We start from the raw sequence: 115,343 nt of genomic DNA on the forward strand, positions 1-115,343 counted from the left end.
GGTGCTGGTGCTCGCGGTAGCGGTACTTGTGGGCTTCGTCGTGGGCTACAACAAGCTGCGCGCGGCGGACGTGCGGGTCGCCGAGGCGCTCGGCGGCATCGACGTCGAACTGACCCGCCGGGCCGCTCTGATTCCTGCGCTGGTTCAGGCCGTGGCGACGTTCGCCTCGCACGAGACGGCGGTTCTGGGCCGGGTCAGTGGCGCCCAGGCTGCCCTGGCCTCGGCGACCGGTGGTGCTTCGGTGGTGCAGCGCAGCGCTGCCGAGCGTGATCTGGACAGCGCGCTGACCGGTGTGCTGGCACTGGGATCGTCCTACCCGCAACTCAATTCGTCGATCAACTTCCTGAACTTGCAAGAGAACCTGGCCGACACCGAGAACAAGCTCGCGTTCGCCCGGCAGTACTACAACGACGCCGTGGCCACCCTCAATCGTCTCGTCGGAACCATCCCGTGGGTGTATCTGGCGCCGCTGGCCGGAGTCTCCGAGCGGGAGTACTACACCGCGCCGCATTAGGGAAGCAACGGCCTGGATCCCTAAACTGGTCCCGTGCGTCTTGTCTTTGCCGGAACTCCAGAGCCCGCCCTCCCGTCGTTGCAGCGGCTGATCGACTCGCCCCGTCACGATGTGGTCGCGGTCCTGACCCGGCCTGACGCCGCTGCCGGCCGCCGGGGGAAACCCGCGCCCTCGCCGGTCGCGGAGCTGGCGCTTGAACACGACATCCCGGTTCTGCGACCGGCGAAGCCCAACTCCGACGAGTTCGTCGCCGAGCTGTCGGAGCTGGCACCGGACTGCTGTGCTGTCGTCGCCTACGGTGCGCTGCTGAGCGAGCGCCTGCTCGCGGTGCCCCGGCACGGCTGGATCAATCTCCACTTCTCGTTGCTGCCCGCATGGCGCGGGGCGGCACCGGTGCAGGCCTCCCTGGCGGCGGGCGAAGAGGTGACCGGAGCCACCACGTTCCTGATCGAACCGGCGCTGGATTCCGGACCGGTCTATGGGGTCGTCACCGAGCGGATACGCGACACCGACACCGCGGGCGATCTGCTTGGGCGGCTTGCTGATTCAGGCGCCGCATTGCTGGAATCCACTCTGGACGGCATCGCCGAGGGGGCACTGACCGCGGTGCCGCAGCCGGCCGACGGGGTCAGCCTGGCGCCCAAGATCACGGTGGAGTCGGCCCGGGTGCGCTGGGATCTCCCGGCCCACGTCATCGACCGGCGCATCCGTGCGGTCACCCCGAATCCCGGTGCCTGGACGACGATCGGGGACCTGCGGGTCAAGGTCGGTCCGGTCACGGTGGAGCCGTCGGAGGTTTCGTTGGCCCCCGGCGAGATCCGGGTCGAACGCAACGCGGTGCTGGTCGGTACCGGCTCGCAACCGGTACGGCTCGGGCAGATCCAGCCGCCCGGCAAGAAACTCATGAATGCCGCCGACTGGGCCCGCGGCGCAAGGTTGGAGGATTCGGTGCGCGCATCATGAGCAGGCCGTCAGACCGCTCGAACCGGCCCAACCGTGCCACGCAAGGCAAGCGCCCGACCAGGCGCACCCCGCTGGACCCGGCCCGCCGGGCAGCGTTCGACGTGCTGCGCGCGGTGTCGGAGCGTGATTCCTACGCCAACCTGGCACTGCCCGCCATGCTGCGGGAGCGGGGGATCGAGGGGCGTGACGCCGCCTTCGCGACCGAGCTGACTTACGGCAGCTGCCGTACCCGGGGGCTGCTCGACGCGGTCATCGCCGCGGCAGCCGGGCGCCCGACCGAGCAGATCGATCCGGTGTTGCTCGACCTGTTGCGCCTGGGCACCTATCAGCTGCTGCGCACCCGGGTCGAGCCGCACGCCGCGGTATCCACCACCGTCGAACAGGCCGGCATCGAATTCGACACGGCCCGAGCCGGTTTCGTCAACGGTGTGCTGCGGACGATCTCGCGGAGTACCGAGGCGGAATGGATGGCGCAGCTGGCACCGCCCGCGGCCACCGATCCGGTCGGACATGCGGCGTTCGTGCATGCCCACCCGCGGTGGATCGCCCAGGCTTTCACCGACGCGCTCGGGGCCAGGGCCGCTGAACTCGACGCCCTGCTCACCAGTGACGACGAGCGTCCCCTGGTGCACCTGGCGGCGCGGCCCACCGCGCTGACCGCCGCCGAACTGGCCGCACAGGCCGAAGGCACGGTGGGCCGCTACTCGCCGTATGCGGTCTACCTGCCCGGCGGTGACCCCGGGCAGTTGGCGGCCGTGCGCGACGGCGCCGCCCAGGTCCAGGACGAGGGCAGCCAGTTGGTGGCCCGTGCGTTGACGCTGGCCGAACTCGACGGCCCGGACACCGGCCGCTGGCTCGATCTGTGCGCCGGACCGGGCGGCAAGACCGCCCTGCTGGCCGCCATCGGTGTGGCCTCGGGGGCCCGGGTCACCGCGGTCGAGCCGGCACCGCGCCGCGCCGATCTGGTCGAGGAGAACGTCCGCGGGCTGGACGTCGAGGTGCGCCGCGTGGACGGGCGGGAAACCGGTCTGGAGCCCGGATTCGACCGGGTCCTCGTCGACGCCCCCTGCACGGGCTTGGGCGCGCTGCGCCGACGCCCGGAGGCGCGGTGGCGTCGTCAGCCAGGAGATGTCCCCGCGTTGGTGAAACTGCAGCGTGAGCTGCTTGCCGCAGCCATCAAGCTGACCCGTCCCGGCGGCGTGGTCCTCTACGCGACCTGTTCACCTCATCTGGCCGAAACGGTCGGGGTGGTGGCCGACGCGGTGCGCCGGCATCCGGTGACTCAGCTGGACGCGCGGGAGTTGTTTGCCCCGGCCGACGACCTCGGCGACGGACCGCATGTCCAGCTGTGGCCGCATCGGCAAGGCACCGATGCGATGTTCGCCGCAGTGTTAAAAGTAGGGTGATCGCCATGGCAGAACCCCTGATCGCCCCGTCCATCCTGTCTGCGGATTTCGCGCGGCTGGCCGATGAGGTCGCCGCGGTGGCGGGGGCCGACTGGTTGCACGTCGATGTCATGGACAACCACTTCGTGCCCAACCTCACGCTCGGCATGCCGGTCGTGGAGTCCTTGCTCAAGGTGACCGACATCCCGATGGACTGCCACCTGATGATCGACCAGCCGGAACGCTGGGCGCCGCCGTACGCCGAGGCGGGTGCCTACAACGTCACCTTCCACGCCGAAGCGACCGACAACCCGGTCGGCGTGGCCCGCGATATCCGCGCCGCCGGTGCCAAGGCCGGGCTTTCGGTGAAACCGGGTACCCCGCTGGAGCCGTATCTGGACATCCTCAAGGAGTTCGACACCCTGCTGGTGATGTCGGTCGAACCCGGGTTTGGTGGGCAGAAGTTCATCCCGGAGGTGCTCTCCAAGGTGAGTACCGTGCGCCGGCTCGTCGACGCCGGAGAATTGACCATCGTCGTCGAGATCGACGGGGGCATCAATGCCGACACCATCGAGCAGGCCGCTGAGGCCGGCGTGGACTGCTTCGTCGCCGGCTCCGCGGTGTACAGCGCGTCCGATCCGGCGGCCGCGGTGAAATCACTGCGCCGGCAGGCGGCGAGCGCCTCGCGACACCTCACGCTATGACGCCCGAGGCCGCGATGCGGCTGGCCATCGAGCAAGCCGAAGAGGTCAAGGGCTCGACCTACCCCAATCCGCCGGTCGGCGCGGTGATCCTGGACCGCGACGGGCAGATCGCCGGTGTCGGCGGGACGCAACCGATCGGCGGCCCGCACGCCGAGGTGGTGGCGTTGCAGGTGGCCGGCGACCGCGCCAAGGGCGGCACCGCCGTCGTCACCCTGGAGCCGTGCAATCACCACGGCCGCACCCCGCCGTGCGTGGATGCGATTCTGGCAGCAGGGATTTCGACTGTCATCTTTGCGGTGCCCGACCCCAATCCGGAAGCGGAAGGCGGGGCGCGACGCCTCGCCGATGCCGGCGTCACCGTCAGTTCCGGGGTGCTGGCCGACGAGGTCGAGCAGGGACCACTGCGTGAGTGGCTGCACAAGCAGCGCACCGGATTACCGCATGTCACATGGAAATTCGCCACCAGCGTGGACGGCCGTAGCGCTGCTGCCGACGGTTCCAGTCAGTGGATCACCAGTGAGGCCGCCCGCGCGGACGTGCACCGCAAGCGCGCGGCGGCGGATGCGATCGTGGTCGGCACCGGGACGGTGTTTGTCGACGATCCGGCGCTGACCGCACGTCGGGCCGACGGCACGCTCACCGATCATCAACCGCTGCGGGTGGTGGTGGGTATGCGCGAGGTGTCGCTGGACGCCAAGGTGCTCAACGATGATTCGCACACGATGCTGATCCGGACGCATGATCCGCATGAGGTGATGCGGTCGCTGGGGGACCGGACCGACGTGTTTCTGGAGGGCGGGCCGACTCTGGCGGGGGCCTTCCTGCGGGCCGGTGTCGTCAACCGGATCGTGGCGTATGTCGCACCGATTGTGCTGGGCGGACCGATCACCGCGGTCGACGACATCGGGGTGCCCAGCATCCTGCATGCCCAGCGGTGGCGATTCGACGGCATCACCGCGATCGGTCCGGATGTCCGTCTGAGCCTGGTGCCCAACTGATAGCAGCCCGCAGCAGTTAGCCAGCTTTGAATTAGGGTGACCTAAGTTACGGTCTCGACATGCCGGGCATTGTCGGTGATGATCGGTACACTCGTACCAAAGCGCGTTCGCTGCCGAATGTGCGCCCGTGAACACGAGCAAAGGACGCGCGCATGACTGCACTGCAGGATTGGCTCCCGAGCACACCATGGACTCCCCGCGCACTCCGGGCGCTGGTGAGTGCCCCGCTACGCCTCGTGCTGCCCGACCGGCCGGATGAGGCCGACCGGGCACCACGTTTGCTGCGTCCCGGGGTGGAGCGCTGCTGAACCGATCAGCTGGATCGGTGGCGCCCCGGCGGCTCTTGCCCCGGTAGCTGAGCCGTCTCGTCAGCGGACTGGACCGGCAGCACCTGCGTCGGCAGGTATAGCTGCCCGGTCGATGCGTCATCGCTGTCACCGGCGCCGAGGCTCTCGGCAGGTCCGTCGAGCTCGTCGGCGTGGAAGTGGCGCGCGGCGATCAGCAGGCCGAGCACCGCACCCACCACGCAGACGATCGCGGTGATCCCGAAAATGTCGCCGTACATCGACACGTACGCCTGGCGGGCCTGCATGCCCTTGGCGATGAATCGCTCCTGCAGCGACATTTCGCTGGTGTTCGCCGCAGCCGCCAGGCTGGCCAGGTGCTGATTGAAGCGGAACAGACCCCAGGCGGACAGGGCCGCCATGCCGATCAGCATGCCGATCATCCGGGCCACCACGACGAATGCCGAGGCGATGCCGTGCTGCGCGGCGGGTACCACCCGTAGCGTGGCCGACGTCAGCGGAGCGATCACCAACCCGAGGCCCAGACCCACGATCGCGAGGTCGGTGTCAAGCACCGGCAACCGGAACAGGACCAGGTTGTGGGTCTTGTCGAGCACGTCGACAGACCAGTGGGTGATCAGCCAGAAGCCGCCGGCCGCGATCATCAGGCCGGTGAAGCTGACGATGCGATCCCCGACCCGGGTGGCGATCCAGCCACCGATCAGCGCGCCGATCGGCAGGGCGATCAGGAATCGCAGCAGCAGGAAGGCCGCGTCGTACTTGTCCTTACCGAGAACGCCCTGACCGAACAGTTCGACATTGACCAGCGTGACCATCAAGGCCGCGCCGGTGCACAGGGAGGCGGCGAGCGCGGCCAGGAACGGCCGGAACTTCACCCCCGCGGGTTCGATCAGCCGGGTGCGGGCCATCTTTTCCCACACGAAGAACGCGACAGCCGCCACCAACGCGCCGATCAGGAGCGGTGGGCCCCACTCGGGCAGCACGTGCTTGCCGTCCGGCTCCGGGTTGTACAGACCCACGACGGCCAGGCCCAACGTGATGGCCAGCAGGATGCCGCCGGCGACATCGACTTTCTCGCGGTGGTCGCTGGGCTCCTTGCCCGGCAGGCTGAAGTGGATCATCGCCATGGCGATGACGGCCAGCGGCACATTGATCCAGAACACGGCCTGCCAGTGATGGAACAGTGCGACGGCGCCGATGCCGTAGAGCGGGCCCAGCACACTGCCGAATTCCTGCGCGGCACCGACACCGCCCAGCACGGCTGCCCGGTTACGTGCCGCCCACAGATCGGCGCCCAGTGCCAGGGTCACGGGGAGCAGGGCGCCGCTTGCGGTGCCCTGCACCACGCGGCCGATGACCAGGGTGGTCAGGTCGCCGGACAGCGCGGTGATCACCGAGCCGACCGCGAAACCGGCCAGACCGACCTGGATCAGCATCTTGCGTCCGAACCGGTCCGAGGCCCGGCCCAGCAGCGGCATGGCGGCGATGTAGCCCAGCAGATAGCCGGTGATGATCGGCGTGACCTGCTGGATCTTGTTAATCGCGATCCCGACGTCGGCCATGATGTCGGTCATGATCGTGACCACCACGTAGGTGTCGAGAGCACCGAGCAGCACGGCGAGGCTGCCGGCGCTGATCGCGATGTGGCGGCTGCGGCCCGCGCTCACCGACTGCGCGGCCCGCATCAGGAGGCGGGCTTGGTGACGGTGACCTGCTTGCCCCAGTCAGTCAGGGTCATGGTGACGCTGTTTCCGGGGGTGGGTTCGAGCTTGGCCTGCAGCAGGGTGTGCTTGTCGTCCTCGGTGATCCAGGCGGTGCCCGGGACCGGGCCGGTGGCCTTGAGCTGTGGGGCGATCTTGTTGACCGCGTCGGCGCTGACGGTGCCGGTCACCCGGACACCCTCGGTGCCGTTGACCGATTCACGGCCGTCGGCCTTGGCGTCGCTGAAGTTCGCCAGCACGTTGGCCAACCCGGTGTCGGGGTTCAGGATGGCCGAGATGTCGTAGATCTTTTCGGCCGGCCCGTAGTTGGACAGTGGGTCGCCGGGGGTCAGCGCGGCGTAGAGGTTTCCGCCGGCGACGACGAACTTCGCATCCTGGATCTTCTGGCCGAAGGCGATGAGGTCGGTGGTGCCCTCGGCGGCCACCTCGGGAGTATTGGTCAGGTCACCGTCGAGTTTCTCGATGGGAAGGCCGGCGATCGTGCCCTGCACGGTCAGCAGCAGATGAACGCTCTGCTGGGCCTTGGTGCTGGCCGCGGACTCCTGCAGGAGTTGGGCCGCGTCGGGCAGTGGGGCGTTCGACTTCTCCGAGGAGGACGACGACGAGCAGCCCGCGACGAGCGCGGTCGCTGCGAAGAAAATTGCGAGTAAGGACTGGACTGCGAAGCGTGGGCGCGTCTGCATGTATTGCATCGTAGAGGCTTCTGGCGTTCGGGCGTTTTCTCCAACTCCCGGTTGAGGCGAATAGTCTGGTCGGCGTGTTCACCGGAATCGTTGAAGAGCTGGGTGTCCTGGTCGACAAGGCGGAGCTGACGGATGCCGCCCGGTTCACCATCCGCGGCCCTGTGGTCACCGCAGATGCCGGTCACGGCGACTCGATCGCGGTGAACGGGGTCTGCCTGACCGTGGTGGACGTGCTGCCCGACGGCGCGTTCACGGCAGACGTCATGGGGGAGACGCTCAACCGCTCGAGTCTGGGCGGGGTCGGAGTCGGCAGCCAGGTAAACCTGGAGCGGGCCGCCGCGGTCAACAGTCGCCTCGGGGGTCACATCGTGCAAGGCCACGTGGACGGCACCGGCACTGTGATTTCCCGCACGCCCTTCGAGCACTGGGAAGTGGTGCGCATCGGCCTGCCTGTCGCGCAGTCGCGTTATGTGGTGGAGAAGGGCTCGATCACCGTCGACGGGGTGTCGCTGACGGTGTCCGCCGTGGCTGACGACTGGTTCGAGGTGTCGCTGATCCCCACCACGCGCGAGCTCACCACACTGGGGCAGGCGGTCGTGGGGGCAACGGTCAATCTCGAGGTCGACATCATCGCCAAGTACGTGGAACGGCTGATGGCCGGTCCCGGTGAGTAAGAGCTGGCAATAACCGCTGGATTTCGGTGGTTCATACTGGAGTCGGCATATGGTCCCGCTTTTGGGACCTGGCATTCGAACAGGCAAGGTGGCGCAGATGACCAGGCTCGATTCCGTCGAGAGGGCGATAGCCGATATCGCGGCGGGCAAAGCCGTGGTGGTGATCGACGACGAGGACCGTGAGAACGAAGGCGACCTCATCTTCGCTGCCGAGAAGGCCACCCCCGAACTCGTTGCGTTCATGGTCCGCTACACCTCCGGTTACCTGTGTGTGCCGCTGGACGGTGAGATCTGCGACCGGCTCGGCCTGTTGCCGATGTACGCGGTCAACCAGGACAAGCACGGCACCGCCTACACCGTCACGGTTGACGCGAAAAAGGGTGTGGGAACCGGCATTTCGGCATCCGACCGGGCCACCACGATGCGTGCCCTCGCCGATCCCGGCTCTGCGATCGATGACTTCACCAAGCCCGGCCACGTGGTTCCGCTGCGGGCCAAGGACGGCGGCGTGCTGCGTCGCCCCGGCCACACCGAGGCCGCCGTGGACCTGGCCCGCCTGGCCGGGCTGCAGCCCGCCGGCGCGATCTGCGAGATCGTCAGCCAGAAGGACGAAGGCGACATGGCGCGCACCGATGAGTTGCGGGTCTTCGCCGACGATCACGACCTGGCCCTGATTTCGATCGCCGACCTGATCGAGTGGCGGCGCAAGCACGAGAAGCACATCGAGCGCATCGCCGAGGCGCGGATCCCGACCCGGCACGGCGAGTTCGTGGCGGTCGGGTACAAGAGCATCTACGAGGATGTCGAGCATGTCGCGCTGGTTCGCGGCGACGTCTCCGGCCCCGCCAGCGATGGCCACGACGTCCTGGTCCGGGTGCACTCGGAGTGCCTGACCGGCGACGTGTTCGGCTCCCGGCGTTGTGACTGCGGGCCCCAGTTGGACGCCGCGATGGCGATGGTGGCCCGGGAAGGCCGCGGCGTGGTGCTCTACATGCGCGGGCACGAAGGCCGGGGTATCGGTCTGATGCACAAGCTGCAGGCGTATCAGCTGCAGGACGCGGGTGAGGACACCGTCGACGCGAATCTGAAGCTCGGCCTGCCTGCCGACGCCCGCGACTACGGCATCGGCGCGCAGATCCTGGTCGACCTGGGTATCCGGTCGATGCGGTTGCTGACCAACAACCCTGCCAAGCGGGTCGGTCTGGACGGTTACGGGCTGCACATCATCGAGCGCGTTCCGCTACCGGTCCGGGCGAACTCGGAGAACATCCGCTACCTGATGACCAAACGGGACCGGATGGGTCACGACCTCGTCGGCCTCGAAGATTACGACGAAGCGGTGAGCATGGACGACTATGACGAGGCGGTGTACCTGCTCGGTGACCGCCGGCCGCCCAGCCCGACCGATTCGGGCTCGAGCCTGTGAGCGGCCACGGAGTCCCTGATCTGCCCCAGGTCGATGCCTCGGATGTGACGCTGGCGATCGTGGCCAGCACCTGGCACACCCAGATCTGTGATGCGCTGCTCGACGGCGCGTGCAAGGTCGCGGCCGAGGCCGGCATCGACGAGCCGACGGTGGTGCGGGTGCTCGGGGCCATCGAAATCCCCGTGGTCGCACAGGAATTGGCGGCCACCCACGATGCGGTGGTGGCATTGGGCGTGGTGATCCGCGGCCAGACCCCGCATTTCGACTACGTGTGCGATGCAGTGACGCAGGGCTTGACCCGGGTGTCGCTCGATGCGTCGACTCCCGTCGCCAACGGTGTGCTGACCACCGACAACGAGGCGCAGGCCCTGGACCGTGCCGGCCTGCCGGATTCCACCGAGGACAAGGGCGCCCAGGCGGCGGCAGCGGCGTTGTCCACGGCGCTGACGCTGCGGGGACTGCGCGCCAACGCGTGATGTGCCGATGACTGCAGAAACCTGGGACATTGACATCCGGCCCTACCTCGCACCGTATTTCGCCTACGGTGCGGCGCTGATCATCTTTCTGGCGCACGTGGCGGTCGGGGTGCTGCTGAAGGTGGGATCCACCGGCGTGCTCTTCCAGACGTCCGATCAGGTGGCCATCGCCTTGCTCGGGGCGATCATCGCCGGAGCGGTACTGATGTTCGCGCGGCCGCGGCTACGGGTCGGCCCATCTGGCGTGGCAGTGCGGAATCTGATCAGTTTCAAGGTGATTCCATGGTCCGAGGTCCGCGGAGTGGCCTTCCCGGTCGGAGCCCGCTGGGCACGGCTGGACCTACCCGACGATGAATACATCCCGGTGATGGCGATCCAGGCGATCGACAAGGGGCGTGCCGTCGAGGCCATGGACGAGGTCCGCGACCTGGTCGACCGGTACCGCTCGACTCTGGGCTGACACCGGGCGATCAGCCGGCGTCGCCGAGCACGAGACCTTCGCGGCGGGGGTCGGCCCCGCCGATCCACCCCGGCGACGTGCGCACCAGGGCTGAGAGCCCACTGGACTGATCGGCCAGCGAGACCTGATGCCCGAGTGCGCGCAGGCCCTCGACCAGTTGGTCGCGGTCGCCGTTGGCGACGGTGTCGACCGATGGATGCTCGCCGCCGACGTTGGTGACGGGCGTGTTGGCCGCGCCGAAGTCGATCATGGATACCGCCTGCTGCGGATCAAGGTTCCAATCCATGATGCCGACAAGGGTTTTCACGACGAACTGGATGATGACCGCGCCGCCGGGGGAGCCCAGGACCGCATACAGGGCACCTCGTTGCGGCCCCGCCTTGCCGAAGACCAGGGTGGGCGCCATGGTGCTGCGCGGGCGCTTTCCGGGCTGAACCCGGTTGGGTATCGGCCGGCCTTCGGTGCTGGTCGGCTCGGCCGAGAAATCGGTGAGCTGGTTGTTGAGCAGGAAGCCGTCGACCATACGGAACGAACCGAACGCCGACTCGATCGTGGTGGTCAGCGACGCCGCATTGCCGAAACGGTCGATCACGCTGATCTGGCTGGAGCCGTGCTCCGGCGCCGGCGGAGTGGTGATCGGTGGCGCGAAGTCCCCGGGTGCGGCCACGCCCATCGTGCGGTTTCGGGAGATCAGCGCGGCCCGGCCGGTGAGGTAGGCGCCGTCGAGCAGGGTTTCGGGTGATCCACCGGGCAGCGGGACGAAATCGGTGTCGGCGACGTAGCGATCGCGATCGGCGTAGGCGAGACGTTCGGCCTCTGAGATGAGGTGTACCCCGGTCACCGACGGATGGCCGCCGTTGAGATCGATGCGGGCCGGTTTGTAGTCGCTCATGGGGAAGTGCTCGAGCATGCCGAGGGTGGCCGCCACTGCGATGCCGCCCGATGACGGCGGCGGCATCCCGCAGACCTCGCGGCCACGGTAGGTGGTGCACACCGGGTCACGCTGTTTGACGGTGTAGCCGGCGAGGTCCTGCTCGGTGATGGCACTTGGCGTGCGGCCGCCGCTGGTGTCGGTGGCGGCGGCCACGACCGCGTGAGCGATGTCACCGGTGTAGAAGGCCTGGGCGCCGCCGGATGCGATGGCGCCCAATGTTTTCGCGTAGGCCGGGTTGGTCATGCGGGTGCTCACCGGTTTGGGGCTGCCATCGGGGTTGAGGAAGTAGCCGGCAGCGGCGGGGTCCAGGCGAAGTTGGGCGTCGGCGTCGTCGATCGCGGCGGCCAGGCGCGGGCTGATGTCGAATCCCTGGTCGGCCATCGACACGGCCGGGTCGAAGAGATCGCGCCAGGCCTTCTTGCCGAACTGGCGGTGGACATCGTCGAGCAGTCGCACGATGCCGGGCACCCCGATGGAGCGGCCGGACGCCCGCGCATCGGGTTTGGGGACGGTGCGGTCGGTCTCCGACACCCAGCGCAGATAGTTCTCGGTCGCCGCCGCCGGGGCGGTCTCACGCCCGTCATAGGCGCGCACCGCATTGCCTGCGGCGTCGTAATACAACAGGAAGCCGCCGCCGCCGATCCCGGAGGACTGCGGTTCGACGAGGCCGAGCACGGCCTGCGCGGTTACCAGCGCGTCAGCTGCGGTGCCGCCGTCGCGCAGCACCTTGCAGGCGGCTTCGGTAGCCAGGGGATTGGCAGTGGCCACCGCGTAGGTGGAGGTGCGGACGGCCGTCATGTCGCTGCGGTATCCGGTGCCGATTTCGGGGTTGGTCGCCAGGTCGCGAGTGGGCGGCGGGACCGGCGGTTTGGCTGGGCCCGGCGCCGGCGGGGCCTTGGGCTCCGGGGTGCCGTTGGACAGGATCTGACACGGCCCGGCATCGGTCCTCGCCGGACGCCGACTGCCATCGGCGCATCCGGCAAGGATCACAGCGACGACGCTGAGCAGCGTGATGACCGAACGGGTGGACGCCAGCAACCGCACAGTTCGACGGTAGCGGAGTTGAGTCAGATCGCGGCAGTAACCTGGAAACCGTGCCCGATCCAGCGACGTACCGGCCGGCGCCCGGATCGATACCAGTGGAACCGGGCGTGTACCGGTTCCGGGACCCGCACGGCCGGGTCATCTATGTCGGCAAGGCCAAGAGCCTGCGCAGCAGGCTGACGTCGTACTTCGCCGACATTGCGAGCCTGGCGCCGCGCACCCGGCAGATGGTGATGACGGCGGGCAGTGTCGAGTGGACCGTGGTCACCACGGAGGTCGAGGCACTCCAGTTGGAGTACAACTGGATCAAGGAGTTCGATCCACGCTTCAACATCCGCTACCGCGACGACAAGACGTACCCGGTGCTGGCGGTGACGCTCAACGAGGAGTACCCGCGACTGATGGTCTACCGCGGGCCACGGCGCAAGGGCGTGCGGTACTTCGGCCCGTATTCGCATGCCTGGGCCATCCGCGAGACACTCGACCTGCTGACCCGCGTTTTTCCGGCCAGGACCTGTTCGGCGGGAGTGTTCAAGCGGCACAGGCAGATCGACCGTCCGTGCCTGCTCGGCTACATCGACAAATGTTCGGCCCCGTGCGTCGGTCGGGTCAGCGCCGAGGAACACCGGCGGATCGTGCTCGACTTCTGCGACTTCCTGGCCGGCAAGACCGACCGGCTGGCCCGCGACATGGAACAGCAGATGATGGCCGCCGCCGAGGATCTGGATTTCGAGCGGGCCGCCAGGCTGCGCGATGACATCGCGGCGCTCAAGCGTGCGCTGGAGAAGCAGGCCGTGGTGCTCGGTGACGGCACGGATGCCGACGTGGTGGCGTTCGCCGACGACGATCTTGAGGCGGCCGTGCAGGTGTTCCACGTACGCGGGGGCCGGGTGCGCGGCCAGCGCGGCTGGATCGTCGAGAAGTCCGGTGACCCAGAGCAATCCGGACAGGAGCATCTCGTCGAGCAGTTCCTCACCCAGTTCTACGGCGAGCAGGCCGAGCTGGGCGGCGCGGCCGACGAGGCCACCAACCCGGTGCCCCGTGAGGTTCTGGTGCCGGTGCTTCCGCCGAATGCCGACGAACTGGCGGCATGGCTGTCGGGTCTTCGTGGATCGCGGGTGAGCCTGCGGGTGCCGGTGCGCGGCGACAAACGCACACTGGCGGAGACCGTCCAACGCAATGCGCGCGAGGCACTGGCCCAGCACAAGCTCAAGCGGGCCGGCGACTTCAACGCGAGATCGGAAGCGTTGCAGAGTATTCAGGATTCGCTGGGGCTGGCGGATGCGCCACTGCGGATCGAATGCGTGGATATCAGCCACGTGCAGGGCACCGATGTGGTGGCCTCACTGGTGGTGTTCGAAGATGGGCTGCCCCGCAAGTCGGACTACCGGCACTACGCCATCCGTGAGGCCGCCGGTGAGGGCCGCTCCGACGACGTCGCCTCGATCGCCGAGGTGACGCGACGCCGTTTCCTGCGGCACGTGAGCGATGCGCAGCCCGACCCGGCTGCCGAGCAGCGTCCGCGCCGGTTCGCCTATCCGCCCAATCTGTTCGTGGTGGACGGCGGTGCCCCTCAGGTCAACGCGGCGGCCGCGGTGCTCGACGAACTGGGTGTCACCGATGTCGCGGTGATCGGACTGGCGAAACGCCTCGAGGAGGTGTGGGTGCCCGCTGAAGAAGGGTTGGCGCCTGAACCGATTATTCTCCCGCGAAACAGCGAGGGGCTTTATCTGTTGCAGCGCGTGCGCGACGAGGCACACCGGTTCGCGATCAGCTACCACCGCAGCAAGCGGTCCAAGCGGATGACCGCGTCGGCCCTCGACTCGGTGCGCGGGTTGGGCGAACAGCGTCGCAAGGCGCTGGTGACGCATTTCGGCTCGGTGGCGCGGCTCAAGGAAGCGTCGGTCGAGGAGATCACCGCGGTGCCGGGGATCGGGGTGGCGACGGCGAGGGCGGTCCTGGCTGCGCTCGGCGGCGAGCCGCCAATCGGGCACGGCGGCGAGCCACCGGCCGTCGAAAACGGTGACCCGCGAAGTGAGAACAGCGCCGGACTGGGCGATTCAGGGACGCCCGCAACGGTTATCGAGGATGATCGACGCAGGGTGTCGGGATGACAGGTAACGGGGATATGAGCAGCCAGGCGGATCGCGCATGAACGAACATCTGCGCGAGGGCGGCATCGTTAGTGGTGCGGACGCGGATTCGGGGATCGACGTGGTGCTGGTCACCGGCCTGTCGGGGGCCGGGCGCGGCACGGCCGCCAAGGTGTTGGAGGACCTCGGCTGGTATGTCGCCGACAATCTGCCGCCCGAGCTGATCGCCCGCATGGTCGAGTTGGGGTTGGCCGCCGGATCGCGGATCACCCAGCTGGCCGTGGTGATGGATGTGCGGTCGCGTGGTTTCACCGGTGATCTCGATTGGGTGCGCAACGAATTGGCGGCACGGAGCATCACCCCGCGGGTGCTGTTCCTGGAGGCGTCCGACGACATTCTGGTGCGCCGCTATGAGCAGAACCGTCGCAGTCACCCGCTGCAGGGCACGCAGACCCTGGCCGAGGGAATCGCCGCCGAGCGCGCGTTGCTGGCGCCCGTGCGCGCGGCGGCCGACCTGGTGATCGACACGTCTGCGCTCCCGGTGCCGGCGTTACGTGAGAGCATCGAGCGTGCGTTCGGCGGCGAGACGGTCGCCTACACGAATGTCACCGTGGAGTCTTTCGGTTACAAGTACGGCCTGCCGATGGACGCGGACACCGTGATGGATGTGCGGTTCCTGCCGAACCCGCACTGGGTCGACGAGTTGCGGCCGCACAGCGGTCAGCACCCGGACGTGCGTGACTACGTACTGGGCCAACCGGGGGCCAGAGAATTTCTCGACACCTACCATCGTCTGTTGGACGTGGTGATCGCCGGTTACCGCCGGGAGGGGAAGCGTTATATGACGGTCGCCATCGGGTGCACCGGCGGCAAACATCGCAGCGTGGCGATGGCCGAGGCGCTGGCGGAGCGGTTGCAGGGTGGTGACGGGCTCACCGTTCACGTGCTGCATCGGGATCTGGGTCGCGAATGACCCCGCGCATCGTCGCCCTCGGTGGGGGGCACGGGTTGTACGCCACCTTGTCCGCGGCTCGGCGGCTCAGCCCGCACGTGACGGCCGTGGTGACGGTTGCCGACGACGGCGGCTCCTCGGGGCGGCTGCGCAGCGAACTCGATGTGGTACCGCCCGGTGACCTGCGAATGGCTTTGGCGGCCTTGGCTTCTGACAGTCCGCACGGCCGGTTGTGGGCGACGATCATTCAGCACCGGTTCGGTGGTAGCGGCGCGCTTGCCGGTCATCCGATCGGCAATCTGGTGTTGGCGGGCCTCAGCGAGGTACTGGCCGACCCCGTCGCTGCGCTCGACGAGCTCGGACGGATTCTGGGGGTGAAGGGCCGGGTCCTGCCGATGTGTCCGATCGCCTTGCAGATCGAAGCCGATGTTGCGGGTCTGGAGTCCGATCCTCGGATGAGCCGGGTGATCCGCGGTCAGGTAGCGGTCGCCACCACGGTGGGCAAGGTGCGGAGGGTGCGGTTGCTGCCCGGGGATCCGCCGGCCACCCGGCAGGCGGTGGACGCCATCATGAGTGCCGATCTCGTGGTGCTCGGACCGGGGTCGTGGTTCACCAGTGTGATCCCGCACGTATTGGTGCCGCAGTTGGCGGCGGCATTGCGAGCGACGACGGCGCGGCGTGCACTCGTGTTGAATCTGGCTGCAGAGCCGGGCGAAACGGCGGGGTTCTCGGCTGAGCGTCACATCCACGTTCTGGCCCAGCATGCGCCGGACTTCAGCGTGCATGACATCATCGTCGATGCCAGCCGAGTGCCGAGCGACCGTGAACGGGAGCAACTCAGCCGCACAGCCAACATCCTCAATGCCCGCGTTGAGTTTGCTGACGTGTCCAGACCTGGTACACCTTTACATGACCCGGCGAAGTTGGCCGCGGTGTTGGAGGGGGTCCGGTTGCGCGCGACAGGGCCCGGTCGGGCAGTGCAGGAGTCCACCGTTCCCACGCCCGCTGCGAGGTCGGTCGACGTGGCGCACCAGGAGCCGGCGCCGAACACACCGAGAGGGGACGATCCGTGGCGATGACAGCCGAAGTCAAGGACGAGCTGAGCCGCCTGGTAGTCAACTCGGTGAGCGCTCGCCGGGCGGAGGTGGCGTCGTTGTTGCGTTTTGCCGGCGGCCTGCACATCGTGGCGGGCCGGGTGGTGGTGGAAGCCGAGGTGGACCTCGGGATCATCGCGCGCCGTCTGCGCAAGGACATTTACGACCTGTACGGGTACAACGCGGTGGTGCACGTGCTGTCGGCCAGTGGAATCCGGAAGAACACCCGCTATGTCGTGCGAGTGGCTGCCGATGGAGAAGCCCTGGCCCGACAGACGGGACTGCTCGACCTTCGTGGACGCCCGGTGCGTGGCCTGCCTGCGCAGGTGGTCGGTGGCAGCGTCGGTGACGCCGAGGCCGCGTGGCGCGGGGCATTCCTGGCGCACGGATCGTTGACCGAGCCGGGACGCTCGTCGGCGCTCGAGGTCAGTTGCCCCGGCCCGGAGGCGGCCCTGGCGCTGGTCGGTGCGGCCCGGCGGCTCGGAGTCAGTGCCAAGGCCCGTGAGGTGCGTGGCGCTGACCGGGTGGTGGTGCGCGACGGCGAGGCGATCGGCGCGTTGTTGACCCGGATGGGCGCGCAGGACACGCGGTTGACGTGGGAGGAACGGCGCATGCGCCGCGAGGTCCGGGCCACCGCCAACCGCCTGGCCAACTTCGACGATGCGAACCTGCGCCGGTCGGCGCGTGCCGCGGTGGCTGCGGCTGCCCGGGTGGAGCGTGCGCTGGACATCCTGGGTGACGGGGTGCCTGATCACCTGGCTGCGGCGGGCAAGCTGCGGGTCGAGCACCGGCAGGCATCGCTCGAGGAGCTCGGTCGGCTGGCCGATCCGCCGATGACGAAAGATGCGGTGGCCGGCCGTATCCGGCGCCTGCTCTCGATGGCCGATCGCAAGGCCAAGCAGGAAGGGCTGCCCGACACCGAGTCGGCGGTGACTGCGGACCTGCTCGACGACGCCTGACCCCTATTTCATGTGACTCCGGCGTCTGATGTCCGTGATGAGCAGCGGATTAGACCCGGCCATCGTCTCGAGCATGTGATGTGTGCCGTCCACGCCGTTGCCCAGTGATTGTGCGGCAGCGACGGTGTCGGCGGTAACGCCCACCAGCTGCACAAAGCGCAGGAGGCCGAATCCGGTATCGATCTGGGTACGTCGAGCGCATCTCTGCCGCTGAAAACCAGGTCGCCGAGCCGCTGCAGCAGGAGCACAGCCCAGGTCGGCACTTGCGGTGCCAGTGGTTCGGTGAGGTCGATGTCGGCGGCAACCCGAAAGGTCCATTCAAAGTCTGCCCAGGTGTCGTGCTCGTCAGAAGTTGGGTCGGAATCGAACACGTTGGAGAACCCGTACGTCACCAGGTGCCAGTGAGGTTGCGCGGCTGAAGTATTCGGGTGGGCCGTGATACCCCAGATTCCGTCGCCGGGAAGACGGGCGTCGGTGCGGCCGAAATGAGGTGCGGCGCCGTCAATTCCCGGGTAGAGCCGTGCGAATGCGGCATCGATGGCATCCCAGCCGGGAGCCGAATCCGCGGACGTGGGTGTCACCGCTGCCTCGTTGAGGCCGGCAGAGCCCTCGTCGCTTGCGGTGGCCGCAGATTGATCGAAACGTTCGCCATGCGGCTTGGAGGACAGCAGGGCGAAGGCGATCTGGAATACGAATCCGATGTAGGGCAACACGGTTAGCAGGGACAGCCAGCCGGACCGGTCGGCGTCGTGGAGTCTTCGGACCAACAGTGCCCAGCTGCCGAGGCCTTCGGTAATTTCGGATAGTAACCACTATCCGAAATTCCAAATAACGACTACTATCTGAAACATGGCTGACGATCGAAGTGCCAAGGACCCGGCGGTACGGCTGACACGAGCCGAGAATCAGGCCCGGACCCGGGCGGCGCTGCTGGACGCGGCCGCCCAGACCTGCGCCCGGAAGGGCTACGCCGCGGCGTCGGTGGATGAGATCGCCGCGGCAGCGGGGTACTCGGTCGGGGCCGTCTATTCCAACTTCTCCAGCAAGGAGCAGCTGTTCTCCGAGCTGATGAATGAACGTGCCTCCGGTCGGCTCGACCAGGTGGTGCAGACCATCTCCGAGGACACCGACGGGGGGCCGCTGACCGCCCTGGGCCGGGTGCTCGTCGAGATCGCCGACAACGACATCGAGTTCGAGGCGATCCAGGCTGAATTCTGGCTGCACGCCGTGCGCAATCCCGACGCCATGCAGATTCTGCGGGGCCGGTCGGCCCGCACGCTGGCAGCATTGCGCGAGATTCTCGCCGACGCGCTGGAGCGCAACAACATTGACGACAACGTCTCGGTGGACGGATTCGCCGTGGTGGTTCTGGCGCTGTTCCAGGGGCTGATCCGGCAGCGGCGAATCGACCCGGACCGGGTACCCACCGAACTTTTCGGCCAGGCGCTGACCTGGCAGCTGGCCGGTATGCCCAAGCAAGGCAAGAGGTAACCCCGCATGGATCCACTGCGCATCGGGCTCTACGCGATGCCTGCCTTCTTCGTCCTGATGGCGGTCGAATTCCTCAGCTACCGCTTCGAGAAGGACGACGATTCCGCCCGGCCCCGGGCCGGGATCTCCTGGCGGGACAGCGCCACGAACCTCTCGATCTATGTGCTGGGCTTCATCCTGCGACCGCTGGACAAATTCATCGCGGTGCCGATGGTCGCGATCGCCGCATCCGTGACGCCACTGCACCTCTCGGCATCGCACTGGTGGGTCTGGGTGCTGGCCATCGTGCTGGCCGACCTGGCCTACTACCTCCAACACCGGATGTCGCATCGCATCCGGATGTTCTGGGCCGCGCACAACGTGCACCACTCGAGCCAGCACTTCAACCTGTCCACGGCCGTGCGGTTGTCCTGGCTGATCCCCGGCTCGTTCCTGGCCACCATCGGTTACGTGGGGCTGGCGCTGATCGGCATCCCGGCCTGGCTGGTCTTCCTGTCCCAGGCGATCGTGCTGCTCTACCAGTTCCCGATCCACACCGAGCGCATCGACCGGTTGCCCCGCGCGATCGAGTACGTGTTCAACACGCCGTCGCACCATCGCGTGCATCACGGCGCCAACAATCCATACCTCGACAAGAACTACGCCGGCATCTTCATCCTGTGGGACCGGATGTTCGGCACCTTCGTCGCCGAGGGTGAACCGGTCCGCTATGGCCTCACCAAGAACATCGACACCCACAACCCGATCAAGGTGAACTACCACGAGTTCGTCGCCATGGTCGGCGACGTGTGGCGGGCGCGGACCTGGCGCGGCCGGCTCGGCTACCTGTTCGGCCCGCCCGGGTGGAGTGAGAACGCCGATGCCGCAACGACTATCGAGCGCAAGGTGCAGACGGTGTCGGCTCAGGCCGCGGCCGGCTAGGGGCATCGGCGTCCGTCGTTGCCCATACTCACCGGGCAGTCGGCGTTGAGTCACTCCGCCGTCATCGTGACGTTGTACTGTGTGGCGACAAACTTCGACGTCAACACCAACAATCGAGGCTGCGCTCGCGATGAGACTGATTCTTGAGCTGATCCGTCCGTACCGGTTTCAGATCGCCGGAATCTTTGCGGTGCTGCTGGTGCAGATCGCCACGGGCCTGGCCGCGCCCTGGCCGTTGAAGGTTGTGCTGGACAGCGTCGTCGGCCACCATCCGCTGCCGGGATGGCTGCACGGTCTGCTGCAGCCGGTGCTGGGTGGCGAAGGCAAGATGCACATCGCCGGTCTCGCCGCGATCATGGTCCTCGTCATCGCCGTGGTGGCAGCGATCGCGTCGTATGTCTCCAACTACCTGACCGAAACGGTCGGCCAGCGCATCGGCAACGACCTGCGCACCCGCGCCTACCACCACCTGCAGCAGTTGTCCCTCAACTACTTCGACACCCACCGCGTCGGTCCCATCTTGAGCACGCTCACCGACGACGTCGACACCATCCAGGGCTTCGCGTCGTCCTCGACCCTGGGGATCGCCACCGATCTGCTGACCATCGTGGGCATGTTGGCCATGATGTTGTGGCTGCAGTGGGACTTCACGCTGATCGCGCTCGCCGTGGCGCCTCTTCTGCTGTTGTTCGTGTCCCGGATCCGTAAGGCCGTCAAGGCGGCGACCCACGAAGTGCGCAGACGGGAATCCGACATCGTCGCGGTCGCGGAGGAGGGCCTGCAGTCCATCCGCGTGGTCAAGGCGTTCGATCGCGAGGACATGCAGGAGCGTGAGTTGGCGATGGCCGGCCAGCAGGCCGTCGATGCCGCGCTCAACGCTCGGCGCGTGAAATCGGTGGTGTCACCGATCGTCGGCGTTGTGGTGGCCGCTTGTACCGCGGTGGTGTTGTGGCGGGGGTCGGCGCTCATCCTCGCGGGAGCGATGACGGCGGGCACGCTGACCGTGTTCATCTCGTACCTCGCGTCGTTCTTCAAACCCGTACAGGATCTGGCCAAACTCACCAACACCATCGCGATGGCCTCGGTGGGGGTGGATCGCGTCAACGCCCTGCTCACCGCGGAGACGTCGGTCGAGGAAAAGCCTGACGCGATCGATGCGCCGCGCATCAAGGGTGCGATCAGCTTCGAGCGGGTGGCGTTCAGCTACGACAGCGCGACGCCCGTCCTGCGCGATGTCACCTTCGAGGTGGAACCGGGCCAGCTCGTCGGTGTCGTCGGGCACACCGGAAGCGGCAAATCCAGTCTGGTCAGCCTGATTCCGCGATTCTACGACCCGAGCATGGGCACCGTCCGCGTCGACGGAGTCGATCTGCGCGACTACAAACTCCACGAACTCCGCCGCCAGATCGCCTACGTATTGCAGGACACGGTCCTGTTCCGGGGCACCATCCGTGACAACATCGCCTTCGGTCGGCCCGACGCCGACCATGACGAGATCGTCGAGATGGCCAAACTGGCCAATGCCCACGAGTTCATCTCCGAGATGCCGCAGGGCTACGACAGCCCGGTCGGCGAGCGCGGCCTCACCCTCTCGGGCGGTCAGCGTCAGCGCATCGGCATCGCCCGTGCCCTCATCCGGGACAGCCCGATCCTCATCCTCGACGAACCGACCGCGGCCCTCGACGCGGAGTCCGAGCGCCTGGTGATGTCCGCGCTGCAGCGATTGATGAAGGACCGCACAGTCATCACGATTGCCCACCGGCTCAGCACAATTCGTGACGCGAACAAGATCGTCGTGCTCGAGGAGGGCCGGGTTGTCGAACAGGGCACGCACAGCGCGTTACTGACCGCGGGCGGCAGATATGCCGACCTGCACCGCATCCAATACGAGGACGAGCCATCGTGACACGTTCGCTGATCATCCTGCCCGACGACTCGGCACAGCCGGTGCTCGATGCGATCGGTGCGGCCACCCGGTCGGTGCGCATCAAGATGTTCGCCTTCAACCACCTGCCGCTGCTGGAGGCCGTGGTGGCCGCCCACCGGCGCGGTGTCGACGTCAAGGTCATGCTCAACCCCGAGCGCCGTGGCGGGGAGACCGACAACGATGTCGCGCGGGAGACGTTGCAGCGGTTCGGTATCGACGTCCGTGCCAGCAACCCCGCCTTCGACCTGACGCACGAGAAGTCCATGGTCGTCGACGATGACCATGCGTTTGTCGAGTCGCTGAACTGGACCGAGGAGAACTTCACCGTGACGCGGGACTATGCCGTCGTCACACCCAGCGCCTACGAGGTCGCCGAGATCGTCGACTGCTTCGAGGCCGACTGGGCGCGCGAGGAGTTCGATCCCGGCGGCGGGGCGCACCTGATCTGGTGCCCGACCAACGGCAGGCATCGCATCGCCGAGTTCATCGACACCGCCAAACACACGTTGTTCGTCCAGAACGAGCGCTATCAGGATCCGGTGATCATCGAGCGTCTGGTCCGCGCGGCGCACCGCGGGGTGAAGGTGCACGTCATGGCCCGCGCGGCCCACCATCTCAAGTCGGGCAAGCTCCTCGAAGGCGTCAGCGGGATGCGCATTCTGGACGACGTGGGCATCAAGATCCACCGCCTCAAGCACATGAAGCTGCACGCGAAGATGATTCTCGCCGATCACGAGCGGGCCATCGTCGGCTCGATCAACTTCTCTCCGGGCAGCTTCGACCATCGTCGTGAACTGGCGATCGAGGTGACCGACCACCACATCATCAAACGACTCAATGAGGTGGCCCATCACGACTGGAAACACTCCGAACCGATGGACCTGTCAGACGACGGACTGATCGCCGATCTGGTCGGCCAGGACCCGCACGAACTCGACCAACTCGCCCTACGCGACCCCGACATCTGATGCACTGACCAGGCCGCACGGAGAGTGAGCATCACCACTAGGCTGGCGGCGGGCAGTTACCGGCAACCGAGGGAGAATCACGTGACCATCCGGGTAGGCGTTAACGGCTTCGGCCGCATCGGGCGCAACTTCTACCGGGCCCTGGCAACGCAGCAGGCCGAGGGCAAGAACACCGACATCGAGATCGTGGCGGTCAACGACCTCACCGACAACGCCACCCTGGCTCACCTGCTGAAGTTCGATTCGATCCTGGGCCGCCTGCCGCAGGACGTCAGCCTCGAGGGCGAAGACACCATCGTCATCGGCGACAAGAAGATCAAGGCCCTCGAACATAAGGGCGCGCTGGCTGAGCTTCCATGGGGCGACCTCGGCGTCGACGTGGTTGTCGAGTCCACCGGTATCTTCACCGCCCGCGCCAAGGCGCAGGGTCACCTCGATGCCGGCGCCAAGAAGGTCATCATCTCCGCGCCGGCCAGCGATGAGGACATCACCATCGTGCTGGGCGTCAACGACGACAAGTACGACGGCAGCCAGAACATCATCTCCAACGCCTCCTGCACCACGAACTGCCTCGGCCCGCTGGCCAAGGTCCTCAACGACGAGTTCGGCATCGTCAAGGGCCTGATGACCACCATCCACGCCTACACCCAGGACCAGAACCTGCAGGACGGCCCGCACAAGGATCTGCGCCGCGCCCGCGCCGCCGCGATCAACATCGTGCCGACCTCCACCGGTGCCGCCAAGGCCATCGGCCTGGTGCTGCCAGAGCTCAAGGGCAAGCTGGACGGCTACGCCCTGCGGGTGCCGATCCCCACCGGCTCGGTCACCGACCTGACCGCCGAGCTGGCCAAGTCCGCGACGGTCGACCAGATCAACGCCGCGTTCAAGGCCGCTGCGGAAGGCCCGCTCAAGGGCATCCTCAAGTACTACGACGCACCGATCGTCTCGAGTGACATCGTCACCGATCCGCACAGCTCGCTGTTCGACTCGGGCCTGACCAAGGTCATCGACAACCAGGCCAAGGTCGTCTCCTGGTACGACAACGAGTGGGGCTACTCCAACCGCCTCGCGGACCTGGTCGCACTCGTCGGAAAGTCGCTCTAGTCCCGATGGCTGTCAAGACACTCGCCGACCTGTTGGCCGAGGGCGTTGAGGGTAGGGGCGTGTTGGTCCGCTCCGACCTGAACGTCCCCCTCGACTACCAAGATGACAACATCGCTCGAATTTCGGACCCGGGCCGCATCATCGCCTCGGTTCCGACACTGAAAGCGCTGGCCGAGGCCGGTGCCAAGGTCGTCGTCACCGCCCACCTGGGCCGCCCCAAAGGCGCCCCGGACCCCAAGTTGTCGCTGGCGCCGGTCGCCGCGGAGCTGGGGGAGAAGCTGGGCCGCCATGTGCAGCTGGCCGGCGATGTGGTCGGCACCGATGCGCTGGCTCGGGCCGAGGGCCTCACCGACGGTGACGTCCTGTTGCTGGAGAACATCCGCTTCGACCCGCGGGAGACCAGCAAGGACGACGCCGAACGGCTGGCACTGGCCAAGGCGCTTGCCGCTCTGGTCGAGGGTGCCGACGGCTCGCCGGGCGCGTTCGTCTCCGACGGCTTCGGTGTGGTGCACCGCAAGCAGGCCTCCGTGTACGACATCGCCACCCTGCTGCCGCACTACGCCGGCACGCTGGTGGACGCCGAGGTCAAGGTGCTCGAGCAACTGACCAGTTCGACCGAGCGGCCGTACGCCGTCGTGCTCGGCGGCTCGAAGGTCTCCGACAAGCTCGCGGTCATCGAGAACCTCGCCACCAAGGCCGACAGCCTCATCATCGGTGGCGGCATGTGCTTCACTTTCCTTGCCTCCCAAGGAGTTTCGGTCGGAACGTCGCTGTTGCAGGAGGAGATGATCGACACCTGCAAGCGCCTACTCGACACCTATGCCGACGTGATCCACCTTCCGGTGGACATCGTGGTGGCGGACAAGTTCTCCGCCGATGCCGAGCCGGAGACCGTGGCCTCCGACCGAATCCCCGAGGGCAAGATGGGCCTGGACATCGGACCGGAGTCGGTCAAGCGCTTCACCGCTCTGCTGTCCAATGCCAAGACCGTTTTCTGGAACGGCCCGATGGGCGTGTTCGAGTTCCCGGCCTTCGCGGCGGGTACCAAGGGTGTGGCCGAGGCGATCATCGGCGCCACCGAGAAGGGCGCGTTCAGCGTCGTCGGCGGCGGTGACTCGGCGGCTGCGGTGCGTCAGCTCGGCCTCGCCGAGGACGGTTTCTCGCATATCTCGACCGGCGGCGGGGCGTCGCTGGAATACCTTGAGGGCAAGACCCTGCCCGGTATCGAAGTACTGGAGTCGTAGAACCATGGCCCGTAAGCCACTCATCGCCGGCAACTGGAAGATGAACCTCAACCACTTCGAGGCCATCGCATTGGTGCAGAAGATCGCATTCGCCTTGCCGGACAAGTACTTCGACAAGGTGGATGTGACCGTCATCCCGCCGTTCACCGATCTGCGCAGTGTGCAGACCCTGGTCGACGGCGACAAGCTACGGCTCACCTACGGTGCCCAGGACGTGTCCAAGCACGATTCGGGGGCCTACACCGGCGAGATCAGCGGGGCATTCCTGGCCAAGCTCGGATGCAGCTTCGCGGTGGTGGGGCACTCCGAGCGGCGTACCTACCACGGTGAAACCGATGAGCTGGTGGCGGCCAAGGCCGCCGCGGCGTTCAAGCACGGCATCACGCCGATCATCTGTATCGGTGAGCAGCTTGAGGTGCGCGAGGCGGGCAATCACGTCGAGTTCAACGTGAACTCCTTGCGCGGGTCGCTGGCCGGGCTGACTGCGGAGCAGATCGGTCAGGCCGTCATCGCCTACGAGCCGGTGTGGGCCATCGGCACTGGCCGGGTGGCCAGCGCCGCCGATGCCCAGGAAGTCTGCAAGGCCATTCGCGCCGAGCTGGGGAACCTGGCGTCGCCGCAGCTCGCGGCCGGTGTCCGGGTGCTCTATGGCGGGTCGGTGAACGCCAAGAACGTCGGCGAGATCGTGGCGCAGGGCGACGTCGACGGTGCATTGGTCGGTGGAGCTTCGCTGGACGGCGAGCAGTTCGCGACTTTGTCGGCCATCGCCGCGGGCGGACCGCTGCCGTAACCCAGGGCCTGGGCCGGACACCGCACCCGGTAGTCTTACAGCCATGGAATTGGCTCTGCAGATCACTCTGGTCGTGACCAGCGTGCTGGTCGTGCTCTTGGTGTTGCTGCACCGTGCCAAAGGTGGCGGTCTGTCCACCTTGTTCGGTGGCGGTGTCCAGTCCAGCCTGTCGGGCTCGACCGTGGTCGAAAAGAACCTCGACCGGCTGACATTGTTCGTGACCGGCATCTGGGTGGTGTCGATCGTCGGCGTCGCGCTGCTGATCAAGTACGGCTAGCCTGTCGCGACCACCCATTAGCGCTTCAGAAAACCGCCCCGGCTTCCACCGGGGCGGTTTTCTTTCACGCTCGTGTCATACCCCACCGACCACAGCGCGACCCAACGTTTCAGCCTGCCCCGGACCGACCGGTGAACGCGCCGATTGGTGGTGGTACCAACCCTTCCAACCGCAGGCGCCTCCAACGACCAACTAGGTCGACCCCTTACCGGTCACCAGGCCAGGGCGCACGGGGCAGACGAATTCGTGTCAGTAGCCGGAATTCCCTTCGGCCTCGGCCGCGTTCAGCAGCGCCCTTGAGCCTGACACACCCAGCCGCGAAGCACCTGCGGCGATCATGGCCTGTGCCTGCTCCAGGGTGCGCACACCACCGGACGCCTTCACCGCGAGTCCGGCATCGCGGACGGTCCGGTACATCAGCTCGACCGCGGGAACGCTCGCACCGCCGGTCGGATGGAAACCCGTTGACGTCTTGACGAAGTCGGCGCGGGCAGCGACGGCCGCCCGGCATGCCCCGACGATCTCGTTGTCGGTCAGGGCGGCCGACTCGATGATGACTTTCAATACTGTCGGCGCGGGTACGGCGGCACGCACTGCGGCGATGTCAGCTTCGACGCGGTCAAATGCGCGTTCCTTGGCAGCTCCGATGTCGATCACCATGTCGATCTCGTCGGCGCCGTGGCGCACCGCTTCGGCAGCTTCGGCGGCCTTCACCGCCGAGCTGTGTTTCCCGCTCGGGAAGCCGCACACCGCAGCAACTTTGAGCCTGGATCCGGAAGGGACGTCGACCGGCAGCATCGACGGTGACACACACACCGAGTAGGTGCCAAGCTCCACCGCTTCGGCAATGAGGGCTTCGACGTCAGACCCGGTGGCCTCGGGCTTGAGCAGGGTGTGGTCGATCATCGCGGCGACCTCGGTGGTGGTCGGCGGTGTGTTGGTCATCAGGTTTCGGTTCCTTCCGTTGGGCCTGTGAGTTTGTGCCTGTGAGTTTGTGGCTGCGGGTTTCAGGCGGTCTTGGTCTGGCGGTCGAGCACATAGTTCATGATCAGCGCCGCGATCAGGATGAGCCCCGTCACCAGCATCTGGAAGAACGAGCTCAATCCCAGCAAGTTGAACAGGTTGCGCAGCACCGAGAGCAGCAATACGGCGATGAAGGTTCCCATCACACCACCTTTTCCGCCGAACAGGCTGGTGCCGCCCAACACGACCGCGGCGATCGCATCCAGTTCCAGGCCGGTGTGGGCGGTGGGTTGGCCGATGGTCAGCCGCGCGGTCAGCAGGACTCCGGTCAGCGCGGCCAGTCCGCCGCAGATGACGTATGCCGCAGTAGTGATGCGCTGCACCGGCAGTCCAGACAGACGCGCCGCGGTGGCGTTGCTGCCGACAGCGTAGATGTGTTCACCAAATGTGGTGCGGCGCAGAACCAACCCCACGATGACGGTGGTGGCCACGAAGATCAGCCCGACGACCGGAATGCCGGCCACGGAGCCGGCACCCAGGAACCGAAGGCCCACCGGGATCTCTGCGGTCGTGGGTGTGCCGTTGGTGGTCAGGAAGGTCAGACCGCGGATACTCTGCATCCCGGCCAGCGTCACCATGAACGCCGGCAGCGCCAGGTAGGCGCTCAATCCGCCCATGATCCCGCCGAGGGCGAGCCCGCTCAGGATGGCCAGCGCCATGGCGACCGGCCAGGCGATGCCGAATCCGATCAGGATGGCCACCAGCATTCCGGACAGCGCCGCAACGCTTCCCACCGAAAGGTCGATACCGGAGGTCAGGATCACCACCGTCATGCCGATCGCCACGATGCCGGTGAGGCTGGACTGCTGCAACAGGTTCGCCAAGTTCTGGGACGTGAGGAATTGCGGCGCGGTGACGGATGCGACGGCGAAGAGCGCAACGAAGATGAACAGCAGATTGAACCGCACGATGATGTTCTGGCGACGTGTGCGCGCGGTGCCGGCCGGGGCCGACGGCGCCGGCGGGGCTGGTTCCTGAAGTAGGTCAGTCATTGTCGGTTCTTCCTGTGACGACGCAGCGGGAGATGTCCGCCGGCGATGTGGTTCTGGGGTCGAATGCCGCGATGTTCTTGCCCTCGTGCATGACCCAGATCAGGTCGCAGTTCTCGGTGAGCTCGCTCATCTCGCTGGATGCCATCAACACCCCCACCCCGGATTCGGCCAGCGCCTGAACCTGTTCGAACAGGTCGGCTTTCGCGCCGATGTCCAGTCCGCGGGTGGGCTCGTCGAGGAGCAGTAGGTCGATTCCGCGGGCCATCCACTTGGCCAGCACGACCTTCTGTTGATTGCCGCCGGACAGCTGGCCGACGGGCTGATCGACGTTGGAGAATTTGACACCCAGGCGCTCCAGCGGTGACATGCAGAGCCGGCCTGCGGTCTTCATCGGGTTGAGCCCGAACGGTGCGAGTGCAGCGATCCCGGCGTTGCGCAGGATCGATTGTTCCAAGAACAGGCCCTGGCTCTTGCGGTCTTCGGGGACCAGGCCGATCCCGGCTCGAACGGCACGCCGGGGTGTCAGCCGGGTGATGCCGGCACCGGACAACGTCAGATCGAGGTCAGCGGACCGATCGCCGAACAGTGTGGCCAACAGCGTGGAACGGCCCGCGCCGCCCAACCCTGCGAGCCCGACGATCTCGCCGCGCCCGACGGTGATGCCGGATACGTCGATCACGCCCGGAATGGCGGCCCGGCGAATCTCGAGTAGCTCGGCCTTGGCACCGACGGTGCGCGCTTGCCGGGGGGATTGGGAGCGCAGTCCACGACCAATCATCGCTTCGATGAGTTCGCCTTTGGCCACCGTCGCGATGTCGAACACGCCGACGGTGGCACCGTCGCGCATCACGGTCGCGCGGTCGCCGATCGCCTTGACCTCGTCGAGCCGGTGGGAAATGTAGATGACCGACTTTCCGGCTGCGGTGAGTTCGCGGATGACGCGGAAGACCTCGGCGAGATCGTGATCGGTGAGCGTGGCGCTGGGCTCGTCCATGATGATGACCCGAGCATCGGTGGTGAGCGCCTTGGCAATTGCGGTGAGCTGCTGATCGGACACCGAGAGGCTGGCGACCACATCCGACGGTGCGAAGCTGCCGCCGACGCGGGCGATCGCCTGTGCCGCCAGGCGATCCCGCTCCCGGCGTGCGATGAACAGGCCGCGCAACGGTTCGTGGCCCAGGAAGAGATTCTGCGCCACGGTCATATCCGGGACGAGGTCCAATTCCTGATAGATGGTGTTGATGCCGGCCCGGACGCCGTCGATGGGGGAGCCGAACGAGACTTCCTCGCCGTCCAGCGTGATCGTTCCCGCGTCCGGGGTGTAGGACCCGGAGAGGATCTTCATCAGGGTGCTCTTGCCAGCACCGTTCTCACCGAGCAGGCAGTGCACCTCGCCCTGGGCGATCTCGAGTGTGGCGCCGTCACACGCCTTGGTGCCGGGAAAGGCTTTCACGATGCCCTGCATGCGTAGCGCGGTCACTCGCTGAGCTTTGACGTCGCGGCCCGGCAGCGTCGATTCGGCGTTGTGGCTACGTGTCATATCGCTGCTCCAGCACGGCCTCTGCCGTGGGTTCGTCGGTAATCAGGACTGAGCACAGCCCGCTTTTCAAGGCGCCGTTGACGACGGGGACCTTGCGGGCCCCGGCTGCCACCGCGATGGCGCAGTTGGCGTTCTTGACATCGTCGAGGCTCAGACCGACTGTCCGCCTGTCGATGTCGACATAGGCGAGGTCCCCGGTGGCCGTGATGTAGTGGGCGAGAATGTCACCGCAGGCTCCGGCCGACTCGAGTAGCGCGAGTTCGGCTGGTGTGACGGCACCGGACTCGACCAGTACCGACGTCGGGCCGAGGGCGCCCAGTGAGAACAGCAGGGCTTCTGCCTTGCGGGCACGGGACAGTACGTCCTCCACGAAACCCTCGGTGTAGAGCGCATCACGGGTTTCGATTCGCTCGACGATCGCCGGCACCGGCAGCAGGGTGGCCCGTCCATTTCCGCTGTGCGCGATGCTCGTCACGATGTTGGCGGCCTTTGTGGGATGCACAGATCGGCTCACCCCACCATTGGCCTGGATGACCTCGATGCCGCTCGTCCATCCGGTGGGCAGCACCGCGGCGATCTGTTGCAAGGTGTTGCCCCAGGACACGCCAAGGGTGGTGATCCACGAGGAGTTCGACTTCAGGTAGGTGGCCGCGGCCGTGGCGATGTGCTCGCCGCTGTCGACGGTGTCCGGGCCCGGTACGACCACGCATTCGCGCAGCCCGAACCGGCTGCGGATCGCAACCTCCAGATCGGCGCGGCGTGCCTGCGGATGGACGATCTTGATCTGTACCAGGCCGACACCACGGGCCTCATCCAGCAGCCGTCCCACCTTCCACCGGGTCAGGTGGAGTTCGGACCCGATATCTTCCTGGGTGCGGCCCTGCTCGTAATAACACTGCGCGACATAGAGCAGCAGGTCGGTATGGCTGCGGTCGGTCGACGCGCTCATCGTGGCCTTCTGTTCTTCGCGCAAGCGCTCATCACCGCACCACCCGGAGCGGGCCGCCGCCGATCGGGCCGGCGTTGCCCTCGGCGGTGTCGCACATGATCGGGCGTAACGCGGCGGTCAACCGCTGGTAGTCGCCAAATGTCTGCTCGTACACTGCTGTTCGCTTTGGATCGGGTTCCAGCAGCCGGACACGCGGAGCGAACAGTCGGGAACCGGCGCCCAGGCTCGGAACGATCCCGGCGGCGGTCGCCGCGATCACCGCGCACGCCCGCAAGGTGAGGTTCTCGCCGATCACCAGTTCGGCGGGCCGCCCGAGCACATCGATTGTGATTTGCTGCCACAACGAGTTTCGTTCTATTCCACCCGAGAAGACCAGGCGTTCACAGGGCACCCCCGACCGTTCGAAGGAGTCGATGACGCTGCGGGTTCCGCAGGCGACGGCTTCGACCATCGCCCGGTACAGTTCGGCCTTCGTGGTGCCGAGCGTCAGTCCCACCACGGCCCCGCGCAGGCGGGCCTCCCGGTGCGGCGTGCGGTTGCCCATGAAGTAGTCGAGGGCCCGCAGGCCGTGGGAAGCCGGGTCTACCGCGGTGGCCTGGTCGATCAACGCCGGGAGCTCGTCGCGGGGCACCCCCATGATGGACTCACCCGTCCATTTGAGTACCGAACCGCTGGTCACCTGGCCGCCTTCGACCAGCCACCTGTCGTGGGTCAACGCATTCGGATACGGCCCCCACACCTCGTTGGAGGTGGTCGGCTTGTCCACTTCGGTGACGATGGCCGAGGACGTTCCGGAAACGATGGACACCAGCCCGTCGACCTTGCCACCGCAGGCCAGGAGGGACACGTGTGCGTCAATGCCGCCGACAGCCACGACGGCGTCACCCGTGATGCCCAGATCGGTTGCGGCGCTTTCGGAAAGCGTGCCGGCGACCCCGCCTACGGGAACGATCTCATCCGGCAGCTTGGGGATGAGGTCGTCCATATCCAGGGCGGCATAGAGGTCGGCTGGGAACCGCCCCGCCAGGGCGTCGTAGTTGTACTTACAGACTGCGTTCATCTGCGAACCGACCCACCGGCCCGTCAACCGGAAGGTGAGGTAGTCGACGGCCTCCACGATGCGCGCGGCCGACCGGTACGCCTCAGGGTCATGTTTCTTGAGCCACATCGCCTTTGGCAGGAGCCATTCGGCGGCGTCGGAACCCCCGGACCAGTCGAGGATCGGGTATTGCCGGCTCAGTTGGGCGGTTCGCTCCGACTCGGCGGCGCCGCGTGCATCCATCCACAGAATGGCCGGACGTAGCGGTGTTCCCGCCGCGTCGACGACTGCCACCGTCGAGGCGGTCGTCGATGCGGCGATGGCGATGACCGTGCCGGCTGCTCGGCAGGGGTCGCTGTCCAACAGCTGACGAGTCGCGGCGGTGATCGCGGCCCACCAGTCCCGCGGATCCTGCTCGGCCCACCCCGGCCGCGGGTGGTGGGTCGAGTAGGGGCGGTGGGCCGTGCCCAGCGGGGTGCCGTCCTCGGTGAAGGCGCCGATGCGGGTGCCCTCGGTGCCGAGGTCGATCGTCAGGAGGATTCCCATATTCAGTCCTTGTTCGGCAGGAACAGCACTTTGGACGAGAAGATCGACCGGTCGCCGAGCTGCTGCATCATGTCCGGCAGGGCCGACAGCGGGAGTTCGTGGGTGATCATGAACTCCCACTTGAGTTTTCCTTCGGCCAGCATTTGCGCCGAGGTGCGCCACTCGTCGCCGGGGAACGGCGCCGAGAAGGAGTTCCAGGAGCCGTGCAGGCTGGTCTCCTGCCGCATGAACTGGTTGAAGGTGTCCTTGTCCAGGGTCACCGGAGCGTGCGGGATGCCGACGAAGACGGCGTGTCCGTGCGGGCCGGTCAGGTTCGCCGCCATATCGGCCGTCGCGGGGACGCCTGCCGATTCGAGCACGATGTCGAAGCCCCGTCCGGCCAGAGCCCTCGCCTCCTCGACGTTCTGCACCGCATGGGTGGCACCGGCCTCGCGGGCCATGGCGGCCTTCTCTTCGCTGAGGTCCACCGCCACGATCTGGACGGCGCCGTGCAGTTTGGCCCATTGGACGGCGAACAGCCCGATCGGGCCGGCACCGATGACGAGGACACGATGCCCGGCGCGCAGGTCGGTCTTCCACAGGCCGTGCAGTGCGATCGCGGCCGGGTCCAGCATCGCGGCGGCGCGGGGGTCGATACCCGCGGGCAGTTTCAGTAGATTGCCTGCCGGACTGACGACGTACTGGGCGTAGGCGCCGTTGGACCTGCTACCGAAGTAGTCGTAGTTCTCGCACAGTCCGAACGCGCCCTTGGCGCAGAATTCGCAGGTCCGGCAGGGGATCAGCGGGGGGACCGATACGAGTTCACCGATTTCGAATCCGTCGACGCCCGCGCCGAGTTCGGTCACCCAGCCGGAGAACTCGTGCCCGCAGATGATCGGCATGACGTAGCCGCCGTTTTTCAGCATCCTGGGGATGTCGGATCCGCACACTCCGCAGGCGGCCACCTTCAGCAGCACCTCGCCGGGTCCGGGCCGTGGTACCGGTGCCGGCTCGACCCGGATGTCGCCGGGTGCGTACATCACGGCGGCAGTCATGGATTCGGGCGGCACGCCCGGGGGATCGGGGCAGGGGCCTCGATGGTCATCGACTTGTCTCCTCGTGTGTTGTCAGGGCTGGAACTCGACGGCTATTCGGCAGCGGCGAAAGTTGATTCGCCTTCCAGCGACTGCGCATTGGCCTTGTTGACCAAACCCGTCTGGGCGTCGACGAAATCCGGAACCGATTCACCACGGGCGACCTTGGCCGCAGTCTCCATGGCAAGTTGCCCCTCGACGTGGGGGTCGTTGAGCGCGGTGGCGACGTACTGGTCGCCGCCGCCGATCGCGCGCACCGCCTCCATCAGGCCGTCCACTCCGAAAACCTTGACATCGGTGCGATGGTTCTCGGTGAGAACCTGCAGTGCCCCCAGTGCCATGTCGTCGTTCTGGGCGTACACAGCCTTGAGATCGGGGTGGGCCTGCAGCAGATCCTGCATGGCAGTCACGGCCTTGGACCTGGTGTAGTCGCAGTACGGACCGTCCACAACGGTGATGCTGGGCGCGGACGAGACCCCGTCCATGAATCCGTCCCTGCGCTCGCGCGCTACCGCGCCGCCTGCGTCACCCTGGATCTGGATGATCTTGCCGCCGGCCGGCCCGAGTGCGTCGACGGCTGCCTTGCCGACAAGCCGGCCCATGGCTTTGTTGTCGCGGCCGACGAATGCCGCCGCGCCGGATTGCACCGGTCGGTCGACGGTGACCACCTTGATGCCGGCCGCCTCGGCGGCCGCCAGGGACGGCGTGATTCCCTTCGGGTCGACCGGATTGATCACCAGCACATTGACTCCCCGGGTGATCAGGTCCTGGACGTCGTTGTTCTGCTTCGTCACGTCGCCGTTGGCATCGGCGTAGAAGAATTCGTCCCCCTGAGTCTGGGCCTTGGACTTGGCCGCGTCGGTGAGTGCGACGTAGAAGGGGCTCTGCTGGGTCGCCTGGCTGAAGCCGATCTTCACCGGTCCGTCGACTACCGTGTTGGTGCTCTGCGAGGCGTTGTCTCCGGGTACGGAACATCCGCAGAACGCGAGCGCCACGGCCGCTCCGAGCGTGATTCCCGAGACGGCTTTTGCGAATCTCACTGTTCCTCCTAGCTGTGCGCGTCAGTGTGGGGGCCGCGCATGACGACCATCACGTTAGGAACCGGCATGTGACAGCGTCAACATATGCGCATAACTTTGCTCATGTGAGCAGCCGCGGCGTGCGCCGGGTACTACAGCGGTGTCGACCCCCGGACACCGGCCGGCAATGCGGCCGGCCCGGGTCGCGCCGATACTGAGGACATGGCTGACGGTCCCGACATTGCACTTGACCCGATCGGTGCGGTTCAGCGCACCCCTGTGGGCCGCGAGGCCACCGAGCCGATGCGTGAGGACATCCGACTCCTCGGCGCGATTCTCGGTGACACCGTGCGCGAACAGAACGGAGCCCAGGTCTTCGACCTGGTCGAGCGGGCCCGGGTGGAATCCTTCCGGGTCCGCCGTTCGGAGATCGACCGGGCCGAGTTGGCCGACCTGTTCACCGGTATCGATGTCCACCAGGCGATCCCTGTCATCCGTGCCTTCACCCAGTTCGCGCTGTTGGCCAATGTCGCCGAGGACATCCACCGCGAGCGGCGACGCGCAGTGCACGTGGCGGCCGGCGAGCCACCACAGGACAGCAGTCTGGACGCGACGTATTTCAAGCTGGACCGGGCGATCGCCGCCGCCGAATTGAACTCGGCGACCGTCGCCGATGCGTTGAGCGGTGCCCTGGTCGCGCCGGTGATCACCGCGCATCCCACCGAAACCCGGCGCCGGACCGTCTTCGACACCCAGCACCGGGTCACCGAGTTGATGCGGCTGCGTCTGCACGGGCAGACCCATACCGCCGACGGCCGCGATATCGAGGTCGAGTTGCGTCGCCACATCCTCACGTTGTGGCAGACCGCGTTGGTGAGGTTGTCCAGGTTGAAGATCTCCGACGAGATCGAGACCGGCCTTCGCTATTACCCGGCAGCATTCTTCGAGGTCATCCCACAGGTCAACGCCGAGGTGCGCACCGCGTTGCAGGCCCGCTGGCCCGGGGCGGAACTGCTGGAACAACCGATCCTGCGGCCGGGAAGCTGGATCGGCGGCGACCGCGACGGCAATCCGAACGTCGATGCGGGCGTGGTGCGGCTGGCCACCGGGCGCGCCGCCCACATGGCCTTCGCGCACTACTTCACCGAGCTCACCGCGCTGGAAGAAGAGCTTTCGATGTCGGCGCGGCTGGTCCGGGTCAGTGACGAGCTCACCTCGCTGGCCGATGCCTGCGCTGAGCCGGCACGTGCCGACGAGCCCTACCGGCGGGCACTGCGGGTGATCCATGCCCGGCTGACCGCGACCGGCCGCGAAATCCTCGATGATCAGCCCGAACACGAGCTCGACCTGGGCCTCGCGGCCTACCGCACCCCGCAGGAATTCCTGACCGACCTGGACACGGTCGACGCCTCGCTGCGAGGCAACGGTAGCGCGGTGCTGGCCGAGGACCGGCTGACCAGGCTGCGAGAAGCTGTGCGGGTCTTCGGGTTTCACCTCTGCGGCCTGGACATGCGACAGAATTCCGAGGTGCACGAGCAGGTGGTCGCCGAGCTGCTCGCCTGGGCTGGGGTGCATCCCGACTATGCGTCCCTGCCCGAAGCGGACCGGGTGGAGCTGCTGGCGGCCGAGATCTCGACCCGTCGCCCGCTGATCGGCGAAGGCGCCGAGTTGTCGGAGCTGGCCCGCAAGGAACTCGACATCATCGGGGCGGCGACCCGGGCGGTCACCGTCTTCGGCGCGCAGGCCGTGCCCAACTACATCATCTCGATGTGCCAATCGGTGTCCGATCTACTCGAGGCGGCGATCCTGCTCAAAGAGGCCGGCCTGCTGGATGTTTCGGGCGCAGCTCACGGCGAGGTGTATGCACCGGTCGGGATCGTGCCGCTGTTCGAGACCATCGAGGATCTGCAGCAGGGTTCGTCAGTCCTGGAGGCGGCGCTCGCCCTGCCGGTCTACCGCAGCATCGTCACCGCCCGCGGACAACATCAGGAAGTGATGCTGGGCTACTCGGACTCGAACAAGGATGGCGGCTACCTCGCGGCGAACTGGGCGCTGTACCGGGCCGAATTGGACCTCGTCGACGCGGCCCGCAAGACCGGAATTCGGTTGCGCCTGTTCCACGGCCGGGGCGGCACCGTGGGTCGTGGTGGCGGGCCGAGTTATGACGCGATCCTGGCGCAGCCGCCCGGTGCGGTGAAGGGTTCATTGCGCATCACCGAGCAGGGTGAGGTTATCGCGGCGAAGTACGCCGAACCCCGGATCGCGCACCGCAATCTGGAGACGCTGTTGGCAGCGACGCTGGAATCCACCCTGCTCGACGTCGAGGGTCTCGGCGATGAAGCCGACCCCGCCTACCAGGTTCTCGATGAGCTGGCCGTCCTGGCGCAGCGGGCATACGCTGAATTGGTCCACGAGACACCGGGATTCGTCGAGTACTTCAAGGCCTCGACACCGGTCAGCGAGATCGGCGCACTCAATATCGGCAGCCGGCCCAGCTCACGTAAACCGACCACGTCGATAGCCGATCTGCGGGCCATCCCATGGGTGCTGGCCTGGAGCCAGTCCCGCGTGATGCTGCCCGGCTGGTACGGCACCGGCACGGCGTTCGAACAATGGATCGGCGACGACGAGACCCGAGTCGCCGTGCTGCAGGACCTCTACGAGCGTTGGCCGTTCTTCCGTACCGTGCTGTCGAACATGGCCCAGGTGCTGGCGAAATCGGATATGGGCCTGGCAGCACGGTACTCCGAGCTGGTCGACGATGAAGAACTGCGGGCCCGGGTATTCGACAAGATCGTCGCCGAGCACGATCGCACCATCGCCATGTACAAGCTGATCACCGGCCAGGACGACCTGCTGGCCGACAACCCGGCCCTGGCCCGCTCGGTGTTCAACCGGTTCCCGTACCTGGAGCCGCTCAATCACCTGCAAGTCGAGCTGCTGCGCAGGTATCGCGGCGGGGATACCGATGAACTGGTGCAGCGCGGAATCCTGCTCACCATGAGCGGTTTGGCCACCGCGCTCCGCAATAGTGGCTAGCTCACCAGGACGTCGGCCAGCCGCAGCGACACCTTGGCCCGGCGGTCGGCGTAACCGCGTGCGGCACGCTGGATCTCCGCGGTCTGTTCCGTCCTGACGCGTTGATAGCACTGCAGTGCTTCGGTGTAGTCGCCATCGTGGACCGTGGCGATCTGGGCGGCCAACTCAGCGGCGTCCTGGATAGCTTGATTGGCACCTTGGCCACCGAACGGCGTCATCGGGTGCGCCGCATCCCCGAGTAGCGCAACGCGCGCGGTGGTCCAACGGTCGATCGGGTCTCGGTCGTACACCGGGTGCATGTAGACCGGGCTCGTCGCGGCGCGCAGCATCCGACCGACGGCCGAGTCGAACTGGTCGAATTGGCGGGCCAGTGCCTGCAGATCGGCCTGGGCCGACCACAGGTGCCGCGGCGGCTCGTCCACCCCGAGGGTGGCGTCGACTGCCACCTGTCTGCCGCCTCGCACCGGCATGGAGATGACGTGCTTGGCATAGTCCGCCGAATGCCAGGACCGCAGTCGGTCGTTGGTGACCTCGAGACAGTCGGCGGGGCTGACGGCCCGGAAGATCACCGACCCGCAGTAGTGCATGTCGTCGTCGCTGAACATCTTCCGTGCTCTCGACCGCAGTCCGTCGGCCGCGATTACCAGACCGGCCGGGACAACCTCACCGTTGGCGAAGGTGAGCTCGACATGATCGTCACGCTCGGTGATACCGGAAAGTTCGTGGCGAAGCCGCACCCGCTCAGGTTCCACAGCCGAGGCCAGCAGGCCGTGCAGATCCGCACGGTGCACGGTGCGGGGAGCAAGGTCGGCATCGGCGTAGCCGAACCGGCCGTGTTCGGCGCCGTCCTCCGGAGTTGCCGCGTAGTCGGTGACCTTCTCCAACTGCCCCAGCTGATCGCGGTTCTCGAAGTACTGGGTGGCCGAGGAGATTTCGTCGAACGCATCGACCACATTCCACTGCTTGAACAATCGCAGGGTCTGCGGCGAGATACCCAGTGGGCCGCCGACCTCGCCGAGTTCGCGGGTCTTGTCGAAGACGACCGGCCGATGGCCGTCGTGCTGCAGTGCGACGGCGGTTGCCAGGCCACCGAGGCCCGCACCGATGATGGCGATATCCATGGAGATTCCTTTCGGGTTCACCGGATCCGGGCCAGGCCTTCGGCGTCGAGGTAGACACCGGGCAGCACGCCGGGCCGGTAACTGGTGACGGTTCGGACATTGCAGAGCGGCAGCCACAGGCCGCCGGTGAGGATCCGGCGCTGGATGTCATCCACCAGCTCGCGACGGTCATCGGGGTCGGTACACCTGAGCTGGGCGTCGAGCAGGATGTCCAGTTCATCTGATCCGGTGCGGCGGTTCATGTTTCGCTGGGTCACGGCGAACTGGTAGCGCAGCAGGTCGGGGTCGCTGCCGGTGAAGTAGAAGAACCGGAAGTCGTAGTCACCGGCCTGCTGGCGGTTGCGCAGTTCCGGGAAGTCGACGTCGGCGAGGATCAGCTCGATGCCGTGTTCGCTCCACTGCGCGGCGACCTCGGTGAGGACAGCGGCGTCGATGGGGGAGAACGTGCTGTTGAAAACCACCTCGAACGACAACCCCCGCGCGCCTGCGGTGGCAAGGAGCCGGCCGGCCGTCACCGGATCATAGGTCAGGTCAGCGGAGCAGTCCCGGTACCCGTCGGTCGTCGGGGTGAGCACCGACGACGCGACGGAGTATCCCTCGGCATCGAGGATCGGCTCCAGGGCGGAGCGGTCGATCAGCAGCGACAGCGCACGCCGAACGCGGGCGTCGGTCAGCGGACCGCGGGAAGCGTTGGGACACAATCCGTAACTGATCCCCGGGTTGTGTATCTCGGCGACGCGGTAGCCGTCGATCGGCCCGGCGTACAGGTCACCGATGTCGGCCTGTTCGAATATCAATCGGCGCGATCCGTCGGTCACCCCGCCGGTGACCTGCTGCCATCGGCCGGTGCCCAGCCCGTGCGTGTTGCGGATCGCCAGGTTGACACTGGCCAGCGAACGGAGGAACGCCGCATTGTGATGTACGAAGTGAAACGTCACGGTGTCGGTCTCGGCCTCGGCCGAGTCGAGCCCGGCGAGCATCGTCACGGCGGCCGGGAGCGGTGAAATGTTTTTGAGCGCAGTGATGTCGGCGAAGCTCTGTGCGACGGTGGCCGCGGTCAGGGGTGTGCCGTCGGAGAAACACCGGTCGGGACGAATCGACAGGACCAGGGTCAGCGGGTCGCGGTAGTGCCACGAGGTGGCCAGCCACGGCAGCAGTGTGCTGGTCTTCGGATCGGCATCGAGCAGGCTCTCATAGACCAGCCGACAATACGTCTTCGAGATGCTGTTGTAGGCCAGCCGTGGATCGTCGGAGAGCTGATGGGTCGGCCAGCCGAACGTGAGGTCGTGCATCATCGCACCGGCGCCAATCTCGTTGCCTGCCAAGCCGAACGGGCCACCAACGTCGCAACCAACCCAATCACCGTCACCAGCACGGCCACGCCGCTGAACAGTTGGGTGCCCAGGCCGTCGATCATCGTCGCCCCGGCCGCCACTCCGATCGCCGCGCCCAGCGCCCGAAGGTAGTGATACAGGCTGGAATCGAAGGGTATCTCTGTCGAATTGGTCAGCACATTGCTGGCCAACGAACTCCACAGGAACCCCATCGCGCAGCCCATCAACGCGGCACTGCCCAGCGGCACGTGTCCGAACAGGCTCAGACCGGCGACGATCAGGAACGCCGAGCCGATGCACACCAGCCGGGTGCTCTTCCGATTGTCGCCGGGCCTGCCGAATTTCAGCATCGGGATCAGCCCGGCGAAGAACGCCATCGGCAACAGGAACACCGCCGAGCCATATGAATTCAGCCCGCGCACCTGTTGCAGGACATAGACCACCGAGAGGGTGAATACGTTGGTCGCGATGCCGGCCACGAAGACCACGACCAGACTTCGGGACAGGACCCGCGTGTGGTGCCGGCTGCGCAGAACGATCACAGTGATCCCGAGCAGGATCGCCACCACGAGCAACGTCGCCTTGGTATGCAGCGCGGTAGACCATCCGATCGCCAGGAAGAGCACCAGCTGAACCACCGCGAGAGCGACCACCGGGGTCGCCCCCTGCGTGGTCGTGGCGTCGTCGTCGGCATCTGCCGTCCGTGGCGAGATGGCCAACAGCGCCATCGCCACGACGGTGGTCACCACGGTCTCGTAGGGGAACGACCGCCAGCCCCACAGATCGTTGAGCAGCGCGGTGATCAGCGGTGAGCACAATGCGGAGGCTGACACCACCAGGCCCCACGCACCCAGGACCGCCGAGTGATGGTCGGGATAGAACTGCGCCCGGATGATCCGGAATATCTGGGGTGCGAGCACTGCCGAGGCGATGCCCTGCAGGAACCGCAACGTGATGAGGACCCAGAACTCGGGGCTGAGGCCGGCGGCGATACCGAGAACGGCCAGCACCGCCGAACTGGCGAAGAACGCGGCCGTAGGCCGGTAGCGGTGTGACAGCAGGCCCGCGGGTAGCAACGCCAGACAGAATCCGGCCAGGAATGCCACGCCGATGTAGGCAGCCTGTGCGAACGGGATGCCGAAGTAGTCGGCAATCGCCGAGTTCAACAGCACAGCCGACGACGAGTTGGAGTAGAGGGTGTATTCGGTCAGGTAGAGCGACGCCGCTACGGCGTATAGGGACGGCTTCATGACGCCTCGAAGCTGATAGCAGGATCACATGGGCAGCGAGAGCTAACCCGAGATCCTCTTCAGCGGCGCCAGACGTGCCCGGTTCCAGATCGACGCGAGCGCAGCATGTGCGTCTGCGCGATCCAATCCGGCACTCATGGCGACCACTGTAACCGAGGTGCGGAGCGGTCCAGCCCTACAGGCCTGCGCTCTTGCGAACCCGGCTGACCACAGCGCGCACCGCGCTTTCCGTCGCAGCCAGTGGCGACATCACCGCCTCGCCGATCCCGACGATGACCTCGACGCGATCCACGATCGACTCCAGGCGCTCGACCACCCCGATGAGGCGGGGCGCGAGCTCATCGATACGGGTGATGGTGTCGTTGAATCGGTCCAGGGTGGCATCGAGGCCGCCGGTCGACTTGTTGAGGTCGACCAGGGTGGTACTGAGATCGGTGAGCAGGGTGTCGACCTGCTCCACGGTCATGTCGGCGTTGAGCGCGGCCTGCGTCAATGTCCGAATTCTCTGCCGCCCAGAATTCGGGCGGGTGCGGCCGTCCCCTTTGTCTGCCATGCCAGACAGTATGGTCGGGCAGGTCGCCGGCCGACCGGAAAACCGGTCAGGCTTCGACGGTCTCGACTCCTGCGTTGTGGAGGTGTTCGCGCCAGGTGTCGTCGAGTTCGTTGGTGACGAAGACGTCGATGTCGGTCCAGCCCAGGGACCCGGCGATCGCGCGCTGACCGATCTTGGACGAGTCGGCGAGGATCACCACCCGCCGGCCTTGCCGGGCCATCGCGGTGGCGATCTCCGCGTCCAGCAGGCTGTTGAACCGCACTCCCATGTCGAGATCGACTCCATCACAACTGAGAAACGTGGTGTCCACGCTCAATTGGGAGATCGCCGCCGTCGCCAACGGCCCGCTCGTCCCGAATGACGAGGCGCGCAGCGATCCGCCGATCACGATCACCTCGAAGGAGGGCACGCTCGCGAGGCGCTCTCCGATGTTGAGACCTGAGGTGGCGACCCAGAGTGGCTGCGCTTGAGAGGCGAGCTCCTCTGCCAGCGCAAGCGTGGTGCTGCCATCGTTGAGCAACACTGACGAGCGAGGTTTCACCAGGGCGGCGGCCGCCAGGGCGATGGCACCCTTCTCCCGCGCGTTGCGTCTGCGCCGGAGGTCGAACGCCTCGTCCAGGGTGCTCGATGCTGCCGCCAATGAGGCTCCACCCCGGACTCGCTTGATCAGGCCCTGCCGTTCGAGCGCAGACAGGTCGCGTCGGATCGTCGGGGTGCTGGCCCCCGTCGCGCGCTGCATGTCGTCCAGCGATGCGAACGGTTGACGCGAAAGCAGGTCAAGCAGGTGCGCGTGACGTTCCTCGGCGTGTTGTTCGGCCACAGCCGTACACCCTACTGTCGATCAATATCGATCATTGAGTTGCCGAGCATGATCGGTTGTGATTCGATCTGTTGTCGTTATCACTTCGCAATGGAGGTTGTTGGTGACACCACAAGAATTCCCGGCACCGCAGGTGCCGGTGGCGCCGACTCCGTTGACGCGCGGAGGTCCGGTGACCCGGGTATGGGCCGGGATCGATCAGGGCACCACGAGTACCCGCACCAACCTCTACGACGATGCCGGCAACTGCGTCGCGACCGCCCGGCGGCAGTCGATCACCACGCACCCGTTTCCGGGCTGGGACGAACAAGACGGCAATGCTCTGGTCGCGGCCATCGAGGAGACTGTGCGCGAAGCGCTGGCCTCGGTGCCCGGGGCGGAATTGGCCGGCATCGGCCTGGCCAACCAGGGCGAGTCTGTCATCGCCTTCGACAGGCGCACCGGTGCGCCGCTCTCGAATGCGATTCTGTGGTCAGACCGCCGGGCCGGCACCATCATCGGGCGGTTCGCCGGGACCCCGGAAGCGTCACGCGTCCAACAGATCACCGGTCTGCGACCGGATCCGTATTACTCAGCCGCAAAGATCGCCTGGGCGTTAGTCAACCTTCCTGCGGTCACCGCTGCGGCTGCCGCGGGCACCCTCGCCATCGCAACGCTCGACGCGTTCTTCATTTATCGGCTCGCGCGCGGCGCGTATCTGACCGATCCATCCACCGGGAGCCGAACCCAGTTGATGGCACTCGACGAATTGCGGTTCGACGAGGAATGCGCTGCTGCGTTCGGAATCGACCTCAACCTGCTTCCGCGGATGGTCGACACCGTCTTCGCCGACGGTCTTCCGACCACCTTGGGCGCGCCGCTGTACGCCAGTGCGGCCGACCAGCTGGCCGCCATGGCCGCATTGGGTGCAGTCGCCCCTGGCGACACCAAGATGACCTACGGCACAGGATGTTTCATCGACACCAACGTCGGCCCGAATCCGCGTCGCCCCGGCCATGGCCTGATGCCGACCTACGGCTGGACCATTCCCGGCGAACCCAAGGCCTGGGCGATCGAGGGCGGCGTGTTCAGCGTGGCCACCGCCGTCGACTGGTTGGTGAGCCTGGGAATTGCTGAACGGGCATCACAAGTCGGCGAACTCGCCGCGGCGAGCGCTGCGGTATCGAACTTCGATCTGCGCATGCAGCATCCACTGTTCCTGCCCAGCTTCACCGGAATCGGGGCGCCATGGTGGCGTTCGGAGGCCGCAGGCGTCGTCGCCGGTTTGCGCGCTTCCACGGACCGTCACGACATGGCGTTCTCGGTTCTCGACGGCATAGCCCAACGAGTGTGCGACGTCGTCGGCGCCATCGACGCGGAACTCCAGACGGCCGCGAGCCTGCGTGCCGACGGGGGACTGAGCGTCAACAGGACGCTCATGCAGCGGCAAGCGGACCTGTGCGGGCGGCCGATCGCCATCGCCGATCACCATGACAACACCGCCGCAGGCGCCGCCGGTCTGGCTGCGATCGGCGCCGGTGAACTCGACCTGGCCGGCCTTGCGTCGCGAACCAAGTTCACCCGCACGGTCGAGCCGGCCTTGAGTGATCGGCATCGCGAACTCGAGCGTGCTCGCTGGATCGAATTCATCGAATCCACAGCGGCACTCGAGCCCCCAGCGTTGACCACAGCCGCCCACCGGCGGACCGAGGAACGGAAGTGATGAACACACAGCGGTATGACATCGCGGTCATCGGAGCCGGCGTCATCGGCGCGGCGATCGCCGCCGAACTATCCCGGTACTCAGTCCGTGTTGGATGGTTCGAAGCCGCCCACGACGTCGCAGAGGGGGCCAGCAAGGCCAACTCGGCCATCGCGAGCAGCGGATACGATTTGCCGCCTGGAAGCCTGGAATCCGATCTCATCCGGGAGACCAGCCCCCAATGGGAAACGATCTGCCGGGCCCTTGACGTTCCGTTTCAACGAATCGGAGCATTGTCGCTGGCTTTCGACGACGGTGATACCGAGTCACTGACCAGCCTGGTGGCGCAGGCCGCTGAGGCCGGAGTCGAGGCGGAAATGGTGTCCGGCCGGGCGCTGCGCCGGCTCGCGCACACCGCCGCGCCCGCTGCTGTCGAGGCATTGCACATACCGGCCGAGGGCATCATCGATCCGATCCGACTGACCATCGGATTCGCAAAGCTCGCCGTAGTCAACGGAGTCGAGCTACACCGGTCGACACCCGTCACGGGCTTCTGGCACCACACATCGGGAGAGATCAGCCATATCGTCACTCCGGCCGGCGCCTTCGCCGTCGGCGCCGTCGTCAACGCGGCCGGGGTGAACGCGGATCTCATCACCGATGCCGCGGCGGCCGAACCGTTCACGATGTGGCCGCGAAAAGGGCAGTTCCTCCTGCTGGATCGTGCAGTGGGGCCGTTGATTCCCAAGGTCTTGTGCACCGCACCGACGCCGCACACCCGCGGAATCTACGCAGTGCCGACCACGAACCGGACGGTACTTGTCGGGCCGACCGCCGACGACGGGCGGGACCGCACGGATAAGGCCACCGACGGGGAGACCCTCGACCGAGTCTGGGAGCGGGCGAGTCGACTGCTGCCCGACGGGCTCGACCGCCACTACGTGACCAAGGCGTTCTCCGGGTTACGGCCGGCCAGCGACCGCACCTACCGGCTCGAGGTATCGCCGAAGATGCCGAATCTGATTCACGCCGCGGGCATTCGATCAACCGGTGTTTCCGCAGCGCCCGCCGTAGCCCGCTATGTCAGGAATCTCATCTCCACCGAAGTCATGGCGCTGACAGCCAAACCGCGTCCGGCCGAGTCTGTTCCCGTGCTGGCGCGGTTGGCCGAGATGACCACCGACGCCGCGGCCCATGAGTTCGCGACCCGGCCCGGCGCTTCTCCCGACCAGCATCCGATGGTCGTGTGCGCGTGCGAACACGTGACTGCAGCCGAGATCGCGGCCGAATGCCGGGGCCCCCTACCCGCGACATCCCTTGACGGCATCCGAAAACGGACCCGCGCCACGGCCGGCCGCTGTCAAGGCGCATATTGCTCGGTGGGCGTCAGCTTCATCCTCTCCGCGGCAACCGGGGAGCAACCTGGCGAGATCCGGCAAGGTGAACCCGAATCGCAGTGGGAGACCGGTGCCCAATGATTACCACGCGTCCACACATTGCGATTGCCGGCTCGGGACTCGCAGGTTTGCACTGCGCGGTAAGCCTGGCTCCGACGGCCGACGTGACCGTCTACGAACGGCTTCCCGTCCCCGGCGGCGAACACTGGGAGGATCCCGAACACGACAGGCTGGTTCATCAGGCCCGCCGCGACGGTGTCCGCCTTGCCTCAGGCACCCAGGTCGTCCGCTGGGAAGGTGACCGGATCCTGGCGGTAGGTGAGCTCGGCGGGATTGCGACAGCGGACGCGCTCGTCGTCGCGACCGGCCATCGACCACCCACCCGCACGGAACTGCGTATCGACGGAAACCGTTGCGCGGGAGTGGTACCGGCCACGCTGGCACTGCATCTGATCCAGCAGCGAGTTCACCTCGGTCGTCATGTTGTCGTCGTCGGTGACGCCGGCTGGGCGGCCGAATGCATTGCCAAGATGCGGTCCGGCCGCAACGATGTCGCCTCGATCGTGTGGGTCGGTGGTCCGGAGCGATCCGTGGACCGAGATGTGATGACCATGCCGGATGCCAGGGTCAGCGCGACCCACGGCATGCCGAGAATCAGCGGAGTCACCGTGGAAACTCCAACCACGGCAGTACATCTCACGTGCGACTGTTTGATCCTGGCCGGGCCAGCGCTCCCGTACCGGAACATCGACGGGGCGGTCATGGATGACGAACCCGCCGTCTACGCGCAAGGGAGCGCAGCCATCTTGGCAAATGCCGCGCAGATCGGCATGGTGGCTGCCCACCGTGCACTGGAATACGCCCAGGCCGAAACCCATTCCCACATACCCGTGCTTCCCAGGATTGGACTGCCCCAATGAAAGTCACCTCACCAGTCGGCGAGTTCCCCTACACCTTCGAGCGGATTCGTGTCGAAGGTTCACGCATCGTCGCCGAAGGCCGGATGGGAACCTGGCCGGCCCGGATCGAGGTGGGTGTTTCCGATATCCCCCCGGCGATCCGTATCGGCGTGGTGGCGACCGCGCTCGGTGCTCTTGCCGCCGGCGGGTTCCGGAAACGCCGAAACCGCAAGCGGCTCGACTAGCTGACCAAGCGGCTACCGCCAACCCACTATTCGGACCTCCGGAAAGAACACATCTATGGCCACATTAGGAAACATCGTCATCTACCTCATGATGGCGTTCGTCGTAATCGGTGCGTGTGCACTGGCATTCCGCGGTGACCGGGGAATCGGTCGAGAATTCAAAGAGGGGATCTACGCCCTCGGTCCGTTGTTCGTCCCCGTCGCGGGCATCATGGCCGGGCTGCCATATCTGGCCTGGTTCGTTGAACACGTGCTCGGCAAGATCTATGCCCCTTTCGGGGCGGACGCGGCCATGGCGGCGACCACCCTGATCGCAAGCGATATGGGCGGATATCAACTGGCCCAAGCGACCGCAGATTCCACCGGCGCATGGATGACGGCGTCCATCACCGGGTTCCTCTCGGGCGCCACCATCTCGTTCATCATCCCGGTGGGCCTGGCCATCCTGGATGTGCGTGACCACAAATACTTCGCCCTCGGCATCATGAGCGGCATCCTGACGGTCCCGATCGGCGTCCTCGTCACAATGACCATACTGATCACCACCCACTCTCCGGTGCGTGACTCGGTGACCACCGATGGCCCGTCCACCGCCACCATCGACGGCTACGGCATCGGCGACGTTCTGATCAACCTGCTGCCGGTCATCATCGTCACGGTGGCTATCGCGGCCGGGCTGTACTTCGCGACCCGGGCCATGATCACCGGGTTCATCTGGTTCGGCCGCATCCTCAACGCGGCGATCTATCTGGTGCTCGCTGTCTCCATCGTGGACCACGTCACCGGCTTCTTCAGCTCACGTTTCAGCTGGTGGGGATTCGAGCCGATCATCGCGACGGCAGAAGACCAGATGCGGGCACTGGAAGTCGTCGGCAATGTTGCCATCGTGCTGGCCGGTGCGTTTCCACTGGTCTACGCGGTCCGGACCTACGCGGACAAGCCGCTCACTGCGATCGGCAAGCGGATGGGCATCAGCACCGAGGGCACCGCGGGACTGCTTGCCGCCACCACCAACATGCTCGCGGCGTTCCATCTGATCCGCAGCATGCCCGCCAAGGACAAGGTGCTCGTGATCGCGTTCGGCACCACATGCTCGGCGCTGATCGGCGATCACCTGGCCTTCACTGCCAACTTCCAACCAAATGTCATCGCGCCGTTGATGATCGGCAAAGTCGTTGCCGGCGTCACGGCGATGCTGCTGGCCCTGTGGATCGCCGTCCCCACCGCAAAGCGCCTGGAACGCGACGATGCCGAACCTGAGGACGACAAACGCGAGGACGACGAACGCGAGCCGGCCGAACGCGTCCAGGTCTAGCGATGGGGAACCGAACGGCATCGCGATACGTCTGAACAGTGTGCGGCAATTCTGCGAACTCCGAAGCCGGTGGGCGGTTGTGGCCGACCAGGCCACGCCCAACCGGCAGGTGGCCGACTACCTGGCCGGCTATGGCGAGGCACTGGCAGATCGGGCGACCGAGCGCCACAGCGACGCCACCGACGATTAGGCGGTCGACTCAGAGCTTGCTTGCCGCAGCCTCGTCGAGCAACCACACCGTCCGGTCACGGCCGATCGCGCCGGCGGCGGGGATGTCCACCGGATCCGCACCACCCACCGCAGCGGCGACCGCGTCGGCCTTGGCCTCACCGGACACCACCAGCCACACCTCGCGCGAGTTGCGAACCGCGGGCAGTGTCAACGTGATTCGGCGGGGAGGGGGCTTGGGGGAGTTCGGCACGCCCACCACCATGCGGTCGGTCTCACGCACCGCGGCAGTGTCGGGAAACAGTGAGTTGATGTGTCCCTCGCCGCCCATGCCGAGCAGATGCACGTCGAACTCGGGTCCGGGAGCGTCGAAGTTGGCGGCCAGCAGCTGTGCGTACCCGGCGGCGGCTGCGGTGAGATCGTCGCCGAATTCGCCGTCGCTGGCGGCCATCGCGTGCACGTTGACGTCCGAGATCCCGACATGATCCAACAGTGCCTCGCGGGCCTGCTTGTCGTTGCGCTCTCCGTCGTCCTGCGGCACGAAACGCTCGTCGCCCCAGTACACATGCACCTTCGACCAGTCGATCTCGCCGCTGCGCTCACCGACGCGCTTGAGGAGGCCGATTCCCGTGCCTCCGCCGGTGAGCACGATGTTGGCATGACCTCGGGCCGAGATCGCGGACGTGATGGCAGCCACCAACCGATCTCCGGCGGCGGCTACCAGCGTGTCGGCGTCGGCGTAACGCTCGATAACAGTGCTCATGCGTACTGGACCTTGTCGATTCCCGTGAGTGCGTCGTAGTAGATTTCGTCGGCATCGAGGCGGCGCAGATCCTCGGCCAGACACTCCTTGGCCTCGCGGCGGGCCAAGGGCACCAACGCATCCGGCTTGCCGGTGCGGCTCAGTACGGCGGTGACGCCAGACTGCGGACGTACCAGGGTCACGGTTTCGCTGGGCCTGGTCAGCTCGACCTTCAATTCGCCCGTCGTCCGGGTCACCGGTCCGTCGATCCGGTTGGCCAACCAGCCGGCCAGAATGTCGAGCGCGGGTTCGTCCTTGAGTCCGGACACGAGCGCCGAGGTGATGGGTTCGTGCGGCGGCTGATCGATCGCCGCGGCCAGCAGCGCGCGCCAGTAGGTGACGCGGCTCCAGGCCAGATCGGTGTCACCGGCGGTGTAACCGTTGAGCCTGCTCTTGATGCAGGCCAGCGGATCAGCGCCGTTGGTGGCGTCGGTGATCCGGCGAATCGCCAACTTGCCCAACGGATCCTGTGCGGGGACGGCAGGCGCTAGATCGGGCCACCACGTCACCACCGGGGTGTCCGGCAGCAGGAACGGCGTCACCACGCTGCTGGCGTGACTGGCCAGCGGACCGGACAATCGCAGCACCACCACCTCGTTGGCGCCGGCGTCGCGGCCCACCCGCAGCTGGGCGTCGAGCCGGGCTTCGGTGGTGAACCGGTCCCCGGGAATGACCACGATCACGCGGCATGGATGCTCACGGCTGGCCGCGTTGGCCGCGTCGATCGACTCCTCAAGCAGCGCTTCGGAATCGGTTGCGATGACAAGAGTCAGCACCCGACCGAGGGTGATCGCGCCGCCCTCCTCACGCAGGGCGACGATCTTCTTGTTGATCGCCCCGGTATTGGTCTCTGGCAGATCGACAATCATAGTGTTCGGTTCCTCGCGCTAGCGCTCGTCACGGCCGCCTCCATTCCCGGCCCGACCGGCGCAGCATCTCGAACGCCGATTCGGGACCCCATGTTCCGGACTCATACGGATCGGGCTTACCGTGCGTGGCCCAGTAATCCAACGCGGGATCGAGGATCTTCCAGCACAATTCGACCTCGGCGTTGACCGGGAACAGCGACGGCTCGCCCAGCAGCACGTCGAGGATCAGGCGCTCGTAGGCCTCGGGTGACTCTTCGGCGAAGGCCGAACCGTAGGAGAAGTCCATGCTGACATCGCGGACCTCCATGATGTGCCCCGGAACCTTGGACCCGAAGCGCAGAGTGATGCCTTCGTCCGGTTGCACCCGGATCACCAGGGCGTTCTGACCGAGCTCATCGGTCATCGTGGCATCGAACGGCAGGTGTGGCGCACGCTTGAACAACAGCGCGATCTCGGTGACCCTCCGGCCCAACCGTTTTCCGGTACGCAGATAGAACGGCACGCCGGCCCAGCGGCGGGTATCCACGTCCAGGGTGATGGCGGCGAACGTCTCGGTGGTCGATGTCTTGGAGAAGCCCTCTTCGTCCAGCAGCCCGACGACTTTCTCGCCGCCCTGCCAACCCGCGACGTACTGGCCGCGGGAAGTGGTCTCGTCCAGCGGCTCGGCGAGCCGGGTTGCCGAGAGCACCTTGATCTTCTCGGCTTGCAGCTCCGCGGGGGAGAAACTCACCGGCTCCTCCATCGCGGTCAGCGCGAGCAGCTGCAGCAGATGGTTCTGGATGACGTCTCGGGCGGCACCGACTCCGTCGTAATAGCCGCCGCGCCCGCCGAGGCCGATGTCCTCAGCCATCGTGATCTGCACACTGTCGACATAGTGCGAATTCAACACCGGCTCGAACATCTCGTTGGCGAAGCGCAAGGCCAGGAGGTTCTGAACGGTCTCCTTGCCCAGATAGTGGTCGATGCGGAACACCGACGACTCCGGGAACACACTGTTGACCACAGCGTTGAGTTCCTCAGCGCTCTTGAGGTCGTGACCGAACGGCTTCTCGATCACCACCCGACTCCAGCTGCCCTCGGGCTTGTCGGCCAGCCCCGACTTCGACAACTGCTCGCAGACCTGGGGGAACGCCTTCGGCGGAATCGACAGGTAGAACGCGTGATTGCCGCTGGTACCGCGCTCGACATCGAGTTTGTTCAGGGTCGCCTTCAGCCGTTCGAACGAGGACTCGTCGTCGAATGTGCCTTGGACGAATCGGAAACCTTCGGCCAACCGGTCCCAGACTTCCTGGCGGAACGGAGTGCGGGCGTGCGCCTTGACCGCGTCGTAGACCACTTTCCCGAAGTCCTCGTCCGCCCAATCCCGGCGGGCGAACCCGACGAGTGCGAAGCTGGGCGGCAGCAAGCCGCGGTTGGCCAGATCGTAGATGGCCGGCATCAGCTTCTTGCGGGCCAGGTCGCCCGTGACGCCGAAGATCACCACCGCACAGGGCCCCGCAATGCGGGGCATGCGCTTGTCGCGCTTGTCGCGCAGCGGGTTACGCCAGGCGGTCGTGTCGGCGCTGCCCGCGCTCATCGCCGTCCTCGGCTCTTCGCGCAGGCGCTCATCGCGTGGCGGCGTCGAGTTGGCCCTGTGTCGCGTCGAGCAGCTCCTGCCACGACTTCTCGAACTTGTCCACACCCTCGTCCTCGAGCACCTTGAACACATCGACCAGGTCGATGCCGACGGCGCTCAGTTTGTCGAAGGTCTCCTGCGATGCCGCCGCAGTCCCCGTGATGGTGTTACCGGTGATCTTGCCGTGGTCGGCGACGGCTTCCAGCGTCTTTTCCGGCAAGGTGTTCACCGTGTGCGGCGCGACCAACTCGGTGACGTAGAGCGTGTCCGAGTAGTCCGGGTTCTTGACGCCGGTCGACGCCCACAGCACGCGCTGTACACGGGCACCTTCGTTCTTGAGCGGCGCGAAACGGTCGCCCCCGAAGACCTCCTCGTACGCCGCGTAGGCCAGGCGGGAGTTGGCCACGCCGGCCTTGCCGCGCAGGCCCAAAGCCTCCTCGGAGCCGATCTTTTCCAGCCGGCTGTCGATCTCGGTGTCCACGCGGGACACGAAGAACGATGCGACCGAGTGGATCTTGGACAGATCGTGCCCGGCCTCCTTGGCCTTCTCCAGACCGGCCAGGTAGGCGTCCATCACCCCACGGTGGCGTTCGACCGAGAAGATCAGCGTGACGTTGACGGAAATGCCTTCGGCGATCACCGCGGTGATCGCGGGCAGCCCGGCAAGGGTCGCGGGAATCTTGATCAGCAGATTGGGGCGGTCGACGATCTTCCACAGCTCGATCGCCTGCAGAATCGTCTTGTCGGTGTCGTGCGCCAGCCGCGGGTCGACCTCGATGGACACCCGGCCGTCGATACCGTCGGAGGCCTCGTACTGCTTGGCCAGGACGTCGCAGGCGTTGCGGACGTCATCGGTGGTGACGGTGCGGATGGTGGCGTCGACGTCGGCGCCCCGCTCGGCGAGCTCTTTCACCTGGGCGTCGTAGGCGGTGCCCTTCGACAGCGCCGCCTGGAAGATCGACGGGTTGGTGGTCACCCCCACGACGCTGCGGGTATCGATCAGGTTCTGCAGATTGCCGGTCTGCAGCCGCTCGCGCGACAGATCGTCGAGCCAGACAGATACACCCGCGGCGCTCAGCGCCGCGAGGTTCGGGTTCTGAGTCATGTTCGCCTTCTCCTGCTAGTCGTCTCTGCTAGTTGTCTAGGGATCGTTGCGCCGCGGCCGCCACGGCCTCGGGGGTGAAACCGAACTCACGGAACAGCGTCTTGTCGTCGGCGGAGGCACCGTAGTGCTCGATCGAGACGATCTCGCCGGTGTCTCCGACCAGCTTGTACCAACTCTGCGCCACCGCGGCCTCGACCGCCACCCGGGCCGACACGGCGGGCGGCAGCACCGAATCGCGGTACTCCTTGGGCTGGGATTCGAACCACTCGACACACGGCATCGACACCACGCTGGCGTTGATCTCCTTGTCCGCCAACAGCTTCTGCGCTGCGACGGCGAGCTGGAGCTCGGAGCCGGTGGCGATGATCACCACGTCGGGGTTGTCCTCCGGCGTGCCGCCCAGCACGTAACCGCCGCGGGAAACACCTTCGGCGCTGGTGCCCTCGAGCACCGGGACGCCCTGGCGCGTCAGGATCAGCCCCACCGGGCCGGTGCTGGCGGTGCGCTCCAGCACGGTCTTCCACGCGTAGACGGTCTCGTTCGGATCGCCCGGTCGGACCACCGACAGGTTCGGGATCGCCCGCAGTGCCGCGAGGTGTTCGATCGGCTGGTGCGTCGGGCCGTCCTCACCGAGTCCGATCGAATCGTGCGTCCAGACGTAGATCGGATCGATGTTCATCAACGAGGCCAAACGCACGGCCGGCCGCATGTAATCCGAGAACTGGAGGAACGTTCCGCCGTAGGCCCGGGTCGGACCGTGCAGCACGATGCCGGACAGGATCGCGCCCATGGCGTGCTCACGGATACCGAAATGCAGGGTGCGGCCGTACCAGGTCGCATTCCAGTCTTCGGTCGAGATCGACGGCGGCCCGAACGAATTCGCGCCCTTGATCGTGGTGTTGTTGCTGCCGGCGAGATCGGCCGAACCGCCCCACAGCTCGGGCAGCGTCTGCCCGACGGCGGCCAGCACGGCACCGGACGCGGCGCGGGTCGCCACAGGCTTGGAATCGAGGTCCCAGTGCGGAAGGTCGGCGTCCCAACCCTCGGGAAGCTCCTTGGCCTGCAGCCGGTCCAGCAGGGCCTTGCGCTCGGGCTCACGCTTGGCCCAGGCGTCGAAGGTCACCTGCCACTCGTCGTGCACCTGCTTACCGCGGGTCACCAGCTCACGGGTGTGGGCGATGACATCGTCGCGCACCTCGAAGCTCTTGTCGGGGTCGAAGCCGAGGATCTTCTTGGTGGCGGCCACCTCGTCGGCGCCCAGCGCCGAGCCGTGCACACCACCGGTGTTCATCTTGGTGGGGGCGGGGTAGCCGATGATAGTGCGCAGCGCGATGAACGACGGCTTGTCGGTGACGGCCTTCGCGGCGGCAATGGCTTCTTCGATACCGACGACGTTCTCGCCGCCCTCGACCTCCTGGACGTGCCAGCCGTAGGCGCGGTAACGCGCGGGCACATCCTCGCTCAGCGCGATGTCGGTGTTGTGCTCGATGGAGATCTTGTTGTCGTCCCAGAACACGATGAGATTGCCGAGCTGCTGGGTGCCCGCGAGCGACGACGCCTCGCTGGTGACGCCCTCTTCCATGTCGCCGTCGGAGGCCACCACGTAGATGTAGTGGTCGAAGGGGCTCTCACCCGGGGCGGTGTCCGGATCGAACAGGCCGCGCTCGTAACGAGCGGCCATCGCCATCCCGACCGCCGACGCCAGCCCCTGGCCCAGCGGGCCGGTGGTGATCTCCACACCCTTGGTGTGGTGGTACTCGGGATGGCCCGGAGTCAGCGAGCCCCAGGTGCGCAGCGCCTCGATGTCGGCCAGTTCCAGGCCGAAACCGCCGAGGTACAGCTGGATGTAGAGGGTGAGGCTGGAATGCCCGCAGGACAGCACAAAACGGTCCCGGCCGATCCAGTGGGTGTCGTTGGGATCGTGGCGCAGCTGCCGCTGGAACAGCGTGTAGGCCAGCGGTGCCAGGCTCATCGCAGTTCCCGGGTGGCCGTTGCCGACCTTCTGCACCGCGTCAGCCGCAAGCACCCGAGCGGTGTCGACGGCAACGCTGTCGACTTCGGTCCAGTCATCTGGGTGGTTGGGCTGGGTGAGTGCGGTGATCTCTTCGGCGGTGGTCACTAAGCTCACTTCCTCGTCATCTATCTGCTGGCATGTGCGCGCAGTTGCCATGCTGCTACGACAAACACCCTAGTGGGGCGGACTCATCCGATGCAGACTGGTTCTCGCACCGATACCCGCTCGTCTACCCGGTTGTTGCCCCGAACAGACCCTGCGGTGCAGAGGTGTGCGGGCCGCGGTCTACCATCGTGTGTAGTAGAAGCCGCGTGACGCCACCCGAGGAGTTATTTGCGTGAGCATTCGCGAGCGCCGGCTCATCCATGGGGCGCCAAGCCGAATACGATCCACCCTCCTGTCGTATTTGGCGTTGACCAAGCCACGTGTGATCGAGTTGTTGCTGGTCACCACCATTCCGGCGATGTTGCTGGCGGACCGTGGCACCGTTGACCCACTCCTGATCCTGAACACGTTGGTGGGCGGCATGCTGGCCGCGGCCGGCGCCAACACCCTCAACTGTGTGGCCGACGCCGACATCGACAAGGTGATGAAGCGCACCGCTCGCCGGCCGCTGGCCCAGGCCTCGGTCCCGACGCGGCACGCACTCATCTTCGGGCTGGTGCTGTCGGTGACCTCGTTCTGCTGGCTGACCTGGACGTCGAATCTGCTGTCCGGGGTGCTGGCGGTGGCCACGATCGCGTTCTACGTCTTCGTCTACACCTTGCTGCTCAAACGCCGGACCTCGCAGAACGTGGTGTGGGGCGGGGCGGCCGGCTGCATGCCGGTGATGATCGGCTGGTCCGCGGTGACCGGCACCATCCAGTGGCCCGCACTCGTGATGTTCCTGATCATCTTCTTCTGGACGCCGCCGCATACGTGGGCGCTGGCGATGCGTTACAAGGACGACTACAAGGCGGCCGGGGTGCCGATGTTGCCCGCCGTGGCCACCGAGCGTCAGGTCACTCGCCAGATCCTGATCTACACCTGGTTGACGGTCCTCACCACGCTGGCGCTGGCGCTGACCACCGGATGGCTGTACGGCGCTGTCGCGTTGCTGGCGGGCGCCTGGTTCCTGGTGATGGCCCACCAGCTGTACTCCGGGGTGAAGCGTGGCGAGCCGGTGAAGCCGCTGCGGTTGTTCCTCCAGTCGAACAACTACCTGGCCGTGGTGTTCTGCGCCTTGGCCATCGACTCGGCGCTGGCGCTGCCGACGATCTTCGGCCACTAGGCCCGCGAACCGCTGCTGACCCTTCCTCGGTGTGGCAGCGTTGCGGCCATGACCGAATTGGTGAGTCCCGACAACTTCGTGCGTGCCGAATCCGACCGGTATCTCGCCGGCGTCGTCAACGAGGGCGGCTTCGGAAAGTTCTTCCACATCCGCGAACTGAGTCCGGTCGACCATCAGATCGTCATCCGGTCCAACCGCGACACCCTCTACTCGGCGGCGGTGTTCGATCTCGACGCCGGACCGGTCACCATCACGCTGCCCGACGGCGCCGGCCGCTTCGTGTCGCTGCAGGTGATCAGCGAGGATCACTACACCACCAACGTGGCCTACGCCCCGGCGGAGGTGACATTCAGCCGTGACTCGGTGGCCTCCCGATATGCGATCGCGGCGGTACGCACCCTGGTCGATCCGGGCGACACCGTCGACCTGGCCGCAGTACACGCGCTGCAGGACGCGATCACCGTCTCGCAGGCCGAGCCGGGATTCTTCGAGATCCCGCAGTGGGATCCGGTCAGCCAGAAGACGGTTCGTGATGCGCTGGTCACGTTGTCCACCACGCTGACGGACACCAAGGGAATGTTCGGAGCCAAGTATGAGGTGGACCCGGTACGCCACCTGATCGGATCGGCGTTCGCCTGGGGCGGCAACCCGGAGCGCGACGCGTTCTATCTCACAGTGGTGCCGGCGCGCAACGACGGCACCACTGTGCACCGCCTGACCGTGAAAGACGTCCCGGTGGATGGGTTCTGGTCAGTGACGGTCTACAACAAGGACGGCTATTTCACCGCGAACCCGCAGAATGCCTACTCGCTGAACAACATCACCGCAGTCAAGGATCCGGACGGCTCCACCACGGTGCAGTTCGGCGGGAGCGGCGCGGCGAATCTGTTGCCGGTCACCGAGGGCTGGAACTACGTCGTGCGCCTGTACCAGCCGCGGCCCGAGATCCTCGACGGGTCGTGGACGTTCCCCGAGGCTCAGCCGGTCTAGGGCACCAGGACGATCGAGCCAACTGTCTTGCGGCCCTGCAGGTCGGTGTGGGCCTGGGCCGCCTCGGCCAGCGGGTAGCGGCCGCCGACGGTGATGGTGATCGACCCGTCCGCGATGGCGTTGATCAATTCACCGGCACGCCAGGAGAATTCGTCGGGTGTGCGGGTGTGGTGGGCCAGCGTCGGCCGGGTCAGGAACACCGATCCTGCCGCGTTGAGCCGTTGCGGGTCCACCGGTGGCACCGGACCGCTGGCCGCCCCGAACAGGGCCAGCGTGCCACGCACCGCGAGGCTGTCCAGGCTGGCGTCGAATGTCGATGCGCCCACCCCGTCGTAGACCGCGGCCACGCCCGCGCCGCCGGTGAGATCGCGGATCTTGTCCCCGAACTCGGCCGGGTCCTCGGGATACTCGAGCACCTCGATCGCGCCGGCCTGCCGGGACAGTTCGGCTTTCTCGGGCGTCGAGGCCGTCGTGATCACGCGGGTGCCGATGCTGGTGGCCCACTGGGTCAGGATCATCCCGACACCGCCGGCTCCGGCGTGCACCAGCACCGTGTCGTTCGGCTGCACGGCATAGGTGGACTTGATCAGGTAGTGCGCGGTCATGCCCTTCAGCAGTGCCGAGGCGATCGCGTCGGGAGCTACGCCGTCGGGCACATAGGCGACAAAATCGGCTGGGGCAACACAGAAGTCGGCGTAAGCGCCGGTCGCGTTCGCGGTCACCACGCGGTCACCGACGGCCAGCGCGGCCACATCGTCGCCGACTGCGGCGACGGTGCCGCAGACCTCGGACCCGACGACGAACGGCAGGTCCCGCGGATACAGCCCGGACCGGAAGTAGGTGTCGATGAAGTTGACGCCGATCGCTTCGGCCTTGATCAGTACCTCGCCGGCGCCGGGCGAGGGCTCGGGCCGCTCGAGGTAGCTCAGGACTTCGGGTCCGCCGGTCTCGGCAACTTCGATGGCATACACGCCATCCATCATCCACACATATGATCGCGGAGGTGAAGCTCGCCCGTCCGGATGTGTTCCATCCCCGCATCGTGTTGGCCGGTTGCGCGGCCCTGCCCGAAGGTGACGGCGACGACGCCGGCCTGGTCATGGCGCTGCGCAATCGCGGTCTGCACGCCCGCTGGCTGCCGTGGGACGACCCGGCCACGCTCGAAGCCGACCTGGTGATCCTGCGGGCCACCTGGGACTACACCGAGCGTCTCAACGAGTTCCTCAGCTGGGCGCGGGCGGTGCCCCACCTGATCAACTCGGCGCAGATCGTGGAGTGGAACACCGACAAGCGCTACCTCGACGATCTGCACCGCATGGGGGTGGCCGTGGTGCCGACCCGATACTTCGGGGTCGGCGAGAAGGTCAGAGTGCCCGAGGGTGAAGTGGTGGTGAAGCCCGCTGTGGGTGCCGGCTCGACCGGGGCGCAGCGCTTCGTCGACGCCTCAGAGGCGCTGGCGCACGCGGCGGCACTGCACGCCGGCGGCCGCGCGGTGCTGGTGCAGCCCTACGATCCGCGGATCGCAGACGGCGAGACCGCGCTGGTGTTTCTGGGCGGCAAGCCATCCCACGCGTTCACCAAGGGGCCGATCCTGCCCCCGGCCGGACAGTCACCCGAGTTCGAGGAGACGGGCACCTACGCCCATGAGTCGTTGTCGCCGGCCGCCCCTGACGATGAAGTCTGGGAGGTGGGCCGCCGCGCGGTCGACGCGGTGGGCCGGCTGTTCGATCTCAAGCCCGAGGAGCTGGTGTACGCCCGGGTCGATGTGATCGGCGGACCCGAGGACCCGCGTCTGCTGGAGCTGGAACTGGTTGAGCCGGGACTGGGTTTCCGGCAGCTCGACCAGAGCGACAGGAAGGATGCCGAGCGGAAGTTCGCCGTCGGGGTGGAGGGCGCCCTGGAGCGGTTCGGGCTCGGCCCGCTGTCCCGCCGCGGCTTCTAGCCGCTGGGCTCTACCCGCTCGCGCATCGATGCCCAGAGGGCCGCGGTGGCCGCGGTGCAGGTGGCGGCACCGGCAACGTGCACGGCGACGAGGACGGCGGGAACTCCGGTGTAGAACTGCACGATCCCGACGAGCCCCTGGGCGCACACCAGCGCCACCAGAACGGCGAGCCGGACCATGACCGGGCGCGGGGCGCGTACCGCGGTGAGGCCGAATCCCAGCGCGACGATCAGGGCCAGGTAGGCGACCAGCAACGACGAATGCATGTGTACGAGCGTGGTGATCTCGACCTGCAGGCGCGGGACCACGCGATCGAGGCTCTTGTCCCCGGCGTGCGGACCGGCGCCGGTCACCAGAGTGCCCGTCACCAGGACTGCGGTCAGGACGACGGCGCTCAGGACGGTCAACTGCCGCAACGGTTTCGGCACCGTGGCCGTGGGGGCGCCGGTGTCGGGCTGGCCGATCTTGACGAAGAGCAGCACCGCGAGCCAGACCATCGCCATGGACGCGATCAGGTGGATCGCCACGGTCCACCACAGCAGTCCGGTCCGTACCGTGATGCCGCCGATGATGGCCTGGACCACGGTCGAGGCGGGCATCAGCCAGGCGTAGATCAACACCTCGCGGCGTCGGCGGGCCCGGGTCACGGCCAGGACGGCGGCGATGGCGGTCAGTACCACCAGGAAGGTGATCATCCGGTTGCCGAACTCGACCACCTGATGCACGACGGCGACCTCGGCGTGCGGGACGGGGGTGAAGCTGCCGGGGAAGCATTGCGGCCAGGTGGGGCAGCCCAGGCCGGACGCGGTGACCCGGACGATCGCTCCGGTGACCGAGATACCGCCCTGGGTGAGGATCACCAGGAACGCGATCAGGCGCTGGACCCGCAGGCTCGGCCTGGGCAGCAGGTCGACCAGTCGCTGGAAAGCTGTTCCGCCGGGCACGGCCTGATCGTAGTTGATCAGGAACTACAGTCCGTAGTAGGGCCCGTGTGGATCAGGTGAACCGGAACCAGCGCAGGGCGCAGATCGCGGCGATGGCACCCCACACCACCAGTACGGCCACGCCGAACCAGTCCATCGACAGCGTCATCGCCTGGGTCAGGGATTCGGTGAGGGCTCCGGACGGGGTCAACCGGGCAGCCCAGCGCAAGGCCGACGGCACCGGGCCGCCTTCCAGGGTCAGCGCGCCCAGGCCCGCGAACACGAACCACAGCAGGTTCGCCAGCGCCAGCACGATCTCGGCCTTGAGGGTGCCGCCGAGCAGCAGTCCCAATGCGGCGAACGTGCCGGTACCCAACGCGATGATCACCGCACCCAGCGCCAGCCCCAGCGGCGACGGCCGCCAGCCCAACGCAAAACCTATGGCGCCCAACAGAATTGCCTGCAAGAACACGACGGTCACCACGGCCAGGGATTTGCCCGCGATGATTCCCCACACTGGAAGTGCGGTGGCGCCAAGGCGTTTCAGGGCGCCGTAGCGGCGGTCGAAAGCCACCGCGATGGCCTGACCGGTGAAAGCCGTGGAGATCAGGGCCAAGGCCATGATCGCCGGGGTGAAGGTGCCCGCCCGATCGTCGCCGAACGAGCCCAAAGGCAGCAGCGTCATCCCGACCAGCAGCGTGATCGGGATGAACATCGTCAGCAGAAGTTGTTCGCCGTTGCGCAGCAGCAACTTCAGTTCCAACCCGTACTGGGCGGCCAGCATGGGCGGCACCTTGGCGGGGCGGGGATCGGGGGAGAAGGTGCCCGGGGCGAATCGGTTCGGAGCGCTCGTCATGACCGCAGCTCCCGTCCTGTGAGGTCGAGGAATACATCTTCGAGGCTGCGCTGCTCCACCCGCATATCGGTGGCCAGCACGTTCAGCCGGGCGCACCACGCCGTCACGGTCGCCAGCACCTGCGGGTCGATGTGTCCCTCGACCAGGTACTCGCCCGGTGCCGTCTCGGTGGCCTTGTACTGCTCCGGCAGGGCCGCGGCCAGCAGCGACAGGTCGAGCTTGCGCGGCGCACTGAAACGCAACTGGTTTTCGGCTCCGCTGTGGGTCAGCTCGGCGGGTGTGCCGGTGGCTACCGCCACGCCGTGGTCGATGATCACGATCCGGTCGGCCAGTTCTTCGGCCTCGGCGAGGTGATGGGTGGTCAGCACCACCGTTACACCGTCGCGGCGCAGCGCATCGATCAACTCCCACACCACGATTCGGGCGTGGGCATCCATCCCGGCGGTCGGCTCGTCGAGGAACACCAACTCAGGGCGACCCACCACGGCGCAGGCCAGCGCGAGGCGTTGTTGCTGGCCGCCCGACAGCCGCCGGTAGGTGGTACGGGCGGATTCGGTCAGGCCGAGGGTGTCCATCAACCAGGCCGGATCGAGTGGATCGGCAGCATAGGAGGCGACCAGATTGAGCATCTCGTCGGCCCGGGCTGCCGGGTAGCCGCCGCCGCCCTGCAGCATCACGCCGATTCGCTCTCGCACCTGGGCGTTGTCGGCAACGGGATCCAACCCGAGGATTTCGACACGGCCGCCGTCGGGCCGGATGAATCCCTCGCACATTTCGACGGTGGTGGTCTTGCCCGCCCCGTTCGGGCCGAGGAGGGCCAGTACCTCGGCCCGCTGCACATCGAGGTCCAGGTTGGCGACCGCTGTCGTCGATCCGTAGCGCTTGCTGACGCCGCGGAGCAGCACAGGTTGATCAGAACGCGAGGTCACGGGGATTCAGCGTAGGCGTCGGGGGATTGTGTGGGTGTCGGCGGTGGGCCTGTGTCCGGTTGGCGTGACGCGCGCCACGGCAGTCGACGCCATGTCAGCCCGATCAGGATCAGCACGATCAACGCGCTCGCCAGCGTGGCCATCACGATCTGGAACAAGGTGAACCGGTCGCCGTTGGCCGTCGGGCCGAAGATCCCGACAACCAAAGTGATGGCGATCGTGGACCCACGGAACCCCGGCCGGGTGGCCCACGCGGCCAGCGGGATTATCGCCCACAGCAGGTACCACGGTTGCACCACCGGGAACAGCAGGATGGTGCCGCCCAGGGCGACGCCCAGTCCGCCGACGGGGTGCAACCGGCCGCGCATCACGGCCCACAGCAGCCAGCTGACCAGGATCGCGATCAGGAAGACGCCGATAGCGCGGGTGAGCGCGAGCACCGCGGTGGTGTGGTCACCGAGGCCCAGCAAGATGCCGACCTGGCCGGTGCCCAGCGCCAGCAGGGTCGGCGGTGACATCCAGCTGCGCACCACGTTGGCGGTGCCGAGGGTGGACAGCCAGCCGAAGCCCAGCCCGCTGGCCCAGCCGATCATGCCCATCACCGCCAACGAGATCACGCCGAGTGGGACGCTCGCCACGAAGAACGCCTTGATCGTGCCGCCCAGACGCCACGCCAGTGCCATCCCAACGAATCCGAGTGCGAGCAGGGACGGCAGCTTGACCTGGGAGGACAGCGTGATGAGCACCGTGCCGATCAGCAGCATCGCCGCGGGGTACCAGCGGTCCCAGTCCTCGCGTGAATGCGGCCAGGCCAGTGGGCGAGGGATCCGCGGCGCCGCGTCCGAGGTTGATGTCGCCGACCTGGCGGCTCCGATCCCGCGCAGCGCGAATTCGGTACCCGCCAGCATCAGGCCGAGCATGAGTGCCTCGTTGTGGATCCCGGCGACCAGGTGCATGAAAAGCAGGGGATTACACGCGCCCAGCCAGAGTGCGCTGACCTCGGCGACGCCGCAACGACGGGCCAGCCGGGGCGTCGCCCACACGATGAGCCCGACGCCGAGCAGCACCACGGTGCGGTGACACAGCACCGCGGCGACGATGTTCTCCCCGGTCAGCGCGGAGATTCTCTCGCCGATCCACAGGAACAGCGGTCCGTACGGCGCCGGGGTCTCACGCCACAGACTGGGCACCGACAAGGTAAACACATGATCGAGGCCGAGGCCGGTCGCCGGGCCGACTTGATACGGGTTGAGGCCGATGTAGCCGATCTCACTCTGGGCCAGGTACGAGTAGACGTCCTTGCTGTACATCGGCGGCGCGACCAGCAGCGGGATGGCCCACAGCAGCAGTGTCCGGTCCAGCTGGCTGCGCGACATCCGGCGTGGGCCGAGGACGAATCGCCCGAGCATGAGCCAGGCCAGCGCCATCATCACTGCCCCGGTCGTGGTCATGGTCAGTGACACGGTCTGGATGCGGGAGGGCAGGTTGAGCAGCCGTACCCCGAAGGTCGGGTCCTGTACGACGGGGCGCGCGCCCGCGCCGAGGGCGCCGATCGCCATCAGTACGGTTCCGGTGGCGCCGAAAAGCCGGGTGCGACGTTGTGCGACGACCTCGGCGGCGTTGAGTGGGGACCCGACAGCCCGTTCGTCGCCGTGCCACCGGGCGATCGATGTGCTGAAGGTCGACAGGCGGCTGGCCATCAGGGCAGCGTAACCGTCGGCCGAGGGGGTTTTCGCCCGGCAACGGTGGCCCAGGTCACGTAAGGGTGCCCTTGCTAGAACCGGGAGCGGAATTCCGTCACAATGGTGTTGTGGAAATGCGTCGGACGACTGTGGGCTCTGCTTCGGCTGTGCCGGCATCCGACGGGCACACCCGGCGGTCGATCATCCACCTGTTGCTCGAGGGCCCCATCACCGCGGGGCAGATCGGCGACAGGCTCGGTATCTCGGCGGCCGGCGTACGGCGACACCTCGACGCCCTGATCGAGGCCGGGGACGCGCAGGCCAGCGCCGCCGCCGCGTGGCAGCACAACGGCCGGGGCCGCCCGGCCAAGCGTTACCGGTTGACGGCCGCAGGCCGGGCCAAGCTCGGCCACACCTACGACGACCTCGCCGTCGCCGCGATTCGGCAACTGCGTGAGATCGGTGGCAAGGACGCGGTACGGACTTTCGCGCGGCGCCGGATAGACACCATCCTGGCCGGCGTCACCGAGGGGCCCGGCGGAGTCGCCGACACCGCCGAGCGTGTTGCGGCCGCGTTGACCAGGGCCGGGTATGCCACGACGACGAATCCGGTGGTCGGCCCGATTCACGGGGTGCAGATCTGCCAGCATCACTGTCCGGTATCGCACGTCGCCGAGGAGTTCCCGGAGTTGTGCGAGACGGAGAGTGAGGCGTTCGCCGAGATCCTGGGCACCCACGTGCAGCGCCTGGCGACCATCGTCAACGGTGACTGCGCCTGCACCACCCACGTTCCACTCGATGCGGACGGCCCAGCCCGGACGACCGCAGCGACAAGCCAAACGACAGCGAGCAAACAAGGAGCGGCGACATGACCATCACGCCCGAAACGCCATTGACCCAGGAAGAGACCATCGCGTCGCTGGGCAACTACGGCTACGGCTGGTCGGACTCCGACGTCGCCGGCGCGAGCGCGCAGCGCGGCCTGTCCGAGGCCGTCGTGCGCGACATCTCGGCCAAGAAGAGCGAGCCGGAGTGGATGCTGGAGATCCGCCTGCGGGCGCTGCGCACCTTCGGCAAGAAGCCCATGCCGAACTGGGGTTCCAACCTCGAGGGCATCCACTTCGACAACATCAAGTACTTTGTGCGGTCCAGTGAGAAGCAGGCCGCCACGTGGGACGACCTGCCCGCCGATATCAAGAACACCTACGACAAGTTGGGCATCCCGGAGGCCGAGAAGCAGCGGCTGGTCTCCGGTGTCGCGGCCCAGTACGAGTCCGAGGTGGTCTACCACTCGATCCGCGAGGACCTCGAGGCGCAAGGCGTGATCTTCCTCGACACCGACACCGCACTGAAGGAACACCCGGACCTCTTCAAGAAGTACTTCGGCACGGTGATCCCGGCCGGTGACAACAAGTTCTCGGCGCTGAACACCGCAGTGTGGTCGGGTGGTTCGTTCATCTACGTGCCGCCGGGCGTGCACGTCGACATCCCGCTGCAGGCGTACTTCCGGATCAACACCGAGAACATGGGCCAGTTCGAGCGGACCCTGATCATCGCCGACGAGGGCTCCTACGTGCACTACGTCGAGGGCTGTACCGCACCGATCTACAAGTCCGATTCGTTGCACTCTGCGGTCGTCGAGATCATCGTCAAACCCGGCGCCCGGGTGCGCTACACCACGATTCAGAACTGGTCGAACAACGTCTACAACCTGGTGACAAAGCGGGCCCGGGCCGAGGCCGGCGCCACGATGGAGTGGATCGACGGCAACATCGGCTCCAAGGTCACCATGAAGTACCCCGCGGTCTGGATGACCGGTGAGCATGCCAAGGGCGAGGTGCTCTCGGTGGCGTTCGCCGGTGAGGGCCAGCACCAGGACACGGGTGCCAAGATGCTGCACCTGGCTCCGCACACGTCGTCCAACATCGTCTCCAAGTCGGTGGCCCGCGGCGGTGGCCGCGCGTCCTACCGCGGCCTGGTCCAGGTCAACAAGGGCGCGCACGGTAGCCGCTCGAGCGTGAAATGTGATGCGCTGCTGGTCGATACGATCAGCCGCTCGGACACCTACCCGTACGTCGACATCCGTGAGGACGACGTCACGATGGGCCATGAGGCCACGGTGTCCAAGGTCAGCGAGGATCAGCTGTTCTACCTGATGAGCCGCGGTATGACCGAGGACGAGGCCATGGCGATGGTGGTGCGCGGCTTCGTCGAGCCCATCGCCAAGGAACTGCCCATGGAATACGCGCTTGAGCTGAACCGGCTCATCGAGCTGCAGATGGAAGGCGCGGTCGGTTAAGTGACACAGAATCTCACTGAAGCGGTCGAGGGGGTCGCTCACAATAAGGGCGAGCTGTTCGCATCGTTCGACGTCAACGCCTTCGAGGTCCCCGGTGGTCGCGATGAGCTGTGGCGGTTCACCCCGCTCAAGCGGCTTCGCGGCCTGCACGACGGCTCCGCGGTAGCCAATGGCAAGGCCGGCATCACCGTGACAGAGCGGCCGGGCGTGACAGTGGAGACCGTCGGCCGTGACGACAAGCGTCTCGGCGAGGGTGGTGTGCCCACCGATCGCGTTGCGGCCCAGGCTTTCTCGTCGTTCGAGACGGCGACGGTGGTGACGGTCAAGCGCGATACCGAGGTCGCCGAGCCGATCGAGATCGTCATCGACGGACCTGGTGTGGATACCGTGGGCTACGGACATCTACAGATCCGGGTCGAGGAACTGTCCCGGGCGATCGTCGTGGTCGACCTGCGCGGCAGCGGGATCTACGCCGACAACGTCGAGATCATCGTGGGCGATGCGGCCGGCCTCGGCGTCATCTGGATCGCCGACTGGGCCGACGACATGGTGCATGTCAGCGCCCACCACGCCAAGCTCGGCAAGGACGCGGTGCTCGGACACGTCAATGTCACGCTAGGTGGCGATGTGGTGCGCACCTCGGCCACCGTGCGGTTCACCGGACCCGGCGGTGACGCCAAGTTGCTCGGAACCTACTTCGCCGACGACGGTCAGTTCTTCGAGTCGCGGCTGTTGGTCGATCACGCTCAGCCGCACTGTAAGTCCGACGTCCTCTACAAGGGTGCGTTGCAGGGTGATCCGGATTCCGACAAGCCCGACGCACACACCGTGTGGATCGGCGACGTGCTGATCCGGGCCGAGGCCACCGGCACCGACACCTTCGAGGTGAACCGCAACCTGGTGCTCACCGACGGCGCCCGCGCCGATTCGGTGCCCAACCTCGAGATCGAGACCGGCGAGATCGTCGGCGCCGGGCACGCCAGTGCCACCGGGCGTTTCGATGACGAGCAGTTGTTCTATCTGCGCGCCCGCGGCATCCCCGAAGAGCAGGCCCGCCGCTTGGTCGTGCGTGGATTCTTCAACGAGATCATCGCCAAGATCGCTGTCCCGGAGGTGCGTGAGCGCCTGACCACAGCAATCGAGCAAGAACTGCAAAAGACCGAAATTAACGAATCGAGAACTTCGTAGTCATGACCACTCTGGAAATCAAGGACCTGCACGTCTCGGTCAACGCCACCGAAGGCGCTGAGAACACCGAGATCCCGATCCTCAAGGGTGTCGACCTCACCGTGAAGTCGGGGGAGACGCACGCGGTGATGGGACCCAACGGTTCGGGCAAGTCGACGCTGTCCTACGCGATCGCCGGCCATCCCAAGTACATCGTCACCTCGGGCTCGATCACCCTCGACGGGCAGGACGTCCTCGAGATGAGCATCGACGAGCGGGCGCGCGCAGGTCTCTTCCTGGCTATGCAGTACCCGGTCGAGGTGCCCGGCGTATCGATGTCGAACTTCCTGCGCACCGCGGCCACTGCTGTTCGAGGCGAGGCTCCGAAGCTGCGGCACTGGGTCAAAGAGGTCAAGGGCGCGATGGCCGACCTGGACATCGACCCCGCGTTCAGTGAGCGCAGTGTCAACGAGGGCTTCTCCGGCGGCGAGAAGAAGCGCCACGAGATCCTGCAGCTCGGGCTGCTCAAGCCGAAGATCGCGATCCTCGACGAGACTGACTCGGGCCTGGACGTCGATGCGCTGCGCATCGTGAGCGAGGGTGTCAACCGTTACGCCGAGGCCGAGCACGGCGGCGTTCTGCTGATCACGCACTACACCCGCATCCTGCGCTACATCCAGCCGCAGTTCGTGCACGTGTTTGTCGGTGGGCGCATCGTGGAATCGGGTGGGCCCGAACTCGCCGACGAGCTCGAAGAGAACGGATACGTGCGCTTCACCCAAGCCGTCGGAGCCTGATATGACCACCGCGGCGGTGACATTGGACCAGGCCGGGTTGGCCAGGATCAGAGCTGATTTCCCGATTCTGAGCCGGGTCATGCGTGGTGGAAAGCAGTTGGCGTATCTGGATTCCGGTGCGACGTCGCAGAAGCCGCTGCAGGTGCTCGACGCCGAACGGGAGTTCCTCACCACTTCCAACGGTGCGGTACATCGCGGTGCGCATCAGCTGATGGAAGAGGCCACCGACGCCTACGAGCAGGGCCGCGCGGACATTGCGGCGTTCGTCGGGGCCGAGCCCGACGAGTTGGTGTTCACAAAGAACGCCACCGAGTCGATCAACCTGGTGTCGTATGTGCTGGGGGACAAGCGGTTCGAGCATGCCGTCGGCCCGGGTGACGTCATCGTCACCACCGAGCTGGAACACCACGCGAACCTGATTCCGTGGCAGGAGTTGGCCCAGCGGACCGGTGCAACGCTGAAGTGGTACGGCGTGACCGAAGACGGCCGCATCGACCTGGACTCACTTGAGCTCGACGAACGGGTGAAAGTCGTGGCCTTCAGTCATCATTCGAACGTCACGGGTGCGGTCGCGCCGGTGGCTGAGTTGGTGTCGCGGGCCAAGGCGGTCGGTGCTCTCACCGTGCTGGACGCCTGCCAATCTGTGCCGCACCAGCCGGTCGACTTCCATGCTCTCGATGTCGATTTCGCGGCGTTCTCCGGTCACAAGATGCTCGGTCCCACCGGGATCGGGGTGCTGTACGGACGGCAGGACCTGCTGAATGCGATGCCGCCGTTCATCACCGGTGGCTCCATGATCGAGACGGTCACGATGGAGCAGACCACTTACGCCCCGGCCCCGCAGCGGTTCGAGGCGGGCACCCCGATGACCTCGCAGGTGGTCGGATTAGCCGCTGCTGCAAGGTATTTGAGTGACATCGGGATGGGCGCGGTCGAGGCGCACGAAGCTGAGCTGGTCGCGGCCGCGCTGGAAGGGCTGTCCGGTATTCCGCAGGTGCGGATCATCGGTCCGACGACGACTGACCATCGCGGATCGCCGGTCAGTTTCGTGGTCGACGGGATCCACGCTCACGACGTCGGGCAGGTGCTCGACGACGAGGGCGTCGCGGTGCGCGTCGGGCACCATTGCGCCTGGCCGCTGCATCGTCGCTTCGGGATCGCCGCCACCGCTCGTGCGTCCTTCGCGGTGTACAACACGCTCGACGAGGTGGACCGCCTGGTGGCCGGTATCAACCGCGCCGTGGAGTTCTTCTCGTGAAAATGGAACAGATGTACCAGGAAGTGATCCTGGACCACTACAAGCATCCGCATCACCGCGGACTGCGCGAGCCCTTCGCCACCGAGGTGCACCACGTCAATCCGACCTGCGGTGACGAGGTGACGCTACGGGTCGCGCTCTCCGACGATGCCGAGACGGTGACGGACATCTCCTATGACGGGCAGGGCTGTTCGATCAGCCAGGCCGCAACCTCGGTGCTCACCGACCAGGTGATCGGCCAGAGCGTCGGTGATGCCCTCAAGACGGTCGAGGCCTTCACCGAGATGATTTCCTCACGCGGAAACGTGGAGGGGGACGAAGATGTACTCGGTGACGGCATCGCGTTCGCGGGTGTCGCGAAGTACCCGGCGCGGGTGAAGTGCGCGTTGCTGGGGTGGATGGCTTTTAAGGATGCGCTGGTGCAGGCCAGCGATGACGTGAAGGAACAGCGATGAGCGAGGTACCGGCGGGCACGAGCGAAGCGAGCGGGGATGTGACTGGGGCTTCTGACGAACTGCTCGCCGACGTCGAGGAGGCCATGCGCGACGTGGTGGACCCCGAGCTGGGCATCAATGTCGTCGATTTAGGTCTGGTCTACGGGCTCAACGTCGAGCAGGGTGACGAGGGGTCGGTCGCACTGATCGACATGACACTCACGTCGGCGGCGTGCCCGCTGACCGATGTGATCGAGGACCAGACCCGCACCGCACTGGTCGGCGCCGGACTGGTCAACGAGATCAAGCTCAATTGGGTGTGGAACCCGCCGTGGGGTCCGGACAAGATCACCGACGACGGCCGCGAGCAATTGCGCGCGCTTGGTTTCACCGTCTGATCACGGCGGCCCACTTCTCTGGCTATCCGACAGGCGGATTGTCCCCGGACGGACCGTACGGTCCGTTCTGTGGGGTTTGACCATTGCCGCCGTGGGACTGCCCCGGCGGCGACACCACGACGCTGGCGCTACCGGGCTTTTGGCAAACCGTGGCGGCTTGGTTCTGGGTGCACGGCGCTGGCGGTTCCTCGGCAGACGCAGTAGCTCCGAGAGCAACAGCGCCAGCGGCCCCGCCGGCGGCCAGAATCTGCAAGACGAACAAGAGTGGTTTGGACATCGGCACCTCCTCAGGCGCACTTTGGGTTGACCGCCGCCAGTACTGGACGGGCGGCGGTGTTGCGCCGGGCTCCAGATGTGAACGGCAGCCCGGCCCGCATCGGCAACAGTTATCGAGTACCCGCGCGGAGGAACGCCGAACCCTTCGAGCCTGTGGATAACTCTCGATTTCGGGGTGAATTCAGCCCGTACCTGTCGGATGCGCTCGTTAGCTTCCGGGCAATGGGACCAAAGCGGTCTCGCTGACCGGGGAGGCACTGGCATGAACACCGAAGTCGAGCAACTGCGCGCAGCCTGCGAGCGTGACCTGGGCGACCCGGCTGGCTGGCCCGAGCCAACGGGGTATCCAAACTCCTTGGCGCTGTGCATCATTGATGCGATCTACGTCACCGGGGCGCGTCACCTGACCGTCGAGAAAGTGGTGGAGCGGTGCCGCAGTTACCGAGCCGGCCAAGGAGGCGATGCCGACACCGACGGCGCCGCCGAACTCCTGGCGAACGTCGACGCGCTCGGCGGTCCCGAGCCGTGGGCATCGGAGATCGGCAATCGTCGTCCCACGTCGACCGCCAAGGACGCGCCGCTGCGGTCGGCTGCACTGGTCGAGGCCGGGCGGGCGCTCGCCGAGTTGGGGATCGAGACCGCCGCGGACCTGCGTGCGGTCGCCGAGGACGGTGAGCGGTGCGGGCAGGCGAGAGCAGCCTGGTGTGCGGTGCCCGGGCAGCGGTCAGGCTTCACCTGGGCGTATCTCGTGCTCCTTGCCCAGGTGCCGGACGTCAGCATAGATGCTGCCGTGGCCGGCTACGTGGTTCGCGAGGTCGGTACGTCCGACCCCCTCGCGGTGCTGCGTGCCGTGTCCGACGCCGCAGGCTGGGATCTCACGCGCTCCACACTGCTCTTTGGCGGTTCGAGTCGGGGCAACGTCGTGAGCTGCCTTCGTCCGCCTGAGCCGGCACAGGCCGTGCCGGCGGATCCGGGCCGGGTGAACCGGTGGCGCGACGACACGCTGGGCGGGTTCGCCGGCTACGACGCCGAACCTGCGCTGGCCAGGCTCTACTGAAATAGGCTGGGAACAGGCCGCTACGCCCCGACGTTAGGAAGAGCGTGAGTACGCAGGACATCACCACAGAACAGTTCGACGACATCGTCAAAGGCAACGAAATCGTGTTGGTCGATTTCTGGGCGTCGTGGTGCGGACCATGCCGGGCGTTTGCACCGACATACAAGGCCGCTTCCGAGAACCACCCCGATGTTGTCTTCGCCAAGGTGGACACCGAGGCTGAGCAGGGGTTGGCTGCCGCCGCCGAGATCCGGTCGATTCCCACCCTGATGGCCTTCAAGAAGGGCAAGTTGGTCTTCAACCAGGCCGGGGTGCTGCCGCCGGCGGCGCTCGAGGACCTGGTTCAGAAGATCAAGGAGTTCGACATCGACGCGGCCATGAAAGAGCAGGCCGCTGAGGACGACGCCGAACAAGTGTGATCACCGGCACGCGATAGCGTGCTGTCCGTGACTGCGCAGAACGAATTCGTACTGGTCGACCGTTCCCGGCCGGACGTGGCCTTGGTGACCCTCAACCGGCCGGAGCGGATGAACTCGATGGCGTTCGACGTCATGGTCCCGCTCAAGGCTGTCCTGGAAGAGCTGCGCTACGACAACAGCGTGCGTGTGGTGGTGCTGACCGGGGCCGGTCGGGGGTTCTCGTCCGGAGCCGACCACAAGTCGGCTGGGTCGGTGCCGCACGTCGCCGGCCTGACCCGGCCGACGTACGCGCTGCGGTCGATGGAGATCCTCGACGATGTGATTCTCGCCCTACGGCGGCTGCATCAGCCGGTGATCGCCGCCGTCAACGGCGCGGCCATCGGGGGCGGTCTCTGCCTGGCCCTGGCCTGTGACGTCCGAGTGGCTGCCGAGGGCGCCTACTTCCGCGCCGCGGGTATCAACAACGGGCTTACCGCCAGTGAGCTGGGCTTGTCCTACCTGCTGCCACGCGCTATCGGGTCGTCACGTGCCTTTGAGATCATGTTGACCGGCCGCGACGTCGACGCTCAGGAGGCTGCGCGCATCGGTCTGGTGTCCAGCGTGGTGGCCGAGGAAGCACTTCTGGAGACCTGTTACGGCATGGCGGAACGGATGGCGGCATTCTCCCGACCGGGTATCGAGTTGACCAAGCGCACACTTTGGAGTGGACTGGACGCCGCTAGCCTGGAGGGGCACATGCAGGCCGAGGGCCTGGGACAACTCTTCGTGCGTCTGCTCACCGCAAACTTTGAGGAAGCGGTTGCCGCGCGCGCGGAGAAACGGCCCGCAGCTTTTGCCGACGACAAGTAAGACGACAAATTAGGAGGACCGCAGCGTGATCACCGCAACGGACCTGGAGGTCCGCGCCGGCGCGCGCACGCTGCTGTCCTTCGAGGGCTCGGCACTGCGGGTGCAACCCGGTGACCGGATCGGACTGGTCGGGCGTAACGGCGCAGGCAAGACCACCACGATGCGGATTCTGGCCGGCGAGGGCGAGCCGTACGCCGGATCTGTCACGACGATCGGTGAAACCGGTTATCTGCCACAGGATCCCAAAGAAGGTGACCTCGACGTCCTGGCCCGTGACCGGGTGCTGTCGGCCCGTGGTCTCGACACACTGCTGGCGGACCTGGAGAAGCAGCAGGTCTTGATGGCCGAGGTCGCCGATGACGCGGCTCGGGACAAGGCGGTCCGCAAGTACGGTCAGCTCGAAGAGCGGTTCTCGGCGCTCGGCGGGTACGCGGCCGAGAGTGAGGCCGGGCGGATCTGCGCGAGCCTGGGCCTGCCGGATCGGGTGCTGACGCAGCCGCTGCGCACGCTCTCCGGTGGTCAGCGTCGCCGCGTCGAACTGGCCCGCATCCTGTTCGCGGCGAGCGACACCGGTTCCGGGTCTGCCACTACGCTGTTACTCGACGAGCCCACCAACCACCTCGACGCGGACTCGATCGGCTGGTTGCGGGACTTCCTGCACAACCACACCGGTGGGCTCGTCGTCATCAGTCACGATGTCGACCTGCTCGACGAGGTCGTCAACCGGGTGTGGTTCCTCGACGCGGTGCGCGGTGAGGCCGACGTCTACAACATGGGCTGGAAGAAGTACCTCGACGCGCGCGCCACCGACGAGCAGCGTCGCCGCCGCGAACGCGCAAATGCTGAGAAGAAGGCCGGCGCGTTGCGGGCCCAGGCTGCCAAGATGGGTGCCAAAGCCACCAAAGCCGTTGCCGCACAGAATATGTTGCGTCGGGCTGAGCGGATGATCGCCGAGCTCGACGCCGAGCGGGTGGCCGACAAGGTGGCCCGGATCAAGTTCCCGACGCCCGCCCCGTGTGGCAAGACCCCGTTGGTGGCCAAGGGGCTCACCAAGACATACGGGTCGCTGGAGATCTTCACCGGTGTCGACCTGGCCATCGACCGGGGATCCCGCGTGGTGGTGCTCGGCCTCAACGGTGCCGGCAAGACGACCCTGTTGCGACTGCTGGCGGGCGCCGAAACCGCCGACGCCGGAGCGCTGGAACCCGGTCACGGTTGCAAGATCGGGTACTTCGCCCAGGAACACGACACCCTCGACAACGGGTCGACCGTGTGGGAGAACATCCGCCACGCCGCGCCCGACACCGGCGAACAGGATCTGCGCGGTCTGCTGGGTGCCTTCATGTTCACCGGACCGCAGCTCGATCAGCCGGCGGGCACACTGTCCGGCGGTGAGAAGACGCGGTTGGCTCTGGCAGGCCTGGTTGCTTCGACGGCCAATGTGTTGTTGTTGGACGAGCCGACCAACAACCTCGATCCGGCGTCACGAGAGCAGGTCCTCGATGCGCTGCGAAGCTACCAGGGGGCGGTCGTGTTAGTGACCCACGATCCGGGCGCGGCCGAGGCGCTGGATCCGCAGCGTGTGGTGCTTCTGCCCGACGGCACCGAGGACTTCTGGTCCAGCGAATACCGGGATCTCATCGAGCTCGCCTGACCACGAATCCTCAAGAACCACCGCACTTTCGAGTACGTCAATATAAGACGTTGGACAAATCGGCCCATCGGTGTGTGTGTGGTTTCTAGTGTGGGTACCCGTCGGGACATCACAAGCGGGAGATGTCGATGAGGGATATGAACAAGAATCACAGCGAACTGCTGACAGAGCTTCGTAAGGCGTACGAGGGGGGTGCCAGTATTCGCTCGCTCGTGGCCAAGACCGGACGTTCCTACGGCTCGATCCATAGCCTGCTGCGTGAGTCTGGAACGACCATGCGCAGCCGCGGTGGGCCCAATCACCGTACCCGGGCCAGGGCGTGACAAGCACAACCGCTGTGCGGTAGCGAGATTCAGCGATCGTTCGGCGTCGCCTGCCGGACGCTGTCCTCGACCAGGTCGAGCACTGCGGTCAGGTTCTTCGGGTCCTCACCGGAGGCGATCCGGGCCACCAGGCCGTCGAGCACGAGGTCCAGATAGATGTGCAGGACCGCACTCGGCACGTCGTCGCGCAGTCGACCGGCCTGCTTCTGCCGGCGCAGACGCTCGGTGATGGCGGCATCCAACTCGGCTGACCGTTCGGCCCAGCCCCGGTGAAAAGCCGGATCGTTGCGCAACTTTCGGGCGATCTCCAGCCGCGTGGCCAGCCAGTCGAACTGCTCGGGTGCGGCGAGCATGTTCCGCATCACCTGAATCAATCCCTCGCGGGCGGCCACTTCGGCCATCCGCTCGGCGTCCTCCCGAGCCAGTTCGAAGAACAAGGTGTCCTTGTCCTTGAAGTGGTGAAAGATTGCGCCGCGCGACAGCCCGATGGTTTCTTCGAGCCGCCGCACGGTCGCACTCTCGTATCCGTACTGACCGAAGCAGCGCCGGGCGCCGTCGAGAATCTGACGGCGCCGGGCTGCGAGGTGGTCGTCCGTCACCCGTGGCACTTAACACACACTCCTCGCGCAAGCGCTCGTCGGCCGGCCCTTGGCTGCTTCGGTCGGTCTGATCGGGATTACTTCGACTTCAGCATGTTGCGCAGCACGTACTGCAGGATGCCGCCGTTGCGGTAGTAGTCGGCCTCACCGGGGGTGTCGATACGGACCACGGCGTCGAACTCCACCTTGCTGCCGTCTTCGCGGGTGGCGGTGACCTTGACGGTCTTCGGAGTCTTGCCGGTGTTGAGCTCCTCGACGCCGGTGATGTCGTACGTCTCGGTGCCGTCGAGCTTGAGGCTCGCGGCCGACTCGCCCACGGGGAACTGCAGCGGGATGACACCCATGCCGATCAGGTTCGACCGGTGGATGCGCTCGAAGGACTCGGTAATGACGGCCTTCACGCCCAGCAGCACTGTGCCCTTGGCGGCCCAGTCACGCGAGGAGCCCGAACCGTACTCCTTGCCGCCCAGGACGACCAGCGGGATGCCGGCTTCCTTGTAATTGACCGAGGCGTCGTAGATGAACGCCTGCGGGCCATCCGGCTGGGTGAAGTCACGTGTGTAGCCGCCGGAGACGTCGTCGAGCAGCTGGTTCTTGAGCCGGATGTTGGCGAACGTGCCGCGGATCATCACCTCATGGTTGCCGCGTCGCGACCCCAGCGAGTTGTAGTCCTTGCGCTCAACGCCGTTGGCGTCCAGGTACTGCGCGGCCGGGGTGCCCGGCTTGATCGAACCTGCCGGGCTGATGTGATCGGTGGTCACCGAATCACCCAGCAGGGCAAGGACTCTGGCGCCCTTGATGTCGACGACCGGCTCCGGCTCGGCGGGCATGCCGTCGAAGTACGGCGCCTTGCGCACGTAGGTGGAGGCGTCGTCCCACTCGAAGATGTTGCCTTCAGGGGTGGAGAGCGAACGCCAGCGGTCGTCGCCCTTGAACACATCGGCGTAGGAGTCGGTGAACATCTCCCGGTTGATCGAGGAGGCGATGGTCTCCTCGATCTCGGCGGCCGTCGGCCAGATGTCCTTCAGGAAGACGTCCTTGCCGTCATGGTCCTGACCGAGCGGGTCGGTTTCGAAATCGAAGTCCATGGTGCCCGCGATGCCGTAGGCGATCACCAGTGGCGGGGAGGCCAGGTAGTTCATCTTGACGTCGGGGGAGATGCGACCCTCGAAGTTGCGGTTACCCGAGAGCACCGCGGTCACCGACAGGTCGTTGTCGTTGATGGCCTTGGAGATCTCGTCGGGCAGCGGACCGGTGTTGCCGATGCACGTGGTGCAGCCGTAGCCGCCCAGGTAGTAGCCCAGCTTCTCCAGGTACGGCCAGAGACCGGCCTTGTTGTAGTAGTCGGTGACGACCTGCGAACCCGGAGCCATGTTGGTCTTGACCCACGGCTTGCTGGTCAGCCCCTTCTCGACGGCCTTCTTGGCCAGCAGCGCCGCGCCCAGCATGACCGTCGGGTTGGAGGTGTTGGTGCACGAGGTGATGCCTGCGACGACGACGGCGCCGTGGTCCAGCACGAAGTCGCCGCGCTCCTCGGAGCGCACAGTGATGGGCTTGGACGGCCGACCCTCGGAGCCGTTGGCTGCCGACGGACGCACGTCGATCGCACCGTCGTCGGCGAACGACAGCTTGGCCGGGTCCGAGGCCGGGAACGACTCCTCGACCGCCTCGTCGAGCTGCGTGTGCGGGGTCGGCAGGTTCTCCTCGACGTAGTTGTGGATGTCCTTGCGGAACGCGTTCTTGGCGTCGGTCAGCTCGATGCGGTCCTGCGGGCGCTTCGGGCCGGAGATCGAGGGCACCACGGTGGACAAGTCCAGCTCGATGTACTCGGAGAAGGCCGGCTCGTGATCCGCGTTGTGCCACATGCCCTGCGTCTTGGCGTAGGCCTCGACCAGTGCCAGCTGCTGCTCGGTGCGCCCGGTCAGCCGCAGGTAGTTGATGGTCTCTTCGTCGATCGGGAAGATCGCTGCGGTGGAACCGAATTCGGGGCTCATGTTGCCCAGGGTGGCGCGGTTGGCCAGCGGCACCTCGGCCACGCCCTTGCCGTAGAACTCGACGAACTTGCCGACGACGCCGTGCTTGCGCAGCATGTCGGTGACGGTGAGCACCACGTCGGTGGCGGTCACGCCGGGCTTGATCTCACCGGTCAGCTTGAAGCCGACGACGCGGGGGATGAGCATCGAGACGGGCTGGCCCAGCATGGCGGCCTCGGCCTCGATCCCGCCGACGCCCCAGCCCAGCACACCGAGGCCGTTCTCCATGGTGGTGTGGCTGTCGGTGCCCACGCAGGTGTCCGGGTAGGCCACCCCATCGCGCTCGAACACCACCCGGGCCAGATATTCGATGTTGACCTGATGCACGATGCCGGTGCCCGGGGGGACGACCTTGAAGTCGTCGAACGCGCCTTGGCCCCAGCGCAGGAACTGGTAGCGCTCGGAGTTGCGCTCGTACTCGAGTTCGACGTTGCGCTCGAAGGCGCCGGCATTGCCGAACACGTCGAGGATCACCGAGTGGTCGATGACCATCTCCGCCGGCGAGAGCGGGTTCACCTTGTCCGGGTCCCCACCCAGGGCCGCGACCGCCTCGCGCATGGTGGCCAGGTCGACGATGCACGGCACGCCGGTGAAGTCCTGCATCAACACCCGCGCCGGGGTGAACTGGATCTCGATGCTCGGCTCGGCCGAGGGATCCCAGTTGGCGATGGCCTCGATGTGGTCCTTGGTGATGTTGGCGCCGTCCTCGGTCCGCAGGAGGTTCTCCGCGAGCACCTTGAGGCTGTAGGGCAGTTTCTCGGTACCAGGTACCGCGTCCAGGCGATAGATCTCGTAGCTTTGGTCCCCGACAGTCAGTGTGTCGCGGGCACCAAATGAGTTAAGGGACGAATTTTCCGTATTCTCGCTGCTCACATCAACTCCCGGCTCGATCTCGCCGCGACGGGCTGTGTCGACGGCGTTCCGATGCTAACAGTACGCTTGTCCTGCAAGGCCCGGCGGGCCGGGGTCCAGTCTTCCCTTGTCGGGTGCTCGATGCCAGCGGGTCGGGTGGATCCGTCGGTTCCGTCCGCGTAGCGATGCGATGACGATTCCTGTGTCGCTTCCCGGGTGCGGATGGGCGCGGCGTACCGTGCCTGACGTGACCGGACCCCATGTCATCCCGTCCCTGCCGGCCTACATTCCGGTCGAGGTGTGCGACACCGTAGGACTCGATGCGGCGCAACCCGACGGGGTGGCCAAGTGCATGGCGGCCGTGCAGTCCGACGTTCGCGACGACGGGGTCAGTGCCCCCGCCGCCGATGTCGAAGCCCTGCGTCAGGTGGTCAGCGATGCCCGACAGGAGGGTGTCGACCTCAAGATCGTGGTGCTGCCGAGCAACCCGGGTATCGACACCCCGCTGCGGGATATTGCCACCGAGGTCGGGCAGGCCAATCCGGGTGCCACCGTGCTCGCGCTGAGCCCGTCGTTCGCCGGTACTTACAGTCCGACGATCGATCGGGTGACGTTGGAGGCCGGTCAGGACGTCGCCAAGACCGGTAATCCGGTGTTATCCGCGAAGAATTTCGTCAGCGAGATTTCCACCCCGGATTTCCCCTGGACTGCGCTCGCGATCGCATTGATTCTCGGTGTCGCGGGGGCGGCCGCCCTCACTCGGGTCCTGCAGCGCCGCAGCAAACAACTGGCCGGGTCAGAGGCGTCGAGCGCCCCCTCGGAGTAGGCGCCGAAAATCGATCGAACATTCGTTCGGAATAACGCTCAATATCACTAATAGGTCACACTATTCGCAATTACAATCGTGTAATTCGTGACTAAAGTTTCTTTAGTTCTAGATGTGACGTACGGTGCAATCGGTAGCCATTGTTGCAGTTGTGCTTCATGTGACTTCTGTGCAATGGCCCCGAGCAAACGCCGGTACGCCGTCGTTGAGCCATAGGAGACTTGAGTCGAATGAGACGCACCGTTGGCGCCTCTGCGTCCCGGCCGTACGGCCGTTTCTTGGCCGTGCCGGTGACTGCCGGGATGCTGTTGACCGCGGCCGTGTCGGGAGGTGTCCCGGCGGTCGCTGATCCGGGCGCGCCCGATCAGGTCGCAACGCTCGTCGCCGCGGTGGCCAACGCCGACCAGAAGCTGCAGGAACTCGGTGCTGCCATCCAGACCCAGCAGGAAGCCGTCAACAAGGCGATTGTCGACGTGCAAGACGCCCGCGATGCGGCCGCCACGGCGCAGCAGGAGGTCGATGCCAGCCAACAGGGCATCACCGACGCCAACACCGCCATCAATGAGGCGCAGAAGCGCTTCGACACCTTCGCCGCGGCCACCTATGTCAGTGGACCATCCAGTTCGTACCTGACCGCGTCCGACCCGGCCGACATCGTCAGCGCTGCCGCCACCGGCCAGACCCTGACCGCCAGTAGCGACAAGGTGATCACCGATCTGCAGCGCGCCCGTACCGAGCAGGTCAACCGGGAGTCGGCCGCGCGCCTGGCCAAGCGCAACGCCGACCAGGCCACGGCCAACGCCCAGACGAGCCAGGACACAGCGGTTGCGGCGCTGCAAACGGCGCAGCAGACGTTCAGCTCGCAACAAGGTGAGCTCCAGCGGTTGACCGCCGAACGTGCCTCGGCCCAAGCCCAACTCGCTCAGGTGCACAAGGCGTCGGCGTCGACTGCTCCCGCCGCACCCGCACCCGCGCCCCAGGCGGCGGCGGACAACTGGGATCGTGCCCCGGGCGCGCCCGTGCAGGCCGGCCAAAACTGGGACAGCGCATGGGATCCGACGCTGCCGGCGATCCCCAGTGCATTCGTCAGCGGCGATCCGGTCGCCATCATCAACACCATTCTCGGCATCTCGTCGACTTCGGCGCAGGTCACGCAGAACATGGGTCGCCAGTTCCTGCAGAAGCTCGGAATCCTGCCCACGCCGACCGGCTACACCAACGGGGCCATCCCGCGGGTGTACGGCCGGCAGGCATCCGAGTATGTGATCCAGCGGGCCGGCTCGCAGATGGGCGTTCCCTACTCCTGGGGCGGTGGAAACGCTGCCGGTGCCAGTCGCGGCATCGATTCGGGAGCCAACACGGTCGGGTTCGACTGCTCGGGCCTGATCCTCTACGCGTTCGCCGGCGTCGGAATCAAGTTGCCGCATTACTCGGGCTCGCAGTACAACGCCGGCCGCAAGATCCCGTCGTCGCAGATGCGCCGTGGCGACGTCATCTTCTACGGCCCCGGCGGCAGCCAGCACGTGACGCTCTATCTCGGCAACGGCCAGATGCTCGAAGCGCCCTACACGGGTTCGGAGGTCAAGGTCTCCCCGGTCCGCACGAGCGGGATGACCCCGTACGTCGTCCGCTACATCGAATACTGATGGGAATACATTGCGCTCCTTCGCCTTACGTTGCCTGATCCTGGTCGCCGCAACCGCGTTCGCGGCGATCAGTCTGGTGGCGCCGGCCAACGCTGCGCCAGACGACGGCCAATGGGATCCGACCTTGCCGAAGCTCGTCAGCTCGGGCGCGCCGGGGGATCCGGTGGCCATCGCCAACGCCTCGTTCCAGGCCAGCCAGATCGCGCTGCAGACCACGCAGAGCCTTGGTTCGCAGTTCCTGCAGACCATCGGACTGGCCCCGAAACAGGCCGCCTCGACCTTCCCCGGCGGCCGCGTACGCGGACCGCAGGCCATCGAATATGCGATCCGCAGGGGCGGCACCCAGATGGGTGTGCCGTACTCCTGGGGTGGCGGCACGCTCACCGGGCCCGGCCCGGGGGTGGACTACGACGCCGGAAAAATGGGCTTCGACTGTTCGGGCCTGACCCGCTACGCCTACGCCGGCGTGGGTGTGCAGATTCCGAAGTATTCGGGCGACCAGTACAAGACCGGACGTAAGGTCCCGGTGGCGCAGGCAAAGCGCGGTGACCTGTTGTTCTGGGGACCCGGCGGCAGCCAGCACGTGGCGATGTACCTCGGCGGCGGAAAGATGCTTGAGGCATCGGGAAGTGCGGGCAAAGTGACGGTGAGCCCGGTGCGGATGTCGGGCATCCAGCCCTATGCGGCCCGCATCGTCGAATCCTGAGGGGAACCTGAAGTCTTCCGGGCAGCGTCGACGGATCTCGAAGTGCCTGGAATAGTTGACGGCGGGCACCCGATTGCCCGATAGAGCAACACGCAAGACCAGCGTTTTTGTAGTCGAACACCGTGGGAGGAAGTTGATGACGTCACCGAGTGGACCGCCGCAGGGCGCCGGAGGTTATCCCGGTTCGAGCCCGGCGCCGGGCTTTCCGCCCGGGTCGACCGGCTCCCACGCCGCGTCGGCCCCGCAAGTCGCCACCAACGGCAACCTGCAGGCCGAGGTGCACACCCTGGAACGCGCCATCTTCGAGGTCAAGCGGATCATCGTCGGCCAGGACCAGCTCGTCGAGCGGATGCTCGTCGGACTGCTGGCCAAGGGTCACGTGCTGCTCGAGGGTGTGCCCGGTGTGGCCAAGACCCTGGCCGTCGAGACGTTCGCCAAGGTGGTCGGCGGCACCTTCGCCCGCATCCAGTTCACCCCCGACCTGGTGCCCACCGACATCATCGGTACCCGCATCTACCGGCAGGGCAAGGAAGACTTCGACATCGAGCTCGGCCCGGTGGTGGTCAACTTCCTGCTCGCCGACGAGATCAACCGTGCGCCGGCGAAGGTGCAGTCCGCACTGCTCGAGGTGATGGCTGAGCGCAAGATCTCCATCGGCGGCAAGACCTTCCCGCTGCCCAGCCCGTTCCTGGTGATGGCCACCCAGAACCCGATCGAGCAGGAAGGCGTCTACGCGCTTCCGGAAGCCCAGCGCGACCGCTTCTTGTTCAAGCTCAACGTCGACTACCCGACGCCGGAGGAAGAGCGCGAGATCATCTACCGGATGGGCGTGAAGCCCCCGGAGCCCAAGCAGATCCTGGACACCGGCGACCTGCTGCGGCTGCAGGAACTGGCGGCCAACAACTTCGTGCATCACGCGCTGGTGGATTACGTGGTGCGGATCGTCACCGCGACCCGCGAGCCCGAGAAGTTCGGTATGCCCGACGCCAAGGCGTGGATCGCCTACGGTGCCTCGCCGCGCGCCTCGCTCGGCATCATCTCGGCGGCGCGCGCGCTGGCCTTGGTGCGTGGCCGCGACTACGTGATCCCTCAAGATGTCGTCGAGGTGATCCCGGATGTGCTGCGCCACCGTCTGGTGCTGACGTATGACGCGCTGGCCGATGAAGTGTCGGCCGAGACCGTGATCAACCGGATCATGCAGACTGTGGCGCTGCCTCAGGTGAACGCGCTTCCGCAGCAAGGGCATTCGGTTCCGCCCGCCGTGCCCGCCGCGGCCGGCGCGGGTGGTCGGTGACCAGTTCCCGACGCGCCGTCGACCTGCCGTCTCTGAAGCGCGGGGAGATCCGGGACCCTGCTTTGACGGCGGCGTTGCGCAAGCTTGAGCTGACGGTGCGGCGAAAGCTCGACGGGGTTCTGCACGGCGACCACCTCGGTCTGATCCCGGGTCCGGGATCGGAGCCGGGGGACTCGCGGATCTACCAGCCCGGCGACGACGTGCGTCGGATGGACTGGTCGGTGACGGCGCGGACGATGACGCCCCACGTGCGGCAGATGATCGCCGACCGGGAGTTGGAGACCTGGCTGGTTGTGGACATGTCGGCGAGCCTGGACTTCGGTACTGCCGGTTGTGAGAAGCGTGACCTGGCCGTGGCGGCCGCGGCCGCGATCACCTTCCTCAACAGCGGGGGCGGTAACCGGATTGGCGCGATCATCGCCAACGGTGAGTCCGTGCGTCGGGTGCCCGCGCTGTCCGGCCGGGTTCACGAGCAGGAGATGTTGCGCACGATTGCGACGATGCCCGCGGCCCCGACCGGGGTTCGCGGCGATCTGGCTGCGGTGATCGACGCCCTGCGCCGTCCCGAGCGGCGGCGCGGTATGGCGGTGATCATCAGTGACTTCCTGGGGCCGATCAACTGGATGCGCCCGCTGCGGGCGATAGCCGGCCGTCACGAGGTGCTGGGCATCGAGATACTCGATCCGCGCGACGTCGAGCTGCCTGCTGTCGGTGACGTGGTGCTGCAGGACACCGAGACCGGTGTCACCCGCGAGTTCACCATCGACGAGCAGCTGCGCAGCGATTTCGAGCGGGCCGCTGCGGCACATCGGGAGGAAGTGGCACGCACGCTGCGGCGTTGCGACGCACCGCTGCTGAGTCTGCGCACCGACCGGGACTGGATCGCCGACGTGGTGCGGTTTGTGGCGGGCCGGCGGCGCGGCGCGATGGCCGGCCGATGAGCGCTTGCGCGAAGAGGAGACACCTTCGATGAGCGCTTGCGCGAAGAGGAAACCGGCACAGGTGATAGAAAGCTTGATCAGCAATCAACCGAAATGACTTCTAGCACATGACTTTACCGATTCTCGGTCCGATGAGCCTGACAGGCTTCGCGCACGCGTGGTGGTTCCTGTTCCTCTTCGTGGTGCTGGGCTTGATGGCGTACTACGTCATCGTGCAGCGCGCGCGCAAGCAGCGGATCCTGCGGTTCGCCAACATGGAGCTGCTCGAAAGTGTGGCGCCCAAACAGCCGACCCGCTGGCGGCATCTGCCCGCGGCCCTGCTGGCGGTCTCGCTCGTCCTGCTGACGGTGGCGATGGCCGGCCCCACCCATGATGTGCGGATTCCGCGCAACCGAGCGGTGGTGATGCTGGTGATCGACGTGTCGCAGTCGATGCGTGCCACCGACGTCGCGCCCAGCCGGTTGGCCGCCGCGCAGGAAGCTGCCAAGCAGTTCGCCGATCAGCTCACCCCGGGGATCAACCTCGGCCTGATCGCCTACGCCGGGACCGCGACCGTGCTGGTCCAGCCGACCACCAACCGCGATGCCACCAAGAATGGCCTCGACAAGCTGCAGTTGGCCGACCGGACTGCCACGGGTGAGGGCATCTTCACCGCATTGCAGGCGATCGCCACCGTCGGTGCGGTGATCGGCGGCGGCGACGAGAAGCCGCCCGCGCGCATCGTGCTGATGTCCGACGGCAAGGAGACCGTGCCGTCCAACCCGGACAATCCCAAGGGCGCGTATACCGCGGCACGCACCGCCAAGGACCAGGGAGTGCCGATCTCCACGGTGTCCTTCGGCACGCCCTACGGCTATGTCGAGATCAATGACCAGCGCCAGCCGGTTCCGGTCGACGATGAGATGCTGGGCAAGATCGCCAAGCTGTCCGGCGGTGACGCCTTCACCGCGTCCAGCCTGGAACAGCTCAAGCAGGTATTCACCTCGCTGCAGCAGCAGATCGGGTACGAGACGATCAAGGGCGATGCCAGCCTCGGCTGGCTGCGGCTGGGCGCGTTGGTGCTGGCCCTCGCCGGGGTGGCGGCCCTGCTGATCAACCGCAGACTGCCCGGTTAAGCCGCGATCGCGCGTTCTCGGACGGCGGTCCGCATCGGCGATGCGATTTTCAGACCATGCTGGTGAGGAGATAAGTTGGCGGGCATGAGTGACGCTGCTGTCTCCGAAACCGCTGCTGCAGAAGCCGGCGCCCGGCCTCCGTTCGTTCCCCGCTCCGTGCTGGTAACCGGTGGAAACCGGGGGATCGGCCTGGCGATCGCGCAGCGACTGGCCGCCGACGGGCACAAGGTTGCCGTCACGCACCGCGGGTCCGGGGCACCCGACGGGCTGTTCGGCGTCGTGTGCGACGTGACCGACAACGAGGCAGTCGACCGCGCGTTCAAAGAGGTCGAGGAGCACCAGGGCCCGGTCGAGGTACTGGTGTCCAACGCCGGCATCTCCCAGGACGCGTTCCTCATGCGGATGACCGAGGAGCGGTTCGAGAACGTCATCAACGCCAACCTCACCGGAGCATTCCGGGTGGCGCAGCGGGCCTCGCGCAGCATGCAGCGCAAGCGATTCGGCCGGATCATCTTCATCGGTTCGGTCTCCGGGATGTGGGGCATCGGCAATCAGGCCAACTACGCGGCCGCCAAGGCCGGTCTGATCGGCATGGCCCGCTCGATCTCCCGGGAGCTGTCCAAGGCCGGCGTCACCGCCAACGTGGTGGCCCCCGGTTACATCGACACCGAGATGACCCGCGCCCTGGACGAGCGGATTCAGGCGGGTGCCCTGGAATTCATCCCGGCCAAGCGGGTCGGCACCGGCGAGGAGGTCGCCGGCGCGGTGAGCTTCCTTGCCTCCGAGGACGCAAGCTACATCGCCGGTGCGGTGATCCCCGTCGACGGCGGCATGGGTATGGGTCACTGACCACCTGGATCTGACCCAAAGATATTGATCTACTGAAACTTTCCCCAAGAAGGAGTCGCACTAATGGCAGGTTTGCTCGAAGGCAAGCGCATCCTCGTCACCGGGATCATCACGGACTCGTCGATCGCGTTCCACATCGCGAAGGTGGCTCAGGAGGCCGGGGCTGAGCTGGTGCTCACCGGATTCGACCGGATGAAGCTGATCCAGCGCATCGCCGACCGGTTGCCCAAGCCGGCGCCGCTGCTGGAACTCGATGTGCAGAACGAGGAGCACCTGGCGAGCCTGGCCGACCGGATCTCCGGCGTCATCGGCGAGGGCAACAAGCTCGACGGTGTGGTTCACTCGATCGGCTTCATGCCGCAGACCGGCATGGGTGTGAACCCCTTCTTCGACGCCCCGTACGCGGACGTCGCCAAGGGAATCCACATCTCGGCGTACTCGTACGCCTCGCTGGCCAAGGCGACGCTGCCGGTCATGAACGAGGGCGGCAGCATCGTCGGCATGGACTTCGACCCGACCCGCGCGATGCCGGCGTACAACTGGATGACGGTGGCAAAGAGCGCTCTGGAGTCGGTCAACCGTTTCGTGGCTCGTGAGGCCGGCCCGTTCGGTGTCCGCTCGAATCTTGTTGCGGCGGGCCCGATCCGGACCCTGGCCATGAGCGCCATCGTCGGCGGTGCGCTGGGCGCCGAAGCCGGCGATCAGATGCGACTGCTCGAAGAGGGCTGGGATCAGCGTGCGCCGGTCGGCTGGAACATGAAGGACCCGGAGCCGGTTGCCAAGACCGTCTGTGCGTTGCTGTCCGACTGGCTGCCCGCCACCACCGGCACCATCGTCTACGCCGACGGCGGCGCCAGCACCCAGCTGTTGTGACCTGACGTGCTTTCCGCCGAAATCGCATTCCGGCAGGCGTGCTCTCGCACAAATCCTGCCGGAATGCGGTTTCGCCGTAGAGGGGACGCGAGTTGAAAGAGTTTGACGCGGTCCTACTGCTGTCTTTCGGGGGACCGGAAGCGCCGGAGCAGGTGATGCCGTTCCTGGAGAACGTCACCCGGGGGCGCGGAATCCCGGCCGAGCGGTTGGCTGACGTCGCCGAGCACTATCTGCATTTCGGTGGGGTGTCGCCGATCAACGGGATCAACCGGGCCTTGATCGAGCAGCTGCGGCTGCAATTACCCGATCTGCCGGTGTATTTCGGTAACCGGAACTGGGAACCGTACGTCGAGGACACGGTTGCGGCGATGCGCGACAACGGTGTTCGGCGGGCGGCGGTGTTCACCACGTCGGCCTGGGGTGGCTACTCCAGCTGTACCCAGTACGTCGAGGACATCGCCCGGGCTCGGGCGGCGGTAGGTGCTGCCGCGCCGGAGCTGGTCAAACTGCGCCAGTACTTCGACCATCCGCTGTTGGTCGAGATGTTCGCCGACTCGATCGCGGCAGCGGCCGCCACATTGCCGGCCGAGATGCGTGACGAGGCCCGACTGGTGTTCACTGCCCACTCGGTGCCCATCGCCGCCGATGAGCGGCACGGCCCGCGGCTCTACAGCCGCCAGGTGGGTTACGCGACGCGGCTGGTGGCCGCCGCTGCGGGCTACGACGACTACGACCAGGTCTGGCAGTCGCGGTCGGGTCCGCCCCGGATACCGTGGCTGGAGCCGGACGTGGCCGATCGCCTGACTGTGTTGGGCCAGAAGGGAACCCGGGCGGTCATCGTCTGTCCGATCGGGTTCGTCGCCGACCACATCGAGGTGGTCTGGGATCTCGATCAGGAGCTGCGACTGCAGGCCGAAGCGGCCGGCATTGCCTTCGCGCGGGCGCGTACCCCGAACGCCGACGAACGTTTCGCTCGATTGGCCACCGGGTTGATCGAGGAGCTCCGCACCGGTGCGGAGCCACTGCGGGTCGCCGGTCCCGATCCCGTCGCCGGCTACGGATTCAGCGTCAACGGCGCGCCGTGCTCACCGCACTGCTGTGGCACGAAAAGCTAGTCACGCCAAGCAGATTGCAGGATGGCCTCGAGCGCGGCCAACCGCGCAGAGCGCACGACCTGAGCCAACGGTCGCATGGCGTCACCGGCGATCTGAACTTCCGAGGAGCTCTGCAGGCCGATCGGCATCAGGCCCGAGCTCACGGTGATGATCGCTTCCACGTGCGCGGCGTTCTCCAGCACCCGGACGGCCCGGGTGGGGGCGTGGTCGGGGATGTGGTGCAGCCGTCCGGCCTCGATGATGTCCTCGACCATGCCGCGGGGATCGTCGACGTCCACACCGATACCAGCCCGCAGGGCGACCAGCGTGTCGGCGGCCGAGCGCACGGCTGAACGCAAGTCGTACTCGGCCGAGCCGAGGTCGTAGTGCTGAGGCGGCGGCAGAACGGGCAGTGAGTACACGGTCCACGACAGTGCCCGAGGTTCGGGCTCGAACGTCGATTCGGTTTCCACGTCGTCGAATTCGAAATACTCGAACTCCGGCACCAACCCGACGCCGTCGAGCTCGTCATGGGTCACCAGCACCGCTTCACCTACGGTCAGCGCATCGCGCTGGAACTGCGAACCCGCGGGCAGTCCGCGGACATCGCCGGGCACCGGCAGGGCGACCCTGATCGAGGGCCTGGTACCGGATCTGCCGACAGCGGTGCGCAGGGTCTGCAACAACGACACCGAACCTGAGTCTTCCAACTCAGGCCAGGGCAGCCCGGTACGGACCGCGGCCTGCGAGTCGTAGGCCGTCACAGAATGCATTGGTGCCCACTGGGATAACGCGTCGAGAATGTCGTCGGGCGCGGCTGCGCCGGCGAGCCAGGCGTTGGCCCACATCGAAAGAGTTGCACTTGGACACCACATGATCCTGGCAGTGTAATTGTCGGTCGCCGAACAGGTCGGATTCGCTAGGGTGTGTATATGCCCCTCCCGCTGATCTGGCTCATCCTGGCGCTGGGACTCGCCGGGGCAGAGGCGCTGACCGGCGACATGTTCCTGCTCATGCTGGCCGGTGGTGCACTGGCCGCGGGCGGATCGAGTTGGCTGTTCGACCTGCCGCTCTGGGCCGACGGGGTCGTGTTTCTCGTGGTTTCCGTCCTTTTGCTGGTTCTGGTCCGGCCCGCACTGCGACGCCGTTTCGAGGCCGGGCGGGGCCTTCCGGAGCCGGTCAAGGCCCTGGAAGGCAAGTCCGCACTGGTGTTGGACCAGGTGGCGGAGCACGCGGGGCAGGTCAAGCTCGACGGTGAGGTCTGGACGGCGCGGCCACTCAACGACGACGATGTGTACGAACCGGGTGAGCATGTGACCGTTGTCAGGATCGACGGCGCCACCGCGGTGGTCTTCAAAACCATGTAGTAGCTCTGCAAAACGACGTAGTACCTCAGGAGGGGATTCACCATGGAAGGTGCCGTAGCCGGGCTGGTCTTGCTGCTTGTGCTTGTGGTGTTCGCGATCATCGTCGTGGCCAAATCGGTTGCGCTGATTCCGCAGGCCGAGGCGGCGGTGATCGAGCGTCTCGGCCGGTACAGCCGCACGGTCAGCGGTCAGCTGACGCTGCTGGTGCCGTTCGTCGATCGGATCCGGGCACGGGTGGACCTGCGTGAGCGGGTGGTGTCCTTCCCGCCGCAGCCGGTGATCACCGAGGACAACCTGACACTCAACATCGACACGGTGGTCTATTTCCAGGTGACCGACCCGGCCAAGGCGGTCTATCAGATCAGCAACTACATCGTCGGTGTGGAGCAGCTGACCACCACGACGCTGCGCAACGTGGTCGGCGGGATGACCCTGGAGCAGACGCTGACCTCACGCGACTCGATCAACGCCCAGTTGCGAGGTGTACTGGACGAGGCGACAGGTCGCTGGGGGCTGCGGGTGGCGCGGGTCGAGCTGCGCAGCATCGACCCGCCGCCGTCGATCCAGGAGTCGATGGAAAAGCAGATGAAGGCCGACCGCGACAAGAGGGCCATGATCCTGACCGCAGAGGGTGTGCGGGAGTCCTCGATCAAACAGGCCGAAGGCCAGAAGCAGTCGCAGATCCTGGCCGCCGAGGGTGCCAAGCAGGCCGCGATCCTGGCGGCCGAGGCCGATCGGCAGTCCCGGATGTTGCGCGCCCAGGGTGAACGGGCCGCCCAGTACCTGCAGGCCCAGGGCCAGGCCAAGGCCATCGAGAAGACCTTCGCCGCGATCAAGGCGGGCCGGCCCACACCGGAGATGCTGGCCTACCAGTACCTGCAGACGCTGCCACAGATGGCGAAGGGTGAGGCCAACAAGGTGTGGCTGGTGCCCAGTGATTTCGGTTCGGCCCTGCAGGGGTTCACCAAGATGCTGGGCGCGCCCGGCGAGGACGGGGTCTTCCGCTACACCCCGCCGCCGGTGGAGCAGGATCTGCCCAAGCCGGAGGATGACAGCGACGAGGTTGCCGATTGGTTCAACACCGAAACCGATCCGGAGATCGCACGGGCCGTGGCAAAGGCCGAGGAAGCGGCCCGGGCCACCCCGCCGCCACTGGGTACCGCATCACCGCAGCAGTCGTTGGGAACCCCGCCGGGGATCCCGCCCAATGAGCTGGAGGGCGGCGTGCACCGCGCGTAGTCTTCGGGTTCCGCACGCTTGCTTGACTTCCTTGACGCAGTAGACTTGACGAAGTTGACGCACCTGGGAGGCCTCGATGACCGATCTCGCATTGTTCGAGCGTCAGATCATGCGGTCGGTGAGCCGGAAGGTCCATGAGCGGTTGCGTCGGGCCGACGAGGCCAGGCTCGGCCCGGAGGCATTCGGGGACCCGGAGGAGATTGCCGACGCCATGGTGGCCGCGTTGCCGCTGGGCCACGTGTTCGACGAGGTCACAGGGCCGTTCTACGACACGGCGGGGCTGACCCGCTGGCTCGGCGTCACCCGCCAGGCCCTGCACCAGAAGGTGGCGCGGTACGCGGTTCTGGCCTGCCCGCTCGACGACGGCGGGGTCGTGTACCCGACGTGGCAGTTTCTGGACAGCGGCGCCACCATTCCCTCGCTGCGCGACGTGCTGACCGTGCTGACCGAGGGCACCGACGATCCGTGGATGGCCGCCCTGTGGATGCGGGCACCCAGTGACCGACTCGACGGGTCCTGCCCCGCGGACTGGCTGCGCCACGGTGGGGCTCCGCAACGGGTGATGGAGATGGCGCGGGAGACCGCCGCGAGTTGGAGCGCATGAGCCGTCAACGACCCGCACTCGGTTCACCGCCGGATCTGGCCGGGTTTCCACGGTCCCGGTTGCGCACAGACCAGCAGCTGTACCGGGCGCACACCGTGGACAGATCGCCGTGGTGGTTTTCCTCAGATCTGACCGGTCGCTTCGATCTGCTCCCGCCGAACGGAACCTGTTATCTGGCAACCGATGTCACGACCGCGTTGCGGGAGCGCTTCGGGCACGATCTGGTGCGTCAGGGCGTGGTCACGTTCGAGGCCGCGGCCCGTACCGCGGTGTCGAGGGTGCGAGCGCCGGCCGCCAGATGGTTGGCCAACATATGTTCGCCGAGGGCGGCGTCGTTCGTCGGTATGACCCGCGAGATCGGTACGTGCCCGGCCTACGAGCTGCCGCAGGCCTGGGCCGCGGCCTTCTTCGCCACCGGACGTCACACCGGAATTCGCTATCAGACCCGGTTCAGCACCGGCGCCGGCGCGAATGCGGTCGCCCTGTTCGAGGATGCGGGTCAACGTGATTGGGCCGTCGACCCGTCACCCACCAGCGGCGTGCAGGCCTGCGTGACCGTCGGCATCATCGTTGCGCATCGGCCCACCCGGCGTCAGGTGCGCATCCAACCTCCGCCAGGGTAGGAAGGCGGCGTCAGCGGCGGGGCTGCAACCGCAGTTCCACCATCGGCAGCGGTGCATCGGTATCGGTGATCGGTTGGCCGAGCGTCTCTTCGAGGACGAGCCTGAACTGCTCCCACGTCTTCGGATGTTGCGTGCGGTAATCCGCCAGCACCTGATCGACGGCCTGTTGGTCGAGCATATGGGCGAGAGCGGCCGCCGGCCGGTGACTGCCGAGCCATACCCGGACCTGTGGATTGACGGAAACGTTGCGGAACCACTGGGCCCTCGCGCCGAAACCCGAGGCGACGACGATGGTGTCGGGGTTCGGCCGGCCCACCACTTCGAGCACCACGTAGCGGCGTGCGCCGGAGGTGCGACCGATGTGCTCGAGCATCATCATCCTCGTGCCGAACAGTGCTCCGGCACGCATCCGGTAGAGCCAGATCGGGGCACGTACGAGCCGGCGGTTGCGTAGGAGTTTGGCACCGAGATCGGGCAGCGCGGCCATCCGTTGTCTCCTCTGTACTCCTCAGGGTTCCGTGAGCGTGCGTGAACTGCCCACCGACTGCGGCGTGTCCGCCTGCAGACGCGCACGCTCGCGATGGTGGAGGCGCCATTCGTAGACCAGGCCGGCCACGCCGAGCGCGGCGGTGCTGACCGACACCAGGACCAGCGCCGGGCTGATGTTCCCCGTCAACGCGTCGCCCAGAACGACCACGGCCGCCGTGCCGGGGAACAACCCCACCAGCGTCGCGAGTGCGTAGGGCACGACCCGCACGGCAGAGGCGCCCGCGGCGTAGTTCAGCACCGAGAACGGCACCGCCGGGATCAACCGCATGGACAGCACCACCGGCCAGCCGCGACGGCGCAGTCGGGTGTCCAGCATGTCGATCCGGGGATGGGGGACCAGCCGATTGAGCTGCCAACCGGCCGCGCGGATCAAGAACAACGCGAGCACGGCGCTCACCGCACTGGCCACCACCGCGATCGCCACGCCCAGTAGCGGCCCGAACAACAGGCCCGCGGCCAGGGTGAACGCGGTGCGGGGGAACGGAAAGACAGTCACCACGATGTGGGCACCGAGGAAGGCCAGCGGGAACCATGGGCCCACCGACGTGGCCCAGTCCCGCATCTGCATCGCCGTCGGCAACGGAACCAGCACGGCAACTGCGACAAGAATCACAATGCCGGCCAGCAGGCCCACGATCCGCCTGGTCGGCAGTTGGGAGGCCGTCGCGAGCACCGCGGCGCGCACCATGCGCAGGGTTCTGACGACGGGTTTCACGTCTTACAACAGTACGGGCCATCGGCGGGGAACTCTGCTGGGCGCGGCCGTGAGTCCACCTACCAGCGGTCAGGGCCGTGATGGCGATCATTTAGCCTGAGGGGCGAGTGGGTAGGTCACACGCTGCGATAACAGGAGATGCGGGTGTCGTTACAGGGGACGAGTGCGGTCGAGTCGGACCGCACACAGTGGCGGACGGCGGTTGCCGGCGTGCTGGCCAAGAGCAGTCGGCGGGACGTGGCCGATCTGCCGGCCGAGCCGGAACGCCTACTGGATTCGCAGACGTACGAGGGTTTCGCCATCCGGCCGCTGTACACCAGCCTCGACGCGCAGCCCGAGCCCACCCTGCCGGGGCAGTGGCCGTTCGTGCGCGGCGGCGACGCCCTGCGTGACGTGAAGTCCGGCTGGAAGGTCGTCGAGAGCTTCCCCGCCGTGGCGGGTACCGCGGTCGGCACCGTCAACGGTGCCGTTTTGGTGGCGTTGACCGAAGGGGCCAGCGCCCTGGCCCTGCGGGTCGGCGGCGACGACGGTATCGCCCTGGGCGAGTTGGACCGCCTGCTCGACGGCGTGTTCCTGGATCTGGTGCCGGTGGTCTTTGAACCCGTAGCAAACACCGGCACGGATGTGGCCGCCACCGCCGATGCGGTGTTGCCGCTTCTCGAAGATCTTGACGAGGACCAGCGTTCGCGGCTGTCGATCGACCTGGGCGCCGACCCGCTGACCGCCCCGCTGTCGGGGAAGTCATGCACCGCGGACGAGGCCGACCTGCCGGCCACGGTCGCCAAGCTCACTGGTTACGCCGGCGGCGTGCGGGCGATCACCGTCGACGGTCCGGCGTTCCACAACCTGGGCGCCAGCGCGGCCTGGGAGCTCGCAGGATCGGTCGCCGCGGCGGTGGCCTACCTGCGCATCCTCAGCGACGGCGGGGTTGCTACACCGGATGCGTTGCGGCAGATCAGCTTCCGCTATGCCGCCGATGACGATCAGTTCATGACGATCGCCAAGCTGCGCGCCGCGCGGCAACTCTGGGCGCGGGTCGCCGAGGTGGTCGGTGCGGCGGACACCGGTGCGGCCCGGATTCACGCGGTGACCTCGCTGCCGATGATGACCCAGCGTGATCCCTGGGTGAACATGCTGCGCACCACGCTGGCCGCCTTCTCCGCGGGCGTCGGGGGAGCCGACACCGTGCAGGTGCGTCCGTTCGACGCGGCGATTCCAGACGGACTGGACGGGACGTCGGCGAGCTTTGCCCGCCGTATCGCTCGCAACACCCAGCTGTTGCTGCTGGAGGAGTCGCACATCGGTCAGGTGCTCGACCCGGCGGGTGGCTCGTGGTTCGTCGAGGATCTGACCGCCCAGCTCGCCGAGCAGGCCTGGGCGCACTTCCAGGACATCGAGGCGCGTGGCGGCTTCGTCGCGGCCCGCGACCACATCGCGGCCCAGATCGCCGAGGTCGCCGCTCGGCGCAGTGACGACATCGCGCACCGGCGCACCGCGATCACCGGTGTCAACGAATTCCCCAACCTCGACGAACAGCCGCTCCCGCAGGGATCTTCGGTGTCGTCGATCGCCCGGTACGCAGCCGGGTTCGAGGCGCTGCGTGACCGCTCGGATGCGTTCCTCGCTGCGACCGGAGCCCGGCCCAGGGTTCTGCTGCTGCCGCTGGGGCCGCTGGCCGAGCACAACATCCGCACCACGTTCGCTTCGAACCTGTTGGCCTCCGGCGGGATCGAGGCGGTCAATCCCGGGAACGTCGAGGCGGCCGCGATTGCCGCCGCAGTAGCCGATGCCGGTGCCCCGACGGTGGCAGTGCTGTGCGGCACCGACGCCCGCTACGGTGCCGAGGCCTCCGGCGCGGTGGCTGCCGCACGCGCGGCCGGCGTCCGTCAGGTACTCCTGGCCGGTCCGGAGAAGGCTGTTGCCGAGGCTGATTCGAAGCCTGACGGATACCTGACCGCCAAGATCGATGCGGTCGAAGCTTTGTCGAACCTGCTCACCGGACTGGGGGCCTGAGATGACTGCCACAACTGGAATCGGAAGTTTTGCGGACGTACCGCTGCACGGCGAAGGCACGGGTGAGCTCGCCACTCCAGAGTCCGTCGAGACGCACGTCGCCGAGGCTGCGGCAGCCCATGGCTACACCCCTGAACAGCTGACGTGGACCACACCCGAGGGCATCGACGTCAAGCCGGTGTTCATCTCTGCCGACCGGGATGAGGCGGCCGCGGCCGGCTATCCTCTCGACACCTTCCCCGGCGCACCGCCCTTCGTGCGCGGGCCGTACCCGACGATGTACGTCAACCAGCCGTGGACCATCCGTCAGTACGCCGGGTTCTCCACCGCTGCCGAATCCAACGCGTTCTACCGGCGCAACCTGGCCGCCGGCCAGAAGGGTCTGTCGGTGGCGTTCGACCTGGCCACCCACCGCGGCTACGACTCGGACCACCCGCGGGTGGCCGGTGATGTCGGAATGGCCGGGGTGGCGATCGATTCGATCCTCGACATGCGCCAGTTGTTCGACGGCATCGACCTGTCGACCGTCTCGGTTTCGATGACGATGAACGGCGCGGTGCTGCCGATCCTGGCGCTCTACGTCGTCGCCGCAGAGGAACAGGGTGTGCCGCCGGAGAAGCTGGCCGGGACCATCCAGAACGACATCCTCAAAGAGTTCATGGTCCGCAACACCTACATCTATCCGCCCAAGCCGTCGATGCGGATCATCTCGGATATTTTCGCCTACAGCAGCGCCAAGATGCCGAAGTTCAACTCGATCTCGATCTCGGGCTACCACATCCAGGAAGCCGGGGCGACAGCCGATCTGGAGCTCGCCTACACCCTGGCCGACGGCGTCGAATACATCAAGGCCGGCCTGGACGCCGGACTGGACATCGACAAATTCGCACCGCGGCTGAGCTTCTTCTGGGGCATCGGCATGAACTTCTTCATGGAGGTGGCCAAGCTTCGCGCCGGCCGCTTGCTGTGGAGCGAGCTGGTGGCTCAGTTCGACCCCAAGAACGACAAGTCACTGTCGTTGCGCACCCACTCGCAGACCTCGGGCTGGTCGCTGACCGCCCAGGATGTGTTCAACAACGTCGCCCGAACCTGCATCGAGGCGATGGCGGCCACACAGGGGCACACCCAGTCGCTGCACACCAACGCGCTGGACGAGGCGCTGGCGCTGCCCACCGACTTCTCCGCACGGATCGCCCGCAACACCCAGTTGCTGCTGCAGCAGGAGTCTGGCACCACCCGGCCGATCGATCCGTGGGGCGGTTCCTATTACGTCGAGTGGCTCACGCATCAGTTGGCGGAGAAGGCGCGTGCCCACATCCACGAGGTGAACGAGCACGGTGGCATGGCACAGGCCATCAGCGACGGGATTCCGAAGCTGCGCATCGAGGAGGCGGCCGCCCGGACCCAGGCGCGGATCGACTCCGGTGCCCAGCCGCTGATCGGCGTCAACAAGTACCAGGTGGAAGAGGACCAGGAGATCGAGGTCCTCAAGGTCGAGAACAGCCGCGTGCGGGCCGAACAGCTGACCAAACTGCAGCAGCTGCGGGCGGACCGCGACGAGGCGGCCACGCAGGCCGCCCTGGCGGAGCTGACTCGCGCCGCCGAGGCGACCGGCTCGGCAGGTGAGGACGGGCTGGGTAACAATCTGCTGGCCCTGGCCATCAATGCCGCCCGTGCCAATGCCACCCTTGGCGAGATCTCCGACGCGCTGGAGAAGGTGTACGGGCGGCATCAGGCTGAGATCCGTACCATTTCGGGCGTCTACCGCGACGAGGTGGGGAAGGGCAGCAACATCGCTACCGCAACCGAGCTCGTGGCCAAGTTCGCCGAGGCCGACGGCCGCCGGCCCCGCATCCTGGTGGCCAAGATGGGTCAGGACGGGCACGACCGTGGGCAGAAGGTGATCGCGACGGCATTCGCCGACATCGGTTTCGACGTCGATGTGGGCTCGCTGTTCTCCACCCCGGAGGAGGTGGCCCGTCAGGCCGCCGACAACGACGTGCATGTGGTCGGGGTGTCGTCACTGGCCGCGGGACACTTGACCTTGGTGCCCGCGCTACGTGACGCGTTGGCCGAGGTGGGCCGGCCCGACATCATGATCGTGGTCGGCGGGGTTATCCCGCCGGGAGATTTCGACGAGCTCTACGAGGCCGGGGCCAACGCGATCTTCCCGCCGGGCACCGTGATCGCCGATGCCGCGATCGGCTTGTTGCAGAAGTTGGCCCAGCGGCTCGGTTACCAGCTGAGCTAGACGTGGCGCCCTCAGTTACGGAGCTCGCGGTAGCGATCCGGGGCGGCGACCGCGCCGCCCTGGCACGGGCCATCACCATGGTGGAATCCACCCGGGCCGACCATCGTGACCAGGCTCAGCAGTTGCTGCTGGAGCTGATGCCGGACGCGGGCAAAGCTCAACACATCGGTATCACCGGGGTTCCCGGCGTCGGCAAGTCGACGACCATCGAAGCCCTCGGCATGTACCTCATCGAGGCCGGCCACCGGGTCGCGGTCCTGGCGGTGGACCCGTCGTCGACCCGGACCGGCGGCTCGATCCTGGGCGACAAGACCCGAATGGCCCGTCTGGCCGTCCATCCCGATGCCTATATCCGGCCGTCGCCGACGTCCGGGACGCTCGGTGGGGTGGCCAAGGCCACCCGGGAGACCATTGTTCTGCTCGAGGCGGCAGGCTACGACGTCATCCTTGTCGAGACCGTCGGGGTGGGGCAGTCCGAGGTCACGGTGTCGAACATGGTCGACACGTTCGTGTTCCTCACCCTGGCCCGCACCGGTGATCAGCTGCAGGGCATCAAGAAAGGTGTGCTGGAGCTGGCCGATGTCATCGTCGTCAACAAGGCCGACGGCGAGCACGCGATCGAGGCCAAGGCTGCCGCCCGCGAACTGACGGGTGCCATCCGTCTCATCTACCCGCGCGAAACACTATGGCGGCCACCGGTTCTCACGATGAGCGCGATCGAAGGCCATGGGCTGGTCGAGCTGTGGGAGACGGTGCTCAAGCATCGTCAGGTGCTCACCGAGGCCGGGGAGTTCGAGGCCCGGCGCCGCGCACAGCAGGTCGATTGGACCTGGTCGATGGTGCGCGACACTGTGCTGGACCGGGTGATGTCGCATCCCGGTGTCCGCAACATCCGCGACGAGGTGGAGCGCCGGGTGCGCGAGGGTGAACTGACGCCGGCCTTGGCCGCGCAGGAAATTCTCGACGCGGCCGACTGACACATGAAACCGAAAGGCTGGGCCGAGATGAGGGACGTGACAGCGAAACTGCGTGTGCTGGTGGCGGCCGCGATCGTCGGCGGTGCGGTGCTGAGCGGCTGCGGCGGCGGCGGCGAGTCGACCGGTCCACAGCCCACAGTGGCCAAGACCAAGCTGCAAACCATGGCCAAGGCGAAGCTCGAAGCCGCGGCCAAGCGCAAAGCCAAGTCTGTGACCTGCGACGACGGCATACCCGGCAAAGTGGGGGCGACGCAGCATTGTGTGCTGACAGCCAAGGACGGCAGCAAGTACGGCGTTACGGCAACGGTCAAGGCCGTCGAGTCCGGCAAGGTCAACGTCGACTTCAAGGTGGACGACAAGCCGACCTCGTGAGCGGGGCAGCCGCGCCTGGGCTAACAGCTAGGTAACGCTTATGGAATTTGCCGGGGTTCCAGGTAAATTCGATTGTGTGACCGATCACAGCGGGGGGCGCGACGAGGCGCTTCCACACGGCGTCCAAGGTGCGGCGGACCGGAACTTCTCCTGCACGGTCCGCGGGTTCTCGAAGCTGTTCCCGGGCCGGAAGTACGGCGGCGGCGCGCTCGTGATCCTCCAAGACGGTCAACCGGTGGTCGACGTCTGGACCGGCTACGCGGACCGCGACGGTACGCAACACTGGACGGCCGACACCGCCGCGATGGTGTTCTCCGCGACGAAGGGTATGGCCTCGACGGTCATCCACCGCCTCGTCGACCGCGGTTTGATCGATTACGACACCCCTGTGAGCGAGTATTGGCCTGAATTTAGGGCCAATGGCAAATCCGCCGTCACGGTGCGGCAGGTGATGGCGCACGAGGCGGGGCTATCTCAGCTCAACGGCGTCAGCAAAGCCGATCTGCTGGATCACCGGGTGATGGAGGGCCGGGTCGCGGCGGCTCCGGTGAACACTCTGCTGTTCGGCAAGTCGGCCTATCACGCCCTCACGTACGGCTGGCTGTTGTCGGGTCTGGCTCGCGCGGTGACGGGGCAGAGCATGCGCGAGCTGTTCCGCATCGAGTTGGCCGAGCCGTTGGGAACCGATGGTCTGTATCTGGGGCGTCCGCCGGCTGGCGCCCCGACCCGGGCCGCACAGATTCTCGTTCCGCAACGGCGGTGGCCCAACCATGTCTTCGACTTCGTGGCGCCCCGGCTCGCCGGGCTGAACTTCTCGGGCGCCTTCGGCTCGATGTACTTCCCCGGGGTGATGTCCTTGGTTCAGGGCGACACCCCGTTCCTGGACACCGAGGCGCCCGCCGTCAACGGTGTGGCGACAGCCCGCGGCCTGGCCCGGATGTACGGCGCAATCGCCAACCAGGGCCGCTCCGGTGGCGTGGACTACCTGTCCGAGCGCGTCGTTGCAGGTTTGGCCGGTCCGCCCGGTTTACGCGCGGATCGCAATCTGGGGGTGCCGCTCGGATTCCATCTCGGGTATCACTCGGTGCCGTTCGGGATCATGCCCGGATTCGGCCATGTCGGACTCGGCGGGTCGGTCGGCTGGGCGGACCCGGCCAGCGGGCTGGCGATCGGGTTTGTGCACAACCGGCTGCTGACACCGATGTTGTTGGACATGGCTGCCTTCGTCGGTCTGAACGCCCTGATTCGCCAGGACGCCGCTCGTGCCCGTGAGCGTGGATTCGAGGCCGTGCCGGATCTGGGTGCGTCACCGTACGAGGTGCCCAAGCCCGCCGCGGGATAGTCCGTCTTTCTGATCAACGGAGCCGACCTGAGAACATGGCAGGTCGGCCCCGTTTCGTTGCGGGGGGCCGGTGGCGGGACGGGAACAGCGGCGTACCGCTTCTACCTCCCGTGATATACATCACACTCTGTCCCAGATATGGGTTGCCTCTGCCGGAATTGCAGCGCATGTCCACCGTTAACCTCGGCTTCTTTGCCTTAGTAGACAGAATGTGGTTTCTGTCACGTGCTCAGGCTTGCCGTGGGCTGGATCTCAACCGGGCTACCCTGGTCCCGGAGTTTGGTACGCCGACGTCCCGGGCGTTGCGACACTTTGGCCGGCCCTCCTGATCAATGCTGGTTATGACGTTGCAGAGTCAATAAGATCCATTAGCTGGTGCGTCATTTGGGTACACCTTCGTACCATTGTCATGCACTACGTCGACAGAACATGAATTCGGTTCAACTACGGATACAGTAGTTTGCGTGCCCGTCGCCAGCTAACTATTGGCAGGGGATCTATGAATTAACTGTGGGTGACACACTGAACAGTGTTTCCAAACTATGGACAACCTGTGGAAATCTTTGTCCAGACCTGAAATCGGCTCGGTGTTAGTTAGCGGGATAATTTGTCCCGGGGAGTGGCGGCACGGAGTCGGATAGCGAATAGTGTTGTGGTGCAGCATAATTGACCGATTATCGGGGCATCGTCGACTTCTCTGCGGTGTCTCGCTGGTGAAATTGGTCGGTGCTGTCATTTCTCATGAATTGGTGGACGCAGCGAACGCGTGAACGTTTTTGCGATCGGGTGTTTCCAACATCCGGTTGGGCCACGCGCTAGGCTACGGACCCGCGTTGGCAACGACTCGTACCGGATACGGGGATTCGGTACCGTGCGTCGTGGGCGACGTAGCGCACATTCTTTTCCGTGTTCTAAGTATGTTGATCGACGCTTTGCTGATCGATCGCATCGAGAGAGGTGAGCCAACTTGGCCGACACACCAGTCACCCCGATTGCCGTTATCGGCATGGGCTGCCGTCTGCCCGGAGGGATCGACTCACCGGCCGGGTTCTGGCAGGCTCTCCTGCGGCGGGACGACCTCGTCACGAAGGTTCCGCTCGATCGTTGGGATGCCGACGAGTTCTACGACCCGGAGCCCGGAGTTCCTGGTCGTTCAGTGTCCAAGTGGGGCGCGTTCCTCGACGATGTCGCGGGCTTCGACGCGGACTTCTTCGGTTACGGCGAGCGCGAGGCGCCGTCGATCGATCCGCAGCACCGACTCCTGCTAGAGACGTCGTGGGAGGCCCTCGAACACGCGGGTCTGGCCCCGGGGGACATTTCCGGTTCGTTGACCGGTGTCTTCCTGGGTATGACGCACAACGACTACCAGATGGTCGCCGCCGAGGCCGACGCGCTCGACGGTGCCTACGGCTTCGCCGGGACGAACTTCAGCCTGGCGTCGGGCCGGGTCGCCTACGCACTGGGTGTGCACGGACCCGCGCTGACGGTCGACTCGGCATGCTCATCGGGCTTGCTGGCCATTCACATGGCGTGCCGGAGCCTGCACGAGTCGGAAAGCGACCTGGCCCTGGCCGGCGGCGCTTCGCTCCTGCTCGACCCGAAGAAGATGGTTGCGGGCTCGGCGCAGGGAATGTTGTCGCCCACCGGTCGCTGCCACGCGTTCGACATCGGCGCCGACGGATTCGTCTCGGGCGAGGGCGTCGCGATGGTGCTGCTGAAGCGCCTTGCCGACGCCGAGCGTGACGGCGACCGGGTGCTGGCCGTGATCCGCGGGACCGCAGCCAACCAGGATGGCCACACGATCAACATCGCGACCCCGTCGGAAGAGTCGCAGAGCGCGGTCTACCGCGCGGCGCTGGCCGCCGCAGGGGTCGATCCGGTGACCGTCGGCATGATCGAGGCCCACGGCACCGGCACCCCCGTCGGCGATCCCATCGAGTTCGCCAGTTTGGCCGCGGTGTACGGCACCGAGGGTCCGTGTGCCCTAGGGTCGGTGAAGACGAACATCGGGCACGCCCAGTCGGCATCCGGGGCGATCGGTCTGATCAAGGCCGTACTCGCGCTGCAGCATGGCGCCGTTCCGGCCAACCTGCATTTCACCGAGTTGCCGGAGCCGATGGCGCGGCTCAACAGTTCGTTGGTCGTCCCCACCGAACTGATGGAATGGCCCGTCGCCGGGGAGCACCCGCGGCGCGCGGCCGTGTCGTCCTACGGGTTGTCCGGCACGAACGTGCACGCAGTGCTCGAGGCGCCTACCTCCGGGGCTGAACCTGCCGGTGCGCCAGAAGGCGATGCCGAGCCGATGATCTTCGCGGTGTCGTCCACCTCGGCCGACGAACTGCGCCGTACTGCCGGCCGGTTGGCCAACTGGCTGATCCACGAGGCCGATGATCAACCGTTGCCGGATCTGGCCTACACACTGACGAGGCGGCGTGCTCACCGGCCGTTCCGAACCACGGTGACGGCGGCGACCACCGACGAACTCGGCGCAGCGCTACGGGAGGTCGCCGAGGGCGACGCCGTCTACGAGGCGGCAGTGGGGACCGGTGAGCGCGGACCGGTGTGGTTGTTCTCAGGCCAGGGCTCGCAGTGGGCGGGGATGGGTGCGCAACTCCTGGCCACCGAGCCTGCGTTCGCGGCGGCCATCGCCGAACTGGAACCCCTCATCGCCGAAGAGTCGGGTTTCTCTGTGACCGAAGCGATTTCGGATCCCGAACCGGTCGAGGGCATCGATCGGGTGCAGCCGACGATCTTCGCGATGCAGGTTGCGCTCGCGGCGGCCCTGAAGTCCAGGGGAGTGCAGCCCGGAGCGGTCATCGGCCATTCGATGGGTGAGGCCGCGGCCGCCGTGGTCGCGGGTGCGTTGTCGCTACAGGACGCTGTGCGGGTGATCTGCCGGCGGTCGGCCCTGATGACCCGGATCTCGGGTTCGGGCGCCATGGCATCGGTCGAACTGCCCGCGCAACATGTGCTGTCCGAACTTGCCGCGCGAGGCATCAAGGACGTGGTGATCTCGGTGATCGCATCGCCGCGATCCACCGTGGTCGGCGGAACCACCGAACGCATCCGAGAGCTCGTCGCCGACTGGGAACAGCGGGACATCATGGCCCGCGAGGTCGCGGTCGACGTCGCGTCGCACTCGCCGCAGGTCGATCCGATCCTCGACGACCTCGCCGAGGTGCTCGCTGACCTGACCCCGCTCACACCGACGGTGCCGTACTACTCGTCGACCTCGTACGACCCACGTGACGAGCCCTACACCGACGCCGACTACTGGGTGGACAATCTGCGCCACGCCGTGCGGTTCTCGGCCGCGGTGCAAGCCGCTCTCGAAGACGGCTACCGGGTGTTCGGTGAGCTGGCCCCGCACCCGCTGCTGGTCCACCCGGCCCAACAGGTCGCCCGCAGCCTGGACATCAACATCGCGGCACTGCCGAGTATGCGACGCGAGACCGAGATGCCCTCTGGTCTGCTGCAGTACGTCGGCGACCTGCACAGTGCGGGTGCCGCCGTGAACTTCGGGACGCTGTACCCGGCGGGCGCCCTCGCCGACGCGCCCCTGCCCACGTGGACTCGCCTGCCCTTGACCGTCAGCCGGGACGCTCGCGACGTTCTACCGGGCGGTGGACATCTGCTCAGCGTCCATCCGTTGTTGGGCGCGCATGTAGTCCTTCCCGAGGATCCTGAGCGGCATGTCTGGCAGGCCGACGTCGGTGTCGACGCCCAGCCGTGGCTGGCAGACCACCAGGTCCACAACGTGGCCGCGCTTCCGGGTGCTGCGTACTGCGAGATGGCGTTGGCGGCCGGCCGCTCACTGTTGGGCGACGCCTGCGAGGTGCACGACATCACCTTCGAACAGATGCTGCTGCTCGACGCCGAGACCGTCGTCTCGGCCGAGGCGAAGGTGACCCCTGAGGGCGCGGTGAAATTCCTGGTCGAGACGGCCGGGGAGGTCGGGCAGATCCGGCGTGCCGCGGCGGTGATCGTCGAGGCGGAGCCGTCCGATGCTCCGGCCCGGCACGATCTCGCCGAACTCAAGGCGGCCCACCCCCGTCGCGTCGAGGGTGATGCGCTGCGGAAATGGTTCGGGGACAAGGGTATCCAGTACGGCCCTGCGTTTTCTGGTCTGGCCGCGGCATACACCGCCGACGGACCCGTCACCAGTGTCCTGGCTGAGGTGGCCCTGCCCAGCGCAATCCGGTCCCAGCAGGGCGCCTACCAGATCCATCCGGCCCTGCTCGACGTGTGCTTCCAGTCCGTGGCGGCGTACGCCGAAGGCGAGGATCCTGGCGGTCTGCTGCTCCCACTGGGTGTGAAGAGCCTGCGCGCATCCGGTTCGACCCGTGCGGCGCATTACTGCCTACTGCAGGTCACCAACGCCGACGCCGCCAGCGTGGACGCCGATCTCGACCTCCTCGACGAGGATGGTGAGGTTCTGCTCAGCGTTCGAGGCCTGCGGTTGGGCACCGGGATGTCCGAAAGCGGTCAGCGGGAACGGGTCTTCAATGAGCGACTGCTCGCCGTTGAGTGGCACGAGCAGGAACTGCCGGAGGCGCAGACTTCCGGGACGGGCAAATGGTTGCTGATCACGTCGGATGCCTCGGATCTGCTGACCACCGAGTTGGCCGACGCCCTCGAACCCGATCTCGGTGACGTGTCGACGGTGGTATGGCCTGAAGGGGCGAACCAATCGGCCAATGCCGAATCGCTGCGCAAACACCTCGGTGTGGAGACCTACAGCGACGTGGCCTTGGTCCTGGCGGGTGCTGTGGCGACGGGGGACCGGCAATCGGCTGCCCGGGGTCAGGAGCTCGTCCAGCGTGTGGTTCACATCGTGCGGGAACTCATCGATGTCGAGGATCAGGCGCCCCGCCTCCACCTCGTCACGCGTGGCGCGCAGTCCGTGCTGCCCGGTGACGCACTCAACCTCGACCAGATCGGGCTGCGCGGACTGGTCCGCGTGATCGGAAACGAGCAGCCGCAACTGCATGCGACTCAGATCGACGTCGATGAACGCACCGATCCCAAAGACATTGCCCGCCAACTGCTCGCGGGAAGTCCTGAGGACGAGACGGCCTGGCGTGACGGTCATTGGTACACCGCGCGGCTGGGGGCCAGCCCGTTGGCCGCCGGTGAGCGACTGTCCACCACCGTCGACCTGTCCACCGATGCCGTGCGCCTGAGCATCCGTACCCCAGGGGATTTCAGTTCCCTGGAGCTCACCACCTTTGAGCGCACAGCGCCGGAGCCCGGTTGCATCGAGGTGCGGGTCAGCGCGTCGAGCCTGAATTTCGTCGACATCCTGGCGGCCTCGGGCCGGTATCCGGGTCTGGCCGACCAATCCGCAACGCTGGGCCGCGATTTCGCAGGAATCGTCACGGCGGTCGGACCCGATGTGACCGACCACAAGGTCGGCGATCGGGTGGCCGGTGTGGCGGCAACCGGTTGCTGGGGCACGTTCGTCACGTGTGCCTCCGACCTTGCCGTCGCGCTGCCCGACGGGTTGGCGATGGACAGCGCCGCCGCAGTACCCACCGCGCATGCCACGGCGTGGTACGCCTTGCGAGAACTGGCGCGGATGTCGGCACAGGACAAGGTGCTGATCCATTCGGCAACCGGCGGCCTCGGTCTGGCCGCGATCGCGGTCGCACGCGAGTCCGGCGCTGAGGTGTTCGCCACCGCCGGCAGTCCGGAGCGTCGACAACTGTTGCGCGACATGGGTATCAAGTACGTCTACGACTCTCGCACGCTGAGCTTCGCCGATGAGATCCGACGCGACACCAACGGATACGGTGTCGACGTCGTGCTCAACTCGCTGACCGGATCGGCGCAACGTACCGGGCTGGAATTGCTCGCCTTCGGCGGCCGCTTCGTCGAGACCGGAGTCGCTGACCTTCGCGGTGATGCCACCCTCACGCCGACGATGATCCGCGACGGCCTGTCGTTCCACGCCGTCGATCTGTCGTCGCTGAGCCAGCGCCGGCCTGACGCCGTTCGTCGCGTGCTGCAGACCGTGTTCGGCAAGATCGCCGCAGGCGCGCTGCCGCTCCCGGAGGTCAGCACCTATCCGTTGACCGAATGGGCGGCGGCGATGGAGCGGATGGGTGCGGCCCAGCACACCGGCAAGCTCGTCTTGGAGATCCCGGAGTCGGGCTCTGACACGGCGGTGGTGCCGCCCGAGCACGCGCCCGTTTTCCGCGCCGACGGGGCGTATGTGATCACCGGTGGACTCGGTGGCCTGGGACGGTTCCTCGCCGAGAAGATGGCGTCGTCCGGTTGCGGCCGGATCGTGCTCAACGCCAGGTCTGCGCCGTCGGCCGAAGCTCTGGTCGATCTCGACCGGATGCGGGCCCTCGGTACCGAGGTGGAGGTGGTTTCCGGCGACATCGCCGATTCGGCCACTGCTGCGGCGCTGGTGTCGGCGGCCACGGCCACCGGGCTGGCGCTGCGGGGTGTCCTGCACGCGGCGGCAGTCGTCGAAGATGCCACGCTGACCAACATCACCGATGACCTGGTGGCCCGAGATTGGACACCAAAGGCTGTGGGCGCGTGGAACCTTCATGACGCGACGCGGTCGGAATCGCTGGACTGGTTCTGCTGCTTCTCGTCGGCCGCGGCCCTGGTGGGCTCACCCGGGCAGGGCGCGTACGCGGCGGCCAACAGCTGGTTGGACGGATTCACCCGTTGGCGGCGAAGTGAGGGACTGCCGTCGAGCGCCATCGCCTGGGGTGCGTGGACCGAGATCGGCAAGGGCACCGGATTCGCCGATGCCTCCGACTCGGCGATCGCCCCCGAGGAAGGTGCCCACGCTTTCGAGACGATGCTGCGGCACAACCGTGGATACGCGGGCTATACGCCGATTGTGGGGGTGTCCTGGCTGGCCGACTTCGCCAAGCGCGTCCCGTTCGCCGAGTCGTTCCGTCCCGCGAGTTCGGGGGATTCCGACGCCAGCGGCTTCCTTACCGAGCTGTACGCCAGCCCGCAGGACGAATGGCCTTCGCGGTTGCGCCGTCTGGTGTCCGACCAGATCAGCGTGTTGCTGCGTCGTTCGATCGACCCGGACCGTCCGCTGGCCGAATACGGCATCGACTCGCTGGGCAACCTCGAGGTACGGACCAGGATCGAGACCGAAACCAGGGTGCGGATCAGCCCGGCGGACATCACCACCGTTCGCGGGCTGGCCGACAAGCTGTGCGAGAAATTGATCGCCAATGCCGACACGGAGCTGACACCGACGGCGTGATGCCGAATTCGGTTGAGTTTATAGAGGAGTCACGTTGCAGTTAGGGTCCGTTTCGATCGGTTCGGTCGAAGAGTGGGAAGCTCCGCCCGGTTCCGCCGTCTCCTGGCGTGCGGCGCCGGCCTCGCGCGCCAAGGCCGCTGAAGCGCCCGTCAGTGACGTGCCGGTCAGCTACATGCAGGCCCAGCACCTGCGGGGGTTCGTCGATCAACGCGCCAAGGGGCTGGACTACTCCCGCCTGGTGATTGTGACGTGCGATATTCCGGGGCAATGCGACATCAGGGCGATGACCTATGTGGTCAACGCGCATGTGCGCAGGCATGACACGTTCCGCAGCTGGTTTGAGTACCACGATGTCCACAACATCGTGCGGCACACGATGACCAATCCGGCCGACATCAAGTTCGTGCCCACCCGCCACGGCGATCTCACGTCGGAGGAACTGCGTCAGCTGACGTTGTCGACGCCGGATCCACTGAACTGGGACTGCTTCACCTACGGCATCGTTCAGTACCCGGATCGATTCACGATCTATGTGAGCATCGACCACCTGCACATGGATGCGACGTTTGCCGGTGTGACTCTCATGGAGTTCCACGCGATGTACACCACTCTCGTCGGTGGCGGTGCGCCGCTGGCACTTCCGGAGGCCGGCAGTTACGACGCGTTCTGCCTGCGGCAGAAGGAGATGCTCGGCGCCTTGACGCCGGACTCGCCGGAAGTCACGGCCTGGGCCGATTTCGCGTCGAGCAACAACGGCAGCCTGCCGGACTTCCCACTGCCCCTGGGTGATCCGCTCCAACCGTGTGGAGCCGAGATGTGGGTCGAGACCCTCATGGACGAGGAGCAGACCGCTCAGTTCGAGTCGATGTGCGTCGCTGCCGGGGCCCGCTTCATCGGCGGCATGCTGGCCTGCACCGGGCTGGCCGAGCATGAGTTGACCGGAGCGGACACCTATTACGGGCTGACCCCGAGTGACACCCGAAAGACCACTGCCGACCTGATGACGATGGGCTGGTTCACCGGGCTGGTCCCGATCACCGTTCCCATCGCAGGCCGGTCTTTTGCCGAATCGGCCGTTGCGGCACAGAAATCCTTCGACGCCGGACATCAGCTCGTGGATGTCCCGTTCTACCGGGTGCTCGAGTTGAGGCCCGAATTGGATTGGCCGAGGCCGAATTTCCAGGTGATCAACTTCCTGGATGCCGGGGCGGCACCATTGTCGGTGCTGCTCACCACCGAGTTGGAATCGATGCGGATCGGCATGTTCAGCGACGGCGTGTACTCGTACCAGATGACGGTGTTCCTGGTGCGATTGAAGGACCGCACGGCGGTTTCGGTGGTCTATCCGAACAATCCCGAGGCACAAGAATCGGTCGGCCGGTACGTCAAGGTGCTGAAGTCGACGTGTGCGCGGGTGCTGGAAAACCTCGGCGCAGGGTCGCGCAGGTGAGTCGCGGAATGAAGTCAGAACAGGAAGGCACACTCGATGGCTGAGTCGACACTCAACGGCGTGTTGCGTGAGCGGGCGAGCATGCAACCCAATGACGTCGCCTACACCTTCGTCGATTACGAACGCGACTGGGACGGTGTAGAGGAGACCCTGACCTGGGGTCAGCTCTACCGGCGCATCCGAAATCTGGCAGGGGAGCTGCAGACTCATGCCGCGGCCGGGGATCGCGCGGTGATCCTCGCGCCACAGGGCCTGGAATACATCGTTGCGTTCCTGGCGTCGCTGGAAGCCGGCGTGGTCTGTGTCCCGCTGTCGACGCCGATGATCGGCGCTCACGACGAGCGCGTCACCGCAGTCCTCCGGGACGCGGCGCCCTCGGTCATCCTCACCACATCCGCCACCTCCGACACGGTGGCGCCGTATGCGGTGGCGCAGGACGGCAATCCGGCCCCCGTCGTGCTCGCGGTCGACGAGCTCGATCTCGACTCCCGCAAGGCGGTACGGTTGCGGCGCGAAGCTGCCCCGGACACCGCGTACCTCCAGTACACGTCCGGCTCGACGCGGATCCCCGCGGGCGTGATGGTGTCGAATCGCAACCTGACGGCCAACTTCGAGCAGATGATGGCCAGCTTCTATCCGGACTACAACCGGGTGCCACCGGCTGACACGACCGTGGTCACGTGGCTGCCGCTGTACCACGACATGGGGATGATGGCGGGCATCGTCGCGCCGATCCTCGGTGGATGGCGCACCGTGATGATGAGTCCGTTGGCATTCCTGGCCCGGCCGGCACGCTGGATGCAACAGCTCGGCAGCGTGACCACCGGCTTGACCGCCGGACCCAACTTCGCCTTCGATCTGGCTTCGGCAAAGACCACCGATGACGATATGGCGGGCTGCGACCTGAGCAATGTGCTGAGCATCATCAGCGGGGCCGAGCGCGTTCACCACGCGACGGTCGAACGCTTCACCAAGCGGTTCGCCGCCTTCAATCTGCAGGGCAAGGTGATTCGGCCTTCCTATGGTCTGGCCGAGGCCACGCTGTACGTGGCGACGCGTGAGCCGGGGAAGCCGCCGGTGGTGGCCCATTTCGAGCCCGAGAAGCTGGCCGCCGGGCACGCCGAGCGGTGTGCCCGCGGAACCGCGCTGATCAGCTATGGGACACCGCAGAGCCCGGCGGTACGGATCGTCGATCCGGAATCCCACACCGAGATGCCCGCCGGGATGATCGGTGAGATCTGGGCACGGGGCGAGAACATCGCGGCCGGGTACTGGAACCGACCCGAGGAGACGCGGGAGACTTTCGGCGCGACGGTCGACGGCGTACCCGGCGGAACATGGCTGCGGACCGGCGATCTGGGCTTCATCTCCGAAGGTGAGTTGTTCATCATCGGCCGGGTCAAAGACCTCCTGATCGTCCGCGGGCGCAACCACTACCCGGACGACATCGAGGCCACGGTGTCGGCGATCTCCCGCGGGCGCGTCGCTGCGATTGCGGTAGACCACGACGAGGAAGAGAAGCTCGTCGCCGTCATCGAGGTCAAGAAGCGTTCCGACGAAAGTCCGGAGGCCCTGTCCGAGCGTCTCACGTTGATGAAACGCGAAGTGATCTCCGCCATCTCGACGGCGCATGGACTCAACCCCGCCGATCTGGCGCTGGTCGCTCCCGGCTCGCTCCCGATCACCACCAGCGGCAAGGTCCGTCGTCAGGCGAGCGCAGATCTGTACCGCCGGCAGGAGTTTGCGAGGTTGGACGCCTGATCGGGGCTGACCCGACGCGCTGAAACCACCATGTGGGCAACCCTTTTGCTGATGGCCATCGCGGTCAGTCTCGAGCCGGTGCGGATCGGGCTGACCGTGCTCATGCTGAACCGACCCCGGCCCGTGCACCAGTTGCTGGCTTTCCTGTGCGGCGGGTTCCTCATGGGCCTGGTGGTCGGTGGGACGGCGTTGCTCGTCCTCGATGCCGCACCGCTGGCCGCGGGCACGCTCACCGTGCCGAGGATGCAGATCGGGATCGGCATCCTTGCCTTGGTCGCGGCTGTGTTGGTGGCCGCCAACGTGGGTTCGCGGCGGGCCCGGCCTTCACAGGTGGAGGCGGACGAGTCTTCCACCGGCAGCGTGGCGCTCGCGGCGCCTCGAGTGGGTCTGCGACACCGGATACGTGCGGTCATGCAAGGCAATTCGCTGTGGGTAGCCGGCGTCAGCGGTCTGGGTATCGCGTTGCCGTCGGTTGACTACCTGGCGGCATTGGCCGTCATACACGCCTCCGGCATCGCACCCGGCACACAGGTTGGTGCGGTGATCGCCTTCAACCTGGTGGCCTTTGCGCTCGTGGAGATCCCACTCCTGAGTTACCTGATCGCCCCGCAACGTACGCTGGTGTGGATGACCCGCGTACACACCTGGATCCGTTCGTGCACGCGGCGCGACGTAGCGATGATTCTTACCGCGGCAGGGGCTTTGTTCATCACGATCGGCCTGTTGGGGATATGAGCGACGGCATGACACCGCCGACGGGCGGTGCTCAGGAGGGAGACGGCAGGATGCCTGGAGTCAACGGAGGACGTCGGCGTCGCGAAGCGGTCCGCGCTCGGCGCCGGTCACGAGATGCCCTCCGCCGGGTGCCGCAAGGCCTGCTGGCCGGATCCTTTGCCGTGGGCCTCGTCGCCGCGGGAACGGTGTTCGGCGCCGGAACCGCCTCCGCCGAGTCCGCGCTGATCTTCGGCGGCGCCCGCGGCCCCGGCATCCCGTGGGACCAGATCACCAACAAGGTGGGCCGCGGTTATTACCCGAACGCGAACCGGCGCATCGTCGAGTACCCCGCCGGGATGGTCTACGGCCGGTTGCCGGACAAGTTGTGGCCCGGCAACGACATCTCGACCGACAGCGTGGGCGACTCGGTGGACATCGGTGCGCGCAACCTGAAGACCGCGCTGCAGGACACCCCCGGCCAGACCGTGGTGGTCGGCAACTCCGAGGGCGCGCTGGTGCTCAGCGAGGCGCTGGCGCGCCTGTCGCAGGATCCCGGTGCGCGTGCCCCGGAAGGCGTGTCCTTCACGCTGTTCGGGCCCCCGCAGTCGGTGACGCCGTTCAGCCATTCGGTGCTGTCGTCGCTGACGCCGGGAACGTACGTGCCGCTGATCGACTACACGGTGCGCGGTCCGGTGGAGAGTCAGTACGACACCACCTTGGTGGTGGGCGAATACGATTTCATCGCCGACTTCCCCGATCGGCCGGACAACTTCCTGGCACTGGCGAATTCGCTTGTCGCGCTGGAGTATCTGCACACCGAGACGTCGTACTCCTCGCGTGAGGACGTGCCACTGCAGAACGTCGTGGTCGCGGTCAACTCCAAGGGAGCGACGCAGACGACGTATTTCCTGCCGACCAAGCTGTTGCCGCTCACCAGGCCGCTGCGCGACAACGGCGTTCCCAACGAGCTCGTCGACCAGCTCGACGGTGTGTTGCGGCCCATGGTGGACGCCGGATACTCGCGTAACGACTATCCGGGTGCCCCGGCGACCGGTATCGATCCCGTGGCCCGGGCCAACGTCGAGAACTGGTTGCGGGAGGCCGGTACCGGCCTGGCGGAACTGCCGCCACAGCCGGCCCTCGCGTCGCAGCCCACGATCAAGCTGAGCCGCACGGACCAGGAGAACGTCGACAAGGCGGTGCAGGGCATCCAGTTGAGCCCCACTGATCAGGCCAACATCGACAAGGCTGTGAAGGATGTCAAACTCAGCCCGACCGATCAGGCCAACATGGACAATGCGGCTCAGCAGGTAAAGAACCTGTTCCCCGGTATCGGCTAGCCGGCTCCGCTCAGCTGCCGGGCTCGGTTTCCCGCTTGGCGGCCACCTTCAGCCGGCCGCGCAGCCCGTCGAGCTGACGTGTGACGAAGTCCGAGGGCCACCAGTTCGCGGTGCCGATCAGCGTGGCGATCGCGGGTACGGTCAAGGTGCGCACCAGGAACGTGTCCAACAGAATCCCTACGCCCACCACGAATCCGGCTTGGACGACCGTGGTGATGCTGGCGAACAACAGCCCGAACATCGAGGCGGCGAAGATGAGCCCGGCCGCGGTGATCACGCCGCCGGTGGATCCGACGGTGCGGATCACTCCCGAGCGCACACCATTGGGCGACTCATCGCGGATTCGAGAGATCAGCAGCAGGTTGTAATCGGCGCCGACAGCCACCAGCACGATGAAGGTCAGTGCGGGCACGCTCCAATGCAACTGTTGGCCAAGGACATACTGGAACATCACGACACCGATGCCCAGGGCCGACAGGTAGGAGATCACCACCGAGGCGATCAGGTAGAGCGGCGCGACAAGCGCACGCAACAGGACTACCAGGATCAGCAGCACGACCGCGATGGTGATCGCGATGATGAGCCGGATGTCGTGGTTGTAGAAGTCGCGGGTGTCGCGCAACATCGCCGGATATCCGGCGATCGACACCGAGGCCCCTTCGAGCGCGGTGTTGGGCAGGGCGCCCCGCGCGGTGTCACCGATCGAGTTGACCAGGTTCATCGCCTCCGTGCCGAAGGGGTTGATATCGGTCTGGATCAGGTACCGCGCGGTATGACCGTCCGGGGATATGAATGTCGCTGCGGCCTTACGGAATTCGTCCTGGGTCAGGATCTGTGCGGGCACGTAGAACCCGGACATCGGTGGGCTGGCGGCGTCGGTCTTCATGTTGAGCAGGAAGGCCGACGCCTCGTCGAGTCCCGATCCCATCCGCTTGGTCTCGGTGACCAGTTGCGAGACTCCGTCGGCGATCTGTTGGCTGGCGTCGGCGAGCGTATCGGCGCCGGTCTGAAGGGTGCTCAGCTGCGATCGTGCCTGGGCCGGGTTGGACAGTCCCATGGATTGCATGGACCTGCTCGCGGTGTCGATGGCGGCGCTGAGATTCTTGACCGTGTCATCGAGGGACTGCATCGGATCTGTCGCGCGCAGATCCCGTGCCAGGGCGGCGATCTGATCGAAGGTTCCGTCGGTGCGGGCGGCAGCCAGTCGGCGCAGTGATCCGCGGGCCTCGAGACACGCCGGGTCGGTGAGACAGACGGGGCTGGTGTCCAGTCCCCGCAGGACCGGATCGATCCACGGCATGCCGTTGGTCAGATCGGCGAAGTTCGTGTCGAGCGAGTCGCCGAGTGCCCGCATGCTGCTGACCAACTTTGACGCGCTGTCGATCTGCTTGAGCGTCGCGTTGCCGCCGACCTGCTTCTGCATGGTCGCCAGGGCGTCGACCAGGCCACGCGCTCCGGCCACGCCGCGGGTGACCTGCGTGCGCACATCGAGCAGGCTGGTGGCCAACGTATCGGCGCCGTCGGTGAGCCGATTGAGATCGCTTGCCCGCCCGTTGATCTGGGTGGAGGCATCGTTCAGCTTGGTGCCGACCTCGCCGGCCTGATAGCTGAGACGTGCCTGCTGCAGCGATTCTCCCGTCGGCCGGGTGATCCCTCGCACGACCGCGATCCCGGGAAGCTGGCTCACCCGCTGGGCCATCTGTTCCAGGTCGGCCAATGCCTGGGGCGTACGCAACTCGTTCGGGGACTGGATGATCAGGTACTGCGGAATGGCCGAGCTGATCGGGAAGTGATCCTCCAGGGCCGCATAACCCATGGAGCTCTCAGCGTGCGCGGGCAGCGCCTTGCGGTCGTCGTAGTTGTACTGGACCAGGGTCGCGCAACTGGCCAGCGCCGCAAGGACGACCAAACTAGCGGCCAGATGGGACCACGGCCGACGCACGATGCGTATGCCGGATCGTCGCCAGATCCGACTCGTGAGGTCACGGCGCGGGGCGATCCAGCCCCGGCGCCCGACCAACACCATCACGGCGGGCAACAGCGTCAGGGCAGCCAGCAAAGCGATGCCGATGGCGACCGCGAGTGCGGTACCGACGGTGGAGAACAGACCCAACTGAGCGAACATCATGCCCAAGAAAGTGACGGCCACCGTGGCGGCGGACGCGGCGATGACCTTGCCGATCGAGCCGAGTGCCTGTTCGACCGCGCGGTCGGATTCCAGTCCGTCGCGCAGATAGTCGTGATACCTGCTGATGAGGAAGACGGCGTAGTCGGTCCCGGCACCGGCCATCATGGCGGTCAGGAACACGACGGTCTGGTTGGAGATACCCATGCCCAGGTAGGCGAGGCCGGCGATCACCGATTGCGCGGTGATCAGCGACGCCCCGATGGTGAGCAGCGGGAGCAGCATCGTGACCGGGTTTCGGTAGATGATCAGCAGGATCACCAGAACCATCCCGATCGTGGCGATCTCGATGGCCGTCGTGTCGCGTTCGCCGATGTCGGTGAGATCGGCGACGGTCGCGGCGGGTCCCGTGAGGCTCGCGGTCAGCGAGGCGTCGTGCACGCTGTCTTTGACGATGTCGGCGACGCGGGTATAGGACGCGTATGACTGTGGCGAACCGACATCGCCCGCGATGCCGACCGGCAGGATCCAGGCCTTGCCGTCCTTGCTGGCCATGAACTCGCGCAGGGGAGGGGCGCTGATGAAGTCCTGCAGCATCACGACGTCCGTGTGGTTCTTGCGCAGATTGTCGACGAGCGTGCGGTAGGTCGCCTCGTCGGCCGGGCCCAGGCCCTTGTCGTTGCTGAGGACGACCAACAGCACGTTCTCTGAGCCGGATTCGTGAAACGCCTCTGTCATCTCGCGGGTGGCTACGGTGACGGGCGCGTGCGACGGCAGAATCGCGACCGGCCGTTGCTGCACCATCAGCGTCAACGACGGGAAGGTAAGGGGCAGTGCGGCCGCGATCGCCAGCCAGATTCCGACGACGAGCCACGGCCATCGCACGACCACTGAGCCGAGCCGGACGAACAGCGAAGAGTGTTCGGCCGTGCTCGTAGATTCTGTCTGCGACGGCACTTTACGATCCTACGGGCGAGCCGTGCGGCAGCGGTCGGCGCCGCGGTGGCGGTGAAATGATGTGTGCCCCGACCTCACCGATTGCTCGAAGACAGCCACCGCGTCTTGATCCGCCAGGAATGCGCGGACGCGAGTGCGAAGATCGCGCCGCAGCCACAGGCGAAAACCCATACCAGACGGCCGTTCTCGATGGGTTGCAGGGCTGGTACCAGCGAGGTGACGATGCGGGTCGCGCAGGCGAGCACGCCGCTGATCGAGGCGAACAGGTAGATGTTGGCGATCCGGCGTGATCTCGGATCCTTGCGCAGAATCAGCATGGCCCTGGCCCCGTAGCCCAGCAGATAGATCAAGGTGCCGCACAGGATGATCCAGTACACGCTGAGCCAGAAATCGGTGGGTACCTGGAAGAAGTCGGCACGGTACACCGCGGCGCCGTTGCCCATCGAGAAGGTGGCCAGCAGGACCGGGATGCAGATCGTGGCCGGGCGCTCGACGTACTGCTTGAACGAGCGCTGCATGGCGCTGTCGTCCTGGAGTCGGCCCAGGGAGTTGTAGACGATGGCCGATGCCGCCACGATGTAGCAGTCGTGCCCGATGTAGTCCTCGACGTTCCACTTGCCCGTCAGCTCGTACAGCACGTGCCCGATCGTTGCCGAGGCCCAGGGCGACATCAGCAGCACGGCCAGGCCCTGGAGCGCGATGTTCAGGGTGGCGGCCACCTCCCACCGGCACGACCAGGTGACTCTCCTGATCCACAGGCTCCAGAGGACGCAGGCCAGTGTGATGAGGATGAGTGTGGCGATGGACATAAGACTTTGCCTCGGACGGTGTTGCG

At 66.4% G+C, this 115,343-nt stretch carries 99 protein-coding genes and 1 pseudogene; 67 read left to right on the forward strand and 33 right to left on the reverse strand.

Annotation, left to right across the window (positions count from 1 at the left end; genetic code table 11):
- Window position 1: 1 nt before the first annotated feature.
- From HBE63_RS09465 to HBE63_RS09490, 6 genes are all read left to right on the forward strand, one after another.
- On the forward strand, window positions 2-514 hold the full coding sequence (locus HBE63_RS09465) for a LemA family protein (protein WP_166904517.1): 513 nt from the start codon (window positions 2-4) through the stop codon (window positions 512-514).
- Window positions 515-547: 33 nt separating this feature from the next.
- Window positions 548-1,477 (forward strand): methionyl-tRNA formyltransferase, encoded by a 930-nt coding sequence (fmt, locus tag HBE63_RS09470; RefSeq protein WP_166904518.1) that lies wholly within the window; start codon window positions 548-550, stop codon window positions 1,475-1,477.
- Window positions 1,474-2,883: an RsmB/NOP family class I SAM-dependent RNA methyltransferase gene (locus tag HBE63_RS09475; protein WP_243858584.1), complete on the forward strand. Its 1,410-nt coding sequence runs from the start codon at window positions 1,474-1,476 to the stop codon at window positions 2,881-2,883. Before fmt ends, HBE63_RS09475 begins: the two co-directional genes overlap by 4 nt.
- Before the next feature lie 5 nt (window positions 2,884-2,888).
- Window positions 2,889-3,566, forward strand: coding sequence for a ribulose-phosphate 3-epimerase (gene rpe / locus HBE63_RS09480; RefSeq protein ID WP_166904519.1), 678 nt, complete (start codon window positions 2,889-2,891; stop codon window positions 3,564-3,566).
- On the forward strand, window positions 3,563-4,564 hold the full coding sequence (gene ribD, locus HBE63_RS09485) for a bifunctional diaminohydroxyphosphoribosylaminopyrimidine deaminase/5-amino-6-(5-phosphoribosylamino)uracil reductase RibD (protein WP_166904520.1): 1,002 nt from the start codon (window positions 3,563-3,565) through the stop codon (window positions 4,562-4,564). The genes rpe and ribD overlap by 4 nt, the downstream gene beginning before the upstream one ends.
- A 152-nt stretch (window positions 4,565-4,716) precedes the next feature.
- Window positions 4,717-4,872: a hypothetical protein gene (locus HBE63_RS09490; protein ID WP_166904521.1), complete on the forward strand. Its 156-nt coding sequence runs from the start codon at window positions 4,717-4,719 to the stop codon at window positions 4,870-4,872.
- Window positions 4,873-4,877: 5 nt separating this feature from the next.
- Here the strand turns inward: HBE63_RS09490 and HBE63_RS09495 are convergent, their stop codons facing one another.
- Window positions 4,878-6,554 (reverse strand): MFS transporter, encoded by a 1,677-nt coding sequence (locus tag HBE63_RS09495; RefSeq protein ID WP_305848715.1) that lies wholly within the window; start codon window positions 6,552-6,554, stop codon window positions 4,878-4,880.
- A complete protein-coding gene (locus tag HBE63_RS09500) occupies window positions 6,554-7,273 on the reverse strand; it encodes an LppX_LprAFG lipoprotein (protein ID WP_166904522.1) in 720 nt (239 codons plus the stop codon). The genes HBE63_RS09495 and HBE63_RS09500 overlap by 1 nt, the downstream gene beginning before the upstream one ends.
- 74 nt (window positions 7,274-7,347) lie before the next feature.
- Here HBE63_RS09500 and HBE63_RS09505 point away from each other — a divergent pair, with 74 nt between their 5' ends.
- From HBE63_RS09505 to HBE63_RS09520, 4 genes are all read left to right on the forward strand, one after another.
- A complete protein-coding gene (locus HBE63_RS09505) occupies window positions 7,348-7,947 on the forward strand; it encodes a riboflavin synthase (protein WP_166904523.1) in 600 nt (199 codons plus the stop codon).
- Between the two features lie 97 nt (window positions 7,948-8,044).
- Window positions 8,045-9,373: a bifunctional 3,4-dihydroxy-2-butanone-4-phosphate synthase/GTP cyclohydrolase II gene (locus HBE63_RS09510; protein WP_166904524.1), complete on the forward strand. Its 1,329-nt coding sequence runs from the start codon at window positions 8,045-8,047 to the stop codon at window positions 9,371-9,373.
- Window positions 9,370-9,849 (forward strand): 6,7-dimethyl-8-ribityllumazine synthase, encoded by a 480-nt coding sequence (ribH, locus tag HBE63_RS09515; RefSeq protein ID WP_166904525.1) that lies wholly within the window; start codon window positions 9,370-9,372, stop codon window positions 9,847-9,849. The genes HBE63_RS09510 and ribH overlap by 4 nt, the downstream gene beginning before the upstream one ends.
- A gap of 7 nt (window positions 9,850-9,856) precedes the next feature.
- Complete coding sequence (locus HBE63_RS09520) at window positions 9,857-10,309, forward strand: PH domain-containing protein (RefSeq protein WP_166904526.1); 453 nt, start codon at window positions 9,857-9,859, stop codon at window positions 10,307-10,309.
- A 10-nt stretch (window positions 10,310-10,319) separates the two neighbouring features.
- Here the strand turns inward: HBE63_RS09520 and HBE63_RS09525 are convergent, their stop codons facing one another.
- The gene (locus HBE63_RS09525; RefSeq protein ID WP_208301333.1) at window positions 10,320-12,287 is read right to left on the reverse strand and encodes a gamma-glutamyltransferase family protein; all 1,968 of its coding nucleotides are present in this window, start codon (window positions 12,285-12,287) and stop codon (window positions 10,320-10,322) included.
- A gap of 50 nt (window positions 12,288-12,337) precedes the next feature.
- Here HBE63_RS09525 and uvrC point away from each other — a divergent pair, with 50 nt between their 5' ends.
- Genes uvrC through whiA form a run of 4 tightly spaced genes read left to right on the forward strand, consistent with a single transcriptional unit; the run spans window position 12,338 to window position 17,385 of the window.
- Entirely contained in the window at window positions 12,338-14,401 is a 2,064-nt protein-coding gene (gene uvrC, locus HBE63_RS09535; protein WP_166904527.1) for an excinuclease ABC subunit UvrC, read from the forward strand.
- Between the two features lie 37 nt (window positions 14,402-14,438).
- Window positions 14,439-15,353: an RNase adapter RapZ gene (gene rapZ / locus HBE63_RS09540; RefSeq protein ID WP_166904528.1), complete on the forward strand. Its 915-nt coding sequence runs from the start codon at window positions 14,439-14,441 to the stop codon at window positions 15,351-15,353.
- Window positions 15,350-16,411 carry a uridine diphosphate-N-acetylglucosamine-binding protein YvcK gene (gene yvcK, locus HBE63_RS09545; protein WP_166904529.1) on the forward strand — a complete coding sequence of 354 codons (1,062 nt, stop codon included), beginning with the start codon at window positions 15,350-15,352 and terminating at the stop codon, window positions 16,409-16,411. Before rapZ ends, yvcK begins: the two co-directional genes overlap by 4 nt.
- A complete protein-coding gene (gene whiA / locus HBE63_RS09550; protein WP_166904530.1) occupies window positions 16,408-17,385 on the forward strand; it encodes a DNA-binding protein WhiA in 978 nt (325 codons plus the stop codon). The genes yvcK and whiA overlap by 4 nt, the downstream gene beginning before the upstream one ends.
- 8 nt (window positions 17,386-17,393) lie before the next feature.
- Here the strand turns inward: whiA and HBE63_RS31355 are convergent, their stop codons facing one another.
- Window positions 17,394-18,152: a suppressor of fused domain protein gene (locus HBE63_RS31355; protein WP_243858585.1), complete on the reverse strand. Its 759-nt coding sequence runs from the start codon at window positions 18,150-18,152 to the stop codon at window positions 17,394-17,396.
- Between the two features lie 82 nt (window positions 18,153-18,234).
- Between HBE63_RS31355 and HBE63_RS09560 the strand changes: the two genes are divergently transcribed.
- From HBE63_RS09560 to HBE63_RS31880, 9 genes and pseudogenes are all read left to right on the forward strand, one after another.
- A complete protein-coding gene (locus tag HBE63_RS09560) occupies window positions 18,235-18,876 on the forward strand; it encodes a TetR/AcrR family transcriptional regulator (protein ID WP_166904531.1) in 642 nt (213 codons plus the stop codon).
- A gap of 6 nt (window positions 18,877-18,882) precedes the next feature.
- Window positions 18,883-19,797, forward strand: coding sequence for a sterol desaturase family protein (locus HBE63_RS09565; RefSeq protein ID WP_166904532.1), 915 nt, complete (start codon window positions 18,883-18,885; stop codon window positions 19,795-19,797).
- A gap of 130 nt (window positions 19,798-19,927) precedes the next feature.
- Window positions 19,928-21,703 carry an ABC transporter ATP-binding protein gene (locus HBE63_RS09570; protein ID WP_166904533.1) on the forward strand — a complete coding sequence of 592 codons (1,776 nt, stop codon included), beginning with the start codon at window positions 19,928-19,930 and terminating at the stop codon, window positions 21,701-21,703.
- Window positions 21,700-22,692, forward strand: a complete 993-nt coding sequence (locus HBE63_RS09575; protein WP_166904534.1) for a phospholipase D-like domain-containing protein — start codon at window positions 21,700-21,702, stop codon at window positions 22,690-22,692. The genes HBE63_RS09570 and HBE63_RS09575 overlap by 4 nt, the downstream gene beginning before the upstream one ends.
- Before the next feature lie 81 nt (window positions 22,693-22,773).
- Entirely contained in the window at window positions 22,774-23,796 is a 1,023-nt protein-coding gene (gap, locus tag HBE63_RS09580) for a type I glyceraldehyde-3-phosphate dehydrogenase (RefSeq protein ID WP_166904535.1), read from the forward strand.
- 5 nt (window positions 23,797-23,801) lie between these two features.
- Entirely contained in the window at window positions 23,802-25,040 is a 1,239-nt protein-coding gene (gene pgk / locus HBE63_RS09585; protein ID WP_166904536.1) for a phosphoglycerate kinase, read from the forward strand.
- Between the two features lie 4 nt (window positions 25,041-25,044).
- Window positions 25,045-25,830, forward strand: a complete 786-nt coding sequence (gene tpiA, locus HBE63_RS09590; protein ID WP_166904537.1) for a triose-phosphate isomerase — start codon at window positions 25,045-25,047, stop codon at window positions 25,828-25,830.
- A 43-nt stretch (window positions 25,831-25,873) separates the two neighbouring features.
- Window positions 25,874-26,107, forward strand: coding sequence for a preprotein translocase subunit SecG (secG, locus tag HBE63_RS09595; RefSeq protein ID WP_166904538.1), 234 nt, complete (start codon window positions 25,874-25,876; stop codon window positions 26,105-26,107).
- A gap of 82 nt (window positions 26,108-26,189) precedes the next feature.
- Window positions 26,190-26,303: pseudogene (locus tag HBE63_RS31880) on the forward strand (hypothetical protein); the annotation flags it as partial.
- 53 nt (window positions 26,304-26,356) lie between these two features.
- Here HBE63_RS31880 and deoC read toward each other — a convergent pair.
- The 7 genes from deoC to HBE63_RS09630 all read right to left on the reverse strand — a co-directional run bounded on the left by deoC (window position 26,357) and on the right by HBE63_RS09630 (window position 34,309).
- A complete protein-coding gene (gene deoC, locus HBE63_RS09600; RefSeq protein WP_166904539.1) occupies window positions 26,357-27,052 on the reverse strand; it encodes a deoxyribose-phosphate aldolase in 696 nt (231 codons plus the stop codon).
- A 62-nt stretch (window positions 27,053-27,114) separates the two neighbouring features.
- On the reverse strand, window positions 27,115-28,122 hold the full coding sequence (locus tag HBE63_RS09605; RefSeq protein WP_166904540.1) for an ABC transporter permease: 1,008 nt from the start codon (window positions 28,120-28,122) through the stop codon (window positions 27,115-27,117).
- On the reverse strand, window positions 28,115-29,662 hold the full coding sequence (locus HBE63_RS09610; RefSeq protein ID WP_166904541.1) for a sugar ABC transporter ATP-binding protein: 1,548 nt from the start codon (window positions 29,660-29,662) through the stop codon (window positions 28,115-28,117). The genes HBE63_RS09605 and HBE63_RS09610 overlap by 8 nt, the downstream gene beginning before the upstream one ends.
- Window positions 29,652-30,611, reverse strand: a complete 960-nt coding sequence (locus HBE63_RS09615; protein ID WP_166904542.1) for a sugar-binding transcriptional regulator — start codon at window positions 30,609-30,611, stop codon at window positions 29,652-29,654. Before HBE63_RS09615 ends, HBE63_RS09610 begins: the two co-directional genes overlap by 11 nt.
- A gap of 31 nt (window positions 30,612-30,642) precedes the next feature.
- Complete coding sequence (locus tag HBE63_RS09620; protein ID WP_166904543.1) at window positions 30,643-32,196, reverse strand: ribulokinase; 1,554 nt, start codon at window positions 32,194-32,196, stop codon at window positions 30,643-30,645.
- A 2-nt stretch (window positions 32,197-32,198) separates the two neighbouring features.
- Window positions 32,199-33,230 (reverse strand): galactitol-1-phosphate 5-dehydrogenase, encoded by a 1,032-nt coding sequence (locus tag HBE63_RS09625; RefSeq protein ID WP_166904544.1) that lies wholly within the window; start codon window positions 33,228-33,230, stop codon window positions 32,199-32,201.
- A gap of 92 nt (window positions 33,231-33,322) precedes the next feature.
- The gene (locus tag HBE63_RS09630; protein ID WP_166904545.1) at window positions 33,323-34,309 is read right to left on the reverse strand and encodes a substrate-binding domain-containing protein; all 987 of its coding nucleotides are present in this window, start codon (window positions 34,307-34,309) and stop codon (window positions 33,323-33,325) included.
- Window positions 34,310-34,510: 201 nt separating this feature from the next.
- On the opposite strand from HBE63_RS09630, the gene ppc reads away from it, so the two are divergent.
- A complete protein-coding gene (ppc, locus tag HBE63_RS09635; RefSeq protein ID WP_166904546.1) occupies window positions 34,511-37,327 on the forward strand; it encodes a phosphoenolpyruvate carboxylase in 2,817 nt (938 codons plus the stop codon).
- Here the strand turns inward: ppc and HBE63_RS09640 are convergent.
- The 5 genes from HBE63_RS09640 to HBE63_RS09660 all read right to left on the reverse strand — a co-directional run bounded on the left by HBE63_RS09640 (window position 37,324) and on the right by HBE63_RS09660 (window position 42,405).
- Window positions 37,324-38,448, reverse strand: a complete 1,125-nt coding sequence (locus tag HBE63_RS09640; RefSeq protein WP_166904547.1) for an NAD(P)/FAD-dependent oxidoreductase — start codon at window positions 38,446-38,448, stop codon at window positions 37,324-37,326. The genes ppc and HBE63_RS09640 overlap by 4 nt on opposite strands.
- Window positions 38,449-38,465: 17 nt before the next feature.
- Window positions 38,466-39,740: an ABC transporter substrate-binding protein gene (locus HBE63_RS09645; protein ID WP_208301334.1), complete on the reverse strand. Its 1,275-nt coding sequence runs from the start codon at window positions 39,738-39,740 to the stop codon at window positions 38,466-38,468.
- Window positions 39,740-41,032 (reverse strand): MFS transporter, encoded by a 1,293-nt coding sequence (locus tag HBE63_RS09650; RefSeq protein WP_166904549.1) that lies wholly within the window; start codon window positions 41,030-41,032, stop codon window positions 39,740-39,742. The genes HBE63_RS09645 and HBE63_RS09650 overlap by 1 nt, the downstream gene beginning before the upstream one ends.
- Window positions 41,033-41,207: 175 nt before the next feature.
- Window positions 41,208-41,585 (reverse strand): ATPase, encoded by a 378-nt coding sequence (locus tag HBE63_RS09655; RefSeq protein ID WP_166904550.1) that lies wholly within the window; start codon window positions 41,583-41,585, stop codon window positions 41,208-41,210.
- Between the two features lie 46 nt (window positions 41,586-41,631).
- Window positions 41,632-42,405 carry a DeoR/GlpR family DNA-binding transcription regulator gene (locus tag HBE63_RS09660; RefSeq protein WP_243858587.1) on the reverse strand — a complete coding sequence of 258 codons (774 nt, stop codon included), beginning with the start codon at window positions 42,403-42,405 and terminating at the stop codon, window positions 41,632-41,634.
- Window positions 42,406-42,508: 103 nt separating this feature from the next.
- On the opposite strand from HBE63_RS09660, the gene HBE63_RS09665 reads away from it, so the two are divergent.
- Genes HBE63_RS09665 through HBE63_RS09685 form a run of 5 tightly spaced genes read left to right on the forward strand, consistent with a single transcriptional unit; the run spans window position 42,509 to window position 47,942 of the window.
- Entirely contained in the window at window positions 42,509-44,107 is a 1,599-nt protein-coding gene (locus HBE63_RS09665; RefSeq protein ID WP_243858589.1) for an FGGY family carbohydrate kinase, read from the forward strand.
- Entirely contained in the window at window positions 44,107-45,564 is a 1,458-nt protein-coding gene (locus HBE63_RS09670; RefSeq protein ID WP_166904551.1) for an NAD(P)/FAD-dependent oxidoreductase, read from the forward strand. Before HBE63_RS09665 ends, HBE63_RS09670 begins: the two co-directional genes overlap by 1 nt.
- Entirely contained in the window at window positions 45,561-46,403 is an 843-nt protein-coding gene (locus HBE63_RS09675) for an FAD-dependent oxidoreductase (RefSeq protein ID WP_166904552.1), read from the forward strand. Before HBE63_RS09670 ends, HBE63_RS09675 begins: the two co-directional genes overlap by 4 nt.
- A complete protein-coding gene (locus HBE63_RS09680; RefSeq protein WP_166904553.1) occupies window positions 46,400-46,627 on the forward strand; it encodes a hypothetical protein in 228 nt (75 codons plus the stop codon). Before HBE63_RS09675 ends, HBE63_RS09680 begins: the two co-directional genes overlap by 4 nt.
- 55 nt (window positions 46,628-46,682) lie before the next feature.
- Window positions 46,683-47,942 (forward strand): ethanolamine utilization protein EutH, encoded by a 1,260-nt coding sequence (locus tag HBE63_RS09685; RefSeq protein ID WP_166904554.1) that lies wholly within the window; start codon window positions 46,683-46,685, stop codon window positions 47,940-47,942.
- 199 nt (window positions 47,943-48,141) lie between these two features.
- On the opposite strand, the gene pgl is transcribed toward HBE63_RS09685, so the two are convergent.
- The 5 genes from pgl to tkt are packed head-to-tail and all read right to left on the reverse strand — an operon-like array spanning window position 48,142 to window position 54,620.
- Window positions 48,142-48,873 (reverse strand): 6-phosphogluconolactonase, encoded by a 732-nt coding sequence (gene pgl, locus HBE63_RS09690; protein ID WP_166904555.1) that lies wholly within the window; start codon window positions 48,871-48,873, stop codon window positions 48,142-48,144.
- The gene (opcA, locus tag HBE63_RS09695; protein WP_166904556.1) at window positions 48,870-49,781 is read right to left on the reverse strand and encodes a glucose-6-phosphate dehydrogenase assembly protein OpcA; all 912 of its coding nucleotides are present in this window, start codon (window positions 49,779-49,781) and stop codon (window positions 48,870-48,872) included. Before opcA ends, pgl begins: the two co-directional genes overlap by 4 nt.
- A gap of 28 nt (window positions 49,782-49,809) precedes the next feature.
- Window positions 49,810-51,357 (reverse strand): glucose-6-phosphate dehydrogenase, encoded by a 1,548-nt coding sequence (zwf, locus tag HBE63_RS09700; protein ID WP_166904557.1) that lies wholly within the window; start codon window positions 51,355-51,357, stop codon window positions 49,810-49,812.
- 28 nt (window positions 51,358-51,385) lie between these two features.
- Window positions 51,386-52,501: a transaldolase gene (gene tal / locus HBE63_RS09705; protein WP_166904558.1), complete on the reverse strand. Its 1,116-nt coding sequence runs from the start codon at window positions 52,499-52,501 to the stop codon at window positions 51,386-51,388.
- 28 nt (window positions 52,502-52,529) lie between these two features.
- Entirely contained in the window at window positions 52,530-54,620 is a 2,091-nt protein-coding gene (gene tkt, locus HBE63_RS09710) for a transketolase (protein WP_166904559.1), read from the reverse strand.
- Between the two features lie 232 nt (window positions 54,621-54,852).
- On the opposite strand from tkt, the gene HBE63_RS09715 reads away from it, so the two are divergent.
- Together HBE63_RS09715 and HBE63_RS09720 are read left to right on the forward strand one after the other, a co-directional pair.
- Window positions 54,853-55,785, forward strand: a complete 933-nt coding sequence (locus HBE63_RS09715; protein ID WP_166904560.1) for a heme o synthase — start codon at window positions 54,853-54,855, stop codon at window positions 55,783-55,785.
- 60 nt (window positions 55,786-55,845) lie between these two features.
- Window positions 55,846-56,775: a DUF1254 domain-containing protein gene (locus tag HBE63_RS09720; RefSeq protein WP_166909600.1), complete on the forward strand. Its 930-nt coding sequence runs from the start codon at window positions 55,846-55,848 to the stop codon at window positions 56,773-56,775.
- Here the strand turns inward: HBE63_RS09720 and HBE63_RS09725 are convergent.
- Window positions 56,772-57,746 carry a quinone oxidoreductase gene (locus HBE63_RS09725; RefSeq protein WP_166904561.1) on the reverse strand — a complete coding sequence of 325 codons (975 nt, stop codon included), beginning with the start codon at window positions 57,744-57,746 and terminating at the stop codon, window positions 56,772-56,774. The two genes, HBE63_RS09720 and HBE63_RS09725, sit on opposite strands and share 4 nt — an antisense overlap.
- A 32-nt stretch (window positions 57,747-57,778) precedes the next feature.
- Between HBE63_RS09725 and HBE63_RS09730 the strand changes: the two genes are divergently transcribed.
- A complete protein-coding gene (locus HBE63_RS09730; RefSeq protein WP_166904562.1) occupies window positions 57,779-58,717 on the forward strand; it encodes a RimK family alpha-L-glutamate ligase in 939 nt (312 codons plus the stop codon).
- Here HBE63_RS09730 and HBE63_RS09735 read toward each other — a convergent pair.
- From HBE63_RS09735 to mptB, 4 genes are all read right to left on the reverse strand, one after another.
- The gene (locus HBE63_RS09735; RefSeq protein ID WP_166909602.1) at window positions 58,714-59,634 is read right to left on the reverse strand and encodes a heme A synthase; all 921 of its coding nucleotides are present in this window, start codon (window positions 59,632-59,634) and stop codon (window positions 58,714-58,716) included. The two genes, HBE63_RS09730 and HBE63_RS09735, sit on opposite strands and share 4 nt — an antisense overlap.
- A 79-nt stretch (window positions 59,635-59,713) precedes the next feature.
- Window positions 59,714-60,496, reverse strand: a complete 783-nt coding sequence (locus HBE63_RS09740; protein WP_166904563.1) for an ABC transporter permease — start codon at window positions 60,494-60,496, stop codon at window positions 59,714-59,716.
- A complete protein-coding gene (locus tag HBE63_RS09745; protein ID WP_166904564.1) occupies window positions 60,493-61,425 on the reverse strand; it encodes an ABC transporter ATP-binding protein in 933 nt (310 codons plus the stop codon). The genes HBE63_RS09740 and HBE63_RS09745 overlap by 4 nt, the downstream gene beginning before the upstream one ends.
- A complete protein-coding gene (mptB, locus tag HBE63_RS09750; RefSeq protein WP_166904565.1) occupies window positions 61,422-63,125 on the reverse strand; it encodes a polyprenol phosphomannose-dependent alpha 1,6 mannosyltransferase MptB in 1,704 nt (567 codons plus the stop codon). The genes HBE63_RS09745 and mptB overlap by 4 nt, the downstream gene beginning before the upstream one ends.
- Window positions 63,126-63,241: 116 nt before the next feature.
- Between mptB and HBE63_RS09755 the strand changes: the two genes are divergently transcribed.
- The 12 genes from HBE63_RS09755 to HBE63_RS31360 all read left to right on the forward strand — a co-directional run bounded on the left by HBE63_RS09755 (window position 63,242) and on the right by HBE63_RS31360 (window position 74,038).
- A complete protein-coding gene (locus HBE63_RS09755; RefSeq protein WP_243858590.1) occupies window positions 63,242-63,979 on the forward strand; it encodes a metalloregulator ArsR/SmtB family transcription factor in 738 nt (245 codons plus the stop codon).
- Entirely contained in the window at window positions 63,976-65,406 is a 1,431-nt protein-coding gene (gene sufB / locus HBE63_RS09760) for a Fe-S cluster assembly protein SufB (protein ID WP_166904567.1), read from the forward strand. Before HBE63_RS09755 ends, sufB begins: the two co-directional genes overlap by 4 nt.
- Window positions 65,407-66,594, forward strand: coding sequence for a Fe-S cluster assembly protein SufD (sufD, locus tag HBE63_RS09765; RefSeq protein ID WP_166904568.1), 1,188 nt, complete (start codon window positions 65,407-65,409; stop codon window positions 66,592-66,594).
- A gap of 2 nt (window positions 66,595-66,596) precedes the next feature.
- Window positions 66,597-67,370 (forward strand): Fe-S cluster assembly ATPase SufC, encoded by a 774-nt coding sequence (sufC, locus tag HBE63_RS09770; protein ID WP_166904569.1) that lies wholly within the window; start codon window positions 66,597-66,599, stop codon window positions 67,368-67,370.
- A 1-nt stretch (window position 67,371) separates the two neighbouring features.
- Window positions 67,372-68,628, forward strand: coding sequence for a cysteine desulfurase (locus tag HBE63_RS09775; RefSeq protein WP_166904570.1), 1,257 nt, complete (start codon window positions 67,372-67,374; stop codon window positions 68,626-68,628).
- Between the two features lie 2 nt (window positions 68,629-68,630).
- Window positions 68,631-69,083: a Fe-S cluster assembly sulfur transfer protein SufU gene (sufU, locus tag HBE63_RS09780; protein WP_166904571.1), complete on the forward strand. Its 453-nt coding sequence runs from the start codon at window positions 68,631-68,633 to the stop codon at window positions 69,081-69,083.
- Window positions 69,080-69,460, forward strand: a complete 381-nt coding sequence (locus HBE63_RS09785) for a metal-sulfur cluster assembly factor (protein WP_166904572.1) — start codon at window positions 69,080-69,082, stop codon at window positions 69,458-69,460. The genes sufU and HBE63_RS09785 overlap by 4 nt, the downstream gene beginning before the upstream one ends.
- A 538-nt stretch (window positions 69,461-69,998) precedes the next feature.
- On the forward strand, window positions 69,999-70,793 hold the full coding sequence (locus HBE63_RS09790; protein ID WP_371814943.1) for a heme peroxidase: 795 nt from the start codon (window positions 69,999-70,001) through the stop codon (window positions 70,791-70,793).
- A 44-nt stretch (window positions 70,794-70,837) separates the two neighbouring features.
- Window positions 70,838-71,212, forward strand: a complete 375-nt coding sequence (trxA, locus tag HBE63_RS09795; RefSeq protein ID WP_166904573.1) for a thioredoxin — start codon at window positions 70,838-70,840, stop codon at window positions 71,210-71,212.
- Window positions 71,213-71,230: 18 nt separating this feature from the next.
- Window positions 71,231-72,061, forward strand: coding sequence for an enoyl-CoA hydratase (locus HBE63_RS09800; RefSeq protein WP_166904574.1), 831 nt, complete (start codon window positions 71,231-71,233; stop codon window positions 72,059-72,061).
- A gap of 25 nt (window positions 72,062-72,086) precedes the next feature.
- Window positions 72,087-73,715, forward strand: a complete 1,629-nt coding sequence (locus HBE63_RS09805) for an ABC-F family ATP-binding cassette domain-containing protein (RefSeq protein ID WP_166904575.1) — start codon at window positions 72,087-72,089, stop codon at window positions 73,713-73,715.
- Window positions 73,716-73,843: 128 nt separating this feature from the next.
- On the forward strand, window positions 73,844-74,038 hold the full coding sequence (locus HBE63_RS31360) for a helix-turn-helix domain-containing protein (RefSeq protein ID WP_166904576.1): 195 nt from the start codon (window positions 73,844-73,846) through the stop codon (window positions 74,036-74,038).
- 29 nt (window positions 74,039-74,067) lie between these two features.
- On the opposite strand, the gene HBE63_RS09815 is transcribed toward HBE63_RS31360, so the two are convergent.
- Both HBE63_RS09815 and HBE63_RS09820 read right to left on the reverse strand, forming a co-directional pair.
- Entirely contained in the window at window positions 74,068-74,646 is a 579-nt protein-coding gene (locus HBE63_RS09815; RefSeq protein ID WP_166904577.1) for a TetR/AcrR family transcriptional regulator, read from the reverse strand.
- Window positions 74,647-74,714: 68 nt separating this feature from the next.
- Window positions 74,715-77,543, reverse strand: coding sequence for an aconitate hydratase (locus tag HBE63_RS09820; RefSeq protein WP_166904578.1), 2,829 nt, complete (start codon window positions 77,541-77,543; stop codon window positions 74,715-74,717).
- Window positions 77,544-77,769: 226 nt separating this feature from the next.
- Here HBE63_RS09820 and HBE63_RS09825 point away from each other — a divergent pair, with 226 nt between their 5' ends.
- From HBE63_RS09825 to HBE63_RS09865, 9 genes are all read left to right on the forward strand, one after another.
- Entirely contained in the window at window positions 77,770-78,348 is a 579-nt protein-coding gene (locus HBE63_RS09825) for a DUF6676 family protein (protein WP_166904579.1), read from the forward strand.
- Between the two features lie 230 nt (window positions 78,349-78,578).
- Entirely contained in the window at window positions 78,579-79,994 is a 1,416-nt protein-coding gene (gene ripA, locus HBE63_RS09830) for an NlpC/P60 family peptidoglycan endopeptidase RipA (protein ID WP_166904580.1), read from the forward strand.
- A 10-nt stretch (window positions 79,995-80,004) separates the two neighbouring features.
- Window positions 80,005-80,700: an NlpC/P60 family peptidoglycan endopeptidase RipB gene (ripB, locus tag HBE63_RS09835; protein ID WP_166904581.1), complete on the forward strand. Its 696-nt coding sequence runs from the start codon at window positions 80,005-80,007 to the stop codon at window positions 80,698-80,700.
- Window positions 80,701-80,836: 136 nt separating this feature from the next.
- The gene (locus tag HBE63_RS09840; protein WP_166904582.1) at window positions 80,837-81,994 is read left to right on the forward strand and encodes a MoxR family ATPase; all 1,158 of its coding nucleotides are present in this window, start codon (window positions 80,837-80,839) and stop codon (window positions 81,992-81,994) included.
- Window positions 81,991-82,935 (forward strand): DUF58 domain-containing protein, encoded by a 945-nt coding sequence (locus tag HBE63_RS09845; RefSeq protein WP_166904583.1) that lies wholly within the window; start codon window positions 81,991-81,993, stop codon window positions 82,933-82,935. The genes HBE63_RS09840 and HBE63_RS09845 overlap by 4 nt, the downstream gene beginning before the upstream one ends.
- Window positions 82,936-83,042: 107 nt before the next feature.
- Window positions 83,043-84,050 (forward strand): VWA domain-containing protein, encoded by a 1,008-nt coding sequence (locus tag HBE63_RS09850; RefSeq protein WP_166904584.1) that lies wholly within the window; start codon window positions 83,043-83,045, stop codon window positions 84,048-84,050.
- Between the two features lie 84 nt (window positions 84,051-84,134).
- Window positions 84,135-84,899: a 3-oxoacyl-ACP reductase FabG1 gene (gene fabG1 / locus HBE63_RS09855; protein ID WP_166904585.1), complete on the forward strand. Its 765-nt coding sequence runs from the start codon at window positions 84,135-84,137 to the stop codon at window positions 84,897-84,899.
- A 63-nt stretch (window positions 84,900-84,962) separates the two neighbouring features.
- A complete protein-coding gene (gene inhA, locus HBE63_RS09860; protein WP_166904586.1) occupies window positions 84,963-85,772 on the forward strand; it encodes an NADH-dependent enoyl-ACP reductase InhA in 810 nt (269 codons plus the stop codon).
- Between the two features lie 155 nt (window positions 85,773-85,927).
- On the forward strand, window positions 85,928-86,887 hold the full coding sequence (locus tag HBE63_RS09865; RefSeq protein WP_243858707.1) for a ferrochelatase: 960 nt from the start codon (window positions 85,928-85,930) through the stop codon (window positions 86,885-86,887).
- Here the strand turns inward: HBE63_RS09865 and HBE63_RS09870 are convergent.
- On the reverse strand, window positions 86,884-87,741 hold the full coding sequence (locus HBE63_RS09870) for a hypothetical protein (protein WP_166904588.1): 858 nt from the start codon (window positions 87,739-87,741) through the stop codon (window positions 86,884-86,886). The genes HBE63_RS09865 and HBE63_RS09870 overlap by 4 nt on opposite strands.
- 57 nt (window positions 87,742-87,798) lie before the next feature.
- On the opposite strand from HBE63_RS09870, the gene HBE63_RS09875 reads away from it, so the two are divergent.
- From HBE63_RS09875 to HBE63_RS09890, 4 genes are all read left to right on the forward strand, one after another.
- Window positions 87,799-88,233, forward strand: a complete 435-nt coding sequence (locus tag HBE63_RS09875; protein ID WP_166904589.1) for an NfeD family protein — start codon at window positions 87,799-87,801, stop codon at window positions 88,231-88,233.
- Between the two features lie 42 nt (window positions 88,234-88,275).
- The gene (locus HBE63_RS09880) at window positions 88,276-89,472 is read left to right on the forward strand and encodes an SPFH domain-containing protein (RefSeq protein WP_166904590.1); all 1,197 of its coding nucleotides are present in this window, start codon (window positions 88,276-88,278) and stop codon (window positions 89,470-89,472) included.
- Between the two features lie 76 nt (window positions 89,473-89,548).
- A complete protein-coding gene (locus tag HBE63_RS09885; RefSeq protein ID WP_166904591.1) occupies window positions 89,549-90,076 on the forward strand; it encodes a hypothetical protein in 528 nt (175 codons plus the stop codon).
- Window positions 90,073-90,699 carry an RES domain-containing protein gene (locus HBE63_RS09890; RefSeq protein ID WP_166904592.1) on the forward strand — a complete coding sequence of 209 codons (627 nt, stop codon included), beginning with the start codon at window positions 90,073-90,075 and terminating at the stop codon, window positions 90,697-90,699. Before HBE63_RS09885 ends, HBE63_RS09890 begins: the two co-directional genes overlap by 4 nt.
- A 10-nt stretch (window positions 90,700-90,709) precedes the next feature.
- Here HBE63_RS09890 and HBE63_RS09895 read toward each other — a convergent pair whose 3' ends face one another.
- Both HBE63_RS09895 and HBE63_RS09900 read right to left on the reverse strand, forming a co-directional pair.
- The gene (locus tag HBE63_RS09895) at window positions 90,710-91,186 is read right to left on the reverse strand and encodes a nitroreductase family deazaflavin-dependent oxidoreductase (RefSeq protein ID WP_166904593.1); all 477 of its coding nucleotides are present in this window, start codon (window positions 91,184-91,186) and stop codon (window positions 90,710-90,712) included.
- Window positions 91,187-91,207: 21 nt separating this feature from the next.
- Window positions 91,208-91,963 carry a TVP38/TMEM64 family protein gene (locus tag HBE63_RS09900; RefSeq protein WP_166904594.1) on the reverse strand — a complete coding sequence of 252 codons (756 nt, stop codon included), beginning with the start codon at window positions 91,961-91,963 and terminating at the stop codon, window positions 91,208-91,210.
- Window positions 91,964-92,101: 138 nt separating this feature from the next.
- Here HBE63_RS09900 and mutA point away from each other — a divergent pair, with 138 nt between their 5' ends.
- From mutA to HBE63_RS09950, 10 genes are all read left to right on the forward strand, one after another.
- Entirely contained in the window at window positions 92,102-93,976 is a 1,875-nt protein-coding gene (gene mutA / locus HBE63_RS09905) for a methylmalonyl-CoA mutase small subunit (RefSeq protein ID WP_208301335.1), read from the forward strand.
- Between the two features lies 1 nt (window position 93,977).
- Window positions 93,978-96,227, forward strand: a complete 2,250-nt coding sequence (gene scpA / locus HBE63_RS09910; RefSeq protein WP_166904596.1) for a methylmalonyl-CoA mutase — start codon at window positions 93,978-93,980, stop codon at window positions 96,225-96,227.
- Between the two features lie 2 nt (window positions 96,228-96,229).
- Entirely contained in the window at window positions 96,230-97,204 is a 975-nt protein-coding gene (gene meaB / locus HBE63_RS09915; RefSeq protein ID WP_166904597.1) for a methylmalonyl Co-A mutase-associated GTPase MeaB, read from the forward strand.
- Window positions 97,205-97,231: 27 nt separating this feature from the next.
- Entirely contained in the window at window positions 97,232-97,576 is a 345-nt protein-coding gene (locus HBE63_RS09920) for a DUF4333 domain-containing protein (protein ID WP_166904598.1), read from the forward strand.
- Window positions 97,577-97,616: 40 nt separating this feature from the next.
- A complete protein-coding gene (locus tag HBE63_RS09925; protein ID WP_166904599.1) occupies window positions 97,617-98,918 on the forward strand; it encodes a serine hydrolase domain-containing protein in 1,302 nt (433 codons plus the stop codon).
- A 1,006-nt stretch (window positions 98,919-99,924) separates the two neighbouring features.
- Window positions 99,925-106,161, forward strand: a complete 6,237-nt coding sequence (gene pks2 / locus HBE63_RS09930) for a type I polyketide synthase (RefSeq protein ID WP_243858708.1) — start codon at window positions 99,925-99,927, stop codon at window positions 106,159-106,161.
- A gap of 34 nt (window positions 106,162-106,195) precedes the next feature.
- Window positions 106,196-107,611 (forward strand): condensation domain-containing protein, encoded by a 1,416-nt coding sequence (locus tag HBE63_RS09935; protein ID WP_166904601.1) that lies wholly within the window; start codon window positions 106,196-106,198, stop codon window positions 107,609-107,611.
- Between the two features lie 36 nt (window positions 107,612-107,647).
- On the forward strand, window positions 107,648-109,372 hold the full coding sequence (locus HBE63_RS09940) for an AMP-binding protein (protein ID WP_166904602.1): 1,725 nt from the start codon (window positions 107,648-107,650) through the stop codon (window positions 109,370-109,372).
- A 30-nt stretch (window positions 109,373-109,402) separates the two neighbouring features.
- Window positions 109,403-110,107 (forward strand): GAP family protein, encoded by a 705-nt coding sequence (locus HBE63_RS09945; protein ID WP_166904603.1) that lies wholly within the window; start codon window positions 109,403-109,405, stop codon window positions 110,105-110,107.
- A 128-nt stretch (window positions 110,108-110,235) separates the two neighbouring features.
- Window positions 110,236-111,426 carry a PE-PPE domain-containing protein gene (locus tag HBE63_RS09950; RefSeq protein ID WP_166904604.1) on the forward strand — a complete coding sequence of 397 codons (1,191 nt, stop codon included), beginning with the start codon at window positions 110,236-110,238 and terminating at the stop codon, window positions 111,424-111,426.
- Between the two features lie 10 nt (window positions 111,427-111,436).
- On the opposite strand, the gene HBE63_RS09955 is transcribed toward HBE63_RS09950, so the two are convergent.
- Both HBE63_RS09955 and HBE63_RS09960 read right to left on the reverse strand, forming a co-directional pair.
- On the reverse strand, window positions 111,437-114,463 hold the full coding sequence (locus HBE63_RS09955; protein ID WP_208301427.1) for an RND family transporter: 3,027 nt from the start codon (window positions 114,461-114,463) through the stop codon (window positions 111,437-111,439).
- Window positions 114,464-114,582: 119 nt separating this feature from the next.
- Window positions 114,583-115,317, reverse strand: coding sequence for a hypothetical protein (locus tag HBE63_RS09960; RefSeq protein ID WP_166904606.1), 735 nt, complete (start codon window positions 115,315-115,317; stop codon window positions 114,583-114,585).
- Window positions 115,318-115,343 lie beyond the last annotated feature (26 nt).

Origin of the sequence: Mycobacterium sp. DL440 (assembly GCF_011745145.1) — a bacterium.
In the GTDB taxonomy this organism is placed as follows: Bacteria; Actinomycetota; Actinomycetes; order Mycobacteriales; family Mycobacteriaceae; genus Mycobacterium.

Excerpts from the sequence above, each read along its gene's own strand:
- HBE63_RS09475 (WP_243858584.1), top strand. The coding sequence starts at position 1,474 with ATGAGCAGGCCGTCAGACCGCTCGAACCGGCCCAACCGTGCCACGCAA.
- rpe (WP_166904519.1), top strand. The coding sequence starts at position 2,889 with ATGGCAGAACCCCTGATCGCCCCGTCCATCCTGTCTGCGGATTTCGCG.
- ribD (WP_166904520.1), top strand. The coding sequence starts at position 3,563 with ATGACGCCCGAGGCCGCGATGCGGCTGGCCATCGAGCAAGCCGAAGAG.
- HBE63_RS09490 (WP_166904521.1), top strand. The coding sequence starts at position 4,717 with ATGACTGCACTGCAGGATTGGCTCCCGAGCACACCATGGACTCCCCGC.
- HBE63_RS09495 (WP_305848715.1), bottom strand. The coding sequence starts at position 6,554 with ATGCGGGCCGCGCAGTCGGTGAGCGCGGGCCGCAGCCGCCACATCGCG.
- HBE63_RS09500 (WP_166904522.1), bottom strand. The coding sequence starts at position 7,273 with ATGCAGACGCGCCCACGCTTCGCAGTCCAGTCCTTACTCGCAATTTTC.
- HBE63_RS09510 (WP_166904524.1), top strand. The coding sequence starts at position 8,045 with ATGACCAGGCTCGATTCCGTCGAGAGGGCGATAGCCGATATCGCGGCG.
- HBE63_RS09520 (WP_166904526.1), top strand. The coding sequence starts at position 9,857 with ATGACTGCAGAAACCTGGGACATTGACATCCGGCCCTACCTCGCACCG.
- rapZ (WP_166904528.1), top strand. The coding sequence starts at position 14,439 with ATGAACGAACATCTGCGCGAGGGCGGCATCGTTAGTGGTGCGGACGCG.
- yvcK (WP_166904529.1), top strand. The coding sequence starts at position 15,350 with ATGACCCCGCGCATCGTCGCCCTCGGTGGGGGGCACGGGTTGTACGCC.
- whiA (WP_166904530.1), top strand. The coding sequence starts at position 16,408 with ATGACAGCCGAAGTCAAGGACGAGCTGAGCCGCCTGGTAGTCAACTCG.
- HBE63_RS09560 (WP_166904531.1), top strand. The coding sequence starts at position 18,235 with ATGGCTGACGATCGAAGTGCCAAGGACCCGGCGGTACGGCTGACACGA.
- HBE63_RS09565 (WP_166904532.1), top strand. The coding sequence starts at position 18,883 with ATGGATCCACTGCGCATCGGGCTCTACGCGATGCCTGCCTTCTTCGTC.
- HBE63_RS09570 (WP_166904533.1), top strand. The coding sequence starts at position 19,928 with ATGAGACTGATTCTTGAGCTGATCCGTCCGTACCGGTTTCAGATCGCC.
- pgk (WP_166904536.1), top strand. The coding sequence starts at position 23,802 with ATGGCTGTCAAGACACTCGCCGACCTGTTGGCCGAGGGCGTTGAGGGT.
- tpiA (WP_166904537.1), top strand. The coding sequence starts at position 25,045 with ATGGCCCGTAAGCCACTCATCGCCGGCAACTGGAAGATGAACCTCAAC.
- secG (WP_166904538.1), top strand. The coding sequence starts at position 25,874 with ATGGAATTGGCTCTGCAGATCACTCTGGTCGTGACCAGCGTGCTGGTC.
- deoC (WP_166904539.1), bottom strand. The coding sequence starts at position 27,052 with ATGACCAACACACCGCCGACCACCACCGAGGTCGCCGCGATGATCGAC.
- HBE63_RS09605 (WP_166904540.1), bottom strand. The coding sequence starts at position 28,122 with ATGACTGACCTACTTCAGGAACCAGCCCCGCCGGCGCCGTCGGCCCCG.
- HBE63_RS09610 (WP_166904541.1), bottom strand. The coding sequence starts at position 29,662 with ATGACACGTAGCCACAACGCCGAATCGACGCTGCCGGGCCGCGACGTC.
- HBE63_RS09615 (WP_166904542.1), bottom strand. The coding sequence starts at position 30,611 with ATGAGCGCGTCGACCGACCGCAGCCATACCGACCTGCTGCTCTATGTC.
- HBE63_RS09620 (WP_166904543.1), bottom strand. The coding sequence starts at position 32,196 with ATGGGAATCCTCCTGACGATCGACCTCGGCACCGAGGGCACCCGCATC.
- HBE63_RS09625 (WP_166904544.1), bottom strand. The coding sequence starts at position 33,230 with ATGACTGCCGCCGTGATGTACGCACCCGGCGACATCCGGGTCGAGCCG.
- ppc (WP_166904546.1), top strand. The coding sequence starts at position 34,511 with ATGGCTGACGGTCCCGACATTGCACTTGACCCGATCGGTGCGGTTCAG.
- HBE63_RS09640 (WP_166904547.1), bottom strand. The coding sequence starts at position 38,448 with ATGGATATCGCCATCATCGGTGCGGGCCTCGGTGGCCTGGCAACCGCC.
- HBE63_RS09645 (WP_208301334.1), bottom strand. The coding sequence starts at position 39,740 with ATGCACGACCTCACGTTCGGCTGGCCGACCCATCAGCTCTCCGACGAT.
- HBE63_RS09650 (WP_166904549.1), bottom strand. The coding sequence starts at position 41,032 with ATGAAGCCGTCCCTATACGCCGTAGCGGCGTCGCTCTACCTGACCGAA.
- HBE63_RS09655 (WP_166904550.1), bottom strand. The coding sequence starts at position 41,585 with ATGGCAGACAAAGGGGACGGCCGCACCCGCCCGAATTCTGGGCGGCAG.
- HBE63_RS09670 (WP_166904551.1), top strand. The coding sequence starts at position 44,107 with ATGAACACACAGCGGTATGACATCGCGGTCATCGGAGCCGGCGTCATC.
- HBE63_RS09675 (WP_166904552.1), top strand. The coding sequence starts at position 45,561 with ATGATTACCACGCGTCCACACATTGCGATTGCCGGCTCGGGACTCGCA.
- HBE63_RS09680 (WP_166904553.1), top strand. The coding sequence starts at position 46,400 with ATGAAAGTCACCTCACCAGTCGGCGAGTTCCCCTACACCTTCGAGCGG.
- HBE63_RS09685 (WP_166904554.1), top strand. The coding sequence starts at position 46,683 with ATGGCCACATTAGGAAACATCGTCATCTACCTCATGATGGCGTTCGTC.
- pgl (WP_166904555.1), bottom strand. The coding sequence starts at position 48,873 with ATGAGCACTGTTATCGAGCGTTACGCCGACGCCGACACGCTGGTAGCC.
- opcA (WP_166904556.1), bottom strand. The coding sequence starts at position 49,781 with ATGATTGTCGATCTGCCAGAGACCAATACCGGGGCGATCAACAAGAAG.
- zwf (WP_166904557.1), bottom strand. The coding sequence starts at position 51,357 with ATGAGCGCGGGCAGCGCCGACACGACCGCCTGGCGTAACCCGCTGCGC.
- tal (WP_166904558.1), bottom strand. The coding sequence starts at position 52,501 with ATGACTCAGAACCCGAACCTCGCGGCGCTGAGCGCCGCGGGTGTATCT.
- HBE63_RS09740 (WP_166904563.1), bottom strand. The coding sequence starts at position 60,496 with ATGACGAGCGCTCCGAACCGATTCGCCCCGGGCACCTTCTCCCCCGAT.
- mptB (WP_166904565.1), bottom strand. The coding sequence starts at position 63,125 with ATGGCCAGCCGCCTGTCGACCTTCAGCACATCGATCGCCCGGTGGCAC.
- HBE63_RS09755 (WP_243858590.1), top strand. The coding sequence starts at position 63,242 with ATGCGTCGGACGACTGTGGGCTCTGCTTCGGCTGTGCCGGCATCCGAC.
- sufB (WP_166904567.1), top strand. The coding sequence starts at position 63,976 with ATGACCATCACGCCCGAAACGCCATTGACCCAGGAAGAGACCATCGCG.
- sufC (WP_166904569.1), top strand. The coding sequence starts at position 66,597 with ATGACCACTCTGGAAATCAAGGACCTGCACGTCTCGGTCAACGCCACC.
- HBE63_RS09775 (WP_166904570.1), top strand. The coding sequence starts at position 67,372 with ATGACCACCGCGGCGGTGACATTGGACCAGGCCGGGTTGGCCAGGATC.
- sufU (WP_166904571.1), top strand. The coding sequence starts at position 68,631 with ATGGAACAGATGTACCAGGAAGTGATCCTGGACCACTACAAGCATCCG.
- HBE63_RS09785 (WP_166904572.1), top strand. The coding sequence starts at position 69,080 with ATGAGCGAGGTACCGGCGGGCACGAGCGAAGCGAGCGGGGATGTGACT.
- HBE63_RS09790 (WP_371814943.1), top strand. The coding sequence starts at position 69,999 with ATGAACACCGAAGTCGAGCAACTGCGCGCAGCCTGCGAGCGTGACCTG.
- HBE63_RS31360 (WP_166904576.1), top strand. The coding sequence starts at position 73,844 with ATGAGGGATATGAACAAGAATCACAGCGAACTGCTGACAGAGCTTCGT.
- ripA (WP_166904580.1), top strand. The coding sequence starts at position 78,579 with ATGAGACGCACCGTTGGCGCCTCTGCGTCCCGGCCGTACGGCCGTTTC.
- HBE63_RS09840 (WP_166904582.1), top strand. The coding sequence starts at position 80,837 with ATGACGTCACCGAGTGGACCGCCGCAGGGCGCCGGAGGTTATCCCGGT.
- HBE63_RS09850 (WP_166904584.1), top strand. The coding sequence starts at position 83,043 with ATGACTTTACCGATTCTCGGTCCGATGAGCCTGACAGGCTTCGCGCAC.
- fabG1 (WP_166904585.1), top strand. The coding sequence starts at position 84,135 with ATGAGTGACGCTGCTGTCTCCGAAACCGCTGCTGCAGAAGCCGGCGCC.
- inhA (WP_166904586.1), top strand. The coding sequence starts at position 84,963 with ATGGCAGGTTTGCTCGAAGGCAAGCGCATCCTCGTCACCGGGATCATC.
- HBE63_RS09865 (WP_243858707.1), top strand. The coding sequence starts at position 85,928 with ATGCCGTTCCTGGAGAACGTCACCCGGGGGCGCGGAATCCCGGCCGAG.
- HBE63_RS09870 (WP_166904588.1), bottom strand. The coding sequence starts at position 87,741 with ATGTGGTGTCCAAGTGCAACTCTTTCGATGTGGGCCAACGCCTGGCTC.
- HBE63_RS09875 (WP_166904589.1), top strand. The coding sequence starts at position 87,799 with ATGCCCCTCCCGCTGATCTGGCTCATCCTGGCGCTGGGACTCGCCGGG.
- HBE63_RS09880 (WP_166904590.1), top strand. The coding sequence starts at position 88,276 with ATGGAAGGTGCCGTAGCCGGGCTGGTCTTGCTGCTTGTGCTTGTGGTG.
- HBE63_RS09885 (WP_166904591.1), top strand. The coding sequence starts at position 89,549 with ATGACCGATCTCGCATTGTTCGAGCGTCAGATCATGCGGTCGGTGAGC.
- HBE63_RS09890 (WP_166904592.1), top strand. The coding sequence starts at position 90,073 with ATGAGCCGTCAACGACCCGCACTCGGTTCACCGCCGGATCTGGCCGGG.
- HBE63_RS09895 (WP_166904593.1), bottom strand. The coding sequence starts at position 91,186 with ATGGCCGCGCTGCCCGATCTCGGTGCCAAACTCCTACGCAACCGCCGG.
- mutA (WP_208301335.1), top strand. The coding sequence starts at position 92,102 with ATGCGGGTGTCGTTACAGGGGACGAGTGCGGTCGAGTCGGACCGCACA.
- scpA (WP_166904596.1), top strand. The coding sequence starts at position 93,978 with ATGACTGCCACAACTGGAATCGGAAGTTTTGCGGACGTACCGCTGCAC.
- HBE63_RS09920 (WP_166904598.1), top strand. The coding sequence starts at position 97,232 with ATGAGGGACGTGACAGCGAAACTGCGTGTGCTGGTGGCGGCCGCGATC.
- HBE63_RS09925 (WP_166904599.1), top strand. The coding sequence starts at position 97,617 with ATGGAATTTGCCGGGGTTCCAGGTAAATTCGATTGTGTGACCGATCAC.
- pks2 (WP_243858708.1), top strand. The coding sequence starts at position 99,925 with ATGGGCTGCCGTCTGCCCGGAGGGATCGACTCACCGGCCGGGTTCTGG.
- HBE63_RS09940 (WP_166904602.1), top strand. The coding sequence starts at position 107,648 with ATGGCTGAGTCGACACTCAACGGCGTGTTGCGTGAGCGGGCGAGCATG.
- HBE63_RS09945 (WP_166904603.1), top strand. The coding sequence starts at position 109,403 with ATGTGGGCAACCCTTTTGCTGATGGCCATCGCGGTCAGTCTCGAGCCG.
- HBE63_RS09960 (WP_166904606.1), bottom strand. The coding sequence starts at position 115,317 with ATGTCCATCGCCACACTCATCCTCATCACACTGGCCTGCGTCCTCTGG.